General features: G+C 39.2%; 84 protein-coding genes, 4 tRNA genes and 2 pseudogenes. 20 read left to right on the top strand and 70 right to left on the bottom strand.

What is annotated here, in order from left to right; translation table 11 throughout:
- The first annotated feature begins 224 nt into the window (after positions 1–224).
- The 9 genes from Q8N37_04605 to Q8N37_04565 all read left to right on the top strand — a co-directional run bounded on the left by Q8N37_04605 (position 225) and on the right by Q8N37_04565 (position 13,245).
- Positions 225–809 (top strand): PsbP-related protein, encoded by a 585-nt coding sequence (locus Q8N37_04605; protein ID MDP3057763.1) that lies wholly within the window; start codon positions 225–227, stop codon positions 807–809.
- Between the two features lie 188 nt (positions 810–997).
- Positions 998–2,845, top strand: a complete 1,848-nt coding sequence (locus Q8N37_04600) for a NosD domain-containing protein (GenBank protein ID MDP3057762.1) — start codon at positions 998–1,000, stop codon at positions 2,843–2,845.
- Positions 2,846–3,415: 570 nt separating this feature from the next.
- Positions 3,416–3,712 (top strand): hypothetical protein, encoded by a 297-nt coding sequence (locus Q8N37_04595; protein ID MDP3057761.1) that lies wholly within the window; start codon positions 3,416–3,418, stop codon positions 3,710–3,712.
- Between the two features lie 122 nt (positions 3,713–3,834).
- Positions 3,835–7,842 carry a NosD domain-containing protein gene (locus Q8N37_04590; protein ID MDP3057760.1) on the top strand — a complete coding sequence of 1,336 codons (4,008 nt, stop codon included), beginning with the start codon at positions 3,835–3,837 and terminating at the stop codon, positions 7,840–7,842.
- Positions 7,843–7,947: 105 nt separating this feature from the next.
- Positions 7,948–10,125 (top strand): beta-propeller domain-containing protein, encoded by a 2,178-nt coding sequence (locus Q8N37_04585; protein ID MDP3057759.1) that lies wholly within the window; start codon positions 7,948–7,950, stop codon positions 10,123–10,125.
- Between the two features lie 447 nt (positions 10,126–10,572).
- On the top strand, positions 10,573–10,998 hold the full coding sequence (locus Q8N37_04580) for a hypothetical protein (protein MDP3057758.1): 426 nt from the start codon (positions 10,573–10,575) through the stop codon (positions 10,996–10,998).
- A 19-nt stretch (positions 10,999–11,017) separates the two neighbouring features.
- Positions 11,018–11,395, top strand: coding sequence for a hypothetical protein (locus Q8N37_04575; protein ID MDP3057757.1), 378 nt, complete (start codon positions 11,018–11,020; stop codon positions 11,393–11,395).
- A gap of 5 nt (positions 11,396–11,400) precedes the next feature.
- The gene (locus Q8N37_04570) at positions 11,401–12,075 is read left to right on the top strand and encodes a ribonuclease H-like domain-containing protein (GenBank protein MDP3057756.1); all 675 of its coding nucleotides are present in this window, start codon (positions 11,401–11,403) and stop codon (positions 12,073–12,075) included.
- A 72-nt stretch (positions 12,076–12,147) separates the two neighbouring features.
- Positions 12,148–13,245, top strand: coding sequence for an inositol-3-phosphate synthase (locus tag Q8N37_04565; GenBank protein MDP3057755.1), 1,098 nt, complete (start codon positions 12,148–12,150; stop codon positions 13,243–13,245).
- Positions 13,246–13,328: 83 nt separating this feature from the next.
- Here Q8N37_04565 and Q8N37_04560 read toward each other — a convergent pair whose 3' ends face one another.
- Both Q8N37_04560 and amrS read right to left on the bottom strand, forming a co-directional pair.
- Positions 13,329–13,718: a hypothetical protein gene (locus Q8N37_04560; GenBank protein MDP3057754.1), complete on the bottom strand. Its 390-nt coding sequence runs from the start codon at positions 13,716–13,718 to the stop codon at positions 13,329–13,331.
- Positions 13,719–13,724: 6 nt separating this feature from the next.
- Complete coding sequence (amrS, locus tag Q8N37_04555) at positions 13,725–14,744, bottom strand: AmmeMemoRadiSam system radical SAM enzyme (protein MDP3057753.1); 1,020 nt, start codon at positions 14,742–14,744, stop codon at positions 13,725–13,727.
- A 117-nt stretch (positions 14,745–14,861) separates the two neighbouring features.
- Between amrS and Q8N37_04550 the strand changes: the two genes are divergently transcribed.
- Together Q8N37_04550 and gltX are read left to right on the top strand one after the other, a co-directional pair.
- The gene (locus Q8N37_04550) at positions 14,862–15,695 is read left to right on the top strand and encodes a WecB/TagA/CpsF family glycosyltransferase (GenBank protein MDP3057752.1); all 834 of its coding nucleotides are present in this window, start codon (positions 14,862–14,864) and stop codon (positions 15,693–15,695) included.
- A 32-nt stretch (positions 15,696–15,727) separates the two neighbouring features.
- Positions 15,728–17,281 (top strand): glutamate--tRNA ligase, encoded by a 1,554-nt coding sequence (gltX, locus tag Q8N37_04545; protein ID MDP3057751.1) that lies wholly within the window; start codon positions 15,728–15,730, stop codon positions 17,279–17,281.
- Positions 17,282–17,337: 56 nt separating this feature from the next.
- Here the strand turns inward: gltX and Q8N37_04540 are convergent, their stop codons facing one another.
- A complete protein-coding gene (locus Q8N37_04540; GenBank protein MDP3057750.1) occupies positions 17,338–17,478 on the bottom strand; it encodes a hypothetical protein in 141 nt (46 codons plus the stop codon).
- 96 nt (positions 17,479–17,574) lie between these two features.
- Between Q8N37_04540 and Q8N37_04535 the strand changes: the two genes are divergently transcribed.
- On the top strand, positions 17,575–18,822 hold the full coding sequence (locus Q8N37_04535) for a C39 family peptidase (GenBank protein MDP3057749.1): 1,248 nt from the start codon (positions 17,575–17,577) through the stop codon (positions 18,820–18,822).
- 18 nt (positions 18,823–18,840) lie between these two features.
- Positions 18,841–20,037 carry an HD domain-containing protein gene (locus Q8N37_04530; protein MDP3057748.1) on the top strand — a complete coding sequence of 399 codons (1,197 nt, stop codon included), beginning with the start codon at positions 18,841–18,843 and terminating at the stop codon, positions 20,035–20,037.
- Positions 20,038–20,247: 210 nt separating this feature from the next.
- Here the strand turns inward: Q8N37_04530 and thiI are convergent, their stop codons facing one another.
- From thiI to Q8N37_04465, 13 genes are all read right to left on the bottom strand, one after another.
- Complete coding sequence (thiI, locus tag Q8N37_04525) at positions 20,248–21,438, bottom strand: tRNA uracil 4-sulfurtransferase ThiI (protein ID MDP3057747.1); 1,191 nt, start codon at positions 21,436–21,438, stop codon at positions 20,248–20,250.
- A gap of 12 nt (positions 21,439–21,450) precedes the next feature.
- Complete coding sequence (gene mutM, locus Q8N37_04520) at positions 21,451–22,284, bottom strand: DNA-formamidopyrimidine glycosylase (protein ID MDP3057746.1); 834 nt, start codon at positions 22,282–22,284, stop codon at positions 21,451–21,453.
- Between the two features lie 17 nt (positions 22,285–22,301).
- The gene (mgtA, locus tag Q8N37_04515; protein ID MDP3057745.1) at positions 22,302–24,875 is read right to left on the bottom strand and encodes a magnesium-translocating P-type ATPase; all 2,574 of its coding nucleotides are present in this window, start codon (positions 24,873–24,875) and stop codon (positions 22,302–22,304) included.
- A gap of 39 nt (positions 24,876–24,914) precedes the next feature.
- On the bottom strand, positions 24,915–25,352 hold the full coding sequence (locus Q8N37_04510; protein MDP3057744.1) for an NUDIX domain-containing protein: 438 nt from the start codon (positions 25,350–25,352) through the stop codon (positions 24,915–24,917).
- Positions 25,333–25,905, bottom strand: a complete 573-nt coding sequence (locus Q8N37_04505) for an alpha/beta hydrolase (GenBank protein ID MDP3057743.1) — start codon at positions 25,903–25,905, stop codon at positions 25,333–25,335. Before Q8N37_04505 ends, Q8N37_04510 begins: the two co-directional genes overlap by 20 nt.
- 20 nt (positions 25,906–25,925) lie before the next feature.
- Entirely contained in the window at positions 25,926–27,698 is a 1,773-nt protein-coding gene (locus Q8N37_04500; GenBank protein MDP3057742.1) for an ABC transporter ATP-binding protein, read from the bottom strand.
- A gap of 7 nt (positions 27,699–27,705) precedes the next feature.
- A complete protein-coding gene (locus Q8N37_04495; protein ID MDP3057741.1) occupies positions 27,706–28,335 on the bottom strand; it encodes a LysE family transporter in 630 nt (209 codons plus the stop codon).
- A 110-nt stretch (positions 28,336–28,445) separates the two neighbouring features.
- A complete protein-coding gene (locus Q8N37_04490) occupies positions 28,446–29,291 on the bottom strand; it encodes a hypothetical protein (GenBank protein MDP3057740.1) in 846 nt (281 codons plus the stop codon).
- A 171-nt stretch (positions 29,292–29,462) separates the two neighbouring features.
- Positions 29,463–30,308 (bottom strand): hypothetical protein, encoded by an 846-nt coding sequence (locus tag Q8N37_04485; GenBank protein ID MDP3057739.1) that lies wholly within the window; start codon positions 30,306–30,308, stop codon positions 29,463–29,465.
- A 4-nt stretch (positions 30,309–30,312) separates the two neighbouring features.
- Positions 30,313–30,564: a hypothetical protein gene (locus Q8N37_04480; GenBank protein ID MDP3057738.1), complete on the bottom strand. Its 252-nt coding sequence runs from the start codon at positions 30,562–30,564 to the stop codon at positions 30,313–30,315.
- A gap of 18 nt (positions 30,565–30,582) precedes the next feature.
- Positions 30,583–31,290: a serine protease gene (locus Q8N37_04475; protein ID MDP3057737.1), complete on the bottom strand. Its 708-nt coding sequence runs from the start codon at positions 31,288–31,290 to the stop codon at positions 30,583–30,585.
- A 21-nt stretch (positions 31,291–31,311) separates the two neighbouring features.
- A tRNA-Gln gene (locus Q8N37_04470) sits at positions 31,312–31,382 on the bottom strand.
- A gap of 4 nt (positions 31,383–31,386) precedes the next feature.
- On the bottom strand, positions 31,387–32,100 hold the full coding sequence (locus Q8N37_04465; GenBank protein ID MDP3057736.1) for a hypothetical protein: 714 nt from the start codon (positions 32,098–32,100) through the stop codon (positions 31,387–31,389).
- A 203-nt stretch (positions 32,101–32,303) separates the two neighbouring features.
- Here Q8N37_04465 and Q8N37_04460 point away from each other — a divergent pair, with 203 nt between their 5' ends.
- Positions 32,304–32,879: a metal-dependent hydrolase gene (locus tag Q8N37_04460; protein ID MDP3057735.1), complete on the top strand. Its 576-nt coding sequence runs from the start codon at positions 32,304–32,306 to the stop codon at positions 32,877–32,879.
- 59 nt (positions 32,880–32,938) lie between these two features.
- Here the strand turns inward: Q8N37_04460 and Q8N37_04455 are convergent, their stop codons facing one another.
- The 5 genes from Q8N37_04455 to Q8N37_04435 all read right to left on the bottom strand — a co-directional run bounded on the left by Q8N37_04455 (position 32,939) and on the right by Q8N37_04435 (position 36,487).
- Positions 32,939–33,880 carry a permease-like cell division protein FtsX gene (locus Q8N37_04455; protein ID MDP3057734.1) on the bottom strand — a complete coding sequence of 314 codons (942 nt, stop codon included), beginning with the start codon at positions 33,878–33,880 and terminating at the stop codon, positions 32,939–32,941.
- Between the two features lie 108 nt (positions 33,881–33,988).
- Positions 33,989–34,672: a cell division ATP-binding protein FtsE gene (ftsE, locus tag Q8N37_04450; GenBank protein MDP3057733.1), complete on the bottom strand. Its 684-nt coding sequence runs from the start codon at positions 34,670–34,672 to the stop codon at positions 33,989–33,991.
- Positions 34,673–34,694: 22 nt separating this feature from the next.
- Positions 34,695–35,792 carry a peptide chain release factor 2 gene (gene prfB / locus Q8N37_04445; GenBank protein ID MDP3057732.1) on the bottom strand — a complete coding sequence of 366 codons (1,098 nt, stop codon included), beginning with the start codon at positions 35,790–35,792 and terminating at the stop codon, positions 34,695–34,697.
- Between the two features lie 73 nt (positions 35,793–35,865).
- Complete coding sequence (locus Q8N37_04440; GenBank protein ID MDP3057731.1) at positions 35,866–36,288, bottom strand: hypothetical protein; 423 nt, start codon at positions 36,286–36,288, stop codon at positions 35,866–35,868.
- Positions 36,289–36,416: 128 nt separating this feature from the next.
- Positions 36,417–36,487 (bottom strand) — tRNA-Thr (locus Q8N37_04435).
- Between the two features lie 394 nt (positions 36,488–36,881).
- Here Q8N37_04435 and Q8N37_04430 point away from each other — a divergent pair.
- Positions 36,882–37,145, top strand: coding sequence for a hypothetical protein (locus Q8N37_04430; GenBank protein ID MDP3057730.1), 264 nt, complete (start codon positions 36,882–36,884; stop codon positions 37,143–37,145).
- Between the two features lie 85 nt (positions 37,146–37,230).
- Positions 37,231–37,662, top strand: coding sequence for a hypothetical protein (locus Q8N37_04425; protein MDP3057729.1), 432 nt, complete (start codon positions 37,231–37,233; stop codon positions 37,660–37,662).
- A 63-nt stretch (positions 37,663–37,725) separates the two neighbouring features.
- Here the strand turns inward: Q8N37_04425 and Q8N37_04420 are convergent, their stop codons facing one another.
- From Q8N37_04420 to Q8N37_04355, 14 genes and pseudogenes are all read right to left on the bottom strand, one after another.
- The gene (locus Q8N37_04420; GenBank protein ID MDP3057728.1) at positions 37,726–38,121 is read right to left on the bottom strand and encodes a hypothetical protein; all 396 of its coding nucleotides are present in this window, start codon (positions 38,119–38,121) and stop codon (positions 37,726–37,728) included.
- 170 nt (positions 38,122–38,291) lie between these two features.
- Positions 38,292–38,684: a cupin domain-containing protein gene (locus Q8N37_04415; protein ID MDP3057727.1), complete on the bottom strand. Its 393-nt coding sequence runs from the start codon at positions 38,682–38,684 to the stop codon at positions 38,292–38,294.
- Between the two features lie 26 nt (positions 38,685–38,710).
- Entirely contained in the window at positions 38,711–39,361 is a 651-nt protein-coding gene (locus tag Q8N37_04410) for a DUF1648 domain-containing protein (protein ID MDP3057726.1), read from the bottom strand.
- 45 nt (positions 39,362–39,406) lie between these two features.
- Positions 39,407–39,712, bottom strand: a complete 306-nt coding sequence (locus Q8N37_04405) for a hypothetical protein (protein MDP3057725.1) — start codon at positions 39,710–39,712, stop codon at positions 39,407–39,409.
- Positions 39,713–39,953: 241 nt separating this feature from the next.
- Positions 39,954–40,523, bottom strand: coding sequence for a hypothetical protein (locus Q8N37_04400; GenBank protein MDP3057724.1), 570 nt, complete (start codon positions 40,521–40,523; stop codon positions 39,954–39,956).
- 518 nt (positions 40,524–41,041) lie between these two features.
- Positions 41,042–41,758 (bottom strand): nuclease-related domain-containing protein, encoded by a 717-nt coding sequence (locus Q8N37_04395; GenBank protein MDP3057723.1) that lies wholly within the window; start codon positions 41,756–41,758, stop codon positions 41,042–41,044.
- Between the two features lie 97 nt (positions 41,759–41,855).
- Positions 41,856–43,520: an AIPR family protein gene (locus Q8N37_04390; protein MDP3057722.1), complete on the bottom strand. Its 1,665-nt coding sequence runs from the start codon at positions 43,518–43,520 to the stop codon at positions 41,856–41,858.
- Positions 43,521–43,621: 101 nt separating this feature from the next.
- Entirely contained in the window at positions 43,622–44,392 is a 771-nt protein-coding gene (locus Q8N37_04385; protein MDP3057721.1) for a hypothetical protein, read from the bottom strand.
- 9 nt (positions 44,393–44,401) lie between these two features.
- Positions 44,402–44,791 carry a hypothetical protein gene (locus Q8N37_04380; protein ID MDP3057720.1) on the bottom strand — a complete coding sequence of 130 codons (390 nt, stop codon included), beginning with the start codon at positions 44,789–44,791 and terminating at the stop codon, positions 44,402–44,404.
- On the bottom strand, positions 44,788–45,504 hold the full coding sequence (locus tag Q8N37_04375; protein MDP3057719.1) for a site-specific DNA-methyltransferase: 717 nt from the start codon (positions 45,502–45,504) through the stop codon (positions 44,788–44,790). The genes Q8N37_04380 and Q8N37_04375 overlap by 4 nt, the downstream gene beginning before the upstream one ends.
- A gap of 132 nt (positions 45,505–45,636) precedes the next feature.
- Positions 45,637–46,209 (bottom strand): annotated as a pseudogene (lexA, locus tag Q8N37_04370) (transcriptional repressor LexA).
- A 211-nt stretch (positions 46,210–46,420) separates the two neighbouring features.
- A complete protein-coding gene (locus tag Q8N37_04365; GenBank protein MDP3057718.1) occupies positions 46,421–47,551 on the bottom strand; it encodes a Fic family protein in 1,131 nt (376 codons plus the stop codon).
- 307 nt (positions 47,552–47,858) lie between these two features.
- Positions 47,859–48,662 (bottom strand): hypothetical protein, encoded by an 804-nt coding sequence (locus Q8N37_04360; GenBank protein ID MDP3057717.1) that lies wholly within the window; start codon positions 48,660–48,662, stop codon positions 47,859–47,861.
- 208 nt (positions 48,663–48,870) lie between these two features.
- Positions 48,871–51,465: a PGF-pre-PGF domain-containing protein gene (locus Q8N37_04355; GenBank protein ID MDP3057716.1), complete on the bottom strand. Its 2,595-nt coding sequence runs from the start codon at positions 51,463–51,465 to the stop codon at positions 48,871–48,873.
- Between the two features lie 317 nt (positions 51,466–51,782).
- On the opposite strand from Q8N37_04355, the gene Q8N37_04350 reads away from it, so the two are divergent.
- Together Q8N37_04350 and Q8N37_04345 are read left to right on the top strand one after the other, a co-directional pair.
- Positions 51,783–52,358: a Fe-Mn family superoxide dismutase gene (locus tag Q8N37_04350; protein MDP3057715.1), complete on the top strand. Its 576-nt coding sequence runs from the start codon at positions 51,783–51,785 to the stop codon at positions 52,356–52,358.
- 27 nt (positions 52,359–52,385) lie between these two features.
- The gene (locus Q8N37_04345) at positions 52,386–53,141 is read left to right on the top strand and encodes a ZIP family metal transporter (GenBank protein MDP3057714.1); all 756 of its coding nucleotides are present in this window, start codon (positions 52,386–52,388) and stop codon (positions 53,139–53,141) included.
- A gap of 64 nt (positions 53,142–53,205) precedes the next feature.
- Here Q8N37_04345 and Q8N37_04340 read toward each other — a convergent pair.
- From Q8N37_04340 to Q8N37_04275, 14 genes are all read right to left on the bottom strand, one after another.
- Positions 53,206–53,279 (bottom strand) — tRNA-Gly (locus tag Q8N37_04340).
- 58 nt (positions 53,280–53,337) lie between these two features.
- A complete protein-coding gene (locus tag Q8N37_04335) occupies positions 53,338–53,757 on the bottom strand; it encodes a hypothetical protein (GenBank protein MDP3057713.1) in 420 nt (139 codons plus the stop codon).
- Positions 53,754–54,242, bottom strand: a complete 489-nt coding sequence (locus Q8N37_04330) for a hypothetical protein (protein ID MDP3057712.1) — start codon at positions 54,240–54,242, stop codon at positions 53,754–53,756. The genes Q8N37_04335 and Q8N37_04330 overlap by 4 nt, the downstream gene beginning before the upstream one ends.
- Before the next feature lie 104 nt (positions 54,243–54,346).
- The gene (locus tag Q8N37_04325; GenBank protein ID MDP3057711.1) at positions 54,347–55,561 is read right to left on the bottom strand and encodes a cysteine desulfurase family protein; all 1,215 of its coding nucleotides are present in this window, start codon (positions 55,559–55,561) and stop codon (positions 54,347–54,349) included.
- A gap of 187 nt (positions 55,562–55,748) precedes the next feature.
- Positions 55,749–57,002 (bottom strand): Glu/Leu/Phe/Val dehydrogenase, encoded by a 1,254-nt coding sequence (locus tag Q8N37_04320; protein MDP3057710.1) that lies wholly within the window; start codon positions 57,000–57,002, stop codon positions 55,749–55,751.
- Between the two features lie 8 nt (positions 57,003–57,010).
- On the bottom strand, positions 57,011–57,931 hold the full coding sequence (locus Q8N37_04315) for an FAD-dependent oxidoreductase (protein ID MDP3057709.1): 921 nt from the start codon (positions 57,929–57,931) through the stop codon (positions 57,011–57,013).
- A 26-nt stretch (positions 57,932–57,957) separates the two neighbouring features.
- The gene (locus Q8N37_04310) at positions 57,958–58,470 is read right to left on the bottom strand and encodes a C39 family peptidase (protein ID MDP3057708.1); all 513 of its coding nucleotides are present in this window, start codon (positions 58,468–58,470) and stop codon (positions 57,958–57,960) included.
- A gap of 3 nt (positions 58,471–58,473) precedes the next feature.
- Complete coding sequence (locus tag Q8N37_04305) at positions 58,474–59,112, bottom strand: MFS transporter (protein MDP3057707.1); 639 nt, start codon at positions 59,110–59,112, stop codon at positions 58,474–58,476.
- Between the two features lie 10 nt (positions 59,113–59,122).
- Positions 59,123–59,449, bottom strand: coding sequence for a thioredoxin (gene trxA, locus Q8N37_04300; protein ID MDP3057706.1), 327 nt, complete (start codon positions 59,447–59,449; stop codon positions 59,123–59,125).
- A gap of 170 nt (positions 59,450–59,619) precedes the next feature.
- Complete coding sequence (locus Q8N37_04295; protein ID MDP3057705.1) at positions 59,620–61,233, bottom strand: hypothetical protein; 1,614 nt, start codon at positions 61,231–61,233, stop codon at positions 59,620–59,622.
- A 201-nt stretch (positions 61,234–61,434) separates the two neighbouring features.
- Positions 61,435–61,505 (bottom strand) — tRNA-Gln (locus Q8N37_04290).
- Between the two features lie 299 nt (positions 61,506–61,804).
- Entirely contained in the window at positions 61,805–63,457 is a 1,653-nt protein-coding gene (gene dnaX / locus Q8N37_04285; protein ID MDP3057704.1) for a DNA polymerase III subunit gamma/tau, read from the bottom strand.
- A gap of 10 nt (positions 63,458–63,467) precedes the next feature.
- On the bottom strand, positions 63,468–63,911 hold the full coding sequence (locus tag Q8N37_04280; GenBank protein MDP3057703.1) for a GtrA family protein: 444 nt from the start codon (positions 63,909–63,911) through the stop codon (positions 63,468–63,470).
- Positions 63,912–64,267: 356 nt separating this feature from the next.
- Positions 64,268–65,533, bottom strand: a complete 1,266-nt coding sequence (locus tag Q8N37_04275) for a GIY-YIG nuclease family protein (GenBank protein MDP3057702.1) — start codon at positions 65,531–65,533, stop codon at positions 64,268–64,270.
- A 44-nt stretch (positions 65,534–65,577) separates the two neighbouring features.
- Between Q8N37_04275 and Q8N37_04270 the strand changes: the two genes are divergently transcribed.
- Positions 65,578–65,850: a hypothetical protein gene (locus Q8N37_04270; protein ID MDP3057701.1), complete on the top strand. Its 273-nt coding sequence runs from the start codon at positions 65,578–65,580 to the stop codon at positions 65,848–65,850.
- A 30-nt stretch (positions 65,851–65,880) separates the two neighbouring features.
- On the opposite strand, the gene uvrA is transcribed toward Q8N37_04270, so the two are convergent.
- Both uvrA and Q8N37_04260 read right to left on the bottom strand, forming a co-directional pair.
- A complete protein-coding gene (gene uvrA / locus Q8N37_04265) occupies positions 65,881–68,865 on the bottom strand; it encodes an excinuclease ABC subunit UvrA (protein MDP3057700.1) in 2,985 nt (994 codons plus the stop codon).
- Positions 68,866–68,912: 47 nt separating this feature from the next.
- Entirely contained in the window at positions 68,913–69,239 is a 327-nt protein-coding gene (locus tag Q8N37_04260) for a hypothetical protein (GenBank protein ID MDP3057699.1), read from the bottom strand.
- Positions 69,240–69,384: 145 nt separating this feature from the next.
- On the opposite strand from Q8N37_04260, the gene Q8N37_04255 reads away from it, so the two are divergent.
- Positions 69,385–70,638 carry a thioredoxin domain-containing protein gene (locus tag Q8N37_04255; protein MDP3057698.1) on the top strand — a complete coding sequence of 418 codons (1,254 nt, stop codon included), beginning with the start codon at positions 69,385–69,387 and terminating at the stop codon, positions 70,636–70,638.
- A gap of 78 nt (positions 70,639–70,716) precedes the next feature.
- Here Q8N37_04255 and Q8N37_04250 read toward each other — a convergent pair whose 3' ends face one another.
- The 19 genes and pseudogenes from Q8N37_04250 to Q8N37_04160 form a co-directional block, all read right to left on the bottom strand.
- Positions 70,717–71,775, bottom strand: coding sequence for an MraY family glycosyltransferase (locus Q8N37_04250; GenBank protein ID MDP3057697.1), 1,059 nt, complete (start codon positions 71,773–71,775; stop codon positions 70,717–70,719).
- 43 nt (positions 71,776–71,818) lie between these two features.
- Complete coding sequence (locus Q8N37_04245) at positions 71,819–73,402, bottom strand: glycosyltransferase family 2 protein (protein MDP3057696.1); 1,584 nt, start codon at positions 73,400–73,402, stop codon at positions 71,819–71,821.
- Between the two features lie 122 nt (positions 73,403–73,524).
- The gene (locus tag Q8N37_04240; protein MDP3057695.1) at positions 73,525–73,893 is read right to left on the bottom strand and encodes a hypothetical protein; all 369 of its coding nucleotides are present in this window, start codon (positions 73,891–73,893) and stop codon (positions 73,525–73,527) included.
- Between the two features lie 3 nt (positions 73,894–73,896).
- Positions 73,897–74,976 (bottom strand): DNA recombination protein RmuC, encoded by a 1,080-nt coding sequence (locus Q8N37_04235; protein MDP3057694.1) that lies wholly within the window; start codon positions 74,974–74,976, stop codon positions 73,897–73,899.
- Between the two features lie 189 nt (positions 74,977–75,165).
- On the bottom strand, positions 75,166–76,338 hold the full coding sequence (locus tag Q8N37_04230; protein MDP3057693.1) for an isocitrate/isopropylmalate family dehydrogenase: 1,173 nt from the start codon (positions 76,336–76,338) through the stop codon (positions 75,166–75,168).
- A gap of 22 nt (positions 76,339–76,360) precedes the next feature.
- The gene (locus Q8N37_04225) at positions 76,361–76,945 is read right to left on the bottom strand and encodes a 3-isopropylmalate dehydratase small subunit (protein MDP3057692.1); all 585 of its coding nucleotides are present in this window, start codon (positions 76,943–76,945) and stop codon (positions 76,361–76,363) included.
- Between the two features lie 84 nt (positions 76,946–77,029).
- Positions 77,030–78,325 (bottom strand): annotated as a pseudogene (locus Q8N37_04220) (aconitase/3-isopropylmalate dehydratase large subunit family protein).
- A 217-nt stretch (positions 78,326–78,542) separates the two neighbouring features.
- Entirely contained in the window at positions 78,543–78,971 is a 429-nt protein-coding gene (gene atpC / locus Q8N37_04215; protein MDP3057691.1) for an ATP synthase F1 subunit epsilon, read from the bottom strand.
- A 7-nt stretch (positions 78,972–78,978) separates the two neighbouring features.
- Positions 78,979–80,346 carry a F0F1 ATP synthase subunit beta gene (gene atpD, locus Q8N37_04210; protein ID MDP3057690.1) on the bottom strand — a complete coding sequence of 456 codons (1,368 nt, stop codon included), beginning with the start codon at positions 80,344–80,346 and terminating at the stop codon, positions 78,979–78,981.
- Between the two features lie 154 nt (positions 80,347–80,500).
- The gene (gene atpG / locus Q8N37_04205) at positions 80,501–81,403 is read right to left on the bottom strand and encodes an ATP synthase F1 subunit gamma (protein MDP3057689.1); all 903 of its coding nucleotides are present in this window, start codon (positions 81,401–81,403) and stop codon (positions 80,501–80,503) included.
- A 165-nt stretch (positions 81,404–81,568) separates the two neighbouring features.
- Entirely contained in the window at positions 81,569–83,116 is a 1,548-nt protein-coding gene (gene atpA, locus Q8N37_04200) for a F0F1 ATP synthase subunit alpha (GenBank protein MDP3057688.1), read from the bottom strand.
- A 1-nt stretch (position 83,117) separates the two neighbouring features.
- Positions 83,118–83,516, bottom strand: coding sequence for a F0F1 ATP synthase subunit delta (locus Q8N37_04195; GenBank protein MDP3057687.1), 399 nt, complete (start codon positions 83,514–83,516; stop codon positions 83,118–83,120).
- Between the two features lie 135 nt (positions 83,517–83,651).
- Positions 83,652–84,146 carry a F0F1 ATP synthase subunit B gene (gene atpF / locus Q8N37_04190; GenBank protein ID MDP3057686.1) on the bottom strand — a complete coding sequence of 165 codons (495 nt, stop codon included), beginning with the start codon at positions 84,144–84,146 and terminating at the stop codon, positions 83,652–83,654.
- A gap of 79 nt (positions 84,147–84,225) precedes the next feature.
- Entirely contained in the window at positions 84,226–84,453 is a 228-nt protein-coding gene (gene atpE, locus Q8N37_04185) for an ATP synthase F0 subunit C (GenBank protein ID MDP3057685.1), read from the bottom strand.
- A gap of 202 nt (positions 84,454–84,655) precedes the next feature.
- Positions 84,656–85,405, bottom strand: coding sequence for a F0F1 ATP synthase subunit A (gene atpB, locus Q8N37_04180; GenBank protein ID MDP3057684.1), 750 nt, complete (start codon positions 85,403–85,405; stop codon positions 84,656–84,658).
- Between the two features lie 213 nt (positions 85,406–85,618).
- Positions 85,619–85,816 (bottom strand): cold shock domain-containing protein, encoded by a 198-nt coding sequence (locus tag Q8N37_04175; protein MDP3057683.1) that lies wholly within the window; start codon positions 85,814–85,816, stop codon positions 85,619–85,621.
- A gap of 92 nt (positions 85,817–85,908) precedes the next feature.
- Entirely contained in the window at positions 85,909–86,166 is a 258-nt protein-coding gene (locus Q8N37_04170; GenBank protein ID MDP3057682.1) for a GIY-YIG nuclease family protein, read from the bottom strand.
- Position 86,167: 1 nt separating this feature from the next.
- Positions 86,168–87,514, bottom strand: a complete 1,347-nt coding sequence (locus Q8N37_04165) for a UDP-N-acetylmuramoyl-L-alanyl-D-glutamate--2,6-diaminopimelate ligase (protein ID MDP3057681.1) — start codon at positions 87,512–87,514, stop codon at positions 86,168–86,170.
- An 89-nt stretch (positions 87,515–87,603) separates the two neighbouring features.
- On the bottom strand, positions 87,604–89,556 hold the full coding sequence (locus Q8N37_04160; GenBank protein ID MDP3057680.1) for a prolipoprotein diacylglyceryl transferase: 1,953 nt from the start codon (positions 89,554–89,556) through the stop codon (positions 87,604–87,606).
- Positions 89,557–89,861: the final 305 nt, after the last annotated feature.

Here is an 89,861-nt window from a genome sequence, read left to right as displayed (position 1 = left end):
GGCAGTGATCATATATTGGTATTTTAAGGCGTAATTATACAAGGTGATAAAACCTTTAATACCAGTATATTTAGAATGGATTGAATTGTAAAACTCCATTTAGGGTTTCATGGAGTGCAAGATGTATGTGAACTTATGCATCGCCTGAAACAGAAAAAATGTCTGTGTCGTTGCTGTTATATTATTTTTATGTTAGAATGAAAATATAATTGTTAAAATAATTTATGGCTGAAAATAAATTACCATCTATAAAATCACTTTTAATTTTTGTCATTGTTTTGTTTGCTCTTATTACAGCGTTGATTATGGCTATTGATTTTCCTTCGTTCAAAAATTATCCGCCGGTTACTATTCAATCGACGGTAGAGCCTACGCCTGTTGTTGATATTTCGGACTGGAAGACATACAGGAATGAGAAATATGGATATGAATTTAAATATCCATCAAACATTTTTTTAAATTCATACGACGAAGTTGGCAATGAAATAGAGATTGCAAACAATGCTATTACTGTAGCAACGCAATATAATAATAAAAAAGGGGTAATTTTTTTCGTAAGAGACGTTAATATATCTTTAACTCCTGACGGTATAAAAAATCAGTTTGGAGCCACAAATAAAGAAAATATAAGTATAATTCCAGCGCAAATCGCAGGTGTAAACGGCTATCAGGTTGTATTTGCCGATAATAAAAATATTGTTTCAGATTTTTATTTTATTAAAAAAGGTGAACAGGTTCTTGAGTTAACAGTTTTAAAAAATGACAAAATTGTGAGTAAAATGCTCTCTACTTTTAAATTTATCAAATAGATTTAAAATTTAGACTTAGAATAATTTTCCAAAAAGCGAGTAAAATCTCGCTTTTTAATTTACTTTTTACGATAACAAACTCTTGACAAATACTCTATTTCCTTTAATATTACTAACGGAGGAAAAACGACATAGTACCCTCAAAATTGAATAAATTTGCTTTAAGGCAGGAGAAAAAGTGACTAGAAATGAATGAAAAAATTAAAGAAGCGGTAAGTATACTGGCCATTCCAGTAATATTGATGTTGGTATTGCTTGGAACAGCAACAGCAACAGTACCGGCACAAACTATCACAGGATTTACATATCCTACAGGCGTAAAAGAACCCTATCCATATGGTCAGTGGTTAGCAGGCGGTCCCAATATGCCGCCATATCAACCAGGCCTTTACCATATAGGCCAAGACATAGCCGCAACCAATGGAACTAAAGTGTTAGCCATTGCGGACGGTGAGATTGTTTATGTAAGTACGGGCGGATGGAATTCAGTCGCAGGAGACAACAATTACGGATTGTTTGTCAGGCATAAGCTAAATACCGGGGAAGAATTTCTCGCTTTGTACGGACACGTAAGACCCGACAAGAAAAGTTTAAAATGCAGTTCACCTTGTAACGTGAATCCACCAATCAAAGTGAAAGCAGGAGATTCTTTTGCGACAGTTGGTCCTTACAATACTGGTTCGCATTTACACTTTGGAATTCATCCAGGGGCAGTAATTCCTTCAGACCCGTATGGAAAGATGCCTAATAGTAGTTGGCCTGACCCTAACGGTTTCGTAGATCCGATAGAATGGATTACTACAAAAGAGCCATTTGAATCCAAACTGCCGAAAAACTCAATTATAGTTCTCTCACCCAACGGAGGAGAAAACTGGCCGGTTGGAAGCGAACAAAAGATCCGGTGGAAATATACGGGAAAGCAGACAACATCAGTAAAAATTGAACTCCAGAAAGGTTCTTCCCCCTTGTTCACCGAACTCATTGCTATATTTGTCCCAACAGACTATAACGGCGATGGTTCATATCTTTGGACTATTCCTGCCACTCATGAGACAGGAACTGACTACAAGATAATTGTTACAAGCATGGAAAACTCAAAGCGTACTGACACGAGCGATGGATATTTTACTATCAGCGCGCTGACACCGCCTCCTACACCCAATCCGACCCCAACACCCACTCCGACGCCGACGCCCACCGGACCTGTACATAATGTCAATAAAAACACTGACTACACAAGTATTCAGGAAGCCATCAACGATGCAAGTACTGGAGATGAGATCGATGTTTACAGCGGCACATATCCCGAATATGTGTATGTAAACAAACAGTTAATACTGAAAGGAATCAACAATGACGGAGGGAAACCAATAATTAATAGTGGACCAGCAAATGATGCCGTTGTTTTAGCGGCAGACGGAATTATTCTTGATGGATTTAAGATCAGGACAACCCCATCTCCCTATAGAGGCATAAGCGTAGTTTCAAACAATAATATTATTACAAATAATGAAGTTAAATTCAACGACAATAGCGGGATCTATTTGTATATTTCTCGAGAAAATAAGCTGATTGGTAATAATGTTTCAGATAATGGCCGCGGTGTTTATCTGCAGTCGTCCAGTAATAATACGCTCATTGGTAATAATGCCTCAAATAATTTCGAAGGCATATATCTAACCGGACTTAGTAATAACAATACTATTGTCGAGAATAACATATCGAACAACAAATATTATGGTATTTTCCCGAATATCTGCGGGGATAATAAAATATATCATAATAATTTTGTAGATAATACCATGCAGGCATATTTTGAATATGATCAAGGAAATACTTTGGATTCAGGATATCCGGGTGGAGGTAATTATTGGAGCGATTACATCGGTACTGATTCTGTGAATGGAATAAACCAAGATCTGCCAGGAAGCGACGGAATAGGTGATACACCATACAGTATAAGAGGACATATTGGCGGCGGAAGTTACGGTTATATTCAAGATAGATACCCGCTGATGAATAAATGGCAAAACTAGAAACTAGCAGAGGTGAAAAAAAGAAAAACAATAAGCAAAACCAAAAAATTAAACATTTGAAAAGCTGAATTAAGAGAACATTAATTTCGGCTTATTTTTTTGCTTAAAATTTTTTTGTGGATAACTTTTACCAATAGATTTGACGGCAGTTTAAAATTTGATATAATTAAAATACAATTGAATAAAAATATTATCAAGAGTGCGGATAGAGTACTGATCTCGACGACCCGCCCGGCAACCCCTATGCGCGACAAGCCTAGGAAGGTGCCCATCAGTTGACCGAAAGGAAAAGATAAGAAGTCGTTTTTTGTTTTTTAAAATTCTTTCCATTGGCGGAAAGTTTTTTGTTTTATTGGTGTCCTTGGCGCATTTTCTTTTCTCAAAAAAAGCGGATGCGTTAAAGGCAGCAAACATAACTGCTTTTAAAAAAATAGTTCTCTGGTCATCAAGGGAGGAATAATAAATGGCAGAAAAAGACATAACACAAACACAAAAAGAATCAAAGGAATCTTTTGAATTGGATTTCTTAAAAAAATATTGGAATCAAGAAGTAAAAAGCGAGGTGGCAATTTGAAAAAAATAAAAAAGCCGGAACTGCCGGAACCGGAAAAAACAAAAATTGGCGCTTTGGAAAAAACTTTAATGCAACTGGGAATAATGGATGCCAAACTTGAACAAAAAGATAAAGGCATTTATTATCTTAGGTTCGATCAGACGTTTCGAATTTCCGAAGATAAAACCGGGATCATCCTTTGCATTAACGGATTAAGAATCTTAATAGAAGATTTTTGCCCGCTTTTTCCGGTTATAGAAAATCGCGCCCAAAAAGCTTTGCTTCTTAAACCAATCATACCGTCGAGAGCCTGAATAAAGGCTCTTTATTTTGGGAAAAAATTCAATACTATCGCCAAACGGGAAAAAATATGATAAAATTAAGGCAAGTATTTTAATAACAAAAAATTAATAAACAACTTAATAATTTTTAAAATATGAAAAAAATTTTGGCCGGTTCTTTTGTTGCCGCCTTACTCGTGATGGCGGTGAATTTATCAAGCTTGCAGCTTTCTCAACAGAGATCCATGCTGGCAAACAGTCTTTTGACCGCGAAACCGGCGGAAGAAATTCTGCCAGAGAACGATTTTATAAAATCCATAATCAGCGAAAACTATAATACTCATTTTGAACTGACCAATAGCCAATATTTAAATGTAAAACTGGACAGCTCTGAGAATATCAAAGCTTCCTTGGAATCCGTTCCTAATATGGTAATTATCCGCTTAAACGCCAATTCCGGCGCCGCATCCAGCGTTTTGACTCTTGGCGGTTTTTTGCCGTTGACCGAATACCATAAATACGAGGACGATTACACGAATCATGAAGCATTCACGACCGACGAAAGCGGGAACTATGCTTATACCCAAGACATTTCCAAATCACATTTGATCTTTATCCAGCCCAGACCCAGCACGATTTTAATAAGCGATAATTCTACGGGAGGGGATTGTGTTTTGAAAAATATCGGAGTTTGGGATACCACCACTAAAACTTGCACTTTAACCAAAAATATAAACGAAGCGGTGCAAATTCAAAACAACGGAATAACTCTGGACGGAGCAGGATATTCAAACGTTGGCGGCACTCCGATCACCGGATTTGGCATTTATATTAACTTAAAAAACGGTATAACTATAAAAAATTTAACTATTCGAAATTTTTCCTACGGAATCTACACCAATGCTATAGTCGACACCAATTTTATTAACAATGTGATCGAATTAAATTCTGCCGGCGGAATATCAGTTAATAGTATATCCGGCACTAGCTCCAATGTCAGGATTTCCGGAAACACGATCGCTTCCAGTTTATACGGAATCAATCTGATTAACGGATCCAAGAATAATTTTATTATCAATAATATCATCAAATCCCATAGCAATACCGGGATTTTTATTTTTGGATTTAATAATACCATAACGGGCAATACTATCGAAAACAACAGGCCTTATGGAGTATATCTTTATAGAGAAGGATCCGAGCCTCCAAATAATAAATTTTACAACAATAACTTTATAATCAATTCTCCTTATCAGGTTTATAACAAGCCGGAGGGAGGAAATATTTTTAATCTCGATAAACCGATTGGGGGAAATTATTGGAGCGGCTGGATTAGTCCGGATGCCAACAAAGACCGATTCGTCGATAACCCTTATACTATTTTCGCCGGCGGAATAGATAATTTGCCGTGGGTGGCGAAAGATGCGTGGCTTGATAGTATTGCGCCGACGACAACCATTAACTTATCCGGAACTGCGGGGGAAAACGGATGGTATACTTCCGCGGTGCAAGTTTCTTTGCAGGCGGAGGATAACGTAGGCGGGGTCGGAGTTGAAAAAATCGAATACGGCTGGAATGGCTTGGACTGGAACACGTATTCAGCTCCCTTTGCGATAAGCGATGAAGGCATAAAAAAAATATACTATCGGGCGACTGATAAAGCGAAAAATGTCGAACTGACTCAAATCAAAGAAATAAGCATTGATACGATCGCTCCCCAGACAGACGCGGATTTTTCAGGCAGTATGGGAACAAACTCCTGGTATATTTCCGATGTTTCGACAGTGATAACTTCGATCGACAACAGCAGCGGTTCCGGAGTGGATAAGATCGAATACAGTTTTAATAATTCATTGTGGAATATTTATTCTTCCGTTTTTACGATCAGCGAGGAAGGAGAAAAGACGGTATATTATCGGGCAAAAGACAAAGCCGGCAATATAGGGACAGTTAAAAATCAGACGATTAAAATCGACAAAACGCTTCCGGTTATTTCCGGCCAACCCGATCGACCGGCGAATCAAAATAATTGGTACAACCAAAATGTGACAGTTAATTTTACCTGCATTGATAATATTTCCGGCCCTATAAATCCGACCATTAATATTGCAATCACTTCGGAGGGAGCGGGACAGCAGGCTTCCGGCCAATGCGTTGACAAGGCCGGCAATAATTCCAGTCTGGTGATCGATGGCATCAATATCGATAAAACCAATCCTGAAGTGTCGGTTGTGCGCAGTCCAGAGCCGAATGCCCAAGGCTGGAATAATACCGCGGTTATCGCTACCTTTGTGGCTACCGACAGCCTTTCCAATATTGACGGAAGCTCTACCAGCATAATTAATTTTAATTTGGAAGGCGCGGATCAGGGAGGAAACCGAGTTTTCAAAGACAAAGCCGGAAATGAAGCAACCGCGTTCATATCCGGAGTTAATATCGATCTGACAGCACCGGTCGTTGAAGGGTCAACCGCTACCTTGCCAAATATTAATGGCTGGTATAATACTGATGTCACAGTGCATTTTAACGGCAATGATAGTCTTTCAGGAATTAAGAGTGTTTCACCTGATGCCACAATGACAAACGAAGGCGAAAATCAGGAAATAACCGGCACGGCGGAAGATATTGCCGGCAATAGTTCAAGTTTTAAAGTTGGCAATATTAATATAGATAAAACCGCTCCAATAATTACCGGGGCTCCGCTGACTTTGGCAAATTCCAATAATTGGTATAACGCCAATGTTAAAGTGCATTTTACCGCTTCGGATAATTTGTCAGGAATCGAATCAGTTACCCCTACTGCCACGATCTCACAGGAAGGCGTCAACCAGGAAACAAGCGGCACGGCAACGGATAAAGCCGGCAACAGCGCTTCAGTGGAAGTAAAAGGCATCAATATCGATAAAACCAATCCTGAAGTGTCGGTTGTGCGCAATCCGGAAGCAAATGCCCAAGGCTGGAATAATACCGCGGTTATCGCTACCTTTGTGGCCACTGATAGTCTTTCCAATATTGACGGGAGCTCTACTGATATAGTTAATTTTAATTTGGAAGGCGCGAATCAGGGAGGAAACCGAGTTTTCAAAGACAAAGCCGGCAACGAAGCAACGGGATCCGTCTCCGGAGTTAATATCGACTTGACGACGCCTGTCATTAGCGGCGCAGTCTCTCCTTTGGCCAATGCCAACGGGTGGCACAACACTGATGTCGCGGTGCATTTTAACGGCAGTGACGGTCTTTCAGGAATTGCCAGTATTTCGCCTAATGTCACGATGACGAACGAAGGTGTCGATCAGGGAACAACCGGCACGGCAACGGATAAAGCCGGCAACAGCGCTTCAGCAGAAATTAACGGAATTAAAATCGACAAAACAACTCCGACAACTATAATATTATTTTCCGGCGACAATAATTGCTCAAGCGGAGCCGTAAAAATTTCTTTTACCGCCACTGATAATTTATCCGGCATAGCTAAAACCGTTTATAATTTGGATGGCAAAGGGTGGGTGATTTACGCGAACGAGTTTAACGTTTCCAGTGCCGGAAATCATAGCTTAACTTTTAAATCATATGATAACGCTGGTAATATTGAAAATGTGCAAACAAGGTCGTTTACTATAGAAAATAGTTTGTTAGAAGCCGCGATAAAATTTGATCCGGATAAAAAAGATCTAAAAGTACATAATATCAAAGATGGCAGTGAAGCGAATTATACAATTTTGCCGTCAAAAAAAGAAAATGATGATGAAAAGGGAAACAAACAAAAAAACAGTGATGATGAAAAAGGCTGGATATTACGAAAATACCAAGTCAAAAATTGCTCCAATAATTTACTTAGTGTCATTTTGAAATACAAAAATGAAGGGAAGGAGCTGAAGGCGGAAATCGTAAGTCTGCAATATGACGACAAACCGGTCATAAACGCGAGAGAAAACAAGATAGCCGTTCAATATTCTTTGGATAAAAGCAGCAATCCGAAAGAATTGGTGCAGAATATCTCGGCGAAAAACAGATTTGATATAGGCGCTAAGTATGATGCCAAAAAAGGCCAAACCGCCATAAGCGTAAAATTAGCAGGCATAAAAGAGAAAAAAGAGATCAAAAGCGGTATGGTTATCCTGGAAATGGTAATAAGCAACGGCACTTTGAAGTATCAATATTAGAGACTGAACGGCGATCTTGCAAGGCATAATTTAGATAAAATTGGCAAGAAAAACCAAGTATGCTAAAATATAATAAACAAATTATAATTAAATAGTTTTTATATTATGGAAAAAAATATCAAAGACGATAAATTTAATTTAAAATTAAAAACGGCTCTTTTGTTTTTAGCTGTGGCGTTTTCCTTGTATTTTGTCGTTTTGCTCGCGAAGATCAATCGCATTAATCCGATCCTTCCTGTTATCGCGCCTTATATTCCCGGTTTGCCGAGCGGACAAAACGCAAATGATATCAAGAATTTTTCGTCCGAACAGGATTTTAAAGATTATCTGGAAGCTTCCTCGAAATTATCAAGCGGATATGGCGGAGGAATTAATACGTTTAGCATGATGAACCGAGCACTGTCTCCATCGGCTATGATGGAAAAAAGCGCCGTAGACGGGATTGGCGGAGGCGGCACGCCGGACAGAATTTCCGAAACCAATGTTCAAGTTATCGGCATTGACGAACCGGATATCGTAAAAACCGACGGCAAAGAAATTTATTTTTCCGGAAACCAGCGCTACTATTATGGCCCAATGATGCGAGGAGATGTTAACTCCGGCATATCTTGGGAAGAGCAAAAAATGATAGTGCCGGATGCAATTCGCCCATATCCAATCCCGCAAGAAAAAACCGATATTATCAAAGCTTTTCCGCCGGCAGATTTGGCGCTGGACGGCAAAATCGACAAACAAGGAGATTTGCTTTTAAATAACGATGTCCTGGTTGTTTTTTCCAATACAAACTACTCTGGATCCGGACAAGAAATCAACGGCTACGATATTTCCAACCCCAAATCACCGGTTAAAAGATGGACTGTAAAACTGGACAACAATACTTCGGTAGTTACCTCGCGCCTTAACAATGGAAAAATATATTTGATCACCAGAAACAACATAAACACGCCGCGGCCATGCCCGCTTATGCCTCTAACTGTTAATGGCGTTGAATTAAATATCAGATGCGCGGATATTTATCACCCTGTTCAGCCTGTGCCGATCGACTCGACTTTTATCGCCATGGTCTTGAATCCGAATACCGGCAAGATCGAAGACACCGTTTCTTTTGTGGGTTCTTCCGGTTCCTCCGTAGTTTATGTTTCAAAAAACGCAATTTACGCCACCTATACTTACAATGAAAGCATAGCTAAATTTTTTAGCGGATTTGTAAAAGAAAACGGCGACTTGTTTCCATCCTGGCTCTCTGAAAAAGTAATAAAACTCGAAGAATATGATATCAGTGAAAATTCCAAGCTTCAAGAAATATTGACTCTTGTAGAAAAATATAATAACACATTGAGTGACGATGAAAAATTAAAGGCGGGAAACGAAATGACGAACCGGATGAGCGATTATTACAAAGCGCATAATCGTGATCTGGAAAAAACCGGAATTGTTAAAATTGATTTGAATAAATTCCAAATCACGGCAACCGGCGCAGTTCCTGGACACCTGTTGAACAATTTTGCCATGGATGAATATAAAGAAAATTTGCGAATAGCATCGACGATCGGCTCGAGATGGGGGATTTTTAACGGTATTGGCACAGGCGAAAGCGTCAACGATGTGACAATTTTAGACAAAAACCTTGACATGATCGGTTCGGTAAGGGATCTGGGAAAAACCGAACAAATTTATTCCGTGCGTTTTATCGAGGACAAAGGCTATGTCGTCACTTTCCGCCAAACCGATCCTTTTTATGTGCTTGACTTATCGAATCCGAAAAATCCGAAATTGGCAGGAGAGCTAAAAATTCCCGGATATTCGTCTTACCTGCACCCACTGGACGCAACCCATATTTTAGGAGTTGGCATGGAAGGAAACAAGGTAAAAATTTCGCTGTTTGATGTTTCCGATAAAAATAACCCCGTAGAATTGGACAAATATATGCTGGATGAATATTGGACTGAAGTATCGAATAATTATCACGCGTTCTTGCTCGACACCAAGCATGATATTTTCTTTTTGCCCGGAAGCAAGGGCGGATATGTATTTTCTTATGTAAAACGATTGTCCTCTATAAATGATTTAATAACCATACCTTGTAGTCCTGAAGAAGTTTGTACTAAACGAACAATTGAAAAGAATAGTATCTATAAATTAGAACTTAAAAAAGCCGTCAGCCAGAATTCAGTCAAACGCGCGATCTATATCAATGATTATCTCTATATTATCGGCGACGACAAGATCACGATATTGAATGAGCTGGATTGGCAAAAAGTAAACGAATTAAGTTTGCAATAATATTTGATCCAAAATTTGGCTCAAAAGCCCGACTTTCTTCCTGATAGCCGGGCTTAAATTTAAACTTATAAAAACTCTATTTTTGTCAAGATTGACTTTCGTTTATAAAAAGACTATAACTAATCTTATTGTACCAATCGGAACAAAAAAATAATAGGAGGAAAAAATGACCTTGATACAATTATATTATTTAGAAAATATAAAAGACGTAACTGTAAACTGTCCAAAATGTAAAAAACCCGTAAGCTTAATCGCAAATTATAAAAAAATAAATGAATGTTGCTCGGATTGCGGTTATCCAATAAAAAACCCAAGCTGTGAAACAACCAGCATATGAAGCGGACTGATAAATATCAGTCTTTTTTTATTTCCTTGCTGATTTTTCATATTTGGAGTAAAATTAAGATAATATACGTTTTCATAATTTTTAAATAAAAAAATATTATCATGGAAAATACCGCGATGGAAAAAGCACTGGGGACACTTCTGCTTTTTCTTGGACTATCAATAATCGGTTACAGCTTATATCTGGGAATAAACGTTTTTGTTAATGCCCAAGCTCCTCCGGAAATTTTTAAACCCATTACCGTCGCGACGAACCCCTCGGCGCCACCGGCCAAAAATCCAGACGCGCCCATCCCCAAAAATTTAAACGAGATCAACCCGGAAGAAATTCAAAAAATGATCAGCAACAACTTGATCAGTCCGGAAATGATAAAATCCATCATCCCGCCGGAAATGTTCGGGTACACGACCCGCTTGATGAATTTATCGGTTTTTTCAATTTTTCTCTGGGTGCTGATCACCGCCGGAGCAAAAATCGCGTCTTTGGGCATTTCGCTGATCAAAACCAATTCGAATATAAAAGTCTAAAATAATCTAAAATAAATCTATGGCAAAAAAATTTGTCTTATATTTTTTTATAACCTTGCTTTTTTCTTTTGCCTCCATTGCCGCCCAAGCCCGAAATATAACAGTAAATTCTCTCGAAGAAGTCAAAAACACGACCGATAATTTAAAAAATATTGAAAACTTGCCCAGTGCGGACGAAATCGGCATAATTTCTTCCGCAATAAAAAGCGCCGCGAAAACTTATCAGGTCATTAAAACGCAGATCACGGACCAAACCGGCTTTTTCCAGAAGATCTTTCAATCACTGAAAGAATCCTGGGAAAAGATAATGGATGGCGGACTTAAATTTAAAAATTATATCGAAGAAAAAATAGCTCTTATTTCCAAGAGATACGAAGTTAATTCGCTTTTAGCTTAAACTATATGAATAAGCTTGTTTTTGATATTGAAACCGTAGGCATGGATTTTGAAAAACTGGATAAAGATTCCCGGGAATATTTGCTTAAATATTCCGAAACAAACGAGGAAAAAGAAGATATAAAATCCAAGCTTGGGCTTTGGCCGCTTACCGCGCAAATTGTGGCAATTGCCGTATTGAACCCCGATACCGACAAGGGCGCGGTCTATTATCAAGCGGGTGAAAAAAAAGAAAAGGCGTTTACTGAAGAGGGGGTCGAATACCATTCCGGCACTGAGGCGGAGATCATCAATTTATTTTGGAAAGCGGCGGAAATGTATGATCAGTTCATTACTTTTAACGGACGCGGTTTTGACGCGCCGTTTTTGCTTATCCGCTCGGCGATAAACAAGATCGTTCCGACCAAAAACTTAATGCCGCCTCGCTTCAGCTCTTACGCGCACGTTGACCTTATGGATCAGCTGACTTTTTACGGCGCGACCAAAAGATCTTTTTCTCTTGATTTTTACGCAAAATCTTTTGGCATCAAAAGCCCCAAAGCGGAAGGAGTGAACGGAGCGGAAGTTAACGCGCTTTACAAAAAAGGAGAGTATCAGCGCATCGCCCGTTACTGCCTGGGCGATGTCGTCGCTACCAAAAAACTATATGAGATCTGGCGGGATTACATCAATATTTCCTAAATATACCGGCTATCAATGCTTATATATAAAATTAATCAACCTTTAAAATAAAAAAGGCGGAAAAATAAACTTATGAGTGAAACTGACAATAAACAAAACCGGATAAAAGTGGCGATCGTGGGGATAGGAAACTGCGCCTCATCTTTAATTCAAGGGGTCTATTACTATCACGATACGCCGCGCGACAAAAAAGTTACCGGCCTTTTACACAGTTTTTTCGGCAAATATTCCGTAAAAGATATAAAATTTGTCGCGGCGTTTGATATTGACGAACACAAAGTGGGCAAAGATCTGAGCGATGCGGTTTTTTCCGAACCAAACTGCACGAAAATATTTTTTCGCGATATTCCGGCTCAAAACGTAAAAGTGCATATGGGAACAATCAAAGATAGCGTTGACGGAAATCTTGCCGGATTTCTTTCGATTTCAAAAGAAAAACCGGCTGATGTCGCCAAAATCCTGAAAGAAACCGGCGCGGAAATTTTATTGAACTATTTGCCGGTAGGAAGCAAAGAAGCCACTCATTTCTATGCCGAGGAGTGTCTGAAAGCGGGCGTAGCGTTTATAAATTGCATTCCGGAATTTATTGTCAGCGACGAAAGATGGGAAAAAAGATTTAAAGAAAAAAATATTCCCTGTATCGGAGACGATATCCAATCGCAGTTGGGCGCGACAGTATTGCACAAAACTATCATTAAACTCTTGGTCGACAGGGGAATGGGCATCGACAACACCTATCAGCTTAACATCGGCGGAAATACGGATTTTTTAAATATGCACACCGGAGAAAGCCGCTTGATAAGCAAAAGAATCAGCAAGACTTCGGCTATTTCATCCATGATCCCATACGAAATTCCCTTGCGAATCGGCCCAAGCGATTATATCCCGCATTTAAAAGATAATAAGATCATGTATGTCAACGTCAATGGAAAAATGTTCGGGAATATTCCTTTCTCCATAGACGTAAAATTAAGCGTTGAGGATTCTCCCAATTCAGCCGGCATTGTCATTGACGCCATTCGAGCGGCAAAAATCGCGCTGGATCGCGGCACAGGCGGAGCAATACTTTCCATGAGCGGATATGGCTTTAAGCATCCGCCAGTTCAAATGCCTTATTTTGAAGCTCAAACAGCTCTGGAAGAATTCATTTCCGGAAAAAGAGAGCGATAAAATTAAGGCTAAAAGCACATACTAAAAACTCGCCAAAAAATAATTGGCGAGCTTTGTTAAATAAGCAGAATATTGAAATTATTTTATTTCTTATTTTTTGTTTTCCAAATAAACAATTTCGCCGGACTTTCTAATATTTTTCCCGCTTTTTTCGCTTCTTCCGCATTTTGTTTTATTTCGGAAAAAAGTTGCCAAGCTTTATCGGTGCCGATCCTTTTGATTATCCCCAGATACATTCCGAATTTTTTTCTTTCTCCGAAATACAAGCTGATCTCGTCGGCGACATAATGAATATCGCTATGCAAATTTTTATTCAGTTTATGGATCGGATTATATTTGGTTTTTTCTATTTTTTTCACCGGATGGCTTAATTGTTGCTGCGAAACGCCGCATTTCAAGCAATAGCCATTTTCAAAGTTGTGGCCAAATTTTTTTCCCTGACAATCGGCGTTTTCATTTAGTTCTATTTTCATAATGATCTATAAAATCAAATTCAGGCTTTCTCCGCAATTGGCGCATTTGCCGTTTTTATCAAACCTCATCACGCTATACAGCTCCCGGTCGATCATCAATTGCCGGCATTTGGGGCAATAAGTGTCCTCAAGATAAGTGCCGGGAAGATTACCGGAGTAAACATATTTCAAACCGGCTTTATGTCCCATCTCACAAATTTTTTTAATGGTTTCCGGGGATGTCGCGGTCAAATGGGGCAATTTATACGCTGGAATAAACTGCAATACGTGCCAGGGAGTTTCAACGCCCAGTTCGCCGTGGATAAATCCGGCGATTTTTTGAAGCATCCGCATATCATCGGTAAGTCCGGGAATGATAAGCGTGGTGATTTCGAGCCAAATATTCTTCTTTTTCAAAAGTTTTATCGCTTCCAGCACCGGCGCAAGCGTTCCGCCGCAATTGGTCCGATAAAATTTATCTTGGTATGATTTCAAATCAATATTGGCGGCATCCAGATACGGAGCTATCAGTTCAATGCATTCGGCGCTCATATACCCGTTGGAAACCCAAGTATTTTTTAATTTATAATTTTTGGCCTGCTTCATCGTTTCCAGAGCGTATTCCGCAAAAACTGTCGGTTCGGTATATGTATAAGAGATACTGGAGCATTTGTTATCCATTGCCATTTTAACAATTTTTGACGGCGGCCAATCCTCTCCGGCGATTTCTTTTTTATCCAGTTTGGGAGATTGTGAAATTGACCAATTCTGGCAATTGTCGCATCGAAAATTACAGCCTACGGTCGCGACTGAAAGGCTTTTTGTGCCCGGCAAAAAATGGAAGAAGGGTTTTTTCTCGATCGGATCGATATTAACCGCGATCGCTTTGCCGTAAACCAAAGAATAAAGCTTGCCTTTTTTATTTTCCCGTACGCCGCAAATCCCGCGCTTGCCCGAATGGATCAGACAATAATGCGAACAAATAAGGCATCGCGTTTTATTTTTTCCTAATTTTTCCCAAAGTTTCGGATTACAAATTTTAGGCATGGACTTAGTTTATATGTTATGAACTGATTGTATTTTACCACTTTTGAACAAAAAAGTAAATTTTGTTATTTTTAAGACAAAATGGTATAATTATATGATAAAATATTGAAAAAAATAATGAAAAACGAACAAATAAATATACCTGCTCAAGAGAACTCATCATTTAAAACTAACTCGGCAAAAACCGGCGCCAGAAGCGGAAAAATCAACATCTTGGGAATTAAAATCGATAATATCACCGGCACCGAGACCTTAAACCGCATCGGATCTTTTTTAAATTCCGCGAATAGTCATTATATTGTGACGGCTAATCCGGAAATTGCCGTTCTTGCCCACAAAGATCGCGAGTTCCAGAATATAGTGAATAACGCGGATTTAATCGTACCGGATGGAATTGGCTTGATCTTCGCTTCAAAGATAATTTTCCCGAGGGAAAGATTAGGCGAGCGAATCCGGGGAATTGACTTGATCTATCGCATCGCGAAAAATTTTGATAATCCGGCTCAAAAAATCCGCATTTTTTTCCTCGGTGCGCGAGGGGAAGGCGCAAAATTAACCGCCGAAAAGATCAAAAAGAATTTCCCTAATATAGAAATTGCCGGATTTTTTGGCGGAGACGCAAGCGAAGAAGGGGACAGGATAGCGGTTTCGATCATTGACCAATCTAAGCCAAATATTCTATTTATCGCTTATGGCGCGCCATTGCAAGAAAAATGGATCGCCCGAAATTTAAAAAAATTGCCGACCGTGAAGCTCGCGATCGGAGTAGGCGGCGCGTTTGATATGATCAACGGAAAGATCACGCGCGCGCCGCGCTGGATGCGAAACGCCGGACTGGAATGGTTTTGGCGGCTAATCAAAGAGCCAAGAAGAATCGGAAGAATTTATAACGCGACAATAAAATTTACCTGGCTGGTTTTGACTAATAAGAGCAAAAAGGATAAGATGTAAACACAAGATTCGCAATTCATAACTAAAATATCATGCCTTTAAACACAATTGACGCGCAAACTGCCACACAATCTAAAATTTTAGCCAACAAATCAATGTTTGCCGAAATCCGCACCCGTTTTGCTCCCAGTCCCACGGGCTATCTTCACATCGGCGGCATTCGAACCGCATTGTATGCTTATTTGCTGGCGAAACATTTTGGCGGAAAATTTTTATTGCGGATCGAGGATACGGACCAAACCCGCTTTGTCAAAGGCTCGATACTGGATATTTTTAATTCTCTAAAGTGGGCAAGAATAGAACCTGATGAATATCCGCTTTATGACGCAAACGAATCATATGTGCGCGACGAAGGAAAATTCGGCCCATACGTGCAATCCCAGCGCCTGGATATTTATAAAAAATACGCGCAAAAATTGATCAAGAAAGGCAAGGCTTATTATTGCTTCTGCGCTCCGGAACGCCTGGAAAAAATGCGCGCCGAGCAAAATGCCAAAAAACAACCTACCCGATACGATCGAATGTGCCGAAATTTATCGGCCGGCGAAGTTGAAAAAAAACTAAAGTCAGGAGCGAGATACGTGATCCGTTTTAAAACACCGGTTACCGGTAATACACAATTAAATGATCTTATCCGCGGCGCGGTGCAATTCAATAATTCCCTGATCGATGATTATATTCTCCAGAAATCGGATGGTTTTCCCACATATCACCTGGCAAGCGTGATCGACGATCATTTTATGGAAATAAGCCATATTATCCGCGGTGAAGAATGGCTATCCACCGCGCCTATTCACGTGATGCTTTACGAGGCTTTTGGGTGGCAATCTCCTTTTTTTGCCCATTTGCCCAATATTCTTGGCGAGGATAAAAAAAAGCTTTCCAAGCGCACTGGAGATGTAGCTGTAAGCCAATACATCGAGAAAGGATATCTCGCTGAAGCCGTCATTAACTTTATACTGCTTCTTGGCTGGAATCCCGGAACTGAAAAAGAAATTTTTACACTGGAGGAAATGATCGAAAATTTCACATTGGATAAAGTCGGCAAATCCGGCGCGATTTTTGACCTGAAAAAATTGGACTGGATGAATGGAAGCTATATCCGAAAAATGGACATAGCAAAGCTAACTGAATTATGCCTGCCTTATTTAATTAATTCCGGCTGTATTAAAGATACCGAGAAAAAAGCTAATTTTGAATGGATCAAAAAAGTAATAGCGCTAGAGCAAGAACGGATGAAAAAATTATCAGACATTGCGGAAACGACAAAATATTTTTTCGTCGATATTCCCGAATATGACGCCGCGCTTTTGAAATGGAAAAAATCAACTCTGGAAAAAACCAAAGAAAATCTGACGGAAATTAAAAAAATATTGGAAAACTTGCCGGAAGAAAAATTCAATAAAACTGATCTGGAAATCACGCTTAAGCCGCTAATGGAAAAACTGGGAGTAGGGGATACGCTTTGGCCGCTGCGAGTCGCTTTGAGCGGCGCCAAATTTTCGCCCAGTCCTTTTGAGATTGCGGAGGTGCTGGGAAAAGAAAAAGTTTTAGAAAGAATCAAAGCGGGAGTTGAGAAAAAATAAATAAAAAAAGAGGAATTTATTTTAAATTTTAAATAAACCCTCATTTGCAATAATAATCATTCGTGTGCTTCCCTTAAAGCGCAGCCGCATTTTGTGCAATGATCACGGCTCAGATATTTTTCAATTATTTCTGATCTCGTTTTTTCTGGTTCGTCATACTCTGCTATAACTTCGTGCATTGTCAGTTTTTTTGGCATTGTTTTACCTCCTATAATATTGTAAGTATATATTTTTTTATCAAAATGTTAAGATTAAATTTCAAAAAAATTTATTCCATTTTAATAGCATTTTTCATGTTGCTTCCTTTTGTTATCAATGCCGATGTGCTTGATGAGCTTGACTCAAAGATCTCCGAGTGGCAAAAACAATGGCAAATTTTGGAAGATCAAAGGCAGGAATATCTTAAAACCGTAAAACAAAAACGAACAGCGGCGGCTAATCTGGAAAATCAGATGGCGCTTCTGGACGGAGAAATAAAATTTGCCGAAACAAAGATCAAACAAACAGAAGTAAAACTGGAGCAAATAACACTGGAAATAGAAAAACTCAATGCCGAGATCCGGGGAAAAGGGCAAGATATAACCCGGCAAAAAGAATTCCTGGCAAGCCTGCTAAGAGAGATCTATAATTCCGGCAACGAAGACCTGCTAAGCAATTTACTGAAAAACAATAATCTTTCCGATTTTTTAACAAGTTATTATGCCCTGGAGTCAGTACAAGGAAAAATCAGCGCTTCGGTCATTGATTTGAAAAATCTAAAGGAAAAACTGGAGTGGAACAGAAAAGAAGAGATTTCCAAAAAAGCGGAAATTGATACGCTAAAAATCGGACTGGTGCAGGAAAAGGAATCTTTGAATTTAGCACGCGCTTCCAAAAAAGACCTATTAAGTAAAACCAAAGGCGAACAATCGCGCTATGAAAACTTGCTTAAAAGAGTTGAAGAGCAAAGGCAAGAAATCCTTGGAAATATTGAAGAACTTCAGATAACCAGAGCTAAAGAACTGGCGCGAATTCAATCCAAACAATTATTACCGGAGCCAAATCCGGTCGCCGCGCTCTGGCACTATTATCAAACTGACCCGCGCTGGGGTGATACAGCTATCGGCAATTCCAATTCGACAATGAAATTTTGGGGATGTGCCGTGGCGGCGCTAGCCATGCTTTTTAAATATCACAACGAGGACATCACGCCGGGCAATCTCGCGAAACAGCCGCTGTTTTCTTTTGACCTGATAAAATGGCCGAATAGCTGGCGAAGCATTAACTTGGTGGCAAACGAAGTCAGGCAAAAAGTAAACTGGAACAAAGTTGATGAAAATTTAAAAAATGGCCATCCGGTAATTGTTTATGTGCGCGCTTTGCCTAACACTCGCACCAAAGGCGGAGGCCATTATGTCGTGGTTTTCGCCAAAGATTCTCGCGGATACATAGTTAACGATTCAATGTGGGGAAGCAATATCTATTTGGATTCAACCCGTGAAAACATCGCTACTCTCTATGAAACAACGACTTCCGTCGAACAAATGATATTATATAAATAATTTAACACTAAATAATATATGATAATTCTCAAAGATCCTTTGTATGGATTTATCAGCCTGGAAGAACCATTTAAAAGCTTGATCGAAACAAAACAATTCCAAAGATTGCGCAACATTAAACAGCTGGGACAAAGCTACTTGATCTATCCGTCCGCCAATCATACTCGTTTTGAACATTCTATTGGAACTTTTTATTTAGCCCAGAGGATCGCGGAGAAGATCGTCGCTGAAGATAAACTCGCTTTCGGCAAAAATGATTCCCGCCGGAATGAATTTTTGGCCGCCGCTTTGCTCCACGATATCGGTCATTATCCTTTTTCTCATTCTATCGAGAAGGCGATCGGATCAGCTAATGGCGCGACTCATGAAGAACAGGCGATAAAAATAATTCACACCACCGAGATCGGAAAGATCCTAAAAAAAGCGGAAATGGATCCAGGTATTATTTGCGACCTCATCAAAGGCAAAGGAAAATTCGGCGGATTGATCGCCGGACAAATAGATGCTGACCGCCTGGATTATTTAAAACGCGATTCATATTATACGGGAGTCGCTTATGGCGTCATTGAAACCGATGTGATCATTAAAAACTTGACGGTGGATGGAAGAAAATATTTCATTGATGAAAAATTCTTGCCGGCTTTCGAATCGATTTTGATCTCGCGATATTTAATGTATTCGATGGTATACATGCATCGAAAAACCCTGATAGCAAATAGCATGCTGCAAGCGGCTTTTTACGAAGCATTGGCGGCGGGGGAAATTGACCCGGATCAATTGACCGAATTTGACGATATTGACTTTATAAGCGTTTTAAGGCGATCTAAAACAGCGGCAAAAGATCTGATAAACCGGATTAGTAATCGAAAATTATACGGCGAAGCGATCATTTTTCGAAAAGAAGATTTGGCCGATGGCCTTGATAATATCAAGAAGATCAAAGATACGCTTGAAATTGAAAAAAATATCGCCCGAGACCTAAAAATAAAAAATCATGAAATTTTAATTAATATTCTAAAAATACCGAAATTCAGCGAAAGCGAGATTTTTGTAAATCCTACCGGCCAAGAACTGGAAAAGATCTCGCCGTTTGTCAAAGCGCTGGGTCTGGCAGAGTGGAATCATTGGTTTATTGGGATTTATTGCCCCAAAGATCAAATAGAAAAGGTTAAAAAAGCAAAGAATCAGATCAAACGATACTTACTGGGGGAATAGTGCAGAAACAGAAGGAATAACAAGAAAAAAAACGCTTAAAATTGAGTTATAAGCGTTTTTTAATACAAAGACGGGGAATTGATCATCGTGTAGTATTAATAGTAGTAAATAACACTTTCAAGTACTATCACGTCGCATAACCTACATTATGCGACGTGATAAAAAGCTCTTTAGCTCCACTTCTCCAGCGGGTTTTAATTCGGAAAAATTTTATTTTATTTCTACACTTTCGATTTTCCCTGTCGCCTCTTTAATTAATTTTTCCGAATCCAGTTTCGATTCTTCGAATCTAATCTGTTCAAGTCGCGCTTTGGTCGCCGGATGGCGCGGAGTAAAAAGCGAACAGCAATCTTCATATGGCTGGCTGGAAAATTCATAAGTGTTAATTTTTTTGGCTTCATCTATTATCTCGATCTTGTCAGTGCCGATAAATGGCCGAAAAACCGGAATCGAAATAGCATTATTCACCACGCCGATATTTTCGAGGGTTTGGGACGCAACTTGGCCAAGACTCTCCCCTGTCACGAGCGCGCCAGCGCCGATTTTTTTCGCCAGCGCTTCGGCAATTCGAAACATAAACCGGCGATATAAAATAATTCTTAATCTTTCTTCACATTGGGAAAAAATTTCCCGCTGAATATCCAGAAGCGGCGCTAAATATAAAACCGAACCGAATTGATACTGATCCAGTGCTTTTATCAAATTTTTGACATTATTGATCGAAGCCTTGCTGGTGCGCGGATAACTGTGAAAATGAATAAAATGAACTCGCGCTCCCCTTTTCATCAAATGCCAAGCGGCTACCGGCGAATCAAAACCGCTCGAAATAAGCGATAAAACTTTACCGCTTATTCCAACCGGCAAACCTCCCAAAGCTTTAATCTTATCAAAATAAAACAATGCCTTTCCCTCAACAATCTCGATAAAACAATTAATATCCGGATTTTTCAAATTAACCTTTAAACCCAAGCCTGATTTTTCAAATATATACTCTCCTACTTTATAATTAATTTGATTGGAGGTTAAAGGAAAATTCTTTTCGGCGCGGCGAGCGGTAATGCGAAAAGTTTTAATTTCTTTTTTTTCCGCCAATCTGCCGGCTATTTCTTTTTTCAGCATTTCTGCCAAAATTTTATTGATTTCATCCAAATCCGCGTTTATCTCCCAGCCGATTGAAAAATGCGAAATGCCAAAAACATGACTTAAGGCAAGCTTAAAATTATCAATCTCGACGCTAGTATCAAGAGTAATCAAGATTCTGCCGGAAAGCCTTTCGATCTTTTCATATTTCAAATCTTTCAGCGCGTGCTTTATGTTTTCAACCAGTTTTTTTTCGAAATTACGGCGATTTTCGCCTTTCAGAGCAATCTCGGCATAATGAATTATAATAATTTTTTTCATAGATAAAAATATTTATTTCTGGCATTCCGGGCAAAAATGCGAGCTTCGGCCGCCAAGTTTTATTCGTTTGATTATACCTTTGCAGCGAAAGCATTTTTTACCTTCCCGACCATAAACTTTTAATTCTTTGACATAATCCCCTTTTCGCCCGCTGGCATCCACGTAATTTTCCACCGAAGATCCTCTTAATTCAATGGCCCGGTTTAAAATTTTCTTAATTCCTATGAAAATAAATTTAATTTGCTTGCTTGTCAAATTGCCGACTTGATTGGTTGGCGCAACTTTCGCGTAGAAACAAATTTCATCCGCGTAAATATTGCCAATGCCGGCAATCGCCGACGGATCAGTTAGAAATTGCTTGATTCGCCGCTTTGGGTATTTTTTCAAAATTTCCTTGAATTTTTCCAAAGTAAAATCTTTTTCAAGCGGTTCCGGACCGAATTTTTTGTCGTTTATAAAATCTTTAACCTTGTTTTGCGGAACAATTTTGACATAACCGAATTTTCTAAGATCATTAAAAACCAGCGCGCTTCCGTCTTTGAAAAAGAAAATAATGCGCGCGTATTTATATTTTGAATCCCGTATTTTTTTGTGTAAATCATAAATCAGCTGCCCCGTCATTTTCAGGTGGATTAAAAGCGAATGATTATTGGACAAAGTTAAAATCAAGATCTTGGCGCGGCGCGAAATATCCAATATCTTGGCATTTTTTATCAAAGCGATAAATTTTTTAGCCGGAGTATTGAGAGCGCCTCGCCATAAAATTTTGGCATCACTTATTTTTTTGCCTATAATTATTGCCTCCAAATCATTTTTAATTGTTTCAACCTCCGGTAATTCCGGCATAAATTTAAATTAATATTTTATTGATACCCGTATTTTCTCACCACCCAAGTTTTAACTATTTGAACCAGCGAAAGATATGTGACCAGCATGATAAAAAGAATAATAAAATAAAGCGGCGGTAGCGCGACAAAGCCGAATAGTCCCGCTAGGGAAGAAAAAATCACTCCCAGCGCTATTGCAAGAATCAAAAGAGTGTTGAAAATAAGAAATTTATTCGGAGTGCTTTGGATAAACGGAATCTTGTTGGTTCTAATTACATAGATCACTAGTACCTGAGTGAATAGAGATTCAATAAACCAGCCTGTATGAAAAAGTTCTTGATTGCCGTTTTGGGCTACATTGAAAACATACAGCATTATTCCAAAAGTCAAAAAATCAAAAATTGAACTTAAGGGGCCGATAAAAAATATAAACTTTTTTATAAAATTAATATTCCACGGCCGGGGCTTGGCCAGATATTCCTTATCCACTTCGTCATTTGGCAAAGCAAGCTGGCCCATATCATAAAGGAAATTATTAAAAAGAATTTGCAAAGGTGTCATCGGCAAAAATGGCAAAAATAAAGTCGCTCCGGTCAAACTAATCATATTGCCAAAATTGGAACTCGCGCCCATTTTAATATACTTGATAATATTGCCGAAAACTTTCCGGCCGTCAAGAACGCCATCTTTCAGCACCATTAAGCTTTTTTGAAGCAAGATAATATCGGCGGATTCTCTGGCAATGTCAACCGCGTTATTCACGGAAATTCCGATATCCGCGGCTTTAAGCGAAGGCGCATCGTTAATGCCGTCCCCCAAATAGCCCACCGTATGATTATTTCTGTGAAGCGCCTTAATTACTCGCTCTTTTTGAATCGGATTCAAGCGCGCGAAAATAGTGGTTTTTTCCACTAAGCGCTCAAGTTCGGCATCCAGAATATTATCCATCTGAAAACCGGTAACAACGCCTTTTACGGAAAGTGAGACGTCTCGGCATATTTTCTTGGTAATAATTTCATTATCTCCCGTAAGAACCTTGATCTCAATACCAAGATCTTCGAGCGCACGGAGAGATTCTTTGACCGTAGGCTTAGCAGGGTCAAAAAAAGCCAGATACCCGCGGAGCACGAGATTATTTTCATCATTTTTGGAATAAACCGCTTTGGGTTTTTCAATATTTTTATAAGCCACCGCCAGCACGCGAAATCCCTGGCCGCTCAATTTATCATATTCTTCCTGCACTTTGGAAAATATTTTGTCATGAATTTTATGGATCTTGCCGTTGAGATAATAATGGCTTGAGTGATTAAAAATATCTTCGGGAGCGCCCTTGGCGACCAAAATATGCTGGCCGTCTTTTTCCACCACCACCGACATTATTCTCCGGGAAAAATCAAAAGGCATTTCATCCACTTTTTGATATCCCGTCATTCTGATCTTTTCGTGCTTAAGAATCGCATTGTCCAAAAGATTTTTTAATCCGGTTTGAAAAGAACTATTGAGATACGCGTACTCCATAACTTCTCTATCTTCATCCCCTTCCACGTCATAATGATTCACCATCACGATCTTATCGAGAGTAAGTGTGCCGGTTTTATCGGTGCAGAGCACATCCATCGCGCCGAAATTCTGTATTGAGTTCAGGCGCTTGACTATAACTTTTTTCTTAGCCATATCAGCCGCCCCGCGCGACAAATTTATGCTAACCAGCATCGGCAGCATTTCCGGGGTGATTCCAACCGCAACCGCCAGAGAAAAAAGCAAAGCCTCTTTGAAAACCCCTTGCTTTAAAAAAAGTATCACAAAAAAAATAAAAACCACGAGAACGAGCATCAGGTGGATCATCAGCATCGTAAACTGCTTGATGCCTTTGTCAAAACTGGTTTCTTCCCCGATCCGGATCAAAGAACTGGAAATTTCCCCGAATTGAGTGTATTTTCCGGTCTTAACCGCCACGCCAAGCCCGGTTCCGCTAATCACGCTTGAACCCATAAAAGCGATATTTTCCAATTTTTCTATCGCCTCTTTTTTGGATTTATCGAATTCGGCTGTTTTTTCAACCGGAAAAGATTCTCCTGTAAAAGACGCCTGATTGATAAAAAGATCATTTGCCTGAACAATTCTTAGATCCGCCGGAACCATATCTCCGGCATAAAGATCGACGACATCACCCGGCACAATATCAAAAAGGTCTATTTCTTTTTGCGCGCCATCCCGAAATACAGCCACTTTGGTGCGAACCAGATCGCTTAATTTTTCCACCGCTTTGCCCGACCGATACTCCAAAGAAAATTCCAGCGCAACGCTAACCAATATCATCAGGGAAACAAAAATTGTATTTATTATTTCACCAAAAAAAAGCGAGAAAAGCGCTATAACCGCGAGAATAAGAATCAAAGGATTGCGAACCTTGGAGAATAATAATACAACGGCTGAAATCTTTTTTTTCTCAGCCGGCACATTCAAACCAAAAATACGGAGACGATTTTTCGCCTCTTTGTCCGTAAGACCTTTTAAAGAAGTTTTAAATTCATTCAGCAGATCTTCATTCGAATATTTTGCATAGTCCGCTATCTGCGTCAACTCTATATCTTTTCCAATTCTATTCATAATGATTCAACTATTTTAATTTTAATCCTTTGATAATTTTTACCACCCGAATTCGCTATAAAAAATTTTCTTATTAACCCTATCAACTGCCTGCCTAATATACGGAATCGTATTGGCCGGAAGATCGTTGACCGGAAACCATTTCAAATCATCACATTTGTCCGGCTCCATAATTTTCGGCTCGCCCTGCCATTTATTCGCTTTAATAAAAAAATCAATTCGCTCTTCCGGCGGCGATTTTCGATGCATTACGTGCATCACTTCCAAATCTTTAGCTTCTATATCAATCCCCGCTTCTTCTTTTGCTTCCCGCACCATTGCTTCGATAAAAGTTTCATTCCCGTCCAAATGTCCGGCCACCACGCTATAATTCCCGTCTTCGTATCCGGTATTAAACCGCCGCGAAAGCAAGATCTTTCCGTCTTTAATTAAAATCAAATGGGAAGTTGGTATTAATTTAAATCTTTCCTTTGGCATAAATTTTTAATAAACTTTCTAAAACTACAGGCAACTCTGTAAACCCCGCGCCTTCATTGAGGTGATTGCCATTTGGCACTATGATAAGCTCCGCGCCTAATTTATCTCTTAAAATTTCGCCGTTCCGCAAAGGTACATAAGGATCATCGTCGGAATTAATGGCAATAAATTTTTCCGCGGAATTCTTGATCTTTTCATAATCAAGAGGCGTAACAAAAAAACTTTTTATCTCATCATATCCTATCGGCTCCGGAAATCCTGCGACAAGCACAACTCCTCCAATTTTTTGTCCTAAAGGAAGTAATTCAAGAAATCTAAGGATAGTAATAACACCAAGACTATGGCCGACTAAATAAGTATTCTTATCCGGCGTGCCGATGTTTTTCTTGAGATGCGCCAGCCACTCAGAAAAAATCGGATGATAAGTATTCGGCATCATTGGAACCGCCACGTCAATATTTTGCTTTTCCAGTTCTTCCTTGAGCCAAGGAAACCAATTTGATTCCGGCACCGCTTCCCATCCATGGATGATAAAAACCCGTTTTTTATTCATACTATCGGAATATTAAAAAATTATGACCCCGAAGCATCTCTTGTTCGGATATATTTTTTCCATAACTTCTGGAATTCGGAAGATTTTTTCTTAAGTTCGCCAAAAGATCCATGCGCTATGATCTTGCCGCCTTCAAAGAAATAAACAGTATCGAACAAAGAAAGCAAATGAAGCCGGTGAATGGAAGAAATGATCGTTTTTCTCGAAAAAGCGGAAAAAATATTCTGATAAACTGCAAGTTCATTTTGAAAATCTACACTGCTTGTCGGCTCATCCAGTAGCACTATTTCTTTATCGACCGAGGCCAGAAGACCGCGCGCCAGCGCCAGGCGCTGTTTCTCTCCGCCGCTCAGATTCACGCCTTTTTCCACGATCGAAGACTCGAGGCCTTTCGGCAGTTTCTCAAAAACCTCCGTAAAACGCGCCATGTCGGTAAATGCCTGTATGTGCTGATCGGTATATTCAACCCCAAGCGTAATATTTTCCCGTATAGTCGTCGCAAATATTTCCGGATCCTGGGGAATAAGAGAGATCGAATCACTGATCTCACTGAACCCTCCTGGAGCTTCTTTTCCGTCTATGACAAGCGTAAGCGTTTTAGGATGATATAGATCCCGCATAAGTCTGAGAAAAGTGCTCTTGCCTCCCCCGCTTTCCCCGATCAATGCAACACGTTCGCCTTTCTTAATCTTCAGATTTATATCATCCAAGTGCAGATCCGCCCCATCCCGGGCATGATAAGAAAAAGACAGATTTTTTATCGCCAATCCCGACCAAGTTTTAGGCAAATGTTTTTCCTCCAATAAAGCCGCACCCCGAAAATCATTGGATAATTCTTCGGTGTTGGTCACCGAGGCGCGATAGCGGACAATATCATTGTAAAGAAAAGCGAATCTAAAAAAAGTTTCCCGTATCTGATTTGTATAACTATAAAGAATATAAACTGTTCCGGCTAGGATCGTGCCTGCAGCTATATGAGTATAAAGATATATGCCGATAACAAGAACAACTGTAAGCCTTCCCAAAATGGAAGCAAAAAACCATTTCCATTCATTTAATTTGATATTTTTATTATATCGCTCATACGGCTTTTTAATAAAACCATCGATAGATTTCAAAATAAGAGGCTCAACCCGGAGAATGATCACCGAAGTCACATTGCTTAAAGCGTCAAAAATTTTAGCGGAAATGGTATTCTCTATCCGGTTTACCTGTATATAGCCGGGTATAAGCTTTTTATCGAACAAACCGATGACATAAAAAGTAAACAAACTGAACACCAAAGCCGCGCCGCCCGCGAACGGATCGAAAAAGAACATGACAATAAAAGCTATTGTCAAAAGAATGAACGTCTGTATCATCTCATAAGTTCTTTCGGAAAAATTAAAAAGAGCTCCCGTTCCTTTCTCTATCTTGTCTATCGTATCGCCGGAATGATGATCCGTATGCCATTCCATCGGGAGCGCCATCGTACCCTGCAGAAGATAATTCTTATAATTAGTCCTGACAAAAAAAGCATTCCGATTCTCTTTTACGCGGGATGTTCCATGAAATGCCCAAAATACGATTTCAAGAACCGGCAAAAGTCCCAATAAAAAAAGCAAATGGGGCAAACTCTCTTTGCGCACTCCCTCAGTCTGTATTGTATTTAAGAATATGCCGATGATCACCGCATCAAGAGAACCGAGGAGAGTGGCAAAAGCAGAAAACAAAATATACAAAATTACAGTTCGGCGATTATTGCCGGAATATTGCCACATTTTGCGGAGAAGATAGATTAACGGATTTTCCATATAGTATTTATCGTGAATTCGATAGGGCGACTTTGATCCCCAATGCGATCAATATCACGCCGAAAAATTTTTCGATCCTATGATGCACTGAGGCAAATTTTTCTTGCACCAAGCTATGAGATAAAACGGACGCCACTATTGAAAACCAAATAAAAGTCATCGTGACCATTTCCAGGCCGTAAAATACTTGGATCAATAAAGGCGTTTCTTTGCTGATGACCTGAGTAAATAAACTCAAGAAAAACAAAGTCGCTTTGGGATTCAAGGCATTGGTTAAAAATCCCATTTTGATCGCGGCGAATTTGTCCATATTATTTTTTTCCGATAATTGATCCGCGCTTAATTTATGCGGTTTTGCTTTTAAAGATTTATAACCGATAAATATCAAATAACCCGCGCCGAGAAATTTTATAATCGAAAATAAAACGATTGATTTGGAAATAATAAAACCGATTCCAACCAAAGAATACGTCACATGAACCAAGATACCCAAAGCCAATCCGACTGCCGAGTATGTTCCGGTTTTTCTTGAATACACCAAACTATTCCGGCTGATCATGGCAAAATCAGGGCCGGGACTCATCACTGCCAAAAGATGGACTACTACAACGGTTATAAATTCCGCTAAATATGGCATAAATTTATTGTTTTATTTATTTTAAAATTTCTAAATAATATTGGTCTTATGGGGCGATGCTGGAACCTATTTAGTTAAAAAATATGCTTTCAAAAACATCGCCCCCTTAATTACAAATATTTTTTAGCATACCTGATAAATGGGGCTTTATGCCTGCCAGTTCTGCCCTCGTTTCCAATATGCGGATCGTCATAAAAATATCCACTTCCAATCAGCCAAAATAATTTGTCTACTTCATAAGGAGATTTTCCTACATTTTGGGCAATTCTTACAATTGTTTTAAATAATAAATAATCATCTGCGTTTTTAGAACACAATTTTAAAGCTTCAAATATATCCCTTATATGAACATCCGGTTTGCCGAAATTTATATAACCAAGATCCTTTAGAAAATCGCAACCCAAAGCAAAACCAAAACCTTCTATTTCATAACTCAAAATCATCGGCAAGGCCGGCCTCTTGCGATAATCGCTATCAAAAGAGTCCACCCACTTGTAAAATTCATCAGCAGTAGCAAATTGAGTAATAAAATCAGCGGCAGATAATATTGTTCTACAATATTGAGGCCAAATGCTCCTTGAGCTTCGTCTTATCTTACCATTGGGCTTTACTTTCTTTTTTATATCATCCAATAAATAATTCCAATCATTTTGGTATTTTTTTAATACTAACTCCGGATTAAAATTGAAAAGCACTTTGCCTAAATTATCTATACCCCCTTCCATTGACCTACCTATTACTCCGGCTTTCATATTAGCATTTTGAGCTGAAAATAATAGATTCCCGTAAATATCTTCAATTTTTTTAAATCTCGCCTTACTCGCACTAGCATTAAGATATTTTTGTATTAAAGATTCCGTAACTCCGCTTATTTTCAAACGCAACAGAAATTTTTTTGCTAGATTATATGCTTTTAGGTCTTTTTCTCTTATCTTGGCTTGAATAGGTGATTTCATAAATTAATTATCATTTAAAATTCTACAAATTTTGTTTGACATATATATTTTTGCTGGCCTTGTGGGACGATGTTGCCTGTCCACCGAAGCCTCGGCGTAGACGGGGAACTTATTTGACGAGAATAACACACCTTTTCTTAACGCAATCACCATATAACACAATACTAATTTCTATTCCTCAACCCTTTTAGATGTTATTTTTATATTTTCATCCTGAATAACTTGTATTTTCATTCCCAAGATTTTCGGAAAAACTTCAGCAATCACTTTTTCGATTATCAGACGATTCGCCGGCTCGCTTAATTTTTCCGCGTGAAATTTATAAGGCGTGGCGATTACGAGTAAATTTTTCTTAATCTCCTTCGCTGTAGATAATTTCAAAAAAGCACTAACCGAATGGTCGTAATTTTTAACTCCTTTCAAAATACTGTTCCATCCTAAAATAATTTCGGAAATATTAATATTCACCGCACCATCGCCAAAATTTTTGTTTTTAGAAATTCCGGAAGGCATATCCTCTTTGTCCGCTTTCATAACAATCAGGGAAATCGGTTTTTTAACTTTTTCTTTAACATCGGAGAGTTTTTCCGGTTCAACAACAATTTCTTTATCATCTTTTGTAACTTTTTCGCCCTGTTCTATTTCATTCATTTCTTCCAATATTTCTTTTTTAGAAGCAAAATTAGACTGTGAAAATTTACGCCCAACAAAAAATAAAATAATTGTCGTTATAAACGAGAAAATGGTACAAAAATAGAAAAAGTATTTTTTATTAACATCTATTTCGGGAGTAGATATATAAGCGTAAAGAGACGAAATGCTTGTCGCAGATGTAAACCACGCAAAATTACTCCACCAATTTTGACTGTTCCACCAATTCTGTCCGTCAGAAATTCTACTTATCATTTTTTTTAAGCGAAACCAATCTCTATAATCCATTGAAAAAAATTTCCGGCTAACTGGTCGATCAATTTGTGTTTCTTCCGAAATTGTTATAGGAGATTTAGTTTTTTCCATTTTCTTATTTTTTTACTACTCCAATTAAAATAGCATTAAAGTAGTGCGTATGGCCACACGACTTACACGAAACAGCTAAAACAGGAAAAATGCTCACTTTTTCGCCAAGAATGAAACTACCACCCATAAATTCTCTTAACTCATAAATGGTATCATTTAATAACCACTCGCTACCATTACAAATAATGCAAGAGGTGCGGAAAAAATTTGATAATTTTGTTATTACTACATTCTTTTGTTCTTCATTTAATTTCATGAGTTTATTTTAGAAAAATTAATTTATCCTAATTCCTCTATGTTTAATAAAATCCAAGACTAAATTACTTCTTATAACTACCGCATTTTCAACAGAAATAGTTCGTCCATTCGCTCCAGTACTTTGACGTGGAGGCATGACAGATCCCTGAATACCTACTAAAGTTCCAGTTGTATCAAATACCGGACCACCGCTCATTCCAAACAGTCCAATATCTCTTACAATAAAACCATCATGAAGACGAATTTTTCCTGCACCATTATCTGAATTAGCTTTTATATAATCTAAAATAAAAGATGGCTGAAAGTATCTTCTAACCCCCATAAGTTCTAATCCACCCTGACTATTGTTAGTAATTTGAGCTAAAGGATACCCCCCAATACAAATAGTTCTTCCAATATCAACTAATTTTGATGATAATCGAAAAAAAGTATCCGTTTTTTTCTTAACTCTGCCAATATAAATATCATTTGAATCATCTCTAATAATTTCCTCAATTTCTATAGGTGGACTTTGTAAATCTGTTGGTAGCTTTCCAAAATAAAAATATTTCGGATTATTGGTAGTATTATCAAAAACATGTGCAACAGAAATAAAATTACCATTAGAACTTATAAAAAAACCGGTACCCGCCACATTAACTATCATTTGCGAAGATGTAACTTGCTCTACGCGAAATATTGGAAACATTGCCTTACTTGCAATTTTTATAGCATTTACAAACATAAATAATTTTTAAAAATAATGCTGGGAGACTAGGAATCGAACCTAGATTAATGGGTTCAGAGCCCACTTGCCTACCTTTAGCAGATCTCCCAATATTTAATACTGCCTGAATTTTATCAATTCTTTAATTTTATAAACTTCTTCCTTTTTTGAAACTTGGATCTGATGTGTGCTTCTGTGGGGATGAAAACCTAAAATTTTTAACGCGCCATAAACATTATCCAATAAAGTTTTATTCCAATTACTAAACAAAAATTTATAAGTACAAGTCGGCTTATGGACGCAAAAAGAACCTTCCGCTTCATATAGCCCTCGTAAATATCCTATTAAAACCTTTCTATCGGCACTTATCCATTCAGGAATTTTAGCAACTAAATCTTTACGATTTCCTACCGGTATTTTTAGTCTTTTGCTAATAAATTTCTCGTAAATACTTATTCGTACACAATTTGCGTTTTTGATTTTCTCGCAATAAGGTTTTTTTTTGATTACTTTTTCGATAAGGCGAGCATATCTATTAATAAACCCCTTGTTTTTTGAATGTGACGATATGGTTAGTCGCTCAGTCCTTGGAAATGATTGTATGTGCCCGTCACCTAAAACAACCCCTATAAGCTCTGCCAAATCTTCGTTTTTTTCAAAATCAGGATATTCGCTTTTTAATAAACCTTTCTCTACGTTCTTTTTTCTCCAATCGGCAAAATTATCTATTTTCTTTGCCTTCATCGTCTTGGAAATCTTCAAAACTGACAGATTGTTCTCTTTTGTAAAACCCTTATTCCAAGGGTTTTTTCTTGTTTGCATGGTCATAAGATAATTCTATCATTTTCCGATGAACAAAGCAAGAAACTTTCCTACCAGTAGACGAATATAAATAAAATTAATACTAATTAGGGTTTAACTTAGTTATTCTACCCAAAAATCGCAAAAAAATCAAGGCCTGTGCCGCAATAAATTTCTTGTTAAGATTTCCTTAAAATGGTATATTGATTCTATAATCTTTTTTGAATCTTATGAATTTTTTCTCGCATATATTTTGGACTTGGGCAGTATTTAAAACCCTAAAAGAAAAACTTAAAAAACCGCTGAATCTTAAATTGGCGGTATTCTGGGGAGTATTTCCCGATCTTTTCGCTTTTGCTATTCCTATCGCCTGGCTTATAATTGAATTAATGTTCGGGAAAATTTCAATTTCGGATCTGCCGGGTCCGGAAAAAATCGAGCCGCCTCAACAAAACTTCAATTCTATCTTATTGCTTGTCTCAACGCTTTATTCTTTCAGCCATAGCTTTGTTATTCTTCTTGCCGTCGCTATAGTTTGGACGGCAATACTTTATTTTAAACGAAAAATTCCCGCCACCTCCGTTTCACAAATTTTACCGATTGAAATGGGCGGCTGGATACTCCATATTTTAATTGATATTCCCACTCATTCTTCAGCATTCTATTCAACCCCATTTCTTTGGCCGATCTCTGATTTTAAAATTAACGGCCTGTCGTGGGGCACGCCGTGGTTTTTAGCGTTAAATTATCTCGTAATTTTTATCGTTTACTTTGCATATTTAAGAAAGAAAAAAGCAAGCGCATAAAATACATTTTTAAAAATACAAAAACTCGCTTATTGGGCGAGTTTTATTTTTTTCTAATTTTATATTTTCATATACTTCCGCAAGGCGATCAAACTGCTCAAAACCCCGATCGCCACACCCACTACCAGCTGTATCCCGAAAATAAGCAAGAAATTATGTTTAAAATATTCAGTCAAAGAACCCTGGAAAAAACCGGCCAATGAACCGCCATACAGAAAACCTTCAATATTTTTCACTTCTTTTGTCAAAAAGATCATACCCGCAAGAATCAATATGGAGAGAAAACTTCCTATTACGCCATAAAGAGCCCCTTCAATTATAAAAGGCAGCTGAATATACCACTTCCCCGCTCCCACTAAATTCATGATTTTTACCTCCTGCTTATAATTATACATCGTAAGCCTGATCGCGTTAAAAACCACGAAAAGCGAGATAATCACAAAAACCAAAATAATTATTGCTCCGTCTTTCTGGGCAGTCTTGGTAATCAACGATAACTTATTAATTTGTATTTCATTCTCGTCAAAGCTGACTTTCTTGATCGTGTCTTTGAAACGCGGATCGGTAAGAAATTCATTGATTTTTCCATATTGATCGATATTTTTTGCCTTAACGCTTAAGCTGGCAAAAAGCGGATTTTCGTCCAGTTCTCCGATGCCTTGGCTGATAACCGAATTATCCGAATACTGCGCCTTGAAATTATTCCAGGCTTCGTCTTTTGATGTATAAAAAACCTCCCTTACTTCCGGCAAAGCGGCTACCTCGTCTTTAACTTTTAAAATATCCGCCTCCGGAGCTTCGGAAATAAAATAAACGCTGATATCGATCTTGGTCTTGAAATTTTCAACCAAACTGTTCCCTAAAAATGACAGAATAACCAAAATACTGATCGACAAAAGAGTGACGGTCATAATGCCGGTCGTGGCAATATTTATCGAGCCATTGCGCCAAAAATTAACGATAGCGGTTTTAAAAACTCTTTTTAATTTTGTAAAAAACATAGAGTTTAATTTTTTAATTTCTAATTTTAAGTTATCTAATTTCTAAATTGAAAATTTGGTCATTGAACATTCATTGAAAATTGAGAATTGTAAATTGAACATTGTTTACTATATTATATATTTTCCATTCGTCGCCTGGTCTTGCACAATTCTTCCTTTATCCAGAGTGACTACCCGCTTATTCAGAGAGTTCACTATCTCCCGATTATGAGTGGCGAGAATAACCGTCGTTCCCAGCTCATTGATCTTGACCAGAAGCTTGACGATCTCCCATCCGTTCAAGACGTCGAGATTTCCCGTCGGTTCGTCCGCGATCAAAATGATCGGATGATGCACGATCGCGCGCGCGATCGCCACCCTTTGCTGCTCGCCGCCTGACAATTGATGAGGAAAACAGCTGTCTTTTTCTTTTATGCCGACAATATCGAGAGCGGTTGAAACGCTTTTATTTATTTCTATTTCCGTTTTGCCGAGAACCTCCAGCACAAAAGCCACGTTTTCAAACACAGTTTTTGTGTTTATTAATTTAAAATCCTGGAAAACCATCCCGATATTGCGCCTCAATGTCGGTAAGGACGATCTCTTGATCTTGCTTAGCATCAGCTTGTCGAAAAATATTTCTCCCTTTGTCGGCTTCTCTTCCATAATCATCAATTTGAGAAGCGTAGTTTTTCCCGCTCCCGATTGACCGACAATTGAAACAAACTCCCCGCGATCAATCGTCAGGTTGATGTCTTCGAGAGACATGACATCATTCATGTAATTTTTCGTAACCGCCTGAAAAATAATCATATATGTTTATTACTGATCGGACTTATTTTTTACTGCTATAACGCAAATACGCTTCGATAAAATCAATTATATCTCCGTCTAATACTTTTATCGTATCGGATGTTTCGTGCCCCGTGCGATGATCTTTGACCATTTTATAAGGATGCAAGACGTAGCTTCGGATCTGATTTCCCCACTCGGCGGACTTGAACTCTCCGCGAATTTTTTTCTTTTCCGCCTGACGAGCTTCCAGATATTTTTGATGCAGTTTGGCACGCAAGATCTTCATCGCCACTTCCCTGTTTTGCGCCTGGCTTCTTTCACTCTGCGACGCCACCACCAGACCAGAAGGAATATGCGTAAGCCGGATTGCCGATTCGGTCTTGTTCACATACTGTCCGCCCGGACCGGAAGATTTAAAAGTATCTATTTTGAGATCTTTGGGGTCGATCTTTATTTCCGCGATCTCTCCGATCTCCGGCAAAACCTCAACCAGGGCAAACGATGTGTGCCGCATCGCATCCGCGTTAAAAGGAGAAATCCTGACCAAGCGATGCACTCCGGCTTCCGAACGCAAATATCCATAAGCGTAAGGCCCACTAACATCAATTACCGCGCTTTTGACCCCCGCCTCTTTTCCCCTGCTCTCGTCAATAACTTTCGCTGAAAATCCCATTTTTTCAAAAAACCGCAAATACATTCGAAGAAGCATTTCGGCCCAATCCTGCGCGTCTGATCCTCCGGCTCCGGCATGGATCGCCATGATCGCCGAGGATGAATCATATTTTTCCTTGAACAATGTCTTAAATTCAAAAGCCTGAAATTCTTTTTGAACGCTCGCGAAACGTTTTTTAATATCTTTTTCCAGATCTTTATCCGGCGTTTCTTTGACCAAAGCGATTAATTCCTCAAGTTCCTCGAGCTCGGTTTTTAAATTTTCAAAACCGCTTACTTCTTTTTTCGAAAATTCGATTTTTTTCAATGTTTCTTTCGCTTTCGCCTGGTCTTGCCAAAAACCCTGATCCTCCGTATCCAGCCCTAATCCGACGATCTCCGCTTTTAGTTTAGGAAGATTAAGAATAATCGCCAAATCGCCAAGTCTTTTTTGAAATGCCTTGATCTGAGATAAAATTTCTTCCATATGGATGCTTCCTCTTTATGATTATACCACAAAAAAACAAATTAAGAAAATACGCTGTTTTAAAATTTATTTTTTAAGAAATCGCGTTATTCTCTCTCGCCTCTTTTCTCACGATCCTCCAATGATAAAGATAAAGCGGCAAACCGATCAAGATCATCGCGAATGAATTTGACGCGGTGCTCTGGCGGCTGCTCGCGAGATAGTCAATATTTTTTTGGTTTTCGTTCCAATATTTAAATTCAGTAATCCAATTATTGAGGGCAATTTTCTGCTCCGGAGTTATCGTTTCCGAATATTTCACTTCGTCTGTTTTTTGATTGATCGTGATCGGCGGATAGGGCGGCATATTTCTATAGTCTTGCGGTTGATCCGCTTTTTTAAAAACGTACATTTTAAGGCCTAGATCCAAGAGCCGCACCGCTCCAAAGGTCACTAGCACTAATCCAACTAAAGCGAATGCGTAAAGATAAAGGATTCTCACGCTTGGTTTTTCCATAGTTTTGGTTTTACAGTTAACAATTAAAAATTAATTTTACCAGAGGCGAAGGCGAGAGTCGAACTCGCGACCTCTGCTTGGAGTTTATACCCCGAGGGGTAAAAGCATTGCCCTTTATAATTAAACCGAGCCCTCTGTCAGAATCGAACTGACGTCCATGGTTTACGATACCATTGCTTTACCACTAAGCTAAGAGGGCATTGATTCATTCTATTTTTATATCATATCTTATATTCCCTGCCAAATCAAGACTTTAAAAAATAGCGACCTGCCACCCTTGACATTTTTAAAAATAGCGGTATAATAATTTCGTTGTTCCTTTAAAACAGCTTTTTTATTTTCTTCTAATGAAAAACGGAGGGGTTGGAAGCGAATAAATTGAGCTAAAAAGAACAATAAAATTAAAGGAGAGGATTAAAATTAAGAAAAAGGAAGCAAATATTGTTTTTGGATGCGCCGATGACCGCCTGAAAGGGATAAACACCATATCAATAGTAGATACTTTTTTTACAACAAAAAGGCCAACTGTTGTAATCTACTGGCCAGGAGCGCACTGTGACTTAATTAATGCACCTCCGGAAGTAGCAGAATTTATGCTAAATAGATTATTAATATTCTTTGAAGAAATGACAATCGTTGAAGCAATTGAATGGCAGCACGAATGGTGTTTAATATATGAAAAGCTTCTGGGTCATGTGTCTCCCAAAAAAATGTATAGAAAACAAGTCGAGGATGCGAAAGGGGTAACAAAAAGAATAAACGAAACCAGCCCTGACACTATAAATACAGTGTTGTATGGGCAAAGTAATGGTCCAAATAATAAGAAGAAAAAATTCGAGTTTCATAAAGTAAAATAAACTAGAAAAAACATTCTTCTTATTTTTTTTGACATTTTTCCAAAAATTTACTATACTTATTTATATTTAACTTTAATTTACTCAAATGTCTCACACTTGTAAAAACTTATTGATCCGCTGCATGGATTTCCGCTTAAATAACGCGATAGATGAATGGGTTGACAAATCCGGCCTTTTTGAAGGCGGACATGATGTAATTTCTTTGGCCGGAGCAAGCAAAGTACTGGCTGACGGTAGCGAAGAATTAAAAAATAATCTTCTTAGTAATGTCGCGGTTTCCACCGAACTTCACCAGGCGGAAAAAGTTATAATTTGCCATCATAGCGATTGCGGCGCTTACGCCCAAAGCTACCATTTCAACTCTCCCGCCGAAGAAAAAGAAAAACAAATCGAGGATATGGAAGAATCACGCAACGCGATCTTGAAAAAATATCCAAATATTAAAATTACATTAGTTTGGGCTGACCTCAAAGACAGTCGTGGCGTAAAGATTGATTTTGAAATATTTGAAGAGTAATTTTTACACAATAAAAAAACAACCGAAATTTACGGTTGTTTTTTGTTTTCGCTGTTTAAAAGTTTAAATCTCGCTTACCGGATGCTTGCTTTCGTTTTTCTTGAATTTCACCGACCAAACCGGTTCGTAAAAATTGCCATATTCATCCTTCACTTCCACTGTATCCCCTTTCATCAAAGACGAAATTGCGATGTCGCCGATCATTTCTTTTTGGCCTTTAAGCTCAAGATCCAAATCCTCGATCTTTTGATACATATCGCCAAGTTCTTTCTTGATAATCGTTTCGGCTTGTTTCTTTTTCTCCCTCAAAGATTTCATTTCCTCTGAAATTTTTCGGTGATTATCCGAATTTTCCAAAGCGTCTCTGTAGGCGCCCTTGGCATTCTTCTGCTCTTTTTTTATCTGGCTGATGCGATTAAATGCTTCTTGTATGCTTGGCAACCCATTAGAAATTCCCATGTTAATTGCTTTATTAAAATATTAAATCGCGCTAAAAATAAATTGCATATTTCTAACGGGTTAAATATTTGAAAATAGTTAATATTAAAACATTTTACTATAATAGCACAAATTCGGGAAAATTAAAAGCGCCGGCGCGACGCCGGCGCTCGTGATCCATTCGTTTTTTTTTATTCAGTCGTTTTTCCGTCAAATTCCGGACCATCGGCTTCCGCTTTGGTCGCGCGGACAATTCCATCTTTGTGGTGCGCCGGCGAATAAATAGTATAAAGCTTCAGATCTTCCACGCCGGAAATATTGATCACATTATGATTTGCTCCGGCCGGCACCACGATCACCGTGCCGTCGCGAACATCATATTCGTTTCCATCAATGATCACCTTGCCTTGTCCTTTTTCAAAACGAAAGAACTGATCGTTGTCCGGATGCGCTTCCATGCCGATTTCTTCCTGCGGTTTCAAAGACATCAGCACCAACTGGCTGTGCTTTCCGGTATATAGCACCTTGCGAAAATTATTGTTTTCCAAGGTGGCTTTTTCGATATTCGCTCTAAATCCTTTCATATTTTTAATTATTTAAAAAATTAAAATTATTTAACGAAATGATTTCCCGCTTCTTTCCTGTATTCCCAATACGAATACAGAAACAAGTAAACACTGGAAAAAATTATCGGAATGATCAATAAGAATATCGCGTATTTTCCAAATAAAATCGCAAACAATGCCACTACTCCCGCCGCTTTATAAAGTTTCGCTCCGAGCTTATGCGTTTTATCCCATACCCTGTCGCTCGACAGCGTCCAGGGCGTCCTGATGCCGATAAACCAGTTCCTCTTGGCCTTCTCCATCATAACTCCAAGATAATAAAACAGCAAGCCCATAGCCGGCAAAAGCGCCGTAGTCATATTAAATCTAATTCCCAAATTCCATGCGAGAGTTAAGGCGTGAACATAAAACAAAAATACCAGCAAAAAAACAACAAACCCGTCGTAATATTTCCGGAATTTCTCAATATTGGATTTCAAAGGATCTATTTTTGGGATCAAAAGAAAAAGTCCGAGCAAAAAAAGCAAAAGATAAGGCACGAAAAATAAACCAAAAATTTTCGGCATATAGCCATTGACTTCGCCGGCCGCGTTCCAGTGCGTAGCCATTTTTTCCGGCATCGCCTGATAAAGCGCGATTCCCACGACAAAAGAAAGCAAAATTATTCCCCACATGATTGATTGTGTTTTTTTCATAATTTATCTATTTAAATAAGCAGACACCGACCGCTCGTTTATATTTTAATATGTAAATCCATATTTCTTTTTTTCCGCTTCGTTCGCCATAAGAACTCCAACGCAACTTTTAACGGTTAAACGATCTATTGGCTCCATATATTGAAGTTCTTCTTTGATATACGCACTTACTTCCGCTTGTTCCATATCTTTTATTTCATTGAAAAAACCTTCCCATATAAAAACATTTCCCTTTTTGTATTTTTCTTCAATTACGGCCATTTGTTCTTCTGTTTTTCTAGTCATCTCCAAATAATTATTCTTATGGTATTCTTCGTTTGTAAAAAATTTTTCACTTTCATTTGTCTCCATGTTTTTTAAAATTAATCATTGCTAAATTTCCACCGCCAAATATTTCCCAAAGCAAAACTAAATATCCGCGCCATATGAATTTTTTAACGATAAGTTAAATTAGAAACTTTTGGCAAAAAATCACCGCCGAATTTTGTGTCTGTCGGCAAACAAGCAAACGCTTGAATTATCTTGACTTATATAAAAATACAATGCGCTAACTGAAAATTTATGCTATGGCAAGAAAATTCAGTTATGGTTATTAAAGCTTGAAATGTTGACGGATTGCTCCATCCCCTTCTATTTCCGAAGCTATAATTAATTTCATTTCTTCAAAATTAAACCCAAAAAAATCTCTTAAAATCCCCGCTTCTTTCTCAAAATTATACGGACAAACCCAAACGCTTTTTTGAAGCTGATACAATCCAAGCTCCTTTATCTTGCCTCTCAGCGCTTCTCTTTTTATTTTTTGCTTATCTTTTACGTCAAAGATCATAATTCTCCACTTGCCATCCCATTTTTCCGGTTTTGTTATCTTGAGATCGTCAATCCAGTATTTTTTAACCTTCTTTTTTCCTTCCTCGGTCAGAGACACATATAACTGATTACCTTTGTATTCCATATTGATCAGGCCGGAACTTTTAAGATAGTTAAAAGAATTTAAAAACTTTTTCTTATTCTTGTATTTTTTCCACTCAAAGGAAGCCCGTTTCAGTATCTTGGGCAATATTTTTTGAACAAAATTCGGCGAAGTGGCAGCTATCGCAACCGCGCCGCCTAATAATATGCCTTTTAAAATTATCTTGGAAGCTTTTATAGCTTTTTCTTTCATTTTATTTAATTCTTTGCTTAATTCTGTTTTTGTGAAAATTATACCACCGTATCGCTATGTCTTTTCCTTACGACATCTTTTTTATATTATAACTGAATTTTTATGCTATAGCAAGAAAAATCAGTAGTAATAATAATGATTTTTTAAAAAAACCCGGCCGCGATGGAAAGATACCAACTGAAAAATTATGCTATAGCAATATAAGTCAGTCGATGGATAAAAATATTAACTCAGTTTAAATAATTAAAAAAATCTTGAATTAATTATTTGGTGAGGGATAAATTTTCGCTGTGCGCTTCCGAAGCTTTCTTGACCTTCCGTAGCTTTACTGCGTCCTTCTGAAGCCTTTGGCGAAAGAGGAGCGTAGGAGGTAAGCGAAGGAGTGCCATCGCCAAATATTTCCCAAAGCAAAACTAAATATCCGCGCCATATGAATTTTTTAACGATAAATTAAAATTGATCCTAATTTTTATTATATATTTTCCACCATTCACGCGAACTAAAGATGCGTGTGATAATTATCTTTTCGACTCTTTATATTCCCGCATCAATTTTATAATTTTACCTTGTAATTCTTTATTCAGTTTTTGATTTATGTTTTGCTTTAATAATATCAATAATTCTTCTGGTCTCAAGACATAAACATCTCCTATTTTTTCACCTGTTTCCAAATTAGATCCAAGACCTGAGAATACTAAAACCGGATGAACATATTGAAATTCATTAATTTTTTCCTTGATAATATTACGAATAAATACAGAATTTCGTTTAACCTGCTTTAAATAATCCTTGTCAAAAAGTTTAAAGTTACAAAGCAAACTATCTTTTTTAACATCATAAGTTATTTTCCCTGTAGTATTTTTTACTTCAATACAAAAAACTCCATTATCGTTCACAATTAAAAAATCGGCATTGCCATACTCTAATTTTATATCATCAATGTATTCAAAACCACAAAAACTCTTGTTCTGATCTAAAAATTCCTTAAAATATTTTTCTCCCTGAAAACCTTTACTATAATCCCTAGATTTTTTTACAAATTTATCTCTTTGTAAAACTAAAAGCATAGATACTATTCCCAAGAAAATTCCAGCTATAAAGAAACCATACAAACTATCTAAAGAATTATTTTTTCCAATAAAATAACCAACTAAAAAAGAAACGAGAACAATAAGTATCAATATTTTTTCCGCCTTTTTGTCAAATTTTTCAGCCTGCTTTTTAAGAAATTGCATGTCTATAATAAAAATTAATTATTATTAAATTTTCACAACAAGATTTCGTGTGCTGTTTCTACTTGATATTAAATAAAGTACTTGACGCCTTTGCCTTTTAATAATTAGAAATATAATTTTCGATCATTTCTTTAAGCTTATTACCCTTAAAGAAATCGCCATGAAAATATTTCGCATTTTCTTTTTTTTCTTCCTCGATGAATTCTTTAATTTTTTTAACAACAATAAAATAATTGTTAAAAATTTTATTTCTATTTTTGTAATCAATGGATAATCCATTTTTTTCTGATATTTTTTTCAAAAAATATAGAATATAATAAGAGCCATATAAAACATAAGACTCTTTTTCTATTTTTTGTTCACTTTTCATTTTGGATATTTTAACCCTTTTTTTATTTTTCTCGCCTTCGATTTTATCAAAAAGCAGAAAAGGTAAGAGAATCTTTTCTGCAGTTAAATCATCAGTAAACACTTCTTCGTATTTATCGCTAAATATTAATTGTTTTTTATTTTTGGCTTCTGCTGGCATTTCACTATAAAATGCCATTAAAACCTGTCCTATTTTTTCAGAATCCAAACGTTTATTTTTGGATTTATCTTTATAATAATTTTTCTTTCTTTCATAAAAATAACCTTTTTGCAAAAGTTCGCTTTCTAATTTTTTCTGCATATAATCGTTCGATCTTATATCTCTACTCTTAACTGGATTTTGACTATTTGTGTACTCTGCTATTTGTTGTGATAGTTCTAAATTTTTTGTTTCATAAATTCTTAATAAAAGAGTAATGCTTTTCATTGCTTCTTTATCCTCTTTGTATGCATCATACAAAGAATGAATTGTCTGTCCTCCATTAACTATTTGAATATTTGTTAGTTCTATCAAAGGTGCTCTCTGGGAAGGCGTATATGTAAAACTATCGCAGGTCAGAGTAATACCATTATTAAAATAAAAGAATTTATAATTATTTGCTTTATCTAAAGCGGTATCTTTTATACTTCTATTTATTCTAGTCCTTGCCTGTAAATAAATTCTTACATTATCGTTTAAAATATCCTCCTTTATTTTACCACTTGTTTCGTCCTTAACCAAACTTAATAATTCATCAGCATCAACATTTGCTATTAACGCTCTTACGGTTCCATCAATCCTAGAAAAATAATTTGTATCTATTGCTTTTATTTTTCCATCTATCTGCTTTTTCCCTTTATTAAGAATTAGGGCAACAAAATTATTTATATTATAATATTCTATTTGGAAATTTTGATAAGAATTAATTTGTTGTTCAAAACGATCTTGTTGTGCTTTTATTAAATTATTCTCTAAGTTTGAACACAAGCAAATCACGAATTTGGGATTTTCATTTTCAAATATATTCCATATGTGCTTAATTTTTTGATATAATATAGGGTTAACGTATTTCTCTAAATTTTTTTCTTTATGTAAAATATCTTTAATTGTATTGAAAATTTTATCTATCTCGACTGCTGGAAAATTACAGTTAATACCTCCATACTTTGTTTTATATTTAAACTGAAAGAAATAAATTTTTGCAGGAGATAAATGTTCATCTATATAGACTGCATCAATTCCACCATCATTTCCACCATCGGTTATAGAATCTTTCATTTCATCTTCTTGCAAGCTTAAAATTGCATCCAAGGCAAATAAAGGAAAGGCCGTAGCTAGATTTTGTAATTTATAATCTTTTTTATACTTCTCAATGTAGGTGTTTAAAAGTGAAAAATCCTGTAATGTTGCCATAAATTATTTAATTAATTTTAACAATTTTAAAAAACATGATCTTCCAATCTTCTTTTTTTAATCTTACTAAAACCTTTTTCCGCAATAGTCTACTCTAAGCTTTATTTATCCTTAATTCTAAACTTACCAGATTTTACTAACCTGATACTATTGTAATTTTTTGGATCTTCAAACTCAAACTGCCATATAGAATAAACATCTTCGTTGTGATTTTTATCGAAGAAAAGTGTAATAACTTTTTTCTTTGTTTTTTCCTGCCATTGCCTAAACGGATAATAAAGTTGGCGAATAATAACATTTATCGCACTAAAATTTTTTGCCTCAATCAACACGACTTGATTTTTTCCCTCATAACCAGCGTCAACTTCTGTTTGCACGCTTGATACTTTAATCTGTTGTTTTCCGACAAAAAAATCAAAATCTGGAGTATATTTTCTACCCCTTATAGTTAATACCAGCGACGGATCGTTTGTAAATGTTCGTATTAAACTAGCGGCGTAAGCATAATCAAGGTGCTGCATTTCTGAATTACCAACCTTTGTTGTGTCAGGTATAAAGTCGAGTTTTGAAGGATAAATCGATACTTCTTTTTTAATATCCGGAATATCAATATATCCCTCACCCCTAATAATATTATAGTAACCATTTTTTACGGGAAGCAAAAAAAGATTATGTTTCTGAAAAATGTCTGGTCTGTCTTCTCTACTATCTTGCTTGCATAAAATACGAATCTCTTTTTCACTAGTTTCCTTAAATCTTTGGCAAGCTTTTTTAATTTGCATTGCTGAAAGTGAAAATGGCGATTCATTAAAATCATGATCTAGAATTTTATAATCATCAAATATTTTTTTCCAAGATCTACCGTTTGCCATATTTTTAATTTAATTATTATTTTCTATTATTAAAACTTCTTTATCGTCAATTTTATAATCATAACCCAACAATATCTTTTGTTCGTTATTCAGTACAGTAGTATCTAATAAAATATCATTTGAATAAAAATTCTTTTCAATAATTTTACCACCATCCTCTATGTAGTTTAATGCAATTTCTTTATCATATGTCCAACTCACAATATACGATGTATCTTTATTGTACTTATTTATTCCTCTAAAAAGTTTTATTTTTTCCTTTCTTTTAAATTGGAATAAAAATGTAATAACTTTTTTATTTGGAAAATTCCAAGGAGGTTCATAGGCAGACTGATGAAAGTATTTATAAGTCCATCCTGATACATAACCTGGTATTTTTATAGAATGTGTATTTTTCATTTTGGCTTTTTATTTTTCAAATTTTTATCTAACTCCTCGAATCGTTTTATTGATACATCTAAAAACTTTTTATCAAGATCTATACCAATAAATTTTCTGCCGAACAAATATGCCGCAATCCCCGTTGTTGAACTTCCAGTAAAAGGATCGAGAATAAGATCGCCTTTGTTTGTGCTTGCTAGCACAATTCTTTTTAATAAATCTTCGGGTTTTTGCGTTGGATGCTTACCAAACTTCTTTTCGATTGGTTTAGGCGTTCCCATGGACCAAACTGAACGCATTTGAAGTCCCGGCTTCTTTAGCGCATCTTCCGGCCAAGTACCATTTTTCATTAAATCATAATTAAAAATATGCTTTGCTTTTTTATCTTTTCTAGCCCAAATAAGTGTTTCGTGACTAGCAGTAAAAAAACGGCAACTAAGATTCGGCGATGCATTCGGTTTAAACCACGCAATATCATTAAGAACATGGAATCCCGCGACTTGAAGCGCAAATCCGCATTGATAAATCGAGTGATAAGTTCCACTAATCCAAAGCGTGCCTTGCGGCTTTAATACACGTCTGACAGCTTGTATCCATTCGAGGTGAAATTCAAAATCTTTCTTCAGTCCATTACTTTTATCCCATTCGCCTTTATTTACACTAACGCGCCGCCCGGCGTGAACAGTGAAACCACCGTTAGAAAGAAGATAAGGCGGATCAGCGAAAACCATATCAACTGAATTTTCAGGAAGCGCAACGAGAATATTCAAACAATTTGCTTGATAAAGCTTAAACCCTGGTTTTTCGTAATAAACAGGTTCCTCTTTTTTTTCCTTTTTCACCCGTTCCTCAATAGTTCTAATAGTACTAATCACCTTACCCTGAATAAGTACGTTCTTTACAAAAAAGGGATTTAGCTTAGGGTTAGCAGGTTGCAATCTAACTCTGTTTTTTTCTTTATAAATTTTTTTGAGAGTAACCTCATTGCCATTTATCAATGCAACTGCTGTTTCTCCATTCTCAACTGTATTTTGTTTTCTAATAATCACAGTGTCGCCATCAAAAATACCCTCGTCAATCATGCTATCCCCTTTAACACTTAAAGCGAAATGCTTGCCAGACGAAGAAAGTAAATTTTTAGGCACAGCTATTGTTTCATATTCTTCAACCGCTTCAATAGGCTGGCCGGCGGCGATGTATCCCTTTAACGGAATACTAACTAAACTTTCATGTGAATTAACTTCTACGGCGCGAGCGGTATTTTTCTCTTGTTTAATATATCCCTTTTTTTGAAGAATTTTTATATAATGATTCACCGTGGAAACGGAAGAAAGCTTAAACCGTTTTCTTATTTCATTATACGAAGGGCTAAAACCATTTTTTTGAAAATATTCCTGAATATAATCAAGAACATTTTTTTGTTTTTTCGTGAGCATAATATTACTAAAAATTTATTTTCTAATTTATACTAATATTATACTAGAACAAAAGTAGAAAGTCCACATTAAGTTATCCACATTTATAAACTAATAAAAACTACGCTATTTTTATAATTATCCTCCTGTTTTTTACCCCCAATTCCCCCGCCCGCTTGATTTGGGCTTCGGATCAATATATTCCGCTCTTGTTTCCAATTCGTTCATAAAATTACATAATAAATGAATCTAAATATTTTCTATATGTATATTTCCGATCATACACGCCTTTTTTATCCATAGTTTCCAATATATCCAGTTCAACAAAACGATCGATCAATTTTTGAGCTCCTGCACGAGTAAATCCCGTCCATCCCATTATAATTCTTGTGTTAATAATGGGATTCGCGAAAAGATTGGATAAAACCCTTACCCCGCTTTCCGATTCTCGCCTTGCCAAACTTTGAATTTTTGTCATATCATCATCGCGCAATTGCCTAATTTTTTTTGATACGTCAATGGATTCAGTTGCTATTTCTATAACTCCATCGAGAAAAAAGTTTAACCATTCGTCAACTTCACCATTGTGATATCCGTTTAATTTGGAGTAGTAAATTTTTTGGTGTTTTTTAAAATAAGATGATAAAAACAGCACTGGTCGCTCCAACAATTCGCGTTGATACATCAAAAGTGTAATTAAAAGTCTGCCGGTTCTACCATTACCGTCCAAAAATGGATGAATAGTTTCAAATTGCGCGTGGACTAAAGCAATCTGTATAAGCGGAAGTGTTGATTCCTTATCATGCAAGAATTTTTCAAAATCATTCAATGCGATACTCATTTCATTTATAGACGGCGGCACAAAAGAAGCATTGGCCGGCGTAGTCCCCCCTATCCAATTTTGCGAATGACGAAATTCACCCGGGTCGGAAAAATGAGTCGAACGCGCTCCAGTCATCAGTTTAGAATGCAATTCGCGGATAAACCGCAAAGACAAGGAAAATTCTTTGATTCTTTTTATTCCATAGTTAACAGCCGTAATATAAAACAAAATATCCTGAGCATCGCTTTGTTTTACGTCAATTTTGGCATCCATTTCTATCGCGTCAATCATTGTAGCTTTTGTTCCTTCGATTTGTGCCGAAGAAGTCGCATCTTTAGCAACATACATTTTTAAAAAGAATTCAATATCGGGCAACGTATGCGTTATACCATCCAACTTACCAATTAAACGATCCGCTTCGGCACACTTAATAAGAAGTTTTTGAGGCAAATTAAATATGCCTTTTGGAGGAAAAGCGGCTGGAATATAGGCCGTAAAGCCCTCTTTTTGCCTTATTTTTTTACATATTTCGACATTCATAAAGATAGTTTACTTTCATTATTAAATATATACCATAATAACACTTAGTATATATCTTGTCAGATACATATACTAACTTGTATTAATTCTCTTGTCAACCTCTTGTCAACCAATTTCCCCGCCCGCTTGATTGTTTAGGCTTATTACTCTAATCTTACCCCAAATCCAGTATATACTCCTTCGCCTCGCACTATCGAGGCTTCGGAAGTATTATACGAATTATATATGTATTTGAGTATAAAATCAATAAAAAAACGGCTATCTACTTTTTTATTCGATTAGCCGCTAAATTTCTTTTTTTTAACACTTAGCTTGTTCTTGCGCGTGTCCTAACTTCCCATTCTGCGAGACCATCGGGATTATCGGGAGATGACGCGGTAATGCGCAGTACCATCTCTTGGGGTGGCTCATTGCCAACCGCTTCAATGGGAAAAATTACCAATGTCACTCCGGCGCGAGTCAATAAGGGAAATGATCTTTCGACCAGATCCGGCGGAGTGTTGTAGCTTTTCATTGCATTCCTATAACCTTCTTCTGAATATTCATATATTCTTTCCTTTCCCGCCAAAGGCAGAAGAATGTCAGAATTCATGCCAGCTGGTACAAAAATACCCGCTACCCTGATCTTATCGCCTAACATCCACAGAGTGGATAATTTATGCGGTATCCTTACAACGACTAGCCTTGGTGGATACGTGGTTGTTGTAAATGTTTGGTGCTTGTTTGAATATATTTCGAAAAAGCTATCGCCGGGAAAAACTAAATTATATTTTTCGTCGCGCTCGAAAGTATCTAAACGTCGCTGAATTTCCGGAATATTACGGGTCATCAAGCGATATTCTGGCAAGGATAATTGCAGCCAAACCGTGTATTCCTTATCTTTAGGCAATTCCACATTTAAGGGCGTAACCCCGAGACGTTGAGCGTCTTCGACTTTTCCAGTGTTTTCAAGCCAAACGCTTGCGCCGGAAGGCAAAGAATCAACGGTTACCAAAGTGGTATTCTTAACGCCGTATTTTAGTTCACTTGTATCTTTTCCAACACATCCACTCATTATAACTATGCCTATAATAAGCATAATTATCATAATATTTCCAATACTTTTTCTCATATTTTCCTCCTCGCGCCTTTTTTGTCTAAGGTGCAAATTTAAGCTAAGAGTAGCAGAAACGCACCGTAATGTCAATCTACGTCACCCAATAAAAAAACGGAAATGAAATTAATCTTTTTCCGCGGAAAACAGTGTTAATCTTATTTATTTTAAAAAAAGACGGTTAAAAGAGTTTTGTCCTTTACCGCCTTAATATATTTTATAGTTTTTAATTATTTTTCTTTCTTCCAAAGATACAGGCGAAAGCTATTGCCAGAATTGCACCTGCCAAGAAAAACCCTGGCGTTTGCTGGGGAGTATTGACTGGTTCAACAGGCAAAGGCTTCGTTGTTTCTTTAGGAACGTTGGCATTCTGCATTGATTTAATTTTTTCTATCTCTTCCGGAGTTACAGGAACGATCTTCAATTCGAATATCTCCGCCAAAACGAAATTTCCGAATCCTGGTACATATGCTTTATAAATTCCTTCTTCAACTTTTTCGTAATTTATGTCTTTCCATATACCATTTTTGAAAAACATCAGCTTGATGTTCCCGATATCGCTATCAGACAGATCTTTCGGCATTCCAAACAAGATAAAACCGTCTTTGATCTTGCTTGAACTACTATAATTGCTTGTACCAACCCAAAGGTTGAAATAAACAACTTTTGTGCTACTGGGAGCGTCGACCGAGACACATGCTGACCTTCCTCGGAGATCCTCGCTTTTGGCAGTTACTAACCCTTCGGAATAGGTCGGTGTAAACCCTGCTTCTTTCACTATTTCCAAATCCTTAAACTTATAGACAGCAGGATTTGACTTGACAGAAACAAACACTTCGTTATTGAAGCTCTTTTTTATATTTGCAAATTTTTCGCAAGACGTAACTCCGCTTCCACCGCCTCCGCTACTGCCAGTAGAAGAATCGCTGCCTCCTCCTTTATACGGCGTGGGTGTCGGGACTGCAACTGTCACTGTGGCTGTATCGCTATCTGATACCGAAGATCCGCTATGGTTTCCTGTGGCCGTCACTATATTTGTCGTTGTTTCGTTTATTCTTTTTTCGCAAGCATAATTCCACGTTTCCGTAGTTTCAAGCTGTGAATTGGAATTTACGTCGCCATCGGCATAAACAACCGGCGCGCACTTATCGTCAATAAGCGTTATATTTGACAGGGTCAAATCTCCCGTATTCACTACTTTATAAGAGTAGCTGGCATTTCCTCCTCCAACAGGAAGAGTTGCCGAACTGGCGCTTTTAGCGACAAATATCCTCGGGGTTAAGACGATCTCGGATCCTTGGGGAACAAACTTAAATTTTCTGATGATCACCTCGACTTCTTTGCCGTCAGACGGTGGCTTGCCCAAAACATTGGACGGATCAAACAGCCATAAGTTTATGCGCGCATTTTCTCCACCCGGAGGCGGAATATCGCTGCCCATATAATCCCAGGAGTTGATCAGATCGGAAGAATTTTGAGAAGAAACATTTAGTCCTCTTAAACTCTTGAAGCTGATCTTCGAATCGCTCCAATTAAAGGAGTGCACCGAATAATTTCCGGCAAAGTCCGCATTGAACCTGTGCATATTGCTAGCTCTATTCCAAGGTTGTACCACAAATTGGGAATTATCATTGGCATCCTGTCCCCACCTTGAGATTTCGATATCTATCTCACGATGATTAAACGATGGAGCAAAAGTATCCCAAGTAAACATTCCTAACACGACATTCTTGTCAATCTGGTCGGCCCTGCTGGCAAGATAGAAAATGTACTCGCCATATCCGAGAGAATCTTTCGATATCACTTCGGAACTATACCAGGTGTTTCCTACTTTGATTATTTTCAAGTGCAACTGGCCTTGTTCGTCAACTCGAACACTGTCAGTGCCGTCAGAGAAATAATTCAATCCCGGACCCTCTGGAATAGCGCTGTATTTCACTATCCAATCACGTCCGGAAAAGTTTATTATCCTCTCCTGTCTCTTAGGAGCTTCAATTTTGGCAACTGCTTTTGCTTCCAGTTCATCTGAAAATATTTGCTGCCCGCTCATTGTTGGAGGAGTATATCCATTCGGAATCAAATATGCCTTAACTCTCGTCGCATACTGATCGGAACCACCGGTTGTTATAAAGGTTTCCCAAACACCATTATTTTGAATCGATGTCAGTGGCGAACTAAAACTGGGTTTTGTCCACCATCCGCTTACATAAATGTAAACAGCAACTTTATAATCCGCCGGATTTACATTGGAAACTTTTCCTTGTAAGTTACCTAAGTTACCAATGCTACCAAATGGCGGCATATATGTTATTTCTATTTTTGCCGCGGGCGTGGGTGTTGGCGTGGGTGTTGGCGTGGGTGTAACAGTTCTGTCATACTCGACAACGGCAACTGCATTTGCGCTTAATTCGGCAGGAAATACTCCTCCTCCACTCATGCCGGGTGGATTATATCCATTCGGAATCAAATATGCCTTAACTCTCGTCGCAGTTTGATCGGAACCACCGGTTGTTATATCGCAAGACCACGTTCCATCACTGCCAATAGATGTTATTGGCGATGCAAAATATGGTTTTGTCCACCATCCGTATACATAGATGTAGACCGCGACTTTATAATCCGCCGGGGTAACATTTGTCACTTTCCCTTGCAAATTATCATAACTCCCAACTGGCGGAACATAAGTGAATTCGATTGTCGGGATTGGTGCCGCAATTGCGCCTGGAATGCCTGCCATCACGGCTGCCAGCAAAATAAAGATTGCCATCATTGACGGTATCTTTCTTTGCATTTCTTTTACTTTTCTGTTCTTTTTGTTCATTTTTGATCCATCCTATCCTCTGCATAATTATTAAGCATAGCAGAGAATAAATTAACCGCAAAAAGTGGCCAATTTATTCCCCACTATACAACAATATTGTAAAAGAGCAGTTTTGTCCACTTATTATGCTTCAAAAGCAAAAAAGTGGGTAAAAAAGCCTTAAGTCTGCTATCAGTTATCTTAAAGCTTGTGTCTTATTATTGTTCAATTTAATAAATTTGTCAAGTTTTAAAAGTACAAATTTAAAGCTTGGAAAACCTTGAGTTTTGTGCTATTCTATAAACAGAAACCAATATTTTAAAAGCTAAATAAAAAATATGGCTTATGAAGCAAAAGATTTCTCCAGCCTGCTTGGCGTCAAAGGTTTAAGCGAAAATTTGCTTAAAGCGCATTTTACGCTTTATCAGGGCTACGTGGCAAATACGAATAAGCTTCTTGATCTTCTAGATACTAAAGAAGCGGGAACTCCCGAATATTCAGAGCTTCAAAGGCGCTTTGGATGGGAATGGAATGGTATGCGCTTACACGAGCTTTATTTCGAGAACCTATCCAATGAAAGTAATGAGCTCCCCGGCGGAAAATTGCGGGCGAAAATGGAAAAAATATACGGCAGTCTTGAACAATGGGAAAAGAATTTTGCCGGAGTTGGCATGATGCGCGGGATTGGCTGGACAATTCTTTTTTATGACGAACTTTCTGGAGAATTATTTAACGTCTGGATAAACGAGCATGATGCCGGGCATCTCGCCGGTGCTGTTCCTCTTCTGGTCATGGACGTATTCGAGCACGCGTATCTCGCGGACTATGGCATAAAGCGCGCGGATTATATTGAAGCGTTTTTTAAGGCGATCGACTGGCTGGCGGTTGAAAAAAGATTTAACGCAAAATTTTAATTTACTTTACTTTTAGAATGTAATTTTATGCAATATGCGGCAGTGTGGCTCTATACAATCGCTAGCTTGCTCCTAGTGAGCTCTATTTCGCTTATTGGAGTTTTTTTCCTTTCTTTCAATGAGAAAAAATTAAAAAAATTCCTTATCTTCCTGGTCAGCTTTGCGGTAGGAGCGCTTTTCGGAGACGCTTTTATCCATCTGATCCCGGAATCTTTTGAAAAACTCGGTTCCAGCCTCGCGACCTCTATGCTAATCTTGTCCGGAATTTTTATTTTTTTCGCTCTGGAAAAATTCGTCCGGTGGCGCCACTGCCATATTCCCACATCCGATCATCACACGCATCCTCTGGCGACAATGAACCTGATCGGAGACGCCGTCCACAATCTTGTTGACGGGATGCTTATCGGCGCGAGCTATATAGTCAGCATTCCCTTGGGCATCTCAACCACCATCGCCATAGTTTTACATGAAATACCCCAGGAAATCGGCGAATTCGGCGTGCTTCTTCATAGCGGCATGCCTGCCAGGAAAGCTTTGTTCTTGAATTTCCTATCGGCGCTATTCGCTCTTTTCGGCGGCGTGATCACTCTACTAATATCTTCCCGCATCGAAAACTTCGCCTTGTATCTTCTTCCAATAACCGCCGGAGGATTTATCTATATCGCCGGATCCGATCTGATGCCCGAGCTTCAGCACGAAACCAAAGTTTCAGCCTCGATCTATCAATTTCTATCCATCCTTTTGGGAATTGGAATGCTGGCGCTGCTAACTTTAGTAGGGTAAAAAATCATTCTTAGTAAACAAAATTTAAAAAAAACCCGAAGATTTTTCGGGATTTTTTAATATTTGGAGCGGGTAACGGGAATCGAACCCGTTTCTTATCCTTGGGAAGGACACATAATACCAGTATACTATACCCGCAAATTAATAAATTATTTTACAGCATTTTCAGGCAACAAGCAAGCCTCGCGCGCTTTTTTCATTTCCCAAAAAAATATTCCCACCATTTTTTCATATTGGATAGCGCCTGAGACCTGTCGTCCAGAGGAGCGAGCGCTTCTTCTTTTGATTTATTTTCTTCCCGGGAAATAATTATCACCCGCTCATCCGGCTTTTGCAAATTTAATTTCAGCCTCATCTCCCGCTCTTTGAAACTTTCTGAGGCAAAATAATCCAAATAACCGGTCAGGTATTTGTTGTCGGTTTCAAGCCTTTCCGCTTCATTTTTCAGCTTGTCGATTTGCCCCTGGATCTCCATTCTCTGCCAGGTGATGCGCAAAAAAGCGGAAAAAACAAAAATAAAGATCAGAAAACCTATGATCAGCCAAATGGGCGAATTCAAAATTACAAGCCTTAGATTTTTTTTGCCGGAAGACTGCCGGCCAAATGATCCTCTCATGATTTTTTGATCCCTTTTAATTTTATCAATCCCTGATAAATCCTTAAATGGTCCGCGATATGCGCCATATTGAAGACCGCCGAATTTCCCAAAGTTATTTTGATCGAACCGAATTTCAAAAATGTCGCGGCGATCCCTTTTTCATTTAGCGTAATATCGCTGATATCCGAGATCGAGATCTCGTTCATGCCTCTGTCCCATACTCCCCGCTGCTTTATCTTGATTATCCGTTCGCTGGTAATAACAAAATAATTTATACGCAGCAAAATCCAGGCATAAATAAGATAAACAATAAATAGGGCGATCAAAAAAGCGGTAATCGCGAAATTTTCTCCCAAGGCGCTGAATTTATTTGCAAAAATAATCAATAATGATATAATGATTGCAAATTCCAGCATCCCGGGAACGATCAAGAACCAATGCTTTCGCACGATGCCGACCAGCCTTTCGCCGGGATTTAATTTATAGGTTAGATCAAAAATCATAAAACAGCTATGAAACAGAAAAAAATCATAAAAATATTCTGGATAATTACAGCATCGATCGTTATCTTTACTATGATTTTAGCGATATTTATACGATGATCGCATTATCTTCCTGAAATTTTCCTTAGCCGCTCAATGATGGACGGCAATGTTTTTATCACGTAGTTTATTTCCTGTTCGGTTGTGTCTTTTCCCAGAGTCAGGCGCAAACTGGCATGAGCGACTTCGGGCGGAATTCCCATTGCGGTTAAAACGTGGGATGGCTCGAGACTCGCCGAAGAGCAGGCAGAGCCCGTCGAAGCGGCGATGCCGGCCATATCGAGCGAAATTATCAAGCTTTCCCCTTCTATGCCGCGAAAACTGAAATTGGCATTGTTGGGGGTGCGAAATTCGCGTGAACCGTTGAGCTGGCTGCCTTCAATTTTCAAGACTTCGTTGATCAATTTATCGCGGAGTTTTTTCATTTTTGCCAGACCTTTCTTGTGTTTTTCGATCAAGCTTATCGCTTTTCCCAATCCCACGATCCCGGGCACGTTGTGCGTGCCGGCGCGCAAATTGCTTTCCTGTTCGCCGCCATGCTGGCTTGGCCCGACCCGCGTACCGCGGCGGACATAGAGAATTCCCGTGCCTTTCGGCCCGTAAAATTTATGCGCTGACAAAGAAAGCAGATCCACGCCCAGATGATCCACGTTGCAATCAAGATAATTGGCGGCCTGTACCGCGTCAACGTGGAAATAAAGCGGATTTTTATTTCCATACACCAGGCGCTCGGTCTTGGCTTTTTTAATAACTTCGCCGATCTCTTTTATCGGTTGGATCGTCCCGACCTCGTTGTTCACATACATAATGGAAACTAAAACTGTTTCATTCGTAATTGATCTTGCGACATCGCCGGCACTGACAACGCCGTCCTTGTTCGGCTTGATCTCGGTCAATTTTACGCCGGATTTTTGCGCCGCGAGAGAAGTGTTCAAGACGCAGTGATGTTCAAAAGCGGAAATAATAATATGGGGAACAAAAGCATTTTGCGGATTTTTTTCCGTAAAACTTGATCTGATCTTGCTTAGAACTCCATTTACCGACCAATTATTGGATTCGGTCGCGCCGCTTGTGAAAAAAACTTCTTCCGCGCTGGCGCCAAGGAATTTCGCCACTTGCTCTCTGGCGTTGTCTATCGCCACTTTCGCTTCCTGCCCAAAAGAATGCACGCTAAAAGGATTGCCGAATTTTTTTGAAAAATACGGCATCATTTCTTTTAAAACCGCCGGATCCACCGGAGTGGTGGCGGCATTATCTAAATATATATGTTTTTTGGACATGTAAATAGTCATTGCGAAGAGCAAAGCGACGAAGCAATCTATAGCCCAATTTTGAGATTGCTTCGCTCCGCTCGCAATGACAAATAATAAAGATTTTTATATCCTTAGTCTAGCAAAAAAACCGCTTCTTGACAAATAAAAAGATGCGATATTTAAACACATCTTTTTATTGAACTATCTTTAATTTTTACACCCCGCGTAGCTTCATCGCCTTAACCACTCTTTCCAGCGCCAAAATATTTGCCGCTGTGCGAGTGTCAACCTTATATTTCTCTTTTCTTTCCCAAACATCGCTAAATGATTTTATCATTTGCTTTTTTAATTTTTCGTTAACCTCCGTTTCGTCCCAATAATAACCCGTTCGATTTTGCACCCATTCAAAATAACTCACCAAGACTCCGCCGGCATTGGCTAAAATATCGGGAATCAAAAGTATTCCTTTGGCGTCCAGGATCTTATCCGCTTCCGGAGTAGTCGGGCCATTTGCCAATTCCAATACGATTTTCGCTTTTATATCTTTGGCATTTTTGACCGTGATCTGGTTTTCCAGCGCCGCCGGAATCAAAACATCCACGTTCAAAATCAATAATTCTTCGTTGGTTATTGCTTTGGTTTTGGGAAATCCGGCCACCGAACCGGTTTTTTCTTTATATTTCAAAACTTCTTCGATATTCAATCCCTTGCCTTCCGATTCCGAAACTATGCCGCCCTTGGAATCGGAAACCGCCACAATATTGCAATCTTCATTGAACAAAATCTTGGCCGCATTGGCGCCGACATTTCCCATTCCCTGGATCGCGACCGTGATATGCTTTTTTTCTTTCTTGATTTTCTTTAGCGCTTCTTCCAAGACATAAACCCCGCCAACTGATGTGGAATCGGCCCGGCCCAACGATCCGCCGACTTCCACCGGCTTGCCGGTAAAAGATGCCGGCGTATTTTCTCCGACAATTCTTGAATATTCATTGGCCATCCAGGCCATAATTTCCGGCGTAGTATACATATCCGGCGCCGGCACATCGATATTCGGCCCGATAAATTTGTGCGTTGAGCGCACATAGCCGCGGGATAATCTTTCCAGTTCGCCTTTGGAAAGTTTTTTTGTATCAACGATAACTCCGCCTTTGGCTCCGCCATAAGGAATTCCCACCACCGCTGTCTTCCAGGTCATCCACATTGCCAGCGCCATTACTTCATCCATGGAAACTATCGGCGAAAACCTAATGCCGCCTTTAAAAGGCCCGCGCGCGTCATTGTGCTGAACCCTGAATCCTTCAAAATTTTTAATACTGCCATCGTCCATTCTGACCGGAATAAATACCCTGAGAACTCTTTTCGGCACTTTTAAAATTTCCAAAATATCTTTGTTGATCTTCAAAACTCCGGCTGCGATCGTGAGCTGAGTCAAAGCGCTTTGATAGGGATTGGTATTATTTTGCATATAAATTATTATTTTTTAATTTCTTTCAAATATTTATAAACCGCGTTTACTGCGGTCGCGCCATCGGCCGAGGCGGTAACGACCTGGTTAAAACCGGGCGTATTGCTGATTATATCCCCTGCCGCGTAAACGCCGGCAATATTGGTCTTCCCCCACTGATCAACCACAACATAGCCATTTTCGTTTAATATCACTCCTAGCTTTTTCAGCAAATCCGAACTTGGCATCGCGCCGATTTCCGCAAAAATTCCATCAGTTTTTATTATCTTACTGCCTTGATATTCCTTATCGAAAGTAATGCTTTCCACTTTTTTATCCCCGATTATTTCCAAAACATTCGTATTGTAAATTATGGTAACTTTGGGATTTACTTTCAGATGATCCGTCGTGACAGGCTGGCATTTTAATTCAGCGCCGCGATAGATCAAAAATACTTTGTTGGCGTACTCCGCCAAAAGAGTAGCGGCCATGGCGGCTGAATTTCCTCCGCCGACCACCGCCACAGTTTTATTTTTAAAAAACATTGAATCGCAGGTGGCGCAATAGCTTACCCCTTTTCCCAAAAGCTTTTCTTCTCCGGGAATATTCATTTTTCTCCGGCGAGTGCCAAGAGCAACGATCAAAGATTTAGTTTGATATGATTGTTCATCCGCGCTAACTTCAAAAAGATCTCCCTTTTTTTCCAGACCAGCTATCTTGGCCGGAATAATTTTTCCACCCAAACTTTCAGCGTGGTGCTGAAAGCGCTGCATTAATTCAACTCCGCTAATCGATTCCGTTCCCGGATAATTTTTAATATGCGCGGCTCCTATGGCAGTGCCACCGACAACATCACCGATCACCAAATGATTCAGTTTGTGATAAGAGGCATAGATCGAAGCGGCGAGCCCCGCCGAACCCGCGCCGAGGATGATAAGATCGTAGATCATAATATTTGAAATTAAATTCTATTTAGTTATTTTTTTGAGCAAGAATATGGAAAATATTGTTTTCCCAGATGAAAATCTTTTTTTGAAACAACCATTATCCATTTTTTACAGGTATGCTTGTTCAAGTAATCGTGCCATCTTAAAATAAATTCATTTTCAGGCATTTTAAAATTTTTTCCGTTCCATGGATCATTTAAAATGAGCTTGTTCCTGTCGTAGCCGACCACTACCGCATAATGGCTGTCATTCGTTGACGGTTCGTTGTAATTAACCACAACCGGCAAACCCAGATTTATAAAATGCCTGACTTCGTGAATAGTGGATTTATTATTGACGTAGCAAAAAAAATCTTCCTTCCTCGCTTCTTCGATCAAGCTTGAATGGTATGTACCTGCCTTTGTCGTATGCAAAGCCCTCGCTAAATTATCTTGTTTCTTGAATTTTCCCAAAAAAGAAAAAATCATCTGAAGCGCTGCCGGACCGCACGCAAATTCATTTCTCTGGCGATAAAAAGGAATTTTTAATTTATTTTTTATCATTTTTTATTTTATTTCTGACCCTTTTATTTCAAAAGCTTCTTTTTGCTTTATTTTATGATGTTCGTGAGGCGCCTTTAATGGTTCGTAAATTTTCAGAAGACTGATTGCTCCTAACATTGTAACGAAAAAAACCAGCCAAAATAAAGCGGGAAAACCATATCTTTCGCCGATTACTCCTCCTATTGCCGCGGCCGCGGCCGCGCCTACGCCTGTTACGGCAGAATATATTGCCCATTGCGATCCCTCGCGCTCTCGTTCCGCATGACGGGTAAAAAGCGACATCCAAGCCGGATAATTCATCGCAAAACCGATTGCGTAAATAATTTGAACTGCATAAAGCTCAACAGGCGTTGAAATTTTTAAATAAAGAAGCGGTGTCGCGGCTAAAAGCACTGTACTTATAATAGTAAAATAATATTCGTCTAAATCACCGCGTTTTTTGTCCAAATATTTTGCAATTGGCAGCTGTAAAACCGCCCGCACCAGCACATTGATAGCGGTAGCAAAACCCACCACCTCCATATTTCCGCCCTTAATATTATTTAAAATAAAAATCGCGAATATCGGCGCAATCAGCGAAAATCCCGACAATAATGCAAAGTCGGCCACTGTCAAATATTTAATTATCTTATTTAATAACATTTTTTTAGTCTTATTCTGCCAAAACTTTGTCTATTTTTTGCGTAATCGCGATTGCCGGCTGGACGCCCACCATTTCCTCGACGATTTTTCCATGCTTAAAAATCTTGAGAGTGGGTATGCTCATTATCCCGTATTCGCTTGAGATGACAGGATTTTCATCGACGTTCAGCTTTCCTACTTTGATTTTTCCTTCATACTCTTTGGCGATAGTAACGACGATCGGGCCAACCATCTGGCATGGGCCGCACCATGGCGCCCAAAAATCAACTAAAACTACCATTTCTGAGTCCAAAACCTCGGTTTTAAAATTCGCGTCAGTTAAAGTTATTTCGCTCATATTTTATGTCCTAACTATTTTGCGTTAATTTAATTAATCCTGCTGAAATAAGCAAGTATTATCTTTTCTTATTTTATGATTATACCAAACAATTAATTATAAATCAACCCCGTTAAATCGCTTCGCGCCGTCCAAAGCAGATTTAACAGGGTTAATATTTCAAAATTATATTACATTATCTCTTCTCTTTTTTCTTTCATGAATTTCACCCAATCGTCAAAAACCTTAATGAGTGTTTTGAAAGGAGCTTCAATGATAAAATCCAGAGCAAAAACGAATATGTTGATCTGGGAAAAACTCTCAGACAGCCACCGGCCAAAATACATTACGGGAATAAAGAAAAAATCAAGCACTGAATCGATCAATCTGTCTTTTTTATCGACTACAATAAGCTCTCTGACCGGCCGGCTGATCTTGTAAGCGAAAAAACTGACCACGCTTATAAAAAATACGAAAAGCGCTCCGCTGACAAAATTGAATTCCAGTTTCCTCAACACGGTGATAATCAGCCCGAAAGTGATCACGAACATCGCGGCGTAAAAAATAAAGAACAAACCGCCGGAAAAAGATGACTGGGAAAAAGAAAATTTATTGGCATAAGGCGGGGCCTCTGATTTTTTCTTCTTATACACCACGTATTCCGCCTCGCGGATAATTTGCGCCGTATTTTTTTCTTTCGGCATTTGGATCGAAGAGCCGATCACATACATCAAGGAAGGATGAAAAATAACATTGATACCCAATGATGTATAATTAATCTTCCCGACTGTAAATATTTCATACGGCACCTCGATTATAAAAGCCAGGGCGATCTTGGTGATAAAAATATACGCGACGCTTCTCCCGAATGTTCTGGATAAGACTTCCCTCGCATTTTTATACCTGGACGAACAAGCCGTCTGTATATCTTCCAAAAAATCAAGTTTTGAGAATAGCATTTTCTCTTCGGCTTGGCCGGCATTTTTTACTATCAGATCGGAAACAATAAAATAAACCACGGCACGGCGCTTAAAAAATCTCAAAAATCTTTCAGCCACCGGATGGTTGATCTCTTTATCAATAATGTTTTTTGTCGAAAAAATATTCTTGGACAATTCATCGCTTACAGAAAGCCAATTCTCGCCAAACCAGTCCGGCCAATAAGCTTTCAACAAATAATACGAAAGGATCGATCTGTCGGCCCGCAAAGCCGCTCTCAAAATTGCCAGGTAAGTCTGCGTGATCTCCTGCCTTTCATTCAAAAATCCGTCTTTGATCACGATATCCTTGCACACGGTATTGTAGATAAACTCGCAAAGCGCTTCTTCTTTATCGTAAGAGACCAAATTTTTTTCAATTTCAAAAGCCGCTATACCGATAAACCATTCAATGGTCTTATTGAAATCTTCTTTTTTTAAAGCGACAGATCCTATCTTGCCAAAAAGAGTAAGATACTTTTCTATGATCCGATCCGTTTCGGCGATTTTATCAATGCCGATAGTATCGTTTAAAAAATATCTGCCCCTGATAAGATCCGAAAGCAACGCTTCACCTATTCCGCTTTTCTTGTCTTCAATAAAAATAAGACGGTTTAAGATGCGCTCGATCGCGTATTTGCGCAACAAAAACTCTTCTTTATAATCAACGGTATTTCTTATTTTTTCGTACAAAAAAGAAATAGTGCTCGCCGCGTAGCTTACCTTGATGCGCTCCGCCGGCTCTTTTTCCAGCGATTTCCTGTTTATTTTTTTGATCTTTTCGATATAGATAACGACCGGTTCTCTTAATTGAAGATTTTTGCTCATAAATTATAAAACGATATATTTTAGTTAAATATACTAAATTTCTTGTCTATAATCAGCTTTAACTGCCGTTCATTTAACTTTACAACATTAGCATATTTTAACCCTTTTGTAAACAGTTTTAAACTTATTTTGGCTTGTTAAAAACAAAACAAGCGCGTATTCAGCACTTGTTGATATGACGATCCGATTATATTTTCGCGGCTGCGGGACATGGATTCGAACCATGATAAGCGCCTTCAAAGGGCGCTGTCCTACCATTAGACGATCCCGCAATGATTAACTTTTTATTTCATTGGGCCATTAGACGCCTCATCGGCGACCCGCCGGAGAGGCGGAACGATCCTGCAAGAAACAAAAGAATTTAAGTCTAATGCTTAAATTCTTATATATATTAGCGTAAATTGACGAAAAAATCAAGATGTAGCGCCTTTATAGCGCTACATCGTAGCCCCGCATCAATTCTATAGCCATATTCACTCAAAATAAAAAGTAAGCCGCAGGCGATACCGAGAAACTATCGTTATAATAAATTAATATTTGCTTCGGAATTTGGTGCGGGGCAAGTCTCTATTTACTCCACTTCTCCCCCAAAAACCTCAAGCGCGGAATCCACTTTTAAGTCTCCTGTTTTATTTTTTTCTTCCGGCGCTTTGGCCACTTTTATATTTTCATCCTGAACAACCATAACCTTGATGTTTTTTAAGATCGGGAACACTTCCAGCAAAACTTTCTCGATTATTTTTCGATTGGAAGAATCGTTGAGTTTCTCCGCGTGGAATTTATAAGGCGTGGCAAGCATTAACATATCTTTTTTTAATTCCTGAGGTATGGATAATTTCAAAAACGCGCTGATAGAATGATTGTATTTTTTAGCGATTTTCAATATTTGATTCCAGCTCGATTTTATTTCTTCGATCCCCAAACCGATCAAACCTTCGTTTGCCAACTCTTCCGGTTCTTTTTTTTCAATTTTTTCTTCCTTAGCCGCCTCTTTAACTAAAATCGGTTTCTCAACTTTCGGCTCAATAACGTTCTCGTTTAATTTTTTTTTAGCTATAATTTCTATTTTCGGTTCTTTTTTAGCTTCAACCGCCGCTTCCGCTTTTTTTCCAACCGCAAAGCGATTATTCTTAAAAATATCATATTCGATCAAAGTTATTTCCAGCGGTATCTGCGGCAAAACCGCTGACTTGATCTCGATCTTTGCCGTGATCAATTTTTTAAATATCCAAAGCAACTCTTGCTCGCTAAAAACCTCGGCCAATTTTAATAATTTTTCCGCCTGCTCTTCGGTAGAATCGCTTAAGACATATTTTTTCAGATCCCGGTTTGTCTTCAAAATCGTGATCTTCCTGAAAATATCTATGAGCGATCCGGCAAATTGCTCCAAATCCTGCCCTTCAAAAGTAATTTCATTCAAAAAAATTATCGCTTCTTTGAACTGATTTTTTGATATAAATCCGATAAATTTTAAAACCGATTCCGTATCAGTCAGCCCTAAAACCATTTTTACTTCCGCGAGTTTTATTTCTTCTCCCGGCGCCTCAAGCGAGATTATCTGCCCGAGCATGCTTTCGGCGTCTCGCATTCCCCCATCGGCGGATAAAGCGATCACTTCCAGCACGCCTTTTTCCACTTTTACTTTTTCCTGCTTGGTTATATCCTTTAACCTTTCAACGATCTCGTCGAGCCTGAATTTCCTGAAATCAAATCTTTGCACGCGGGAAATGATCGTCGGCGGGATTTTATGAATTTCGGTGGTCGCTAAAACAAAAATAGCGTGTTCCGGCGGCTCTTCCAGCATTTTTAGCAAAGCGTTGAAAGCGCCCTTGCTTAGCATGTGGACTTCATCAATGATAAAAACTTTGTACTTCAAATGGGTCGGGGAAAAACCGATGCTTTCTTTGAGATCTCTGATATTATCCACGCCGGTATTGGAAGCCGCATCAATTTCAACTACGTCAAAGGTTCTCCCGGTATTCAGCGTAACGCAATTTTCGCATTTATTGCAAGGCTCGCCGCCAATTCTCGCGGTGCAATTTATCGCTTTGGCCAAAATTCTGGCAATGGTGGTTTTTCCCGTACCTCGCGGACCGGTAAAAAGATACGCGTGCGCCACCCTGCCAGAGCCAACCGCGGAGGTCAAAATTTTCACTGTTTTTTCCTGGCCGATGATCTCGCTGAAATTTTTCGGCCGGTATTTGCGATATAGAACGAGAGACATATTAATTAATTTACTTTTTAAACACAAACAGTTTGTATCCCGCGAAGTTCCAAACCAGCACTACGCCAGTCGCCACTGCTTTGGCAAAGTTCGCCCAAAGAACCGGACTTAAGCCAAAGATCGGATTAACTAAAGTTGTTATAAAATAAATAATTGAATTACTCAACACCAGTCCTATGACAGCCACGGCTAAAAATTTTATAAATTGCTGAGGAACCTGCTCTTTGCTTTTATCGCCAAAAGTCCAGTATTTATTCAAAAAATAGCTGTTCGTCACCGCTACGGCAAACGATATCGTGCCGAATATAACCATAGACGGCCCTTTATAAGTTTGCGTCATCCACATTAAAAAATTTAGAACAGCAAAATCAAGACCTGTATTCAAAATCCCGACGATAAAAAACTTGCCAAATTGCATAAAAAATTTATTCTCCTTCAAGGTATCAATAATCATACGATTAAACGCTGTTTAAAAAAATTAATATTTACAATAAAAGTATAGCACTAAACAAGTGAAAATAAAAGAGGCGCTGGATTTTTATTGCCAGCGCTTTTTGGAGCCTAATTACGTTTTTAAAACATAATTTTTTCTCTTTACTGCAACGTAAGCCACAGTAAGAATAAATGCTGTTGCCGGAATACGCTCCGCGTTATTCCCTGGACAAAATAATCCAGCTAAGCTAAGCGCTATGGCACCTATCCAAACTATTAATATTCCTATCTTCACGCAATTGACCTCCTTGTGAATAATATAGTACTTATTTGCTAAATAGTCAAGAACGCGTCACCCATCTCTTTTACTGAACAATTTTAAAACCACATTCCGGCTCTTTTTAATTTCCTATAATAAGAAATGGCAAAACGATGTGATTCGTCGCGTATGGCAAAAATGATTTTTTTATCCAGGCTAGGCGCCAGCCTCGACGAGCCTAATCGAACTAACCCTGTCGAGTCTAGGTAAACATTTTTTGTCATAAAAAGCTTCTCGCCCTTCCTGGTCGGGCCTTTGGCTATCGAAAGCAAGGGAATATCCAGTCCCTTCTCCTTGATGATCTTTTTTACGGCATTCAATTGCCCTGCCCCGCCATCAATGATCATCAGATCCGGCATTTTCCATTCACTGTGTTTCAACCGGCGGCTTAAAACTTCCGCGAGCATATCCGTATCGGAAATTCCCTTAACTTGCCTGATCCGAAAACGCCGATATTCGTCTTTGTCTATTTTTCCTTTCGTGAAAACCACCATACTGCCGACCGCATACTCGCCAAAAATATTGGAAATATCGTAAGCCTCGATCCGCAATGGCGCTTTTTGCGTCTCCAGATCTTCCGTCCAACCTGATCCTTTGATCAGTGCGACATCTTGAATATGCTCCAGCGCAAAAATTTTGTCTCTGGCCTGCCCCGCCTCTTCGTAATTTTTGTTTTTTGCCAGCTCCCTCATTTCTTTTTTTAAATCCCCGATGATGCGTTTTTTCTTTCCTGATAAAAAAAGCATCAGGTTTTTGATCCCTTTGGCATACCGCGCTTTTTCCTCCGGAATGGCCAAAATTTCCCGATAAAATCTCTCGCCTTCCCGGGTTTTTTCCAAACCTCTGAACGAAAAGATCCGCCGAAGAATTTTCAAAGCGGTGCGAGCCGTGTCAGCCGAAGGATACGGGCCGTAAATTTTCTTGATCTTAATATTTTTAAAAAGTCTTTTCGCTCGCTGCCGTATAATAAAAACCCGCGGAAATTCTTCTTTCGAGATCGCAATGTTCACAAAACTCTTATCATCTTTCAATTTGACATTGTAAAACGGCTGATGGCGTCTAATCAGGTTCGCTTCCAATATCAGCGCTTCGATCACCGAATCAGTCTTGCGGTAATCAATCTTCGCGATTCTACCCACCATTTCTTGAATCCTGGAATCCGACTTAATCCGCCCACCGGCGGACTGGAAATACGAACTTACCCGCCGTTTCAAATTGATCGCTTTGCCGATATATAAAAGCTTTCCCGATTTGTCGCGGAAAAAATATACGCCAGGCGAGGAAGGCAAATTTTTCAGCTGCGTTTGAATATTAGATATTGACATTTTTATAATAAATTGCTAGAGTTAAAAAATCAAGGAGGCGGTTTATGCCAAAAGAAAGTAAAGGTAAACAATATGAAAAAGAAGTAAAAACGGCAATGTTTTCGCTAGACAACTTCATGTGTCCTGACGGCCAATGGTACAGCATAGATGAACTCTATGACATAATGTACCAAGTATATAAAAAAGAAATATACAGTAAGGCCGTTATTGAGGAAGCGATCAAAAGATCAAGGTCAGACAAATTGCTATACGCTAAGATAAAAGACGGCGTGTTATACTACCGCCACAAAGAATACCACCACAACAAAAATTATTAATTTCCATGTTCTTACATGGATTTTTTTATTTTAAAGATTGTTCTTTGTTGATCTCAACGCTTTTTTAAGAAACTGCCCTGTATAGCTTTCTTTGTATTTTATAATTTCTTCCGGCGGACCCTGGGCAATGATCCGGCCGCCGTGCTCGCCGCCTTCCGGCCCCATATCGATTATCCAATCCGCCTGTTTGATCACGTCGAGATTATGCTCGATCACGATAACCGAATTCCCGCCATCAACCAGGCGGTGCAAGACATTCAATAATTTTTTGATATCGTCAAAATGCAAGCCGGTAGTGGGTTCATCAAGAATATAAAGCGTTTTGCCTGTGGCGCGTTTGGCCAGTTCGGACGCCAATTTTACTCTTTGCGCTTCTCCGCCCGAAAGCGTGGTGGCTGATTGCCCAAGCTTGATATATCCTAAGCCGACATCCGAGATCACCTGCAAAGTATCTTTGATCTGGAAAATATCTCTGAAAAATTCCAGTGCCTCGTCAATGCTCAAAGCCAAAACTTCGGAAATATTTTTTCCCTTGTACTTTATTTCCAGCGTTTCCCGTCCATAGCGCTTGCCCTTGCAAATATCGCAGGCGATATAAACATCCGGCAAAAATTGCATCTCGATCTTATTATAACCCTCGCCCTTGCAGGCCTCGCACCGGCCGCCAACGACATTGAAACTGAATCGGCCCGGCTCGTATCCGCGCACTTTTGCTTCCTTAACCGATGCGAATAATTCTCTGATATGCGTAAAAACTCCGGTATAAGTCGCGGGATTTGATCTCGGCGTGCGTCCGATCGGCGACTGATCGATCACGATCACTTTATCCAGATAGTTATCGCCTTTCAATTCTTTGTATTTTCCGGGCCGCTCCATCGCGCGATAAAATTTCCTCGCCAGCGCCCGATAAAGAATATCGTTTATCAAGGTCGATTTCCCGCTGCCGGAAACTCCGGTCACGAGCGTAAACACGCCCAAGGGGATCTCGACTTTTACGTTTTTCAGATTATTTTCATTGGCGCCGGTAATCGTCAAAAAATGATTCTTGGTTTTTCGCCTTTGGGCAGGAATAGAAATGCTTTTTGCGCCTCGCAAATATTGCGCGGTAAGCGACTCTTTGGATTTCAAAACATCTTGAAAAGCGCCTTCCGCTACGACCCGCCCTCCGTTTTCGCCGGCTCCGGGCCCGATATCCACGATCCAATCCGCCTCGCGAATAGTTTCTTCGTCATGCTCGATCACAATGACCGTATTGCCGATATCCCGCAATCTCTTAAGCGTTCCAAGCAATTTATAATGATCGCGGGCGTGCAAACCAACCGACGGCTCATCCAGAATATATAGCACTCCGACTAAGGCTGATCCCAATTGCGATGCCAGCCGGATCCTTTGCGCTTCGCCTCCTGCCAAGGTCATCGCCGCGCGCGTCAGGGTCAAATATCCCAAACCCACATCATCCAGGAATTTCAAACGATTTTTTATCTCTTTGATAATATCCCTGGCGATTATCGCCTGCCGGGCGCTTAATTTCATTGACCCTGAGCTTGTCGAATGGGTTATTTTATCAAAAAATCGGCGGGTAAGATAAATCGACTGGGAAGAAACCTCGGAAATATTCTTGTCGCCGATCTTTACGCTCAAGGCTTCCGGCTTCAGACGCGTGCCGCCGCAGACCGGACACGGATAGATCGCCATATATTTTTCTATTTCCTCGCGCACCGATTCGCTCTCTGTGCGAGCGTACCTATCGCGCAAATGTTTCATTAGGCCTTTGAACTCAGTATAAAAAACCCTTGATCGCCCGTGGAAAAAATATTTTATTTTCAAATCTTCCGGCGTTTCAGGTCCATTAAAAATCAAGCTTATTTTTTCCTCCGGTATATCTTTTATCCTGGTATTGATCGGAATATCATACATCTCGGAAACCGCTTTCATGATCGCGCCATAATAATTATTCGGCGTAAAGCTCCAGGGCAAAAAGCCTCCTTCAAAAATCGTCTTATCTTTATCCGGCATGATCAGGTTAATATCAATTTCTTTTTTCTCGCCGAGCCCCGTGCATTCCGGACAAGCGCCAAAAGGACTGTTAAAAGAAAAAAGCCGCGGCTCAAGATCCGGGAAACTCAAATCACAGTGCGAGCAAGCAAGATTGGAATTAAATATCAATTCGCCATCTTCCTTCATTTTCTTGCCCTGAGCATTCCGTTCACTATCGGAGTGTCGAAGGGTAGCTTTATGGATCTTGCCTTTCATAACTGGCGAAACCACTGCAATGCCATCCGCCATTTTTACCGCGCTTTCTATACTCTCAAATATCCGGCTGATATTCACGTGCGAAATTTTCAGCTCGTCAATTAAAATTTCGATCGTATGCATTTTATACCGCTCAAGCACCGGCGCCTGCCTACTCGCCTCGCTAAAGCTATGGCGAAGCGGGCCGGCAGGCAGGGTTTTTTTCAGCTCAATTATTTTTCCATCCACTCTGGCTTTAGTAAAACCTCTCCCTATAAACATTTGAAATAATTCGCGATACTCGCCTTTTCGCTCTTGTACCACCGGAGCGAAGATCTGAATTTCAGTTCCTTCCGATAATTCGAAAACCTTATCCACCATTTCTTCGATCGTTAGTTTAGTGATCGCGCGTCCACAGCGCACGCAATACGGCGTGCCGACCCGCGCGAATAAAAGCCTCATATAATCATAAATTTCCGTCACTGTCCCCACAGTGGAGCGCGGATTATGCGAAGCGGATTTTTGATCGATCGCGATCGTCGGCGAAAGCCCTTCGATATGATCGACATCCGGTTTTTGCATCTGGCCTAAAAATTGGCGGGCATAGCTCGACAAACTTTCCAAATACCGCCTCTGACCTTCGGCGAAAATCGTATCCATAGCCAAAGTCGACTTGCCCGAACCGGACACGCCCGTAAAAACTATGAATTTGTCCCGCGGCAGATCCAGGTCAATATTTTTCAGATTATGCTCTCTGGCGCCTCTAATTATAATTTTATCCATATAATAATATCTTATGCTAATTTTATGATTTTGTCTAAAATTTTTAATTAAAATGTTGCCACTTGACCAAAAAGAAGGAGACTTTTTACGGTCTCCGGGTTTTTTTTAGGCAAAGGTCGAATTATAATTTTTGGACCTTTTTTTGCAAGGTAAGCCATAAAACCATAAAATGATGGGTCTATAGACTCATCCCCCCTTTCAAAGAAACGAATAATTCGTTTCCTTTTTCCGGTTTCCCCGGGAGGAAGAACTCCTTCCAAAAAAACTCCACTAGAATCGATTTCGATTCCATTTTTTCCTTTGCTCACAACTATTCCGTGCTCTTTTAGAGCTTTTATGAGACCCTTAACATTTAGGTCTGTTTTTATTTCCATAAACTGACCTCCTTAATGAAACACTATTATAACCTGTTTAAAAATATATGTCAACATCAAGCTTTTCTATCCATCAGCCGCAGTTTACAAATATTCTCATTCTGTTATTATATAAGCATTGCGTAATGCTAAAATATATAAATTTATGTTTAAAAAAGTTTTAAAATTATTTCTTATAACGCTAATTTCCGCCGCGATCTTATTCCCGACGAACGATCTGAAAGCGGAAAATACAAACGTGCTGTCGCTAACTCAGACGCAAAAGATCAGAGTGCTTTATTTTTATGCTTATGATTGCCCCAGGTGCGCCGGCATAAAGCCTTTCATCGAAACGATCAAAGAAAAATATAAAGACAAGATTGATTTTCTGGAGCATGACGTCAAAGAAAAAGAAGAGTGCCGACAATTGTTTTTTAAATTCATAGAAACTTACGGCTTAACCGGAAATCCAAAAGTTCCATTAATATTTATCGGAAATGACTATCTGTCGGGCGCTGATGAAATTGAAAAAAAACTAGAATCCAAGATCAATGAAAAGATCGCGGCCAAAGAAGAACTAAAACTGGATTGCCACAAATTTTTGGAAGATTGGACCAAAGGCAATCACTCCACGGATAATCCGGATCTGGGGTCTTGCAGCGCGATCGATTCGGAAGATTTTTGCAGCATAGAAAACCCGGCCGACACCAAGCCTAAAAACGATACGGTAAAAAATATTTCTCTCGGCTTGATCATTAGTACGGCGGTTATTGATTCGGTCAATCCTTGCGCCATCGCCGTATTGATCTTCCTGCTGTCCGTCTTGCTTATCCTGAAAGCAAACAAAAAAAGAATTATTACTGTTGGCTTATTTTATATTGGCACGGTTTTTGCCACCTATTACGCGGCCGGAATCGGCATACTGTCCCTAATGGCTCATGATTTTTTTCTGAAGATCTCGAATCCTTTTATGCTTATCTTCGGCGGACTGACGATCATCGGCGGATTCATAAGCATCAAGGAAGGCCTGCTGCCTCAAACGAAACAACTCCTGGTCATACCGGAAAAAACCAAAAGCTTGTTTATAAAATACATTGAAAAGGGCACTATTCCGGCGGTTCTTATCGCGGGAGTAATAGTCTCGCTCGTCGAACTGCCTTGCACCGGACAAGTCTATTTGGCAATCCTTAGCTTAATGAGCCAGGAAGGATTAAAAACCCAAGCTCATCTTTACTTGCTTCTGTATAATTTTATTTTTGTCCTGCCTCTCATAATAATCCTATTTGCCGCGGCCTGGGGCTTGGATATTAACCGGCTTCAGAGCTTGCGCAAAGATACCCGCAAAATGATCAAAGTTTTAATTGGAGCGGTTATGATAATTTTGGGATTATGGCTGGCTAAAATCGGCATAAATCTCTAAAATAAATACCGAAACTAATTATAAAAAACAGTCCAAACGAATCAGGGCTGTTTTTATATGCTCAAGAATGATTTGTCTTTATCTATTTTTCTTATTTTGTTTCACACTAAAACGATTCTCGGCTAAATTTACAAATAATATAACCAGTGAAATAAAAATAAAAAAAGCGATAAATTTTCCCAAACCGCCTAATTTAAGCGCGATAAAACCGAAAAAAATACTTAAGCTATAATAAAAAAATACGATTTTCTTTTGCGAAAAACCAAGCTCCAATAAACGATAATGAAGATGGGTTTTGTCTCCAGAAAAAATCGATGATCTGTTTTTTATGCGCCGAACGATCACCCAAATAGCATCTAGAATTGGAATGGTCAAAACCAGCGCCACCGTCGCGAGCTTAACTCCGCTAAAAATCGAAACTACCGCCAATAAAAATCCGATAAACATCGACCCGCTAGTGCCCATAAATATTTTTGCCGGATAAAAATTAAACGGCAAAAAACCCAAAATCGCGCCAGTGGCGGCTATCGAAATTATTCCCAACGGAGGCTGATCTACCAGGCTTGAAATGCTTAAAAAAAATAAAGTCAAAAATCCGATAATTCCCACGCCTCCCGCGAGCCCGTCGAGCCCGTCGAGCCAATTAACAATATTCATAAACCCCACTACTAAAAATAAAATAAATATTGAGCTAAAAAAATAATATTGATGGCCGGCTATTCCCAATACAAGGCTATCCAGCCTGAATTCCGCTCCGCCAAACGGATTAGCGATATATTGAACCGTGAGACCCATATAGATCATTACCAATGCTACAATTATTTGCGCAAAAAATTGTTTTTTCCACGATAATTTTTTAATATCGTCAATAAACCCAAAAAAAAGTATTGCAACGGAAGAGATCACTATCCCCCATTTTAAATTATCAAATTCCAAATTGCCAACAAAAAAAATGGCCGATAAAAAAGCGCCTATTATGGCGATGCCTCCGATCCGAGGAATGTTATTGCTATAAAAATTCCGCTTGCCAGCCGGAAAAAAAATCCCGAGTTTGGGAAATATTTTAATTAAAAATAAGGTTAGAAATAAAGACAAGAAAAAACCGACTATAAATGGAATAAAATAAAGAAAAAACATATGGAGCGTTTATAAAATTCAATTAATTGCTAATTTATAATTTTTACTTATTTTCCAATATTATTGCTTCGTTCGAGGCACTCTCTTTTCTCATTTTCGGCGTCACCCAAAATTGCATATATTTTCCAAACATCAGACGCGTCTGAGCATCGATCGCCGGCAATGTCCCCATAGGAATAGCCACGATTGGCAATAATATCCATTCCAGCATCAATCGTAAATAACCTTTCTTGCCTTTAAATTTCGGGTTAGGCGGAACAACAAGAACAGAGAGAAAAGCTGAAATAAAAAGGCCGAACATTGTTATAAACATCAATGTTCTTAGTGTGCCGGGCAAATTAGAAGCCAGAACCGAACTTTTAAAAACATCCCCTCCGAAAATAAACGGCAACCAGCCGAATGTCGCCACCATCACGGAAGAAGTGGCCCAGGAATGCCTACCGTAAATTTCCGACCACATCCTGATAATTTTTTCCTTCAAAGGAACTTTATCATATTTAAGAAATCCTCTTAAAATTATTGCGGTATTTTCCGCGCCATACGCCCACCGGCGATATTGTTTATACTGATTGACAAGCGTCAGCCACGCGGTTTTGGCTTGAACCGCATCCATATAGATAGGCAAAAAAATCGGCTTAATGTCATACTTACCTTCAAAAACAATAAAGCATTTCCAAAATATGATCGAATCATCGGAAATCATATTTACCGGCCAATAATTTACGTCGATAACCGCTTTAAAACTCATACTATGACTGGTATACGTAACTATGCGCTCCGGCCGAGTAGCTTGGATCATATTCCAAAAAGCCGAACCGGTAATAATTACCCGGGAAATCGAAGTCGTGTCCCAAATATTATTAAAAAACATCGGAAGCGGCTGATAACTTGAACGAGTGGGATTGGGATTATTCAAGTAAGTATAAGATAGCGCCGCTAAATACTGAGAGTGGGCGCGGCTGTCGCAATCAAGAGTGGATACTACCACATTCTCGTATTTTAATTTCTTTTCATCGATTATTTTTTTGATTTTTTTAGCGGCCCAGGTCAGATTAGCGCCTTTTACTTTTGCTTCGCCGGATATGCCATCAGGATGAACAGTGACCAAAAAAATAAAAAATTTATCGGAAAATTCTTTTTGCATCGCTTCGATTCTTTTTTTAACCAGCTTGTGCCCCGAACGCTCTTCAAAAGTTAAAACCACGATCAGTTTGTCTTTCGGATAATTAGAATCCACTATCGACTGGATTGACGGACGAATAATTTCCAGCCCTTCTTTATAGACAGGAAAAATTACGACATGATAAATTTTTTCCCAATTTTTTATTTTTTTTACGCGGCTAAACCAATCTATTTTAAGATTTTCTTTTAGTTTGGTATATCCATCCACCAGATGGATCGAAATAAATATAGCTTTGATCAGCCAAAAAACATCGAAAACGATCATAAAAACCGCTAAGTGCACGGGATAATATATCGCCGCCAAAATAGCTATGAAAAAAGTCGACCAGGTTAAAAAACCGGGCAAAATCTCGCCAAATCTTTGAAGATAAAAATCGTGCGCGTTAGTTGTGCGCGGTGTGGGAAAATCAAGCGCGTTCAACCCGTTAGAAATTTTTGAAGACATAGTATTAAGGAAACATCGTTAAAATATAATAAATTACTTATTTCTAACGGGTTTCATAATTTTTCATTAATAAAATTTTATAATTTAAATCGGCTTATGATCCATTTTTTCAATATCGGCGGCTAAAATTGATATGCGCCGCTGCTATTTATTAAAATGATCGTAAAAATAGCTATTACGGCAAAGATCTGGCAGACCAATGAAGTTGAAAGCAAAAGATAAGCGATAAACTTTTCTTTTTTATAAACAAACTCGATGATTATCGCGTTCAGAAAAAATATTACCAAGCTTATCAAGGGAATAATAAATGCCTGCTCCGGCTTACCCTTAAAATCCACGCCAAACAAAACATTATAATGCAGAATTATATTGAATTTTCCTTTTTCCAAAAAAAACAAAACAAAAATCCAAGCGACGAGATTAACCAAGATAGTTGCCGCGGAAATTATCAGAAAAGGCTTATGGCGCAAAAAAGACAATTCAAATCTCATACTTTATTCTTCTAGCTTTGGTTTATCTATCATTATTGGAGAAATTTGTGATTCTCCTTCGGTAATTTTTACAACATCTTTATCAACTTTTTTGAATTCTTTATACGCATTATTATAATGATTGACGGAAGTAGACATGCTCGTTCCAAGCTTCCTCATAAATTCATCGTATGCAATGAGATGCTTGCCTAATTTTTCCACATTGGTTCTTATGCCTTTTGCGCTTTCTTCTATTTGCATGGCGCGTAATCCGTGTAAAACCGTCTGAAGATAAGCAAAAAAAGTCGTAGGAGAAACAATGATGACCCGTTTTTCTATAAAAGCATACGCTATCAAATCTCTTGTATTAAGTTGCACCGCTCCAATCTTATTTACCAATAAATCGTAATAAATCGCTTCGGATGGTATGAACATAAAAGCAAAGTCCATTGTGCCTTCTTCGGGCTTAATATACTTTGATGTTTCATCGATTCTATTTTTTAAATCCTGTTTAAACGCTTTTTCAAACCTGTCCTTTTCGTTTTGATCCCGCGAGCAAAGAATTTTTTCATAATTTTCTAAAGAGAATTTTGAATCTATGGGAACAATTCCGTCTTTCAGCTTTACAACTGCATCGACAATCGTTCCGTCCTTAAAAGGATATTGCATTTGATAAGAATTGGGGGGTAAAATATTTTTGAGAGTTTCTTCCAAAAAATATTCTCCCAGAACTCCTCTTTGCTTGGGATTTTTTAATATATCCTGAAGATTTTGAAGCTGGGCGGAAAAATTAATTACTTGTTTATTGGTTTCATCGAGCTTAGTAAGTTTTTCCGTTACTTCGGAAATTAATTTTGCGGATTGTCCGGTTATATTCTGAATAATATTTGTGGTCTGATGAAGATGCTCCTGATTAGCCCGATGTGTTTCAGAAAGCTTGCTGTCAATGGCGCCCCTTAACTCTCTATTTTGTTCCGCAAGTTGAGATAATCTTTCCATTACAGCTCCTGACTTTTCATCCTCTTGCGGTTTTTTAAACGTCTTATAAGCTATTGCTAAAATCGTTATCCCAAATATTATAATAACTAAAGTTACTGAATCCATACTATTTATAGACAATAATTAAAACACTAATGTTAAAGCGAAAAAAACATATAAAATAACCTTTTATCGCTACGATTATATCATATTTACTGTTATAAAGCCACTAAATACCGGAATACCGATATACCAAACTGTTAAATAAAAAAAGAGGCGTTATCTTCGTTGATAGCGCCAACACTATTTATATTTTTATACTTCCTCTTTATTTAGATATTCCTGAACTTTCGCTCCCATGCCTTTTGTACCGAGCAGTTTAGCCGGATCATCAACGCCTTCTCTGAATAAATCAGCAGTGCGCCAGCCGTCCTGTAAAACTTTTCTAACGGCTTGTTCAATCGCATCCGCGCCTTTTGATCCACCGATATGTCTCAGCATCAACGCCTCCGTAAGAAACATACCCAGCGGATTGGCAATGTCCTTACCGGCAAGAGTTGGAGCTGTTCCCGACCCTCTTTCAAACATCGCCATTCCGGTATCAGGATTGATGGCAGAGCTATGCATTAGTCCAACACTTAAAGGAGCATTCGCAAGATCTGTCATAATATCGCCTTGCATGTTTTGGCAGGCAATAACCGCATTCAACATTTCCGGGTTAGTAACCACAAGCATCGCAGCAGAGTCAACATACTGGAAAGACACAGGAACATCCGGGAATTCTTTGCCGATTTCTTTAGCAACCAATCTCCAGTAAGTATCCAGTGCGGTAATATTAGACTTATCAATTACGATAAGCGGCAGTTTCATTTCTCTGGCATAAGAGAACACTGCCCTAAAATACTTTTCCAGATACTCCAAAGAGAAGTAAGCAAGATTGCTTACTATTTTTTCTTTGCCGGTTACGTCCTGCTTTAATTTTAACCCAATTTTTTCTCTGATTTCTTCCGGAACAAGATGAATTAAATCGTCATTGCCGAAATAAACATCTTGAAGAAGAAACCTGAACCAGAACTGGGTTATATCTTGCGGCAACATTTTCAGCTTGCTTAAGTGAACAAGTTCTTTGTAGAATATCACGGGCCGAGAATTAATGAGAAGCCCCATTTTTCCTCTCAAGCCCAGCAACACTCTTTTTTCCGGTGTCATTTCCAGATATTGATAGTACTTTTTATCAAATTCCGGATTGCCTACTCCGCTAAAAAGTATATAACCAATTTCTAGCGCCGTTTCAAGCGATTTTTGCGGTAATGTATCGCCGTATTTTGGATAAGCGGCCCAACCCATTGCCACGTCTATGGGAATAAGCCGGATTTTATCATACCTTCTTGCGGTTTCTACGAGAATCGGCCATGTAACATCTATCATTTCAGGTCCTATTCCATCACCCCTTACAACAGCAATTCTTTTTTCTTTCGTATATATCACCTCTTAAATTCATTTCAGATTTTCATATTTTTCCTTCCTTCTGCAATTCTTGAGCTTGCTCAAGCATTATGCCAAGGCTTCCGCCTTTTCTAATCTTTTCTTTTTGATTGTCGGAAAGCGGAAAAGCAATGCGCTCATTGCCCCATTTTATCTGGCAATTTTCCCAGTCAACCTCAAGCGCTATCGGTTTTTCCCGGAAAAGCTGATCAATTTTTTCTTGAGACAAAGTGACGCAAAGCAATCCGTTCGCAAACATACTGGTTTCAAATATGCGCGCGAAACTCGGAGCAATAACGCATTGAATTCCTGCTTGCTCAAGCGCGTACACAGCTTGTTCTCTGGAAGATCCTGAGGCAAAATTTTCGCCGGCAACCAGTATTCGCGACTGATTAAATCTGCTTCTTTCTTCGAGAGATGTCAAAACATTTTCCAGACAATGCTTGCCGAATTCGCTTTTCTTGTTCAAGCTCAAGTATTTTGCCGGAATGATCCGGTCAGTATCGACATTTTCCAGCGGCAAATAAAATACCGCTCCGGAAAAATTCCGTTCTTGACCAGCTTCAACAGTTCCCGCAAGTTTCTCATAGTCCGGACTTTCAAAGCTCACTTCTTTCCAGTCAGTTAATTTAACCGCTTCGCCATAAGGCGCATTGCGACAATCTTCAAGCGCTTGCCGACACGTCTCAAGCTCCGGTTCGGTTATCACTCCGTATATGGCAGTGACCGCGGCTGTAGCCGGAGATGCCAAATGCACCATTCCGCCTTCGCCCATGCGACCTGGAAAATTGCGATTTGTAGTGGAAAGGCAAACTTCTCCGGGACCAATAACCCCGCAACTCGTACCCAGGCATGGTCCGCAACTGGGATTGCACACGACACACCCTGCCTTCAGGAATATTTCGATCAATCCTTCCTTAAGCGCTCTGGTGTAAATATGTTTTGTAGCGGGAATTACGATCACGCGCACGCTTGGATCTACTTTGCCGCCCAATTGGCGGATAATGCTGGCTGCGATTCTCAAGTCCTCTATTCTGCCGTTGGTACAGGAACCAATGAAGACCTGACCCACTTTTTTGCCGGCAATTTCCGCCACAGGCACAACATCGCCAACAGAGAAATTGATCGTTGTAACCGGAACCATGTCAGAAACATTGATTTCGATCACTTGGTCATACTCCGCGTCAGGATCGCTGTTGAAACGCTGACAACTGCGAAGCGCTTGGCTCTTGTTATCATAACTTTTTGCCAGCGCCGGCCAGAGATAATCAATCGTGCGCTGATCCACATTCATTATGCCTGAAGTTGCTCCACATTCCACGCTCATATTAGCAATGGTCATTCTGCCTTCCATACTCATTTCAACAATTACAGATCCGCCGAATTCCAGAACTGCGTTGGTCGCACCCTTAACGCCGATTTCTTTGATCAGCGCCAAGATCAGATCTTTGGCGAAAACATTCGCCGGCGGATTTCCGACAAAATTCACACGAATGACTTTTTGCGACGGCAATACCACTAATCCGGTAATAAGGGCAATTTCTAATTCCGTAGTACCTACGCCAAAGGCCAAATCGCCAAAAGCGCCGTGCGTACAGGTATGGCTATCACCCATGATGTAAATTCCACCGGGAATTATCCATCCTTTTTGAGGAATCAAAGCATGGCAAACGCCGTCGTCTTTTCCGACATCGGCAATTTCTATGCCATGCTTCGCACAAAACTCCCGCATGATTTTTTCTTGCATGGCAGTATCCGTGTCTTTAGCCGGGCTGACATGGTCAACCATCATTTTGATTCTGTTCGGATTGAACACAATGTTAAACCCGCGCAGGCGCATATCATCCAAGGCCAAGGGCGTCGTAACATCATGACCGAATACTTTATCCAGCCTCAATACCATGCTTCCATCCGGAAGCAATCTTGCCAAATGCTTTTCTACAATTTTCTGAAAAGCTGTTTTTCCTTTTTTTCCATCTTTTGTTTCCACTGTCAATCACCTCGTTTGTTTTAAACTTTTCCGTGTCGTTCTCTCTTTTAAATTGTAAAAGAGCGATTAAAACCCGGATCAATATTCCGGATTTTATTACCGTAAACATTACCAGACAACAAGCAAAATGTCAAGAATAATAATCGAGATCTTGGCCTATAAAAAACAGCCCCGAATAGACAGAGCTGATTTTAATACACACTGAAATTAAAAATGCTTATGCCTTATTCCGGTGCCGATAGCGTTCCAGGAATTTAATGCGCCTGGTGGCGATATTCATATCCGCCTGTGCCGAGGCTAAATTCCTGCCCCCTATCTCTTTCTCGCCGGAAATAATATCGGCGGCTTCTTTTTTGGCTTTTTCGATCTCTTTCTCATCGATTTCTCCCGGCCGCTGGATCATATCCGCCAAAATTATTACCCGCTGATTCTGAACCTCCATAAACCCTCCGGAAATAAATAAAAATTGATCGCCTTCCTGGTTATGATAACTCAAAGTTCCATCGCCCAAACTGCTTACCAAAGGAGTATGGCCAACCAAAATCGTCAGTTCTTCCTCGGCAGTCGGCGCGGTTACCAAATCGACTTCTTCGTGAACAATGGTTTTTTCAATTGTATGAACCTCTAAAATAAGTTTTTTTGACATAATATTTTTACTTAACTTCTTCTATTCCGCCTTTCATATAAAACGCATTCTCTTCTTTGCTGTCATGTTTTCCTTCCAGGATCTCTTCGAAACCTTTTACCGTATCGGCCAGAGAGACGTATTTTCCGGCGCTTCCGGTAAAAACTTCCGCCACGAAGAAAGGCTGCGAGAAGAATTTTTGGATTTTTCTCGCGCGATACACGATAAGCTTGTCGTCTTCGGATAATTCATCCATACCCAAGATCGCGATAATATCCTGCAATTCTTTATAACGCTGCAAAACTTTTTGCACTTCGCGGGCTACCCGATAATGCTTCTCGCCAACGATTCGCGGTTCAAGCACCGTTGAAGAAGATCCGAGAGGATCAACTGCGGGATAAATTCCCAATTCCGTCAAAGCTCTGGAAAGAGTGATGGTGGAATCCAAATGCGAAAAAGTAGTAGCCGGAGCCGGATCAGTCATATCGTCCGCCGGAACATAAACCGCCTGGACGGAAGTAACCGAACCTTTTTTAAGCGATGTAATGCGCTCTTGCAATTCTCCCATTTCGCTGGCCAAAGTCGGCTGATAGCCAACCGCGCTCGGTAGCCTTCCCAGCAAAGCGGAAACTTCGCTTCCGGCCTGCGTGAACCTAAAAATATTATCAATGAATAAAAGCACGTCCAAATTTTTCTCGTCCCTGAAATATTCAGCCATTGTAATGCCGGACAATGCCACTCTCTGGCGAACCCCCGGAACTTCGTTCATTTGTCCGAACACCATAACGGTCTTGTCGAGCACTTTGGCGTTTTTCATTTCATGATACAAGTCATTTCCTTCACGAGACCTTTCGCCTACTCCGGTAAAGATCGAGAGTCCTTTATGGGCAAAAGCGATATTGCGGATCAACTCCTGGATCAAAACTGTTTTTCCCACGCCGGCGCCGCCGAAAAGCCCCACCTTGCCGCCTTTAACGAATGGAGCGATCAAATCAATGACTTTTATACCCGTTTCCAAAATTTCAACTTTTGTCGATTGCTCGGAAAAATGAGGAGCCTCGCGATGGATCGGCAATGTCGGCGCGCCTTTTATCGGCGCGCCATTATCAATCGGCTCGCCAAGCACATTCAAGAGCCTTCCCAGAACTTTTTCCCCGACTGGCACCGAGATCGGTGCCGCAGTATTCGCGACTTCCGACCCTCTCACCAATCCATCGGTCGAAGCCATAGCCACGGTCCGAACCCGTCCGGATCCCAAATGCGCCTGAACTTCCAAAATGATTTTTCGTCCGTTTTTCGTATGCGCAACCAAAGCATCATTGATCGTCGGAAGATCTTTCAAAAAATCAACATCAACGACCGGTCCGGTGATTTGTACTATTTTACCTGTATTCATAGTTTTATATTATCTAATTATTATTTTTAAAAAAGAAAATATTTTTAAACTTTATTTTTATTTTAAAATTTATCTTGATTTATGATTTAAGAGACCATTGTAATTATTGTTTTTATTCATAAAGCGTAAATCATATATCGTAAATCTTTCGAGCCTATTCTTCCATGACTGCCGCGCCGCCCACGATTTCCGCGATTTGGCTCGTGATCTGAGCCTGCCTCAATTTGTTATAGCTCAAAGTCAGATCATCGGCGAGTTCTTTGGCGTTCTTGCGGGAATTTTCCATTGCGATCATTCGAGCTGAATGCTCAGAGGCTTTTGTTTCAAGAAATAAAAAGTATAAACCCATTTTAAGCAAATGCGGAATTAAAGTCTCGGCAATAATGCTCGGCGTAGGCTCCACCTGATAAATTAATTCTTTTGAATTTAATGAATTTTCACTGAACTTCTTGGTCTCGATCAGCTTTTCAAGATTCTTGGAGGTCAGCGGCAAAAAAGCGCGCACGGTTGCTTTCTGCTTGACCGGAGAAATAAAATTCGAATAAATGACCGCAACCGATCCATACTCGCCTGACAAAAAAGACGAGATTATCAGCTTATGAATAGCTCCAATGTCAATTAGTTTCCAAAACGATTTATCCGGAAAAACCGCCAAAATATTGGCTTTTATCCTTTTTAAAAACGAGGCGCCTTTTTTCCCGACAACTATATAAGTAAGTTCTCTGCCTTCCTTCTCTTGCTCTGACTTGAAATCCAAAGCAACTTTCAATAAATTAGAGATCAGTCCGCCGCATAATCCTCGGTCGGGAGTTATCATTATTACCAGAACTTTTTTGGATTTTTTCTCGGTCACCAAAGGAGATTCTTCCAGGCTGAATCCATAGCGCTTCAAAAGCGCCAATATTTCCAAAGCGCGCAGAATATAAGGCCTCGCGTGCAATGTTTGCTCTTGCGCCTTCTTCATCCGGCTAGCCGCGATCGCGCCCATCGCTTTCGTGACCTTATAAATGCTGCTCACGGACTTGATCCTGAATTTTATTTCCTTGGAATTATTCATATTAATTCTTACTAACTTATTTTTATTTTCAATTCCTTATCAGCGCACATCTTACGAAACGAACCAATTTATTTTTGAATGCATTTGGTGAAACCCATGCAATCAAAAATAATTGGGAGTTTCGCCGGTTAAAATGATATTCGAACCCCTCCTAACGATTATCTTTTATACAACTTTAAAATTTTCTTTCGCCTCTTGGATTGCTTTCTTGATATTTTCTTCGATCTCCGGCGTTATTTCCCTCGTTTGGCGGATTTTTTTCAGCAATTCAATATTCCTTGTTTCCAATTCCTTATACAAATATTTCTCGAATTTGGAAACCTTATCCAGCTCAATGTCTTCAAGATATCCATTAACACCGGCGTAAAGCGAGACCACTTGCTTTTCAAAAGGCAGCGGTTCAAACTGATCCTGCTTCAGAAGTTCGGTCAGGCGCTTGCCGAGCTCAATGCGTTTCTTGGTCGCTTCATCGAGATCGGAACCGAATTGCATAAACGCGGCCAATTCTCTGAATTGCGCCAGATCCAATTTCAATCTTCCTGATACTTTCTTCATGGCTTTTGTCTGGGCCGCCGAACCGACGCGCGAAACCGAAATACCCACGTTCATTGCCGGCTTCATTCCGGAATAAAACAGATCGCTTTCCAGGAAGATCTGGCCATCGGTGATCGAAATAACATTGGTAGGAATATAGGCGGTCACATCTCCGGCTTGAGTTTCGATGATCGGCAAAGCAGTGAGCGATCCGCCGCCTTTGGCGGCATTAAGTTTTGCAGCGCGCTCCAATAATCTCGAATGCAAATAAAACACATCCCCGGGATAAGCTTCGCGTCCTGGCGGCCGGCGGAGCAAAAGCGACACTTCTCGATATGCCCATGAGTGCTTTGACAGATCATCATAGATCACCAAAGCATCTTTGCCTTTGTCCCGGAAATATTCTCCCATCGTGCATCCGGCAAACGGAGCCAGATACAAGAGACTCGCCGAATCGCTGGCGGATGCCACCACGATCGTGGTATAAGCCATTGCTCCGCGCTTTGTCAGCTCGTCAACTATTTTTGCCACCTTGGCATTTTTTTGTCCGATAGCCACATAAATGCAATAAACAGGCCGTTCTTTTTCATTGATCTGATTAAGAATAGTATCAACGACAATCGCTGTTTTTCCGATCTGCCTGTCGCCGATGATCAACTCTCTTTGCCCTCGCCCGATCGGGATCATCGCGTCGATCGCTTTGATGCCAGTTTGCAAAGGATAATTGACCGATTCCCGGTCAATGATCGATGGCGCTTCGCGCTCCACCGGACTCGTGTTTTTCGCTCTGATCGGACCTTTTCCGTCGATCGGATTTCCCAAAGTATCAACCACTCTGCCAAGCAATTCCTCGCCGACCGGCACTTCCAAAATCTTTCCGGTAGATTTTACCAAATCGCCTTCCCGTACGTTAGCCGCCGAACCCAACACGATCGCTCCGACCAGATCTTCTTCAAGATTGCTGGCCAAACCATATGTTGATTTATTGTCCTTGCTGATAAATTCCACCATTTCTCCATACATTACCTTGCTCAATCCTTTGATATGGCTGACGCCGTCCCGGACTTTCAAAACACGGCCGACATTTTCAAAATTAGCATCTTCCTTTATGCCTTTTATTTTCGCTTTTAAACTTTCGATTATGTAGTCGCTATTCGTTTGAGAAATTTTTGTTGTCATATTAATTAATTATAAGATGTTTAAACTTATTTATATAGCTTTGCAAACTTTTATCAAAATAATCTTCTCCGCTCTCGATCATGATCCCCCCGCCAATAGAGAGATTAACCTCGCGCTGCATCTCTATTTTTGAAGAAAATATTTTTTCCAGTTTTTTTGAAATTTCCTCTACCGTCTTATCTGAAAGCGCTACCGCCGTAGTGATCGTAACATTCTTAACGCCGCTTTTTTCGTGCTCTATTTTTTCGATCTCTTTAAAAATATCGGATAAATTTTTTCCATCATTATTCCTCTCGATGATCTTTAAAAAATTATCAAGATAGGCCTCTCTTTTTTCTTTTGGCGCGCCGTCCAGCGCTTCCAGAAGAGACTTAGCGTATTTTATCGGAGTTATTTTCATAGCTTGAATATTAAAACTTATTTCTGTCATTGCGAGGAGTCGAAACGACGAAGCAATCTAAATTCGAGATCTGAGATTGCCGCGCTCCCTTTGGTCGCTCGCAATGACAAAAAAACTTATTTTAAACTATTTTGCTTACATCGCCGAGACTATATCTTTGGCGATTTTTTCCTGCTCATCTTTGGTCATGTTTTTTTTGAAAAACTTCTCAACCAAAAGCACTGCCAAGCCTCCGGTTTCTTTTTCCAGATCTTTAAGCATCTGCTCTTTCTCACGGCGGATGATGCCTTTTGCTTCGCCTACCAATTTATCGCTGGCAGTTTTTGTCTGAACCAATATCCTGCTTTTTTCTTCCTCGGCCGCCAGTGTCGCCTTATTCACCAGATCTTTTGACTGAACACGTGCCTCGCGCATTTCCAGATCTTTAGCCTGCTCAAGATTTTTAAAATCTTCCTCGATCTTTTTGGCTTCTTTGAGGCTTCGCGAAATGGTATTTCTCCTTTTTTGGAACATATCCAACATAGGCTTGTAAAGAAGCTTATACAAGATCACGATAAGAATGGTAAAATTAACCAGCTGAGCCGCCAAAAGCTTCCAGTCAATGCCTAATTTTGAAAATAGATCGGTCATATTAAATTAAAAATTTAAAATGAAAAATTAAAAAATTAGAAGTTTTAAATTTTTCATAAAAACTTAAAACGCATTATTTTTAGGCGAATTTTATGATCAATGCCACGACCAAAGCGTAAATAGCGACTGCTTCAGCGAATGCGATCGCCAAAATCGCCATAGTTTGCACCTTGCCGGCTGCTTCCGGATTTCGGCCGATCGCTTCAACTGCTTTGGATCCGATCATGCCGATTCCGATCGCCGGGCCGACTGCGCCAAGAGCGATTGCGATTGCGGAGGCTAATAATGCTATTGATTCTGTTTCCATAGTTTTTTCATCATTTTATGCTATAGAATAAATGTTTATTTTACAGCTTTACAATGATTATTTATTAAATTAATTTTATTTAAAGGCTGAATTATAAATTTAAAATTTTAAATGAAATCCCAAATTATTAAAATATTTATCATTTGGAAATTCAGTCATTGATTTAAAATTGAAAATTCAGACTTTAAAATTTTATTTAACTCTAGTGTTCTTCATGCGGCGTTACCGCCATTTTCAGGAAAACCAAAGTAAGCATCGCGAAAATAAACGCCTGGATCACTCCCACAATCACTTCCAAAAAATAAAAAGGCAGCGGCACCACGTACGGCACCAGAAATGAAATTACCAAAAGCAGAACCTCTCCCGCGAAAATATTGCCGAAAAGCCTAAAAGAAAAAGAAACCATTTTAGCAGTTTCTCCTATTAGTTCCAAAATCCCGACAAAAAACAAAATTGGATTTTTGAAATTGATGAATTTTTTTCCGTACTTGAACACTCCCAATGCGGCAACTCCGAAAATTTGCGCCGCTCCCACCGACACGATCGCGAGCGCCAGCGTAAAATTCAGATCAGCGCTGGTAGAGCGGAACAGCGGCACGAGTATTTCTTCTCCTTTATGCCCTTCTTCCCAAATTCCGATGCTCCCCACTCCGGGGATAAGCCCAAGCCAGTTGGCAAGCAACACCAGAAGAAAAATAGTCGCGACAACCGGAAAAAACTTTTTTGTCTGCTTATCGTTGCCAGTAACGCCTTCAATTAAATTATATAATGCTTCAATTATCACTTCCGCGAAATTCTGCAATCCGCTCGGCACTGTCCTCATTTTTCTGGTCGCGAAATAAGCGAATATGATTAAAATCGCCATTGCAATCCACGAAATAAGCAATGAGTTAGTGATCGCAAATGATCCAATCGTTATAATATGTTCCGGAAGGAAAGAGATATTCAACATATTGCGTTTTACGCTTAAAAATTCATTTAAACTTCATCTGCACCAAGAAAGCTCTATTATAGACCATAAATGTAAAAAAATCAAGCCCTCGAAAAAAAATTTATGTGGATATCGTTTTGTTATGTGGATTACTTAAAACAACGGCAAAAATACGGTTAGCTGCCGCAAAACAAAAACCGCCCTCGCAAAGAGGACGGTTTTTGTATACGCTTTTTATGCGCGTGCTACATTTACGGCAGCAAGGCCTTTTTGGCCTTCTTCGACTTCGAAGGAGACAGCATCGCCAACTTTTAATTCGGCAAATGTGACGCCATTCAAATTCTTAGAGTGAAAGAAAAGATCTTTTGTTTCGCCTTCGCGAGCAATAAATCCATATCCTTTGTCCGTAAGAGTTTTAATTGTTCCGTTCATTTGATTGTTTTTGTTATTTTAATGATATTCCTAAAAGAGAAACTCGACTACTTTTCTACATCTTATTTAATATACATAGTATATACTAAAAATCAAATTCTGTCAAGGACATTCTTTATCATCTCCAGTTTTTTCACTCTTGATAATAATTTAATTCTGGCTTCTTCCTGAGAAGCAGACGACCGATTACGGAATTTTTTTGAATAAACTATCTTTACCGGCTGGCGAGACCTGGTATATTTCGCGCCCAGACCGGAGGAGTTGTGTTCCTGCACCCTACGTTTTAGGTCAATAGTAATTCCGGTATACAAACTTCCATCCGCGCATTTAAGAATGTAGAGATAATACATACTATTTGGATCTCGCCTCTCCGGCGAGTCCGCCCACTGGCGGATTAAATCTCCCCTTCAGCACCTCTCTCGCCACCTCCCTGTCATCCCACGGAATTTTTTTATCTCCCCAAACCATAAATTGTTCCGAGCCTTTGCCAGTAATTAAAATAACATCGTTTTTAGCCGCTAAATCCACAGCTTTCCTGATCGCTTCACGCCGGTCTAAAATTCGAAACAAATTCTCGCCATTTTTTTTATTCTTAATTCCACTCAACACTTGCTCCATAATTGATTCCGCGTCCTCGGAATACGGATCTTCGTTGGTGACGATCACAATATCGGCGAATTGATCCGCCAGCGCGCCGGCTCGAGCCCGATAAGTCTTATCCCTGTCGCCTGTCCCGCCCAGAACCGCGATCAGGCGATTTTTCACATATGGCTTGATCGCTTCATAAACATTTTTCAAAGAATCCGGCGAATGGGCATAATCCACTATTACCTCAAAATCCTGCGCATCGGATGTTTTTATCTTTTCCAATCTTCCCGGCACTCCGCTTATACCAGCCAAAGCTTTTCTTATTATGTCCGATTCTACAGCTTCAGACACTCCGAGCGCAATGGCTGCTAAAGCATTATAAACGCTAAACTTGCCAGGGATATTCAAAACAAACTCTCCTAGTTCTCTTCCTTGATGCAGGACATTAAATTTAACTCCTCCGCTGGATAATTGAATATTTCGCCCCATTAACTCATCGTTATCCTTCAACCCAAAACTTAATATTTTGATATCTCGCCTCTTCGGCGAGTCCGCCCACTGGCGGATTAAATTTTGACTTTGCTCGTCGTCTCCATTTATTATCACCTCTTCTGTTTTCGATCCGATCATTTCCAAATGCACATCTCTATATTCATCAGCATCTTTATGATAATCCAAATGATCCGGCATCAAATTGGTGATCACTGCTTTGTGAAAATCTATTCCAAAAAGCCGGCTTTGTATCAACGCGTGACTCGAAACCTCAATCACCGCGTAATCACAATTTTTTTTCACCGCCTCGCGCAAAAATTTCTGCAAAAAAAATGGCGACGGGGTCGTCAGTTTTTCCGTATTCAAAGATTCCTCGCCAACAACTCTCATATTGGCAGTCGAAAACATCGCCACCCTGTGCCCGGCTCTTTCTAAAATGCGAGTGATCAAATTGGTGGTGGTAGTTTTCCCTTTGGTGCCGGCCACGCCGATAACTCTTAATTTCTTAGCCGGAAAGCCGAAATAAAAAGCCGCCGCCATTCCTCGCAGCTTATGCGTAGCCAAAATCAGCTCTCTGGGAATTATTTTTTTAAGAAACAATTTTAGACTATAAAACATATGGCAAAATCATAAAATTAAATTCGGCCAAATTATGACACAAAGCTCCATAAACCTGAATCGCCTATGGAGCTTTGTAAAATATCTTTCTACTTCGCCAATTGACCATCGATAATTTCCTTGAATTGCTCAAAAGACAAAGCTCCGCCTGTAAATTCATCTCCGACAAAAAACGCCGGCGTACCGCCAATTCCAAATTCGGTTCCAATTTTAATATCGTTAGCGATCTTATCTTTGAATTTTCCGGAATCGGTGCAGTCTTTGAACTTTTTAGCGTCTAACTTTAAATTTCTGGCGTATTTGGTAATGGAAGCTTTATCAAGTTTGGCTTGATTGGCAAAAAGCACATCTCCCATTTCGAAAAATTTTCCCTGATCCCCGGCGCATTCCGCCGCTTCGGCCGCAAACTCCGCTTCCGTGTGAGCCGGCAAAGGAAAATTCTTGAAAACCAACCGCACTTTATCCGGATAAGCGGCTAAAACCTGTTTTACTACGTCATTTTCCGACTTGCAATACGGACATTGAAAATCGCTGAATTCTATGATCGTCACCGGCGCTGTCTCCGGGCCTTTGAACCGGTCTTCGGCTGAGATTTTTGGCAACTCTAAAAATTTTCCTTGCGGTATGCCGCTGGCGGCAGAATTAAGATAATATAAATTATTTTTATTTTCCATCACAGTTTTGATCTTTTCAAAGATCGCCGCCTTCTCAATGCCGGTATCGAAAAACAAAGCGGGTAATGACTTGATACTAAAATCCGCGATCAATTTCTTTCCTTCGGTGGAATTAAAATCAACTTCTTTAACCGACAAAGTCGGAATAGCCGCGGCTTTGATCTGGCTGATAACGTCGTTCGTATCGCATTTGGCGCAATTTTTATCATTTACTATTTTAAGGCCAACGATCGGTTCATCGAGAGAAACCCATGTTTTCCCCTGAAAAGAAAAAGGCGGATTTTTGAACATCTTGCCATAATAGATCGAATTATAATATACCGAGCTCCCAATGATCCCCGCTATTAGAGCGACAACAAGCGCTATCGCCAATGCCTGCGGTTTTTTCGCTATAATGTTTAATATGTTTTTAATGTTTAGCATGTTTTTCCAGTCTATCTTGCCTTTCGGGCTCTCAATACCTTCCGCTTCGTCAGGATTGCTTTCGAAAAAGACTTCTTCCGCTTCGGTATAAGTGACTGCGGAATCTTGCAAATCCTTATTCTTACTTGATTCTCCTCCCTTTTTCACCTCGTTGTCATTTTGAGTGTCTGCCATATGTTTTTTTACCGCCGACCGGCGGATGATTAAAAATATTAAACAAATTAACGAAAATATAAACACGCCTGCCGATATATACTGCGACGGCGTATATCCGGAATATCGCGGATCGCAAACTGCCAGATCACTACACCGCAAAAAATCCAGAAAAAACCTGATTCCACTATACCATAGAACAAAAAACAAGAAAAGTGCGCCTTCGGCTTTTATCTTGGTTCTTAAAAACCAAAAAACGATAAACATTGCCAGGCCATTGAGCGACATATAAATCGCTATCGGGTGCCGAAAAGAGCCATCCAGATATTCTTGCGCCCAAGGTAAAGTTGTTTTGGTGCCGATATGCAGATCCGCTATCGCGCAGCCGATCCGGCCAATAAATTCTCCGATCGCGAAAGACGGCACTAAAATATCAATAATTTTCCAGCCATTAAGTTTTTTAAGCCTTAAATAAGCGCCGACCAAAATCATTACGCCTATTGCTCCGCCCAAGAACATCAATCCTCCTTCTTTAATGCTGAAAATTTCAGCCTGATTCCGGCTGAAATGATCCCAATTTTCCAATATAAACGCCGCTCTCGCGCCGGCTACTCCGCCGACCAATGTCAAAATCGCCAGATCAAAAATATGATCCGCTTTGATATTCTTGCGCTTTGCTTCTTTTAGAGCAATGAACAAAGCCAGAGCAAATGCCAGCCCCGCAAACAAGCCCCAAACATTTAGGGTTAAAGGACCGATATGAATTGTCGCTAAGTTATAATACGGGATCATAGTATTAGATTAAGATAAATTGGTATAATTAAAACCGAGAAACGCTTAAGCGCGAATCCCAGGAAGATATTTTTGATTCTCTATATAATACACTGCCTTTCGTTTCTTGACAAATTAATACTTTTTATTTTCCTAAATATAAATGAATTTAAATTTATTAATTTATGCATAAGTTCACATACATCTTGCACTCCATGAAACCCTAAATGGAGTTTTACAATTCAATCCATTCTAAATATACTGGTATTAAAGGTTTTATCACCTTGTATAATTACGCCTTAAAATACCAATATATGATCACTGCC

The sequence above is a fragment of the bacterium genome, from assembly GCA_030693205.1.
Lineage (GTDB): Bacteria > Patescibacteriota > Minisyncoccia > JAHIHE01 > JAHIHE01 > JAHILZ01.
This window is presented reverse-complemented; position numbering and strand designations above follow the sequence as displayed.

Bases quoted from the DNA above. Each gene is read 5' to 3' on its own strand.
- Q8N37_04275 (MDP3057702.1), bottom strand. From the start codon at position 65,533: ATGTCAATATCTAATATTCAAACGCAGCTGAAAAATTTGCCTTCCTCG.
- Q8N37_04500 (MDP3057742.1), bottom strand. From the start codon at position 27,698: ATGGAAAATCCGTTAATCTATCTTCTCCGCAAAATGTGGCAATATTCC.
- Q8N37_04270 (MDP3057701.1), top strand. From the start codon at position 65,578: ATGCCAAAAGAAAGTAAAGGTAAACAATATGAAAAAGAAGTAAAAACG.
- Q8N37_04510 (MDP3057744.1), bottom strand. From the start codon at position 25,352: ATGCCAAAGGAAAGATTTAAATTAATACCAACTTCCCATTTGATTTTA.
- dnaX (MDP3057704.1), bottom strand. From the start codon at position 63,457: ATGTCTCTCGTTCTATATCGCAAATACCGGCCGAAAAATTTCAGCGAG.
- Q8N37_04320 (MDP3057710.1), bottom strand. From the start codon at position 57,002: ATGCAAAATAATACCAATCCCTATCAAAGCGCTTTGACTCAGCTCACG.
- Q8N37_04235 (MDP3057694.1), bottom strand. From the start codon at position 74,976: ATGGATTCAGTAACTTTAGTTATTATAATATTTGGGATAACGATTTTA.
- Q8N37_04475 (MDP3057737.1), bottom strand. From the start codon at position 31,290: ATGTTTGTAAATGCTATAAAAATTGCAAGTAAGGCAATGTTTCCAATA.
- Q8N37_04420 (MDP3057728.1), bottom strand. From the start codon at position 38,121: ATGGGAATTTCTAATGGGTTGCCAAGCATACAAGAAGCATTTAATCGC.
- atpF (MDP3057686.1), bottom strand. From the start codon at position 84,146: ATGACCGATCTATTTTCAAAATTAGGCATTGACTGGAAGCTTTTGGCG.
- Q8N37_04375 (MDP3057719.1), bottom strand. From the start codon at position 45,504: ATGGTTTTCGCTGATCCGCCTTATCTTCTTTCTAACGGTGGTTTCACT.
- Q8N37_04455 (MDP3057734.1), bottom strand. From the start codon at position 33,880: ATGTTTTTTACAAAATTAAAAAGAGTTTTTAAAACCGCTATCGTTAAT.
- Q8N37_04350 (MDP3057715.1), top strand. From the start codon at position 51,783: ATGGCTTATGAAGCAAAAGATTTCTCCAGCCTGCTTGGCGTCAAAGGT.
- Q8N37_04305 (MDP3057707.1), bottom strand. From the start codon at position 59,112: ATGTTATTAAATAAGATAATTAAATATTTGACAGTGGCCGACTTTGCA.
- Q8N37_04585 (MDP3057759.1), top strand. From the start codon at position 7,948: ATGGAAAAAAATATCAAAGACGATAAATTTAATTTAAAATTAAAAACG.
- ftsE (MDP3057733.1), bottom strand. From the start codon at position 34,672: ATGATTATTTTTCAGGCGGTTACGAAAAATTACATGAATGATGTCATG.
- Q8N37_04195 (MDP3057687.1), bottom strand. From the start codon at position 83,516: ATGAAAATAACTCCGATAAAATACGCTAAGTCTCTTCTGGAAGCGCTG.
- Q8N37_04580 (MDP3057758.1), top strand. From the start codon at position 10,573: ATGGAAAATACCGCGATGGAAAAAGCACTGGGGACACTTCTGCTTTTT.
- Q8N37_04565 (MDP3057755.1), top strand. From the start codon at position 12,148: ATGAGTGAAACTGACAATAAACAAAACCGGATAAAAGTGGCGATCGTG.
- Q8N37_04385 (MDP3057721.1), bottom strand. From the start codon at position 44,392: ATGGCAAACGGTAGATCTTGGAAAAAAATATTTGATGATTATAAAATT.
- Q8N37_04360 (MDP3057717.1), bottom strand. From the start codon at position 48,662: ATGAGAAAAAGTATTGGAAATATTATGATAATTATGCTTATTATAGGC.
- atpA (MDP3057688.1), bottom strand. From the start codon at position 83,116: ATGACAACAAAAATTTCTCAAACGAATAGCGACTACATAATCGAAAGT.
- Q8N37_04605 (MDP3057763.1), top strand. From the start codon at position 225: ATGGCTGAAAATAAATTACCATCTATAAAATCACTTTTAATTTTTGTC.
- Q8N37_04480 (MDP3057738.1), bottom strand. From the start codon at position 30,564: ATGAAATTAAATGAAGAACAAAAGAATGTAGTAATAACAAAATTATCA.
- Q8N37_04355 (MDP3057716.1), bottom strand. From the start codon at position 51,465: ATGAACAAAAAGAACAGAAAAGTAAAAGAAATGCAAAGAAAGATACCG.
- uvrA (MDP3057700.1), bottom strand. From the start codon at position 68,865: ATGGATAAAATTATAATTAGAGGCGCCAGAGAGCATAATCTGAAAAAT.
- thiI (MDP3057747.1), bottom strand. From the start codon at position 21,438: ATGAAAAAAATTATTATAATTCATTATGCCGAGATTGCTCTGAAAGGC.
- atpE (MDP3057685.1), bottom strand. From the start codon at position 84,453: ATGGAAACAGAATCAATAGCATTATTAGCCTCCGCAATCGCAATCGCT.
- Q8N37_04535 (MDP3057749.1), top strand. From the start codon at position 17,575: ATGTTGCTTCCTTTTGTTATCAATGCCGATGTGCTTGATGAGCTTGAC.
- Q8N37_04260 (MDP3057699.1), bottom strand. From the start codon at position 69,239: ATGGAAATAAAAACAGACCTAAATGTTAAGGGTCTCATAAAAGCTCTA.
- Q8N37_04465 (MDP3057736.1), bottom strand. From the start codon at position 32,100: ATGACCATGCAAACAAGAAAAAACCCTTGGAATAAGGGTTTTACAAAA.
- Q8N37_04240 (MDP3057695.1), bottom strand. From the start codon at position 73,893: ATGAGATTTGAATTGTCTTTTTTGCGCCATAAGCCTTTTCTGATAATT.
- Q8N37_04345 (MDP3057714.1), top strand. From the start codon at position 52,386: ATGCAATATGCGGCAGTGTGGCTCTATACAATCGCTAGCTTGCTCCTA.
- Q8N37_04280 (MDP3057703.1), bottom strand. From the start codon at position 63,911: ATGATTATTGATACCTTGAAGGAGAATAAATTTTTTATGCAATTTGGC.
- Q8N37_04330 (MDP3057712.1), bottom strand. From the start codon at position 54,242: ATGATTTTTGATCTAACCTATAAATTAAATCCCGGCGAAAGGCTGGTC.
- Q8N37_04460 (MDP3057735.1), top strand. From the start codon at position 32,304: ATGAATTTTTTCTCGCATATATTTTGGACTTGGGCAGTATTTAAAACC.
- prfB (MDP3057732.1), bottom strand. From the start codon at position 35,792: ATGGAAGAAATTTTATCTCAGATCAAGGCATTTCAAAAAAGACTTGGC.
- Q8N37_04335 (MDP3057713.1), bottom strand. From the start codon at position 53,757: ATGAGAGGATCATTTGGCCGGCAGTCTTCCGGCAAAAAAAATCTAAGG.
- Q8N37_04365 (MDP3057718.1), bottom strand. From the start codon at position 47,551: ATGAATGTCGAAATATGTAAAAAAATAAGGCAAAAAGAGGGCTTTACG.
- Q8N37_04540 (MDP3057750.1), bottom strand. From the start codon at position 17,478: ATGCCAAAAAAACTGACAATGCACGAAGTTATAGCAGAGTATGACGAA.
- Q8N37_04440 (MDP3057731.1), bottom strand. From the start codon at position 36,288: ATGGAAAAACCAAGCGTGAGAATCCTTTATCTTTACGCATTCGCTTTA.
- gltX (MDP3057751.1), top strand. From the start codon at position 15,728: ATGCCTTTAAACACAATTGACGCGCAAACTGCCACACAATCTAAAATT.
- Q8N37_04590 (MDP3057760.1), top strand. From the start codon at position 3,835: ATGAAAAAAATTTTGGCCGGTTCTTTTGTTGCCGCCTTACTCGTGATG.
- mutM (MDP3057746.1), bottom strand. From the start codon at position 22,284: ATGCCGGAATTACCGGAGGTTGAAACAATTAAAAATGATTTGGAGGCA.
- atpC (MDP3057691.1), bottom strand. From the start codon at position 78,971: ATGTCAAAAAAACTTATTTTAGAGGTTCATACAATTGAAAAAACCATT.
- Q8N37_04530 (MDP3057748.1), top strand. From the start codon at position 18,841: ATGATAATTCTCAAAGATCCTTTGTATGGATTTATCAGCCTGGAAGAA.
- Q8N37_04175 (MDP3057683.1), bottom strand. From the start codon at position 85,816: ATGAACGGAACAATTAAAACTCTTACGGACAAAGGATATGGATTTATT.
- Q8N37_04325 (MDP3057711.1), bottom strand. From the start codon at position 55,561: ATGTCCAAAAAACATATATATTTAGATAATGCCGCCACCACTCCGGTG.
- Q8N37_04430 (MDP3057730.1), top strand. From the start codon at position 36,882: ATGCTAAATAGATTATTAATATTCTTTGAAGAAATGACAATCGTTGAA.
- Q8N37_04505 (MDP3057743.1), bottom strand. From the start codon at position 25,905: ATGAATAAAAAACGGGTTTTTATCATCCATGGATGGGAAGCGGTGCCG.
- Q8N37_04400 (MDP3057724.1), bottom strand. From the start codon at position 40,523: ATGAAAGAAAAAGCTATAAAAGCTTCCAAGATAATTTTAAAAGGCATA.
- trxA (MDP3057706.1), bottom strand. From the start codon at position 59,449: ATGAGCGAAATAACTTTAACTGACGCGAATTTTAAAACCGAGGTTTTG.
- Q8N37_04380 (MDP3057720.1), bottom strand. From the start codon at position 44,791: ATGAAAAATACACATTCTATAAAAATACCAGGTTATGTATCAGGATGG.
- Q8N37_04315 (MDP3057709.1), bottom strand. From the start codon at position 57,931: ATGATCTACGATCTTATCATCCTCGGCGCGGGTTCGGCGGGGCTCGCC.
- Q8N37_04310 (MDP3057708.1), bottom strand. From the start codon at position 58,470: ATGATAAAAAATAAATTAAAAATTCCTTTTTATCGCCAGAGAAATGAA.
- Q8N37_04490 (MDP3057740.1), bottom strand. From the start codon at position 29,291: ATGAAATCACCTATTCAAGCCAAGATAAGAGAAAAAGACCTAAAAGCA.
- amrS (MDP3057753.1), bottom strand. From the start codon at position 14,744: ATGCCTAAAATTTGTAATCCGAAACTTTGGGAAAAATTAGGAAAAAAT.
- Q8N37_04600 (MDP3057762.1), top strand. From the start codon at position 998: ATGAATGAAAAAATTAAAGAAGCGGTAAGTATACTGGCCATTCCAGTA.
- Q8N37_04255 (MDP3057698.1), top strand. From the start codon at position 69,385: ATGTTTAAAAAAGTTTTAAAATTATTTCTTATAACGCTAATTTCCGCC.
- Q8N37_04425 (MDP3057729.1), top strand. From the start codon at position 37,231: ATGTCTCACACTTGTAAAAACTTATTGATCCGCTGCATGGATTTCCGC.
- Q8N37_04570 (MDP3057756.1), top strand. From the start codon at position 11,401: ATGAATAAGCTTGTTTTTGATATTGAAACCGTAGGCATGGATTTTGAA.
- Q8N37_04550 (MDP3057752.1), top strand. From the start codon at position 14,862: ATGAAAAACGAACAAATAAATATACCTGCTCAAGAGAACTCATCATTT.
- Q8N37_04405 (MDP3057725.1), bottom strand. From the start codon at position 39,712: ATGGAGACAAATGAAAGTGAAAAATTTTTTACAAACGAAGAATACCAT.
- atpG (MDP3057689.1), bottom strand. From the start codon at position 81,403: ATGAATAATTCCAAGGAAATAAAATTCAGGATCAAGTCCGTGAGCAGC.
- Q8N37_04245 (MDP3057696.1), bottom strand. From the start codon at position 73,402: ATGTCTTCAAAAATTTCTAACGGGTTGAACGCGCTTGATTTTCCCACA.
- Q8N37_04415 (MDP3057727.1), bottom strand. From the start codon at position 38,684: ATGAAAGGATTTAGAGCGAATATCGAAAAAGCCACCTTGGAAAACAAT.
- Q8N37_04395 (MDP3057723.1), bottom strand. From the start codon at position 41,758: ATGCAATTTCTTAAAAAGCAGGCTGAAAAATTTGACAAAAAGGCGGAA.
- Q8N37_04160 (MDP3057680.1), bottom strand. From the start codon at position 89,556: ATGATCCCGTATTATAACTTAGCGACAATTCATATCGGTCCTTTAACC.
- Q8N37_04495 (MDP3057741.1), bottom strand. From the start codon at position 28,335: ATGCCATATTTAGCGGAATTTATAACCGTTGTAGTAGTCCATCTTTTG.
- Q8N37_04170 (MDP3057682.1), bottom strand. From the start codon at position 86,166: ATGTATTATCTCTACATTCTTAAATGCGCGGATGGAAGTTTGTATACC.
- Q8N37_04390 (MDP3057722.1), bottom strand. From the start codon at position 43,520: ATGGCAACATTACAGGATTTTTCACTTTTAAACACCTACATTGAGAAG.
- Q8N37_04295 (MDP3057705.1), bottom strand. From the start codon at position 61,233: ATGAGCAAAAATCTTCAATTAAGAGAACCGGTCGTTATCTATATCGAA.
- Q8N37_04575 (MDP3057757.1), top strand. From the start codon at position 11,018: ATGGCAAAAAAATTTGTCTTATATTTTTTTATAACCTTGCTTTTTTCT.
- Q8N37_04250 (MDP3057697.1), bottom strand. From the start codon at position 71,775: ATGTTTTTTCTTTATTTTATTCCATTTATAGTCGGTTTTTTCTTGTCT.
- Q8N37_04485 (MDP3057739.1), bottom strand. From the start codon at position 30,308: ATGGAAAAAACTAAATCTCCTATAACAATTTCGGAAGAAACACAAATT.
- Q8N37_04410 (MDP3057726.1), bottom strand. From the start codon at position 39,361: ATGAAAAAAACACAATCAATCATGTGGGGAATAATTTTGCTTTCTTTT.
- mgtA (MDP3057745.1), bottom strand. From the start codon at position 24,875: ATGAATAGAATTGGAAAAGATATAGAGTTGACGCAGATAGCGGACTAT.
- atpB (MDP3057684.1), bottom strand. From the start codon at position 85,405: ATGTTGAATATCTCTTTCCTTCCGGAACATATTATAACGATTGGATCA.
- Q8N37_04165 (MDP3057681.1), bottom strand. From the start codon at position 87,514: ATGTTTTATAGTCTAAAATTGTTTCTTAAAAAAATAATTCCCAGAGAG.
- Q8N37_04560 (MDP3057754.1), bottom strand. From the start codon at position 13,718: ATGAAAATAGAACTAAATGAAAACGCCGATTGTCAGGGAAAAAAATTT.
- atpD (MDP3057690.1), bottom strand. From the start codon at position 80,346: ATGAATACAGGTAAAATAGTACAAATCACCGGACCGGTCGTTGATGTT.